Origin of the sequence: Kitasatospora sp. NPDC048296 (genome assembly GCF_043201815.1) — a bacterium.
Lineage (GTDB): Bacteria > Actinomycetota > Actinomycetes > Streptomycetales > Streptomycetaceae > Kitasatospora.
On the sequence record NZ_JBICZB010000010.1, the window covers coordinates 1 to 115343 of the forward strand.

Below are 115343 nucleotides of genomic sequence, written 5' to 3' on the forward strand. Positions count from 1 at the left end.
ATCGCCCTCGTCATGCTCTGCCTCGGCGGCAACCGACCCACCCTGCCCGGCCGCCAACCCGCGTGATCACACCCACAGGTACGTCAGAAGAGCCCGAAATGGCCGGCGTGGTGTGGAGAACGCCGATGGCCAACGGCCGTGGTTCCTGTACGAGGAGCCGCTGCACGGCTATGAACCGCGGGTCCGGATCGCCCAGCTGTCACTGCGAGCGGAAACAGCCACCGCGTGATCTTCAGGGGTTGTCCGGACCCCTGAAGACCACGCGGCCGGACAGCCCGCCCGAGCGCGCACTGGAGTGCTAGCCGGCCGCCTTCATGTACGAGGTCCAGATCCGCGTCGGCAGCTCGGAGTCCGGGGTGTCCGGGGCGGCTCCGCCGACGCCCTCCAGGGAGAGCAGCTTCATGTCCTTCAGGTCCGCCCGGAACACCGTGACCGCCGTGGCCAGCTGCCCGTTGTAGCCGACCGACCACCCCGCCGTACGGTCCACCGTGGTGCCGGGCTTCGCCGCCACCTCCGGCCCGGCCTCCGCCGCCGCCCGCGCGCTACCGCCGTGGACCGCGCCCTTGAGCGCCGCGTCCACCTCCCCCGCGGCCGCCGCGCTCAACGCCTGGACGGCGCTCGGCAGCCGCACCGCGAGCGCCTCGCCGTTGCGGGTGATCCGCAGCACCGAGTAGGGGTCGGTGCGGCTGCCTCCGGCCGCGAAGGCGGCGTAGGCGTCGGCGGCCCTGATCGCGCTGGGTGTGGAGTTCCCGATGCCGAAGGCGGGCACCAACTCGCCCATGCTGCTCGGCAGCAGGCCCAGGTCCGCGGCGGTCTGCTGCACCTTGTCCAGGCCGACGTCCATGGCGAGCTGCATCATCGGCCCGTTGACGGACTGCTCGACGGCGCTCCGCAGGCTCGTCGGGCCCCAGCTGCGCTTGCCGTCGTTGGCGGTCTTCACGATCTTCCCGTCCCGCCCCCAGTACGGGCCCTCCGGGGTCATCACGTTCACCCCGTTGTCGCCGTCGTAGCTGGTGGTGGGCGCCACCGGGGTGCGGCTGCCGCCCCGCTCGCGCTGCACACCCTGGCTGAGCCCGGCCGCGTACACCAGCGGGGTGAAAGCCGAACCGATCGGCACCGTCGAGGTGTTGGCGTTGTTGAAGCCCTGCTTCCGGTAGTCGGGACCGCCGTAGAGGGCGACGACCCGCCCGTCCAGGGCCACCGAGGCGGCGCCGACCTTCAGCAGCTTGTCGGCCTCCCGGCTGCCCGGGTCGATGCCCTTGGTGGCCTCCCGCACCGCCGCGGCCAGGGCCTCGACCTTCGGCTTCTCGAAGGTGGTGTGGATCTGGTAGCCGCCGAGGTCGAACTGGGCCTGGGTGATGTCGCTGTGGCCCTCCACGTACGTCCTGGCCATGTCCACCAGGTACCCGACCTGGCCGCTCAGCCCCGCCGCCTTCGCCTGCGGCAGCGGTTCGGGGAACGCCGTGTACCCCGCGCGCTCGGCGGCGGAGAGCTTGCCGGCCTCCACCATCCGGTCCAGGATCCAGGACCACCGCTCCTCGGCCCGCTGGTGGTTGTCCGCGCCGACCGCCGGATCGTACTGCCCGGCACCCTTCAACAGGGCCGCCAGGAAGGCCCCTTCGCTCGGGTTCAGCTGCGAGACGTCCTTGCCGTAGTAAGCCGCCGCGGCCCGCTCGATGCCGTAACTGCCGCGCCCGAACCAACTGGTGTTCAGATAGCCGGCCAGGATGTCCCGTTTGCTCATCCGCTGGTCCAGCTTGATCGCGATGACGACCTCGCTGAGCTTGCGGGACATGTCCTGGTGCTGGTTCAGATAGGTGTTCTTGACGTACTGCTGGGTGATGGTCGAGCCGCCCTGGGTGTCGCCGCCCGTGGCCATCGCGTAGATCGCCCGGCCGATGCCCTTGAGGGAGATCCCCGGGTCCGAGTAGAAGGTCTCGTTCTCGGCGGACAGCACCGCCCACTGCACCGACTCCGGCACCCGGTCGAGCGGCACCTCCTGACGGTTGGTCTCACCGATCCGGGCCATCTCGGTGCCGTCCGCCCAGTAGTAGACGTTGTTCTGCTGGGTGGCGAAGGCGTTCAGGTCCTCCGGCACCCGGGTGGTCGTGTAGAACCAGGCCGCCAGGCCCGTCAGCGCCACCGCCCCGGTGCCGGACACCAGGAGCAGCTGCCGCCAGGACGGGAGCCAGCGGCGGACCCCGCGCCGTCCTCTGCGCGGATAGTCGATCCGCCGCAGCGGACGCCATCGTCGGCGTCCGGGCTTCTCCTCCTCGGCTTCCCCACCCTGGTGTGCACGCATCCGGTCTCCGATCTCGTGGGACAGACCCCTCCACTCGGATAGACGCGTTTCAGGCCGTCCTAGGACTGCCTGAAACCGGTGTGATCATGGTCATATCGCGTAGGGCCGCCCTACGGACCTCCCTACGCGATCCGTGCGACGCGCCGCCGTCGACGGCGCCCGGCCCCACCACCACTCCCCACGACCGCCAGAATGGCGTCATGAGGTTGATCCACACGCTGCTCGGCGTGCTTCTCCTGCTGATGGTCGTCGGCAGCATCCTGCGCACCCTGGTCGTCCCGCGCGGGCTGTACTCGGCCCTGGTCCAGCGGCTCTGGGCGGTACTGCGCGCAGCACTGCGGCTCTGGGCCACGCCGTTCGGCAGCTACCGGGCGCAGGACCGCGCGCTGACCTGGCTGGCGCCGCTGGTGCTGCTCGGCATGCTCGGGGTGTGGCTCAGCGGGATGCTGCTCGCCTACACGCTGCTGCTGCACGGCACGTCCGAACTCGACTGGTCGACCTCGATCCGGGAGGCCGGGTCCAGCCTCTTCACCCTCGGCTACGCCAGCGGCGAGCGGCTGCAGCTGTCCGCGATCGACTTCCTGGCCGCCGCCAGCGGCCCGCTGGTGATCGCCCTGCAGATCGCCTACCTGCCGACCATCTACGCCGCCTACCAGCGCCGCGAGACCGAGGTGACGCTGTTGCAGTCCCGGGCCGGCGAGCCCGCCTGGGGCCCGGAACTGCTGGCCCGCCAGTCCCTGGTGGACACCGAGACGGCGCTCCCCCAGCTCTACCGGGACTGGGAGCGGCTGGCCGCCGACATCGGCGAGAGCCACTCCAACTACCCGGTGCTGCTCTCCTTCCGCTCCCCCCGGCCCAACCGCAGCTGGGTGGTCGGCCTGATCGCGGTGATGGACGCCGCCGCCCTCCACCTCGCGCTCTGTCCGCGCTCCGCCCCGGCCGAGGCCCGGCTGGTGATCCGGGCCGGCTTCACCGCGATGCGCGACATCGCCAGCGCGCTGCGCATCGACTTCGACCCGGACCCGGACCCGGAGGAGACCCCGATCCGCCTCACCTACGCCGAGTACCTGGGCGCGGTCGCCATGATCACCGCCGCCGGCTTCCCCCACGAACGCCCGGTCGAGGACGCCTGGCGGCACTTCCACGGCTGGCGGGTCAACTACGAGGCCCTGGCCTACGAACTGGCCCGCCGCAGCGACGCCGTCCCCGCCCTGTGGACCGGCCCCCGCGACTTCCACGCCCCGGTCATCCCGCCGGCCCGCCCCAACGACCGCCGCCCGGACGCCGCCAGGCCCTCCCTGCCGCCGGCCTGACGGGCCGGGTGCTGACCGGCCGTCCGGCCCGGGAGCGGCATCAGACCGCCACCGGGCCGCCGTCGGCCAGTGAGCGTTCCGCGCCGGCCAGGATCTCGACCACCCGCAGGCCGAAGTCCGCCCCGCAGGGGTGCGGCTCGCCGGAGGCCGCGGCGGACTGCAGGGCGTCCACGGCGCGGTGCAGGGCGACCGTCGGGCCCTCGCCGCGCTCGGGCAGGTGCGCGACGCCGTGCTCGCCGCGCAGCTCCATCGCGACGCCGCCGCCCGCCATCGGGGCGGTCAGGCTGAGCGTGAGGGTGCTGGAGGCGCCGCCGGCGTGCCGCAGTACCAGGTGGACGGTGTCCAGCGGCCCGGCGACCGCCGTGACCTCCGTCGCGTCGCCCAGCACCGGCAGCAGGACGGACAGCGCGTGCGGGCCGACGTCCCACAGCGAGCCCTTCTCCCGGCGCCACGGCGAGGCCGCGTACGGGCTGGTGCTGCCCGGGGCGAACACCGAGCCGAGCCAGTCCGAGCGGCCGGTGAACCAGCCGCCCAGCTCGGCCTGGCGCTCGATCCACGGGATCTGCTCGCCGCCGAAGCGCACCGTGAAGAAGACCACCGAGGCCACCTCGTGCTCGCGCACCGCCTCGGCCACCGCCCGGGCGTCCGGCACGGTGAACGCGACCGGCTTGTCCAGCAGCAGGTGGCAGCCGGCCTCGGCAGCCCGCACCGCCAGGCCGGCCTGGACGGACGGGGGCAGCGCGATGGAGACCGCGTCCACCTCGGCGAGCAGCCGGTCGAGGTCGGCGTACCCGGGCACGCCGTGCGCCGCGCCCAGCGCCTCGGCGGCCTCCGCCCGGCGGCCCCAGACGCCGGTGAACTCCAGCCCGGGGTGCTCGGCCAGTACGGGCGCGTGCACCCGCTCAGCCCAGGTGCCGGTGCCCAGCAGTCCGATCCGCACGATGTCTCCGTTCTCGGTGGTTCTGTAGAAAATCAGCCCTGCACGCGGGCCAGCGTGAAGCCGTCGTAGCCCTTGCTGCCGACCGTCTGCACCGAGGTCGCGGTGACTCGCGGCTCGGCCGCGATCTGCTCGTGCAGGGCGCGGGTGGCGACGACCGCCGGGTCGGTGCTGGCGGCGTCGGCGATCGCACCGCCGCGCACCACGTTGTCGACGATGATCAGCGAGCCCGGGCGGGTCAGCTGGAGGGCCCGGCGGAAGTACTCGGGGTTGCTCGGCTTGTCCGCGTCGATGAAGACCAGGTCGAAGGGCTCCTCGCCCTGCGCGACCAGTGCCGCCAGTGAGTCGGCGGCCCGGCCGAGCCGCACCTCGGCGACCTTCTCCAGCCCGGCGCGGGCCAGGTTGCCGCGCGCCACCTCGGCGTGCCTGGGGTCGAGCTCCAGGGAGATCAGCGTGCCGTCCGCGGGCAGCGCCCGGGCCAGCCAGATCGTGCTGTAACCGCCGAGCGTGCCGACCTCCAGGATCCGGCGCGCGCCCTGGGCCAGTGCCAGCAGGTGCAGCAGCTTGCCCTGGTTGGGGGCCACCGCGATGCGCGGGAGCCCGGCCGCGTCGGCGGCGGCGGTCGCGGCCTCCAGGACCGCGTCGTGCCCGACCAGCTGCTCGGAGAAGTAGGCGTCCACGGCGTCCCACGTGGACTGCTGCGTCGGCTGCGTCATCGGGCCCTCCAGTGGTGCAAGACCGGCAGGTTCCCGCCGATGCTAACCCGGGGGCCCGACAGCGCCGGGACCACGTCCGACTACGTTCAGCTACTCCGCGACGGGAGCCTTGACGGTCTGCGCGGCCTTGGCCGCCTCCTCCGCCTCGATCCTGGCGTGGGTCTTGGCGGCCCGGCGCTTCATCACCCAGGCCGAGGTGGCACCGACCAGGACCGCCGCCGCCAGGCCCGCCCAGGAGAACCGGGAGAGCCACGGCTCGATGGCCTTGCCCACCTTGAAGACCAGCAGCGTCGTACCGCCGGCCCAGATCACGCCGCCCAGCACGTTGGCGATCAGGAACTTCCAGTACGGCATCTTCAGCGCGCCCGCCAGCGGACCGGCGAAGATGCGCAGCAGCGCGATGAAGCGGCCGAAGAAGACCGCCCACATGCCCCACTTGTGGAAGGAGCGCTCGGCGGTGGCCAGGTGTGAAGGCCCGAAGTGCTTGGGGAACTTGCGTCCCAGCTTCTCGAAGAGCGGCTTGCCCCCCTTGCGGCCGATCGAGTAGCCGATCGAGTCGCCGATGATCGCGCCCGCGATCGCACAGGCCGCGATCCCCCACGGGCTCACCACGCCCTTGACCGCCATCAGGGACGCCGTGACGAGCGCGATCTCGCCGGGCAGCGGGATGCCCAGCGATTCGATCCCGATGATCAGGCCGATCAGGGCGTACACCGCGGTCGGTGGAACGCTCTCGATCCAGGCGTCGATGTGCAAGGCCAGTACCTCCGTGGCAGGTCGGGACCGGTCCCGGCCCTCACAGGAGCCGCATGCCGTCCCGGCGGTTGTCCGATGGCGGCACCAGGCCGCTCCCCCGAGTCCCCCTCGGGCGCAGCCTAACGTGCCGGGCGGCCCGTCCCCCCGACCGATCACCAGTCGTTAGGACGTACGTCCCGAGGCCATGGTTCCAGTCTGACCAGCATTTCTTCAAGATTCGGCAAAACGCGGTGCGACCACCGACGGCCGCTGCTTGATCCGGCGCGCGAACGACAGCAGGGCGCGCGCCCGCCCGCGCCCGCCCTCCGGATGCACCTCGCACACGCCGATGACCGCCGGGTAGCGCGTCCAGCACCGTCGAGGCGCGTCCGGGTCGACGGGTCGGTCAGCCGGCGGCCTGGGGCGAGCGGACGGGACGTGGCGTGGCAGCGCGGTCCGCGCTGCCGCAGGCGGCGGACAGGCCATTGAGCATCAGCCGGGTCCCGCCGCGCAGGTGGGCGGCGTCCTGCTCCCCGTCCTCGGTGCTGAGCACCAGCAAGCTGTACTGCTCGGTCCAGTCGAGCCGGGTGCCGCCGGCCGCGGCTGCGGCGAGCTCGACGGTCACCAGGGACGCCCAGCGGAGCACGTCGTTCACCCGGGCCTCGTACACGTAGACCAGGCGCTCGGCCGGCACCAGGTCGATGAACCGGGACCGGTACTCGACCCGCTCGTCCATCTCCTCCAGGACGAACCGGTTGCGCGCGGTCTCGCCACCGCCGACCCGGAAGTCCAGGGCGTGCTCGAAGCTGCTGGACGGGCCGGGCAGCCGGAACCAGCGGGTGCGCAGCTCGGGCTCGGCGAAGGCGGCGAAGACCCGCTCGGGCGATGCCGCGATGTCGCGCCGCAGCTCGAAGGTGCCGCGCTTGACCGGCCTGCTTCCGGCCGTGCCGGAGGGCTCCGCCGTACCCTCGTCGATCTTTCCCGCGCTCATGCGGGCGACTCTAGCAGCCCTGCGGCGCGGCGCCCGGACAGGCCGGACTCCGCACCGCGGGGCCTCTCCTGACTTCCCGTCAGAGCCAGCCGTCGAGCGACTGGAGGAAGCCCGCCACGTCGTCCCGGTGGATGCAGTGTCCGGTGTCCGGAACGTGGCGGACCTCGAAGCCGCTGGCGCGCAGCCGTTCGGCGAGGTCGTCGGGCACCAGGTGGTGGTCGCCGGCACCCTGCACCAGCGAGGGCACCAGGGGCCGCTCGGGCACGTACTCGACGGCGGCATCCAGCCAGTCCACCGCGCGGGTGTCCCAGCGCGCGTAGCCGGCGAGTTCGGCGGCGACGTCCTCGGGCGTCCAGCGGGGGAACATCTGCTGGATCTGCTCCGCCGTGGTCGCCTTGGTGAACTGGGCGAACTCCTTGATCTCGGCCACTGACTTGTCGTTGAACCGCCAGGCGGGGTCGCTGTAGACCACCCGGGCGGGGCGCAGTCCGGCCACCGCCAGGGTGAGCACCGACGCGCCGAAGGAGTGGCCGATCACCAGGTCGGCGCCGGTCGGCAGCGACTCGACCAGGTCGGCTGCGAAGAGCTGCGGGGTGTACTCCTCGGCGTGCGGGCTGTCGCCGTGGCCGCGCAGGTCCGGCATCACCACCCGGTAGCCGTGCTCGACCAGCCGCGGTGCCACCCGGCTCCAGGTGTCCGCCGACGACATGATGCTGTGGACGAGCAGCGCGACCTTGTCGCCGTCGCCAACTTCGTGGAGCGCGAGTTTCATCGTCCTAAGCTTCCTTTCCCAGGTCTACTCGGTTCGCCGGAGTCATCGGCCGGCGCCGGTCACGTGCAGCAGGGCCCGGGCCGCGAGACGGTACCCGTAGGCGCCCAGGCCCACCACGACCCCGCTCGCCAGCGGCGCGATCACCGACTCGTGCCGGAACTGCTCGCGCGCCCACACGTTGCTGAGGTGCACCTCGATCCACGGGTGCTGGTAGCTGGCGAGCGCGTCCCGCAGGCTCCAGCCGGCGATCATCAGGGCGCCCGGGTTGACCACGGCGCCGACGCTGCCGGGCCCGTGCTCGTGGATGGCGCTCACCAGCTCGCCCTCGGACTCGCGCTGGATGGAGAGCACCTTCCAGCCCTGGTCGGCCACCTCGTCGGCGACCGCGCGCTCGATGTCGGCGAGCGTGTCGGTGCCGTAGACCTCCGGCTCCCGGCGGCCGAGGATACCGAGGTTGGGGCCGTTGAGAAGGAGCATCGTGCTCATCAGTCACCTCGCTGGTCGGCGGCCCCGACGGTGTCGAGGCCTTGGGCTGGGACTCCGCCGCCGGCGGCGGGGGACGGGAGCTCGGCGTCGGGTCCGGCGGCCCGGCCGAGCAGTTTCGCCTGCGCGCTCTCCTCGACCCGGGTCATCGCGAACCGCAGGATCGGCGGGGCCATCAGGGAGGTCACGATCGCGACCAGGACGATGATCGTGTACGTCTTGGTGTCCAGGACGTGCAGCCGCAGACCGGTCATCGCCACGATCACCTCGACCACGCCGCGCGAGTTCATGCCGGCGCCGAGCGCCAGCGCCTCCCAGCGGTTCATCCGGCTGAGCCAGGCCCCGAGGAACGCGCCGACGAACTTCCCGATGACGGCGACCACCAGCACCACCAGCGCGGCGACCAGCACCACCGGCCGGGCCAACGCCGTGAGGTCCATCCGCAGGCCGGCGGTGGCGAAGAACAGCGGGGCGAGGAACGCCAGAACGACGACCCGCAGCGGTTCCAGCTTCCGCGGGTCCCACCCCTTGCTGGTGGCGATCAGCACGCCGCAGACGAAGGCGCCGAAGATCGACTCCAGGTGCACGGCCTGCGTCGCCGCCGAGCTGAACATGACCAGCACCACGACGGTGGCGATGGTGGGCGCCGGGCTCTCCGAGCGCCCGGCCAGGCGCAGCGCGCCGCCCACCACCGGCCGGCCGATCACCGCGGCGAACAGCACCACGACCACCGGCCAGACGATGGAGGTGGTGACCACGCCCGCGGTCAGGCCCGCCGTGGCCATCGCCGAGACCACGGACAGCAGGAACCAGCCCGCCACGTCGTCCACCACGCAGGCCGCGAGGATCAGTTGGCCGATGTCCCGGTGCAGCAGCTTCATGTCGAGCAGGGTCTTGGCGATCACCGGGATGGCGCTCACGCCGGTGGCCACGCCCAGGAACATGGCGAAGGTCGTCTGGGAGGTGCCGGCCGGCACGAAGGAGTGCGGCAGCAGGAAACCGGTGGCCACACCCAGGCCCAGCGGGATGACCAGGCCCGTGATGCCCACCTTGCCGGCGATGATGCCCCGCTTGCGGACCAGGCCGATGTTCATCTCGGAACCGGTCACTCCGACCAGCAGCAGCACACCCAACTGCCCCACCGCGTCCAGCAGGTGGACCTGCTCGGGCTGCTGCGGCAGCAGCCAGGCCGAGAAGCTCGGCACCAACGGCTTCAGCACCGACGGTCCGACCAGCACACCGGCGGCCAACTCACCGGCGACCGCCGGAAGTTTGAAGTACGTGGCGAGCCGGCCCAGCACCAGGGCGAGCAGCATCAGGAACGCCAGCTGGAGCAGCAGGATCAGCAGCGGGTGCTCGCCGATCGACGCCACCGGCGTGGCGAGCACCGTCACCGGAGCGCTCATCGGGCCGGACGGACGTCGGCCACGAGGTGCTGGGGACTCAGTCGGTCGGCCACCAGGTCGATGACCTGCGCCGCACGGTCGGCGAGGAAGAAGTGGCCGCCCTCGAAGACCTCCAGCTCGATCGGCCCGGAGGTGTGCTCGGCCCAGGCCTCGGCCTCCTCGCGGGAGACCCGGGGGTCGCTGTCGCCGGTGAGCACGGTCACCGGGCAGTCCAGGCGTCGGTCCGGCTGGTGCCGGTAGCGCTCGATCGCGGTGTAGTCGCTGCGGATGGCCGGCATGATCATCGCGAGCACCTCCGGGTCGCCCAGCAGGGCCTCGTTGGTGCCGCTGAGCGCCCGCAGCTCGGCCACCACCTCGGCGTCGGTCGCCTCGTGCACCCGCTCGTCGCGGTAGCGCGACGGGGCCCGCCGACCGGAGGCGAACAGCCGTACCGGGGCGGGCAGTCCGGCGTCCTGCAGACGCAGCGCCAGCTCGTAGCCGAGCACCGCGCCCATGCTGTGGCCGAACACCGCCAGCGGCTTGTCGTCCAGGTGCCGCACCGCGGCGAAGATCTCGTCCGCGAACTCGGGGATGTTGTCGATCCCGGGCTCGTGCCGGCGGGTCTGCCGGCCCGGGTACTGGACGGCCAGCACCTCCACGGCCGGGGACAGCGCCCGGGAGACCGGGTAGAAGAAGCTCGCGGAGCCGCCCGCGTAGGGCAGGCAGAGCAGCCTGACGGGGCTGTGCGGCGCTGGGTGGGAGACACTCACCCACTTCGCGAAGTGCGCCGTTGCTGGGGGCATGCCGGACCGCTCCTCGTGCTCGGTGACGCAACGTCGGCAGACTAGGCCGGTGCGGCACAGGGCGGCTATCCCCTGATCTGATAGCCCTGGGCCGCGGAACGCCCGATCGCCGACCGGTGTGGGTAGTCTTCGGGAGCGCGGCGCCCGGCGAGGGCAGCCGGCCCGGGTCAGCTGCGGCGGCTGCGTCGGTTGACGCCCTGTTAGCTGATTCGACGTCAACCACTTCTGCGACGAGGGGTCTTGCCATGCCCGAGGTGTCATCGCACGAGCCGACCGCGCGGGCGGCGGAACCGGACGCCGACGTGATCGTGGTCGGCAACGGGCCGGTCGGCGCCGCGCTCGCCGTCCTGCTGGCCCAGCGCGGCCGGCGCACGACCGTGCTGGAGCGGCGTCGGCGCCCCTACACGCTGCCCCGGGCGACCAGCTTCGACGGCGAGACCGCGCGGCTGCTCGCCGGCTGCGGGATCGGCGCCGACCTGGGCCGGATCACCGAGCCCGCCACCGGCTACCAGTGGCACACCGCCGACGGCCGGACCCTGCTGGACATCGTCTTCCGCGCTGAGGGCCCCTACGGCTGGCCCGACGCCAACACCATGCACCAGCCCGACCTGGAGGGACTCCTCGCCGCCCGCGCCCGGCAGCTGCCCGGCGTCACCGTGGAGCGGGACCGGCAGGTGGTGGGGATCGAGCAGCTCGGCGACCGGGTGCTGGTCACCGCCGAGGACGGGGACGGCGCGGTCCGCAGCTACTCGGCGCGCTGGGTGGTGGGCTGCGACGGCGCCAACAGCTTCGTCCGGCACCACCTGGACGTGCCGGTCACCGACCTCGGCTTCTCCTACGAATGGCTGCTGTGCGACGTGCGGCTGCGCGAACCGGCCGAGTTCGTGCCGACCAACGTGCAGATCTGCGACCCGGCCAGGCCGACCACGCTGGTCGGCAGCGGGCCCGGCCACCGGCGCTGGGAGTTCATGCGGCTGCCGGGCGAGCGGGCCGCGGAGCTCAACCAGGAGGCAACCGCCTGGCGGCTGCTCGCCGCCCACGGCGTCACCCCCGACACCGCGACCCTGCTGCGCAGCACCACCTACATCTTCCAGGCCCGCTGGGCCGACCAGTGGCGGGTCGGCCGGGTGCTGCTGGCCGGGGACGCGGCCCACCTGATGCCGCCGTTCGCCGGGCAGGGCATGTGCTCGGGCGTCCGGGACGCGGTCAACCTGGCGTGGAAGCTGGACCTGGTGCTCGGCGGGCGCGCCCCCGCGACGCTGCTGGACAGTTACACCGAGGAGCGCCGGGCGCAGGTGCGGGAGTCGATCCTCGCCTCGGTCCAGCTGGGCCGGGTGATCTGCGTGACCGACCCGGCGGCGGCGGCGGAGCGCGACGCCACGGTGCTGGCCGGCCGGCGCGGGCGGGGCGCGACGGCTCCGGAGCCGGCCAAGCCGCTGACCGAGGGGCTGCTTCACCGGGCCTCGCCGCTCGCCGGCGAGGTGGTGCCGCAGGGCCGGGTGCGCGGACCCGGCGGCAGCGGGCTGTTCGACGAGGTGGTCGGGCGGGGCTTCGTGCTGCTGCTGGCAGGGCAGGCGGCGGACGGGCTCGACGAGGAGCGGGCAGCGTTCCTGGCAACCTTGGGGACCTCTGTGCTGCGGCTGCGGGCGGCCGACGAGGAGCCGCAGGCCGGCGAGGTCGCCGACCTGGACGGCGTCTACCACGCGCTGCTGGCCCGCCACGGGGTGGACGCGCTGCTGGTCCGGCCCGACTACCACGTGTTCGGCACGGCCTCGGGCGCGCCGGCGCGGGACGCCCTGGTGGACGCCCTGCGGGCGGCGCTGGGGGCGGGCGTGCCGGCCGCTGCCGCTGCGGGCGGCGCCGGCTGACGGGCCGACAGCCGAACGCCCCGGTCCGCGGGTCGGCCGACCGGGGCGCCAGTGGCAGCGGTGCGGGGTCAGCCGATCCGCGCGCCGCCGGTGGCGGTGCGGGCCAGCAGGACCGCGCCGCGCAGCGAGGAGAGGCCGCCCAGGCGGGCCGGGGCCAGCGGCGGGGCGGGGCGGCCGGGGCGGGCGAGCGGGGCCAGCCGGGTGGTGATCCGGGCGACCAGGTCGTCCAGGCCGTCCGCGAAACCGCCACCGACCACCACCAGGCGGGGGTGCAGCAGTTCGGTGACGCCCATGATCGCGGTGGCCAGGGCCCGGCAGGTCCGGTCGACCGCCTCGGTCGCCCAGGGGTGGCCGGCCCGCACGGCGGTGCGCAGCTCCTGGTAGCTCACCGGGGCGCCGGCCAGCTCGCCGGCCCGGGCCAGGGTGGCCGGGCCGGAGGCGGTGGCCTGGAGGCAGCCTCGGCGGCCGCAGACGCAGTCGGGGCCGCTCGGGTCCACGATCAGGTGGCCGAGTTCGAAGGAGCCCCGGCCGGGGCCCGGGCAGAGCCGGCCGCCCAGCACCAGGCCTCCGCCGACGCCGGTGCCGACGCCGACGTAGAGCAGGTCGGGGCAGTCGGCCGCGGCCGCCTCGGCGAGCGCGCCGAGGTCGCCGTCGTCCGCCCAGGCGACCTCGGCGCCGGGCAGCATGCCGCGCAGCGCCGGGCCCAGCCGCAGGCCGGTCCAGGACGGCCGACTGGGCCAGGCGGTGATCCGCTCGTCGGGGCCGACCGTGCCGGGCACGGCGACGCCGACGGCGCGGATCGCGGCGCCGGTCCGGGCGGTCAGCACGCCGACCGCGCCGGCCAGCAGGGCGAGGTCGCGGTCGGCGTCATCGGCTCGCGGCCAGGCGAAGCCGTGCTCCTCGGCCCGGCCGTCCGCCGACTCGGCCCGCAGGGCGACCTTGGTGCCCCCGATGTCGATGCCGAGGTGCCACGGTGTTCCCATCGCCGACTCAGCGCCCGGGTAGGGCCGGGCAGAGGGCGAGCAGGTCGGCGGGCTGCCGCAGCACCACGTCGGGGCCGGCGGCGAGCAGCTCGGCCCCGTCGTGACAGCCCCACAGCGCGGCCACCGCGGTGACCTCGGCGCCGTGCGCGCTGGCCAGGTCGGTCGGGGCGTCGCCGATCATCACGGCCTGGTCGGCGGGGACGTCGAGGAGTTCGAGCGCGCGCAGCACGATGTCGGGGGCCGGCTTGGGCCGGGACACCTCGTCGGAGCCGATCACGTGCGCGAAGTACGGCAGCAGGCCGAGGACGTCGAGCAGCGAGCGGGCCCGCTCGCCGCTCTTGCCGGTGGCGACGGCCAGCCGCAGGCCGCGCTCGTTCAGCGTGCGCAGCACGTCGACGATGCCGTCGTAGACCTGCACCTGCTCGGCCATCCGGTAGCTCTCGCGGACGAACGGGCCCTCCATCTCCAGCGGGAGGCCCATGATCCGCATGATGTCGGGGAAGTACCGGCCCTGGTGGCGCTGGTACTCATCGAAGGGGGCCGGTCCGTCGCCGACGACCTCGGCGTAGGCGAGCGAGAAGGCCTCGCCCATCACCGCGAAGCTGTCCACGATGACGCCGTCGAGGTCGAAGACGACCGCCTGCCTGGGGACCGTGCCGGGCGCGGCGTCCCTTCCGGGCTGATGGTCCGATGTCGTGGTCACGTGGTCCGCACCTCTTCGTGGGTGGTGGATTCGGGGGCGCGGTCCGCCGGTCGGGTGGCGCGCGCCGATGCGTAGAGGCCTTCGACGAGCCGGACGGTGTCGCGGGCCTGGGCGACGGCCCGGCCGCGCACCGCCGGATCGGCCAGCAGGGCTGCGAGGCCGTCGAGTTGGCGTCCGTACTCGGTGCCGAGGGGTTCGGCGGCGAGCGGGATCCGCCGGGTGACACCCTCCTGGGTGAGGGTGAGCTGCGGCTCCGGTGCCCTGTTCGGGCTGAAGCCGAAGGTGCAGTGCAGCCGGGCGGTGCCGGCGCTGCCCTCGACGCCGACGACGACGCCGTCCAGCGCCTCGTGCGAGGCCCAGCTGGCCCGGAGCGAGACGGAGATGCCGTCCTCCCGGACCAGGAAGCCGCGGGCGGTGTCCTCGACGTCGCCGGGCGCGGCGGCGGTGGGCCGGTCCTTCCGCCAGGTCGCCGACCAGGCGCCGCTGCTGAGGAAGTCGTCGGAGACCGCGCCGGCCAGCTGGGTGACCCGGGCGGGGCCGACCAGCGCGGTCAGCACGTCGAGCAGGTGCCAGCCCAGGTCGACCAGCACGCCGCCGCCGGACTTGCTGCGCTGGGTGAACCAGCCGCCGGCCTGCGGCACGCCGCGGGCCCGCACCCAGGCCAGGTCGATGTGGCGGATCCGGCCGAGCTCGGGCAGCAGCTTCGCCAGCTCCCGCACGTCGCCGCGGTGGGCGGCGGCGCTGCCGGCCAGCAGCATCCCGCCGGCCCGCTCGGCCTGCGCCAGCGCGTCGGCCTCGGCCGAGCTGAGGCAGACCGGCTTCTCCAGGAAGACCGCGATGCCGCGGCGCAGCAGCGTCGCGGCCACCTGGGTGTGCAGGTGGTTCGGCACGGCGACGACGGCGACGTCGACCGAGTTGGCGTCCAGGGCGTCGACCGTCTCGTGGACGGGCAGACCGGTCGCCGCGGCGACCGCGGCCCGGGATGCCGGGTCGGGGTCGACGGCGGCGACCGTCTCGAAGTCCTCGTGCTCGCGCAGCCGGGCGAGCCACAACTCGCGGCCGGCCCAGCCGAGCCCGACGACGGCGGCCCGCTGCCTCACCTGGCCGCCACGGCGTCGGCGATGAACTCGGCCGTGGCGTGCAGGGCGTCCTCGGAGGCCAGCAGCACCCGGTGGTGCAGCCAGATGCCCTCGGCGCTGATCGCCTCGGTGTTCGGGCACAGTTCGGCGAGCCGCTCAACGGTGGTGTCGGGCGCGGCCATCTCCCAGAAGGCTGGGGTGCGGTAGATCGCCCGGAACGCGGAGAAGGCCGGCAGGCCGGCCGCGACCAGGGTGTCGACCAGCTCGTTGCGGGCCTCCTCGGTGATGCCGGGGACCCGGAACATCGCCATGTAGTGGGAGTTGCGGTCGGCCCGCGGGTCGGTGCCCTGCGGCACGACGCCGTCGATCTCGCCGAGCAGCCGGGAGATCAGCGCCCAGCGCTGGTCGCGGATCGCGGTGTGGTCGTCGATCCGGGCCAGCTGGGCGCGCAGCACGGCGGCGGAGAACTCGTTCATCCGCATGTTGCTGCCGGAGGTCTGGTGGATGTAGTGCCGGTCGGTGCGGGCCCGGCCGCAGCTGTGCCGCAGGAAGCCGAGCTCGTAGCTCTCCTCGTCGGGGAAGAGCACGGCGCCGCCCTCGCCCGCGGTCATCAGCTTGCCGTTCTGGAAGCTGAACGCGGCGATGCTGCCGAGCTCGCCGACCCGCTTGCCCTGCCAGCGGGCGCCCTGGGCGTGCGCGGCGTCCTGCAGCAGCGGCACGCCGGTGTCGGCGGAGAGCTTGCCCAGGGCGTCCATGTCGGCGAAAAGGCCGGCCATGTGCACGGGCATGATCGCCTTGGTGCGGGGGGTGACCGCCGCGGCCGCGGCCGCCACGTCGATGTTGTACGTGTCCAGGTCGACGTCGACCGGGACGGCGACGGCGCCGAGGCGCTGGGCGGCCTGCGAGGAGGAGATGAAGGTGAAGGCCGGCACGATCACCTCGTGGCCGGGGCCGACGCCCATGACCTGCAACGCCAGTTCCAGCGCGTGGGTGCCGTTGGTGACGGCCAGGGCGTGCGGGGAGCCGTGGAAGTCGGCGAACTCGCGCTCGAAGGAGTTCACCTCCGACCCGCCCATGCGCCACCACTGCCCCTGCTCCAGGGCCCGGATCAAGCCGGCTCGCTCGCTGTCGTCAAACTGCGGCCAGGAAGGGAACTCCGGTGCCGGTCGCGCGTTCATGTGTCTCCAAATCTCGGCTTCGGACTGTTCTCTCGGCCGGTGGCCGAGGCTCGGCCGGAATGGCCGATGAGCGGCATAAAGCGGCCGGGGCGGCTAGCTGGTCCGTGGAACGTCCTGGCCCCCGGAATTCACACGCAAGGCGCGCGACCCTCACTGTAGGTATCGCGCCCCGGCGCCCGGCATCCCCCGGTCTGGTAGTCACCCGGCCTTGCTGGTGGGCCGGTCGGTGGTCAACCGGTGGCGGGTGCGGGCAGGCCGAAGAACGTGAGGTAGGACTCCAGTTGACCGGTCAGCATGTGGCTGCCGTGGTGCACCTGGTGGCCCGCCGCGGCGGCACGCCGCAGCAGTGGGGTCTCCCGGGGCTTCATGACGATGTCGGCCACCACCGCGCCGGGCGGCAGCAGTTCGGGCGGGAACGGCAGCGGGTCCGTGGGCCGCATCCCCAGCGGTGTCGCGTTGACCGCCAAATCGCTCTCCGGCAGCGGGGGTTCGGCGGCGGCCCGGACCCGGCCGGGCCAGTGCACGGCGAGCCGGTCGAGCAGTTGGTCCCGCTTGGGCAGGTCCGGGTCGGTGAGGGTGAGCCGGTCGGCGCCGGCGGCCAGCAGTGCCGCCGCGATGGCGCTGCCCGCTCCCCCGGCCCCGGCCAGCGCCACCCGCCGGCCCACCAACCGGTGCCCGGCGCGGGCCAGGCCGGCGACGAAGCCGGAGCCGTCGAAGTTCTCGGCCAGCCACTGCCCGTCGGCCTCGCGCCGCAGCACGTTCGCGGTGCCGGTGATCTCGACGGTGCGGCTGCGCCGGTCGGCGAGCCGGGCGGCGGCCGCCTTGTGCGGGACGGTGACGAAGAGGCCGTCCAGGTTGGCGATCCGCTGCAGGCCGCGGACCACCCGCTCCAGGTCGTCCGGGCGCGCCTCGACCGGGACCAGCACGGCGTCGACGCCCTGGTCCGCGAAGAGCGGGTTGAGCAGCCCCGGCGACTGGACCTGAGCGACCGGGTCGCCGAGCACGGCGTACAGCCGGGTGCTGCCGCTGATCACGGCCTGCCGGGGCGGCGGCGGTTCGGCGGCCCGGTCGGGCGGCGGGGTGGCGGCCTCATCGGTCATGCCGGTCTCCAGCTCCAGAGGCGGGGTGAGTGGTGGGCGCGGTGCCGTCGGCGAGCAGCGCGGCGACGGTGAAGGCGAGCGCCATCGCCTGCTCCTCGTTCAGCCGGGGGTCGCAGGCGGTGCGGTAGCGGGCCGGTAGGTCCTGCTCGCCGAGCCGCCCGGGCCCGCCCAGGCACTCGGTGACGTCCTCGCCGGTCGCCTCCAGGTGCAGGCCGCCGGGGTTGGTGCCGAGTGCTCGGTGGACCTCGAAGAAACCGGTGATCTCGTCCAGCACGTGGTCCACCTCCCGGGTCTTGCGGCCGTCGGCCGTGGTGCGGGAGTTGCCGTGCATCGGGTCGCACTGCCAGATCACCTTGTGGCCGGTCGCGGTGACCTTCTCGACGATCGACGGCAGCACCTCGCGCACCCGGGTGTGTCCCATCCGGCTGATCAGGGTCAGCCGGCCGGGGACGCCGTGCGGGTCGAGCCGGTGCACGTACTCGGCCGCCTGCTCGGGAGTGGTGCCCGGGCCGATCTTCACGCCGATCGGGTTGGCGAGCAGTTCGGCGACCGCCAGGTGCGCGTCGTCGAAGCCGCGGGTGCGCTCGCCGATCCAGAGGAAGTGGGCGAGCGGGCTGGCCAGCATCGGCTCCGGGCCGCCGCTCGGCGGGGCGGGCCGCAGCTGGGCGGTCTCGTAGTCGAGCAGCAGCATCTCGTGGCTGACGAAGACCTCGCCGGGCGGGCCCCCGGCCGGGAGGAAGCGCTCGCCGCCCGGGGTGCGGCCGGCGTGCGCGCGGATCCCGGTGTGCAGCTCGCGCGGGTCCGCCGCGTGCTCCGCGCCCACCAGACGGACCAGTGCCATCGTCCGCACGGCGTGCGCGTGGGCGAGCAGCATCCGGTCGGGGTCGGGGGTGCGGGCGGCGGCGGTCGGTTCGGCGGAGTGCACGATGTCGCCGCGGTAGGCGGGCAGGCCGTCGGCGTCGAGCGGCCGGGAGCGCGGTTTGGCGTACTGCCCGGCCATCCGGGCCACCGGCACCACAGGCAGCCCGGCGGCCCGGCCGAGCACCAGCGCCATCCGGGCCAGCAGCCCGAGGTTGGCCCGCTGGTGCGGCTCGGTCGCCTCGGCGAAGGTCTCCGCGCAGTCGCCGCTCTGCAGCAGGAACGCCTGGCCGCGGGCGACCGCCGCGAGCCGCTCGGACAGCCGGGCGGTCTCGGCCGGCGCCACCACGGGGGGCGCGGTGCGCAGCCGCCCGGCCACCGCCCGGGCCCGGGCCGGGTCCGGCCACTCGGGCTGCTGCGCGGCGGGCCGCTCCAGCGCCGCGGCGAGGCGGGCCGCGAGCTTGCGCTCCCGCGCGGCGGCGACCCGCTCGCCGGGCCGCGCTGTTGGGTTCGTCATGCCACCGACGCTCCCGTTCCGTCCTGGGGCGGGCCGGTCAGCCGGTCGAGCGGTTGGCGCGGCATCCGGTCGAGGGTGTCGGCGACGGCCTGCTCGGGCACCTCGTGGACCAGTTCGGCGCCGCCGGGGCCGTCGAGCACGAAGGCGAGGCCGCCGCGGGCCTTCTTGTCCCGGCTCATCAGCCGGATCAGCTCGGCCGGGTCGGCGCCGGCGGGCAGCGCGGCGGGCAGGCCGTAGAACTCGACGACCTCCCGGTGCTCGGCCACCCGCGCGGGGCCGATCCGGCCGAGGGCGCCGGCCAGCAGGCCCGCGAAGACGGTGCCGATCGCGACGCCCTCGCCGTGCCGGAGCGCGAAGTCGGTGGCCGTCTCCAGGGCGTGGCCGAGGGTGTGGCCGTAGTTGAGGATGTGCCGCAGGCCGGTGTCCCGTTCGTCGGCCGACACGATCTCGGCCTTGCGCCGGACGCTGGCGGCGATCTGCTCGGCGAGGTCGCGCCCGCGCAGCTCGCCGGCACCGATGAAGTGGCAGCGGGCGATCTCGCCGAGGCCGTTGCGCAGTTCGCGCGGGGGCAGGGTGGTCAGGTAGTCGGTGTCGCAGAGCACGGCGGCGGGCTGCCAGTAGGTGCCCACCAGGTTCTTGCCCGAGGGCAGGTTGACGCCCGTCTTGCCGCCGACGCTGGCGTCCACCTGGGCGAGCAGCGTGGTCGGCAGGTGCACCACGGGCACGCCCCGGTGGTAGAGGGCGGCGGCCAGGCCGACCACGTCGGTGGTGGTTCCGCCGCCCACGGAGACGACGGCGTCGCCGCGGGTCAGCCCGAACCGGACGAACTCCGCGCAGAGCGCCTCGACGGTGGCAAGGTTCTTGTCCGGCTCGCCGTCCCGGGCGGGCAGCAGCAGGGTCTCCACCCCGGTGTCGGGCACCCACTGCGCGGGCCGGGCCGAGACCACGGCGACCCGCCGGGCGCCGAGCCGCTTGATCACCTCGGCCAGTGCGGAGCGCACCCCCGGGCCGATGAGCACGTCGTACGAACGGTCGCCGATGCGGACCGGAATCTGTTGTGTCACGCCGTTCCCCCCTGTCCTGAGGTGCGCCGGGCCGGCGCCCGGCCGGGCGCCGGCGGCGGCGGTGTGCCGCCGGCCCCCGGTGGCCGGTGCCGGCCGTTACTGGCCGTTACTGGCCGTTGGTCACCCGCAGGATGCGGGCCTCGGCCCGCTCCTTGCGGTCCTGCTCCTCCAGGTGCGGGTAGGCGGGGCAGCCGTAGACGCGCTGGAAGGGCGGGAAGGCGTCCCACTCGGTGCGCCGCCGCATCTCCTGCGCGACCGCGTTGTGCTCGCTCCAGAAGTCGCCGCCGATCAGCCGGATCAGGTAGCGCTCCAGCGCGTCCCGCGAGGTGGTCCGTCCGGCGTCGGCCGCGACCGAGACCAGCTCGCCGTCGTAGAAGGCCTGGATCAGCCGCAGGTAGGTGTCGTAGCCGGTCTTGAAGTAGTTCGAGTACTCGTCGAACAGCCGGTCGGCGTCCGACGGCTCGCGCAGCGCGGCGCTGACGGTCTCGGCCGCGCGCACCGCGGTGGAGGTGGCGATGAGCACGCCGCCGGAGAACATCGGGTCGCCGAAGCAGCCCGCGTCGCCGACCATCATCCAGCCGGGGCCGGTCACGGTGTCGGCGTGGTAGCAGTAGTCGGTCTCGATCTTGAGGTCCATCGACGGGCTCGTCCCGGCCAGCCGCGCGGTGATCCGCGGCACCCGGTTCAGGTGCTCCTCGAAGACCTCCTCCGGGGTGCCCTTGCGGAACACGTCGCGGGGCATCACGGTGCCGACGCTGATCAGGTCCTTGGAGAGCGGGATCGCCCAGACCCAGCCGTCGTCGTGCGCGCCGACCTGGATGTCGCCCTCGGCGCCCAGGTTGTTGCGCTCGTCCAGGCCGGTGTAGTGGCGGAACACGCCGACCATCCGGAGCCTCTCCAGCATCTTGCGCAGGCCGAGCTTGTTGGCGATCCGGCCGGCCCGGCCGCTGGCGTCGATCACGTAGGTGGCGTCGAGCCGGTGCAGCTCGCCGCCCTCCTCGTAGGTCACGCCGGTCATCCGGTCGCCGTCCATCAGCAGGTCCTTGACGGGTGCGCCCAGGTGCACCTCGGCGCCGGCCTTGGCCGCCTCGCTGACCAGCATCCCGTCGAACCGGGCGCGCTCGACCTGGAAGGCGCGGTCGAAGCGGCCGTCGCCCTGCAGGCTGAAGTCGGCCCGGAAGACGCCGGAGAAGAACTTGGTCTCGGTCGGGTCGATGAACTCGCCGCCGAACTTGGGCACGAAGCCGCCGCCCTCCAGCGCCTCGCGCAGCCCGATCCGGTCGAACAGGCCCATCATGTACGGCAGCATCGACTCGCCGATGTGGAAGCGCGGGAACTCGTCACGTTCCAGCAGCACCACCGAGTGGCCGTCACGGGCCAGCAGGTAGGCGCTCACCGCGCCGGCGGGGCCACCGCCGATGACCACCGCGTCAACCGTCTTGGTCGCCATTCTGGATTCCTTTCCTTCCGGGGTATTCGGTTCAGGTGTCAGGTAAGGGGTTCAGGAGAACTCGAGCGGGAGGATCCCGGGCAGGTCGCCGGCCAGGATCGCGGTGACCAGGGCCCGGTGCTCGCCGTCGTCCACCACGGTGCGGGCCCGCTCCCGGCCGTCACGGACCGTCAGGTGCCGGCGCCCCTTGAGCACCACCTGACCGTCGGTCAGGGTCCGTCCGTACAGCACGCCCCGCATGTCGCCGTCCGGTGCCGGGGCGGGGTTCTCCCGGACCCGGTCCTCCATCGGCTGCCAGTCGGCCCAGCGGCGCTCGGTCAGCCGGAAGCTGTAGACCGTTCCCCAGCGGCCGACCCGGGCCCGCCGCTGCAGCGCGTACTCGCCGCCGCCCTGCTCCACCAACCGGAACTGGCTGCCGTACTGGGTCTGCACGGCGTCGGTGAGGAGCAGCGGTTCGACGTAGGAGGGCCCGGGGTAGCCGGCGTCCACCAGCCACTGGGCGCCGTCCAGCGCGACCCGGATGAACATGTGCTCAACCTCGGTGCCGAACTCCTCCCAGCCCTCGGCGGTGCTGCCCGCCAGCAGCGAGGCGTCGTAGCCGAGTTCGCGCAGCAGCCGGAAGAAGAGCCGGTTCAGCTGGAAGCAGGTGCCGCCGCGGCCGTCCAGCACCGCGGTCCGGAAGGTCTCGTCCTCGTCGATCGCGACCAGGACCGGGGCGTCGGCGAAGTCCTGGGCCGCGATGTTGTACGGGATCGCCATCAGGTGCCGCTTCTGCAGCCTGCGCAGCGTTTCGATGTCCACACCGGTCTCGCCCTCGCAGCCGATCCGCTCCAGATACACCTCGGCGTCGAACACTGCTCCTCCTTCTCGTCGTGCGGTTCCTGGCGGCTGGTCGGCGGCGGTCACACGGCCACCCCGCCGAGCCCGGGGGCGTCCCCGCCGAACAGCCGCTCGTGCAGGTGTGCGACCAGCAGTGCCGGTGTCGGGTGGTCGAAGACCAGGCCGGTCGGCAGCTTGGCGCCGACCAGTTCGCCCAGCCGGTTGCGCAGCTCCAGCGCGGTCAGCGAGTCGAAGCCGATCTCGAACAGGCCCTGGTCGGCGTCGATCCGCTGATCCGCCCGGTAACCGAGCACCACCCCCACCTTGGTGCGGACCTGGTCGAGCAGCGCCGTCGCCCGCTCGGCCGGCGCCAGCCCGGCCAGCTGCTCGGCGAACCTGCGCCGCTCCTCGCCGGAGGCCACCGGCCGGGCCGCCCGCCGCGGGGAGCCGACCAGCCCGCGCAGCAGCGGGGGCGTCTCCCGGCCTGCGGCGGCATCGGCCCGCACGGCGCGCAGGTCCAGCCGGGCCGGCACGAGCAGCGAGCGGTCGCTGTGCAGGGCCGCGTCGAAGAGCTCCATGCCCTGCTCGGGGGTGAGGGCCTGCAGGCCGCCGCGCCGGTGGAGCCGGCTCCTGGCCAGGTCGTCGGTCTGTGCGGCCATGCCGGTGGTCTGCTCCCACATGCCCCAGGCGAGTGAGAGGGCGGGGAGTCCGTCGGCCCGGCGGCGGGCCATCAGGCCGTCCATGAAGGCGTTGGCGGCCGCGTAACCGCCGGTACCGGCGCCGAGGAAGACCGCGGAGACCGAGGAGTAGACGACGAACGCGTCCAGGTCCGGAGCGAGTACGCGGGTCAGCTCGTCCAGCTGCTGGAGCGCGCCGACCTTCGCCGCGAAGACCCGCTCCAGACGGTCACGGTCGATGTCACCGAGCACACCGGCGTCGAAGACACCCGCGGCATGCACGACGGCGGTCAGCCGGTGCGCGGCCCCGGCCAACTCGCCGAGCAGGGCCGCCAGGGCCGCCCCGTCGGTCACATCGCACGCCGGCACCTCGACCGACTCCGCACCCAACGCCAGCAGTTCGGCAACCAGGGCGCGGGCACCCTCGGCCTCCAGACCGCGCCGGCTGGTCAGCACCAGCCGAGTGACGCCGTGCTCGGCAACCAGATGACGGGCCAGCACCGCCCCCAGCGAACCGGTACCGCCGGTCACCAGCACCGTGCCCGCCGGATCCAGCACCGGGGCACCGACGACGGGCGGCACCACCCGGGCAAGCCGGGGAACATAGGCGGCCGTCGCACCGCGCAGGGCCAACTGCGGCTCACCGGAGGCCAACACGGCACCCAACCGGTGCTCGATCTCCACCTCGTCCGAGTCCACCAACACGATCCGGTCCGGATTCTCCGCCTGCGCGGCCCGGACCAGGCCCCAGACCGCCGATCCGGCCGGATCGGTGACCGTCCCGTCGCCACCGGCCGGCACCGCACCCCGGGTAACCACGACCAGCCGGGTCTGCTCGAAGCCGCCGCCCACCAGCCAGGTCTGCACGACCTCAAGGACCCGGTCGGTCAGGTCCAGCGGGGTCTCGTCCGGTCCCTTCCCGGCCGCCGCGAGGATCACCGCGTCCGGGGCGGCGACGGCTCCGGTGAGCACGTCGTCGGCGAAGGTCGCCACCTCCTCAGCGGTGGACAACCGCACCGCGGTGGGCGCCGCCGCCGGCCCGCCGCTCGCGGGCAGCTGGATCCAGTCGACCCCGAAGAGCGAGCCGGCGTCGCCGCGGCCGGTCGCGGCGCCCAGCTGGGCGGCCGTCACCGGGCGGAAGACCAGCGAGTCGGCCGTCAGGACCGGCGCACCGGTCTGGTCGAGCGCCTGCAGGGTCAGCGAGTCGGGCGTCGGCTGGGTGACCCGGACCCGCAACGCCGAGGCGCCGGCCGCGCGCAGCGTCAGGCCGGTCCAGGCGAACGGCAGCATGGTGCGCCCGTCGCCCGCGGCGAGGAACGCCTTGCTGTGCAGGGCGGCGTCGAGCAGCGCCGGGTGGATGCCGAAGCCGGTGGCGCTGCCGTGCTCCTGCTCGGGCAGGGCGATCTCGGCGAAGATCTCGTCGCCGCGCCGCCAGGCGGCCCGCAGGCCGCGGAAGACCGGCCCGTAGCCGTAGTCGTGGGCCAGCAGCCCGGCGTAGAACTCGGCCAGGTCGATCCCGACCGGCTCGGCGCCGGGCGGCGGCCAGGCGGTGCCGGCGAAGTCGGCGGCGGGCGCGGTGGCAGCCGCCGTGAGCAGGCCGGTGGCGTGCCGGGTCCAGGGCTCCCCTGCGGCGTCCTCCGGGGTCGAGTGGATGGCGACCGTGCGGGCGCCGTTCTCGTCCGGGCCGCCGACGGTGACCTGGACCCGGACGCCGCCCCGCTCGGACAGCACCAGCGGGGCCTCGATCACCAGCTCCTCAAGGGTGCCGCAGCCGACCTCGTCGCCGGTCCGGACGGCCAGTTCGACCAGGCCGGTGCCGGGCAGCAGCACGGTCCGGCCGACGGCGTGGTCGGCCAGCCAGGGGTGGGTGCGCAGCGACAGCCGGGCGGTGGCGAGCAGGCCGCCGTCGCCGGGCAGTTCGACGAACGCGCCGATCAGCGGGTGGTCGGTGCCGGTGAGGCCGAGCGAGCCGGCGTCGGTGGCACCCGGGCCGCCGGTCGGCAGCCAGTAGTGCTGGTGATCGAAGGCGTAGGTGGGCAGGTCCAGGTGCCCGTCGGTGGCGCCGGCCGGCAGGACGGCCGACCAGTCGACCGGCACGCCACGGACGAAGAGCTCGGCCATCGAGGCGAGCAGCCGGCGCGGGCCACCGTCGTCCCGGCGCAGCGAGCCGGAGACGACGACCGACGCTCCGTCGCTTCCGTCCGCGACCTCGCTGACCGGCTGCACCAGCACCGGGTGGGCACTGGACTCCACGAACACCCCGAAGCCCTGGGCCGCCAGCTCCGCTATGGCAGCGCCGAATCCGACCCGGTTGCGCAGGTTGCGGTACCAGTAGCCGCCGTCCAACACACCGGCGTCCCGGACCCACTCCCCGAGCAGGGTGGAGAAGAACGGCACCTGCGGCGCCGCAGCGGTCACCCCCGCCAGCGCCTCGCCCAACTCCTGCTCCACCAGCTCGACATGGCGGGTGTGCGAGGCATAGTCCACCGCGATCCGGCGCACCCGGACGCCCTCGGCGCTCCAGGCCTCGACCAGCTTGTCCAATGCCTCGGCATCGCCGGCCACCACCACGGAGGAGGGGCTGTTCACGGCCGCGATCTCGACCCGGCCACCCCAGCGCTCCAGCCGCTCGGTCAGCTGATCCTCCGCCAAGGCGACCGAGGCCATCCCACCGCGACCCGCCAGCCCACGGGCAATCACCTGACTCCGTACCGCCACCACCCGCGCGGCGTCCTCCAGGGACAGCGCCCCGGCCACGCAGGCCGCCGCGATCTCGCCCTGCGAGTGACCGACCACCGCATCCGGCACCACACCCACCGACTGCCAGACGGCCGCCAGGCCCACCATCACGGCGAAGCTCGCCGGCTGCACGACGTCCACCCGCTCCAGCAGCTCGGCCGGGGCCTCGCCGCGCAGCACCTCGATCAGCGACCAGTCGATCCACGGCGCCAACGCCGCCGCACACTCCGCGATCCGCTCCGCGAACACCGGCGAGGAGTCCAGCAGTTCACGACCCATACCGGCCCACTGCGACCCCTGACCGGGGAACACCAGCACGGTCCGGCCGGGTGCGGCAGCGGCGGGCGCGGAGCCGGCGGTCAGCACCGCCGGCGAGGGCGTGCCCTCCGCCAGCGCGGCCAGGCCCGCCAGCACCTCCTCACGGGTCGCTCCGACGATCACGGCCCGCTCGGCGAGCAGCGCGCGCTGGGCGAGCAGCGCCGCCGCGACGGCCGGCAGGGGCGTGTCGGGGGTCTGCCCGAGGAAGGTGGCCAGCCGGCCGGCCTGGCCGGCCAGCGCGTCGGTGCTCCTGGCCGACAGGACGAGCGACAGCGGCGAGTCCGATGCCCCGCCAGTTCCTGTTGCCGGTTCGGTACGGGGCTCCGACTCCTCGGCGGGAGCCTGTTCGAGGATCACGTGCGCGTTGGTGCCGCTCAGGCCGAACGAGGAGACCGCGGCCCGGCGCTCCCGGCCGGTCCGAGGCCACTCGCGTGCCTCGGTCAGCAGCTGTACCGCGCCGGTTGTCCAGTCGACCTTGGTGGACGGGGCGTCCACGTGCAGGGTGGCCGGCATGACGCCGTGCCGCAGCGCCTGCACCGCCTTGATCACGCCGGAGACGCCGGCGGCTGCCTGGGCGTGGCCGATGTTCGACTTCAGCGAACCCAGCCAGAGCGGCCGATCGGCCGATCGGCCGCGCCCGTAGGTGGCGAGCAGGGCCTGCGCCTCGATCGGGTCGCCCAGCACCGTGCCGGTGCCGTGGCCCTCGACCAGGTCCACGTCGGCCGACGACAGGCCCGCCGCGGCGAGCGCCTTGCGGATGACGCGCTGCTGGGACGGGCCGTTGGGGGCGGTCAGGCCGTTCGAGGCGCCGTCCTGGTTGACGGCGCTGCCGCGCAGCACGGCCAGCACCGGGTGGCCGTTGCGCCGCGCCTGCGAGAGCCGCTCCAGCACCAGCACGCCCGCGCCCTCGGCCCAGCCGGTGCCGTCGGCCGCGTCCGCATACGACTTGCACCGCCCATCCGCCGCGAGCGCCCGCTGCCGGGAGAACTCCATGAACATGCTCGGGCTCGACATCACCGTCGAACCGCCGGCCAGGGCCAGCGAGCACTCGCCCTGCCGCAGCGCCTGGGCGGCCAGGTGGAGCGCGACCAGGGAGGAGGAGCAGGCGGTGTCCACGGTCACCGCCGGGCCCTCGAACCCGAAGACGTACGAGATGCGGCCGGAGGCCACGCTCGCGCCCGCGCCGGTCAGCGCGAAGCCGCCCAGCTCGGCGGGCACGTTGCCGCCCGCGTAGTAGTCGACGCCCATGATGCCGTTGAAGACGCCGACGTCGGTGCCCTTGAGCGAGACCGGGTCGATACCGGCCCGCTCCAGCGCCTCCCAGGAGGTCTCCAGCAACAGCCGCTGCTGCGGGTCCATCGCGGTGGCCTCGCGCGGGGAGATCCCGAAGAAGGCGGGGTCGAAGAGCGCGGCCTCGTGCAGGAAGCCGCCCTGGTCGGTGTAGGAGGTGCCCTCGTGCTCGGGATCGCTGTCGAAGAGCTCGTCCAGGCCCCAGCCCCGGTCCTGCGGGAAGCCGGACACGCCGTCCCGGCCCTCCGCCACCAGCCGCCACAGGTCCTCGGGGCCGGCCACGCCGCCGGGCAGCCGGCAGGCCATGCCGACGATCGCGACCGGGTCGTCCGGGTCGTGCACCGCCGCCGGGGCCGCGGCGGCCGACGGCTCGCCCGTACCGTCGAACTCGCCGTGCAGGAAGCGCGCCAGGGCGAGCGGGGTCGGGTAGTCGAAGACCACCGTGGCGGGCAGGCTCAGACCGGTGGCCTCGCGCAGCCGGTTGCGCAGCTCGACCGAGGTCAGCGAGTCGAAACCGGCGTCCCGGAAGGCCCGTTCCGCGACGATGTTCGCCGCCCCGGCGTGGCCGAGCACGGCGGCGACGTGGGTGCGGACCAGCTCCAGCAGCGCAGCCTCCCGCTCGGCCTGGCCGAGTCCGGCCAGCCGGGCGGCGAGCCCGCTGCCGCCGTCCCGGCCCGCGCCGCGCGCCGCCTGCTGGCGGGCCGGACGGACCAGGCCGCGCAGCAGCAGCGGCACAACGCCGCCGGCCGTGGCGGTCTCGCGCAGGCCCCGCAGGTCCAGCTTGACCGGGACGAGCAGCGAGTGGTCGCCGCGCAGGGCGGCATCGAACAGGGCCATGCCCTCGTCCGCCGGCAGCGGCAGGACGCCGCCGCGCCGGCTCATCCGGCTGCGGGACAGCTCGTCCACGCCGGCGCCCATGCCGGAGTCCTGCTGCCAGGGACCCCAGGCGAGTGAGAGGGCGGGGAGTCCGTCGGCCCGGCGGCGGGCCATCAGGCCGTCCATGAAGGCGTTGGCGGCCGCGTAACCGCCGGTACCGGCGCCGAGGAAGACCGCGGAGACCGAGGAGTAGACGACGAACGCGTCCAGGTCCGGAGCGAGTACGCGGGTCAGCTCGTCCAGCTGCTGGAGCGCGCCGACCTTCGCCGCGAAGACCCGCTCCAGGCGGTCACGGTCGATGTCACCGAGCACACCTCCGTCGAAAACACCCGCGGCATGCACGACGGCGGTCAGCCGGTGCGCGGCCCCGGCCAACTCGCCCAGCAGGGCCGCCAGGGCCGCCCCGTCGGTCACATCGCACGCCGGCACCTCGACCGACTCCGCACCCAACGCCAGCAGTTCGGCAACCAGGGCGCGGGCACCCTCGGCCTCCAGACCGCGCCGGCTGGTCAGCACCAGCCGAGTGACGCCGTGCTCGGCAACCAGATGACGGGCCAGCACCGCCCCCAGCGAACCGGTACCGCCAGTCACCAGCACCGTGCCCGCCGGATCCAGCACCGGGGCACCGACGACGGGCGGCACCACCCGGGCAAGCCGGGGAACATAGGCGGCCGTCGCACCGCGCAGGGCCAACTGCGGCTCACCGGAGGCCAACACGGCACCCAACCGGTGCTCGATCTCCACCTCGTCCGAGTCCACCAACACGATCCGGTCCGGATTCTCCGCCTGCGCGGCCCGGACCAGGCCCCAAACCGCCGATCCAGCCGGATCGGTCACCGTCCCGTCGCCACCGGCCGGCACCGCACCCCGAGTGACCACGACCAGCCGGGCGGCCTCCGCGGGTTCCTCGGCCAGCCAGCTCCGGAGCGCCTCCAGGACCCGCGAGGTCAGCGCGAGGGGGGTGTCGCCGTCACCGGTGGTGACGGCCTCCAGGACGGTGACTCCGGACGGCGCCGGGGCGGACGGCTGGGCAGCCTGCGCGGGCAGCTCGGTCCACTCGACCGAGAAGAGCGAGTCGCCGCCCGTCGCACCGGCCGCCGCGGCCTCCAACTGCTCGGCGGAGACGGCACGGGAGACCAGGGACTCCAGCGACAGGACCAGCCCGCCCGCCTCGTCGACCGCCTCCAGGTCGAGGGTGTCCGGGGTGAGCTGGACCACCCGCACCCGGATCGAGCCGGCCCCGGCGGCGTGCAGGGTCAGCCCCTTCCACGCGAACGGCAGGCGGATGACCGGCTGGTCACCCGGCGCGGCGGCATCCGACCCGTCGTCCGTTGAGGTGCCGTCCTTCGACGTGCCGTCGGGCAGCTGGTCGCGGAAGGCGGCGGCCGCGTCGAGCATGCTGGAGTGCAGGGCAGCATCCAGCAGTCCCGGGTGGATACCGAACCGGGCGGCGCTCTCCAGCAGCTGGTCGGGCAACGAGACCTCGGCGAAGACCTCCTCGCCGCGCCGCCAGACCGCGCGCACGCACTGGAACGACGTGCCGTACGCGTAACCCGCACGCTCCAGCAGTTCGTAGCCGCCGTCGATCTCCATCGACCTGGCGCCGGGCGGGGGCCAGGCGCTGAAGTCGAACTTCGGTGTGGGAGCGGCGAGCGGGGCCGGCGAGAGGAGTCCGGTGGCGTGGCGGGTCCACGCCTCGACGGAGTCGGCGTGCGCGTCCTCGCGGGTGGAATAGACGTCCACCGTGCGTGCACCGTTGGCGTCCGGGCCGCCGACCGCCACCTGGAGACGGACACCGCCCTGCTCGGGAACGACCAGGGGCGCCTCGATCACCAGCTCGTCGAGGGTGCCGCAGCCGACCTCGTCACCGGCGCGCACGGCCAGCTCCACCAGGCCGGTGCCGGGGACCAGGACCACACCGCCGACCGCGTGGTCGGCCAGCCAGGGGTGGGTGCGCAGGGAGAGGCGGGAGGTGAAGACCAGGCCGTCGGAGTGCGGCAGGCGGACCACCGCGCCGAGGAGCGGGTGGTCGGCGCGGCCCTGGCCGAGCGAGGTCGCGTCGGTGGCGGGGGTGGCGGGGAGCCAGTAGTGCTGGTGATCGAAGGCGTAGGTCGGCAGGTCCACGTGCCCGGCGGCCGGGACGAGTCGGGACCAGTCCACGGTGGCGCCGCGCACGAACACCTCGGCGAGCGCGGTCAGCAGAGCCTGCGCCTCACCGTGGTCGTCACGCAGCGCCGCCACACAGGTCGCGCGCTCGCCCGCGGACTCCGCGACCACGCCGGAGAGCGCGGCACCCGGGCCCAGTTCGACGAAGACGACCTCACCCGTGCCGGCCGCCGCGGCGACGCCGTCGGCGAACCGGACCGGGCGGCGCACGTGCTCCACCCAGTAGCTCGGGTCGGTCAGCTCACCGGCCTCGGCGATCCTTCCGGTCACGTTCGAGATCACCGGGAAGCGCGGCTCGGACCAGCTCACATCGGCCAGGACCGCCGCGAACTCGTCCAGCATCGGCTCCATCAACGCCGAGTGGAAGGCGTGGGACACCGTCAGACGACGGGTCCTGCGGCCCTGCTCGGCCAGCGTCGCCGCCGCCGCGAGGACCGCGTCCTCCACACCGGAGAGCACCACCGCCTGCGGCCCGTTCACCGCCGCCAGGTCCACACCCTCAGCCAGCAGCGGCACGACCTCGGCCTCGGACGCCGCCACCGCCACCAGCGCACCACCGGCCGGCAGCGCCTGCATCAACCGGCCACGAGCCGCCACCACCGCCGCCGCATCCTCCAACGACAGCACGCCCGCGACATGGGCCGCCACGATCTCACCGATCGAGTGCCCCATCACCGCGTCCGGCCGCACGCCCCACGACTCCACCAACCGGTAGAGCGCCGTCTCCACCGCGAACAACCCGGCCTGCGTGAACACCGTCTGACTCAGATCACCCGAGCGCCCCAGCACCACATCGGCCACCGGGAACTCCACCCAGCCAGCGAGCCGGGCATCCAGCGCCGCACACGCGGCATCGAACGCCTCCGCGAACACCGGGAACCGCTCGTACAACTCCCGCCCCATGCCCACCCGCTGCGAACCCTGCCCCGGGAAGACCACCACCGTCCGAACCGCACCCGCCGAACCCGACGGACCGTCAGCGATCCCCCGAAGACCGGCGATCGCCTCCTCGCGCGTCCCGGCGACCACCACCGCACGCTCACCCAACACCGCACGCCCGGACAGCAACGCCCCGGCGACACGTGCAAGTGACGCTCCCTCAGCTGTTTCCATCAGCCCGGCCAGGCGCTCCGCCTGCCTCGTCAGCGCACCGGCGGAGGCCGCCGAGACGACCAGCGGCACCACACCGTCTCCGGCGGGTTCCTCCATCGCCTCGGCCTCGGGGGCCTGCTCCACGATGACGTGGGCGTTGGTCCCGCTCACGCCGAAGCCGGAAATGCCGGCTCGGCGCGGGCGGTCACTCTCGGGCCAGTCGCGCGCCTCGGTCAGCAGCTGGACGGCACCCGCCGTCCAGTCCACCTGCGAGGACGGCTCGTCCACGTGCAGCGTCGGCGGCAGCACACCGTGCCGCAGCGCCTGCACCATCTTGATCACACCCGCCACACCGGCCGCAGCCTGGGTGTGACCGATGTTCGACTTCAACGAGCCGAGCCACAACGGCCGTTCGGCAGTCCGCTCCTGACCGTAGGTCGCGAGCAGCGCCTGGGCCTCGATCGGGTCACCCAGCACCGTCCCGGTGCCATGACCCTCCACCGCGTCGACATCCGCCGTGGTCAGGCCCGCGTTGGCCAGCGCCTTGCGGATCACCCGCTGCTGCGAGGGGCCGTTGGGCGCGGTCAGGCCGTTCGACGCACCGTCCTGGTTGACGGCCGTGCCGCGAACGACCGCCAACACCCGGTGCCCGTTGCGCCGCGCCTCGGAGAGGCGCTCCAGCACCACCACACCCGCACCCTCGGCCCACCCCGTGCCGTCGGCAGCGTTCGCGTACGACTTGCAGCGGCCGTCCGGGGCGAGCCCCCGCTGCCGGGAGAAGTCGATGAAGAGACCGGGGGTGGCCATCACGGTCGCACCGCCGGCCAGCGCCATCGAGCACTCGCCGCGGCGTAGCGCCTGCACGGCCAGGTGGATGGCGACCAGGGAGGAAGAACAGGCGGTGTCGAGCGTGACCGCCGGGCCCTCGAAGCCGAAGACGTAGGAGACCCGGCCGGACGCCACGCTGGCCGCGGCTCCCGTTCCGGTGAAGCCCTCCAGCTCGGGCGGCACGCTGCCGCCCGCGAAGTAGTCGACTCCCATGATGCCGCTGAACACGCCGACGTCGGTGCCCTTCAGCGTGCCGGGGTCGATGCCCGCGCGCTCCAGGGCCTCCCAGGAGGTCTCCAGCAGCAGCCGCTGCTGCGGGTCCATCGCCAGCGCCTCGCGCGGCGAGATCCCGAACAGGCCGCCGTCGAACTGGCCGGCCTCGTGCAGGAAGCCGCCCTGGTCGACGTAGGAGGTGCCGGTCGTCTCCGGGTCCTCGTCGAACAGGCCCGCCAGGTCCCAACCCCGGTCGGTCGGGAAGCCGGAGACGCCGTCGCGGCCTTCACTGACCATCCGCCACAGGTCCTCCGGGCTCGCCACCCCGCCCGGCAGGCGACACGCCATGCCGACGATCGCGATCGGCTCCCGGGAGGCGTTGAGCAGGCGACGGTTCGCCTTCTTCAGCGAGCCGACCTCTTCGAGCGACTTCCGCAGCGCCTCGACAAGCTTTTCGTACGACGTACTCACTTGACCGTCCTCACCAATGGGTACCGCATCAGCCTTCGAGGTCCTGACTGTCACCGAGTGCCAGTTGGACGAGGTCGTCCACATCAAGATCGGCGAGCGTGCCGATCGACTCCGCACCGTCCGCTCCGTCCGGCTCGGCACCGGGCGTCCCGGTGTCGAGCGCGGCCAACTCGACCAGTGCGTCGAGCAGTCCGGCCTCCCTGAGTCGGGCCAGCGGGAGCGCGGCCAGGGCGTGCCGCAGCCGCTCCTCGTCGATCTCCTGACCGGTGCCCGGGCCGCTGCCCGGGCCGTCCGGGACGAGCGCGGCGTGCACGTGCCGGGCCAGTTCCAGCGGGGTCGGGTAGTCGAAGACCACCGTCGCCGGCAGGTTGAGGCCGGTGGCCGCGCGGAGCCGGTTACGCAGCTCGACCGAGGTCAGCGAGTCGAAGCCCGCATCCCGGAAGCGGGTACCGGCGACGACGCCTTCGGGACCGCTGTGTCCGAGCACCAGCGCCACCTGACCGCGCAGCAGATCGACCAGCACCGCCTCCTGCTCGGTCCGGGTCAGCCCGGCCAGCCGGCGGAGCAGGCCGTCGCCGGAGGCGGCCCGCACCGCCTGGCGCACGTCGCGTACCAGGTTCCGGAAGAGCTGCGGCACGCCGCCGCCCGCCGCCGCCTCCGTGCGCACGGCCCGGAGATCGAGCCCGACCGGTACGGCCAGGGCCCGTCCGCCGCCGATCGCCGCGTCGAACAGGGCCAGGCCCTCCTTGGCGCGGAGCGGCAGGATGCCGCCGCGCCGGTTGGACCGGGTGCGCTGGGCGGCCTCGGCGCCGGTGGTCATGCCCGTGGATTGCTCCCACGGCCCCCAGGCCAGCGAGGTCGCGGGCAGACCGGCCGCCCGGCGCCGGTGGGCCAGCGCGTCCAAGTAGGCGTTGGCCGCCGCGTAGTTGCCCTGCCCGGCCGAGCCGAAGAGACCGGACGCGGAGGAGAAGACCGCGAACACCGCCAGGTCGAGACCGCGGGTCAGCTCGTCCAAATGCTGAACGGCGGTCACCTTCGGCTCGAAGACGTGGGCCAGCCGCTCCGGGGTCAGCGCCCCGATCACACCGTCGTCCAGCACACCGGCCGTGTGCACCACGCCCGTGAGCGGGTGCTCCGCCGGGACCGCTGCCAGCAGCGCCGCGACGTCGTTCCGGTCGGCCACGTCAGCGGCCGCCACCTGCACTGTAGCACCCAACTCGGTGAGCTCGGTGGTCAGTTCGGCAGCTCCCTCGGCTGCCGGGCCGCGCCGGCTGGCCAGCAGCAGGTGTCGCACGCCGTGCTCGACCACCAGGTGCCGAGCGACCAGCGCACCCAGCGAACCGGTACCACCGGTCACCAGCACCGTGCCACCGGCGGCCAGTTCACCGCCCTGCGGGCCCGCCGCCACCCGCACCAGGCGGGGCACCAGCAGCGCCCCGCGCCGAACCGCCACCTGCGCCTCGCCGGAGGCCAGCACGGCAGCCAACTCCTGCTCCACGGCCTCCGATTCGGTGTCGAGCAGCACGATCCGGTCCGGATTCTCCGCCATCGCGGTCCGCACCAGACCCCACACCGCAGCCGCGGCCGGATCGGTCACGTCACCGTCACCACCCGCCGCGACCGCACCACGGGTGACCACCACCAGCGTGGACTCCTCGAACGCCCCGTCCGCCAGCCACGCCTGGAGCACTCCGAGCACCCGAGCCGTCAGGTCCAGGGCGGCATCGGTCTCCCCGTCCGGCGCAGCCGCCCGTACCACCAGGGCGGCCGGGGCTTCGCCGCTCCCGGCCAGCGCGGCCAGCTCGGCGGCCGTATCGACCGGTGCCCAGGACGGCACGGGTGAGGCGTCCCTGGCAGGAACAGCGGACTGCTCGACCCAGTCCACCCCGTACAGCACGTCGCTGTCCGGTGCTCCGGCTGCGGCCTCCAACTGCTCGGCGGAGACCTCGCGGAAGACGAGTGAGTCGGTGGTCAGGACGAGTCCGCCGGTCTCGTCGGCCGCCTGCAGTGCCACCGCGTCCGGCCCCGCCGGCACGATCCGCACCCGCAGGTCGGCGGCACCGACGGCGTGCAGGGCCAGGCCGTTCCACGCGAACGGCAGCACCGTCCGGGCCTCGCCCGCGCCGGCCGTGGCGTCGGCCTGGCGGCCGAAGCCGTTGGCATGCAGGGCCGCGTCGAGCAGCGCGGGGTGAATGCCGAAGCCGGTGGCGCCCTCGCGCTGCTGATCGGGCAGGGCGACCTCGGCGAACAGCTCGTCGTCGCGCCGCCAGACCACGCGCAGGCCCTGGAACGCCGGACCGTACGTGTAGCCCACCCGGATCAGTCCGGCGTAGAACTCGTCCAGGTTCACCTCGACCCGCTGGGCGCCGGGCGGGGGCCAGGCGCTGAAGTCGAACTTCGGTGTGGGAGCGGCGAGCGGGGTCGGCGAGAGGAGTCCGGTGGCGTGGCGGGTCCACGCCTCGACGGAGTCGGCGTGCGCGTCCTCGCGGGTGGAATAGACGTCCACCGTGCGTGCACCGTTGGCGTCCGGGCCGCCGACCGCCACCTGGAGACGGACACCGCCCTGCTCGGGAACGACCAGGGGCGCCTCGATCACCAGCTCGTCGAGGGTGCCGCAGCCGACCTCGTCACCGGCGCGCACGGCCAGCTCCACCAGGCCGGTGCCAGGGACCAGGACCACACCGCCGACCGCATGATCGGCCAGCCAGGCGTGGGTGCGCAGGGAGAGGCGGGAGGTGAAGACCAGGCCGTCGGAGTGCGGCAGACGCACCACCGCGCCCAGCATCGGATGATCCGCCCGGCCCTGGCCCAGCGAGGTCGCGTCGGTGGCGGGGGTGGCAGGGAGCCAGTAGTGCTGGTGGTCGAACGCGTAGGTCGGCAGATCGACGTGCCCGGCGGCCGGGACGAGTCGGGACCAGTCCACGGTGGCGCCGCGCACGAACACCTCGGCGAGGGCGGTCAGCAGGGTCCGGGCCTCGCCGTGGTTGTCACGCAGCGCCGCCACACAGGTCGCGCGCTCACCCGCCGACTCCGCGACCACGCCGGACAGCGCGGCACCCGGGCCCAGTTCGACGAAGACGACCTCACCCGTACCGGCCGCCGCGGCGACGCCGTCGGCGAACCGGACCGGGCGGCGCACGTGCTCCACCCAGTAGCTCGGGTCGGTCAGCTCACCGGCCTCCGCGACACGACCCGTCACGTTCGAGATCACCGGGAAACGCGGCTCCGACCAGCTCACACCCGCCAGAACAGCGGCGAACTCGTCCAGCATCGGCTCCATCAACGCCGAGTGGAAGGCGTGGGACACCGTCAGCCGACGGGTCCTGCGCCCCTGCTCCGCCAGCGTCGCCGCCGCCGCCAGCACCGCGTCCTCCACACCGGAGAGCACAACCGCCTGCGGCCCGTTCACCGCCGCCAGATCCACACCCTCACCCAGCAGCGGCACGACCTCGGCCTCGGAAGCCGCCACCGCCACCATCGCACCACCGGACGGCAGCGCCTGCATCAACCGGCCACGAGCCGCCACCACCGCCGCCGCATCCTCCAACGACAGCACGCCCGCGACATGGGCCGCCACGATCTCACCGATCGAGTGACCCATCACCGCATCGGGCCGCACGCCCCACGACTCCACCAAGCGGTAGAGCGCGGTCTCCACCGCGAACAGGCTGGCCTGCGTGAACACCGTCTGACTCAGATCACCCGAGCGCCCCAGCACCACATCGGCCACCGGGAACTCCACCCAGCCTGCGAGCCGGGCGTCCAGCGCCGCACACGCAGCATCGAACGCCTCCGCGAACACCGGGAACCGCTCGTACAACTCCCGGCCCATGCCCACCCGCTGCGAACCCTGCCCCGGGAAGACCACCACCGTCCGCACCGCACCCGCCGAACCCGACGGACCGTCAGCGATCCCCCGAAGACCGGCGATCGCCTCCTCGCGCGACCCGGCGACCACCACCGCACGCTCACCCAACACCGCACGCCCGGACAGCAGCGCACCCGCCACCCGAGGCAGGGCCACCTCACCGGCCGCCAGGAACGAAGCCAGCCGCTCCGCCTGACCCGTCAGCGAGGCCGCGCTCTTCGCCGACACCACCAGCGGCAACACACCACCATGCACCTCGGAGGCCTCGGGCACCGCGGCCTCCGGCACCTGCTCCAGGATCAGGTGCGCGTTCGTCCCGCTGAGCCCGAAGGCAGAGACGCCCGCCCGGCGCGGTCGGCCGTCCGCCGCCTCCGGCCAGTCCCGGGCCTCGGTGAGCAGCTCGACGGCGCCCGCCGACCACTCCACCTGCGAGGACGGCGCATCCACGTGCAGGGTCGGCGGCAGCACACCGTGCCGCAGCGCCTGCACCATCTTGATCACACCCGCCACACCCGCCGCAGCCTGGGTGTGACCGATGTTCGACTTCAACGACCCCAGCCACAGCGGCCGTTCGGCAGACCGCTCCTGACCGTACGTCGCCAGCAGCGCCTGCGCCTCGATCGGGTCACCCAGCACCGTGCCCGTTCCGTGGCCCTCCACCACGTCCACATCCGCCGTGGACAGCCCCGCGTTGGCCAGTGCCCGGCGGATCACCCGTTGCTGTGCCAGACCACTGGGTGCGGTCAGGCCGTTCGACGCACCGTCCTGGTTGACCGCCGAACCCCGCACCACCGCCAGCACCTTGTGGCCCTTGCGCCGCGCCTCCGACAACCGCTCCAGCACCACCACGCCCGCACCCTCGGCCCACCCCGTGCCGTCGGCCGCTTCCGCGTACGACTTGCAGCGACCGTCCGAGGCGAGCCCCCGCTGCCGGGAGAACTGGACGAACGCCCCGGGGCCGGTCATCACGGCCGCACCGCTGGCCAGGGCGAGCGAGCACTCACCCTGCCGGAGCGACTGCGCGGCGAGGTGCATCGCCACCAGCGAGGAGGAGCAGGCCGTGTCCACGGTGACCGCCGGGCCCTCGAAGCCGAAGACGTAGGAGATGCGTCCCGAGGCGATGCTGCTGCCGGCGCCGGTCGTGACGAAGCCCTCCAGCTCCGCCGGAACGTCGCCGCCCGAGCCGTAGCCCTGGCCCATCAGTCCGGAGAAGACGCCGACGTCCGTGCCCTTCAGCGTCCCCGGGTCGATCCCGGCCCGCTCCAGCGCCTCCCAGGAGGTCTCCAGGAGCAGCCGCTGCTGCGGGTCCATCGCCAGTGCCTCGCGCGGCGAGATGCCGAAGAAGGCGGCGTCGAACTCCCCGGCCACGTGCAGGAACCCGCCCTCGCTCACGTACGAGGTGCCGGTCTTGTCCGGGTCGGAGTCGAAGAGGCCGTCCAGGTCCCAGCCGCGGTCGGTCGGGAAGCCGGACATCGCGTCCCGCCCCTCGACCACCAGCCGCCACAGGTCCTCCGGGCTCGCCACCCCGCCCGGCAGCCGGCACGCCATGCCGACGATCGCGATCGGCTCTCCGGGGTCGGCCGGCGCCACCACGGGCGCGGCGTCCGCGCTCGCGGTGTGCGCCGACACGCCGAGCTCGGAGAGCAGGTGGCGGGCCAGTGCGAGCGGGGTCGAGTGGTCGAAGACCACGGTGGCGGGCAGTTTCAGCGCGGTCGCCTCGCGCAGCCGGTTTCGCAGCTCGACCGAGGTCAGCGAGTCGAAACCGGCGTCGCGGAACGCGGTGTCGACCGGCACGCCGTCCGCCCCTGCGTGTCCGAGGACGGTGGCCGCGTGGGTGCGGACCAGGTCGAGCAGCAGCGCCTCCTGCTCCTCGGCCGCGAGCCCGGCCAGCCGGGCGGCCAGCCCGCCCGCGGCGTCACCCGCCGCGGCGGCGCGGGCCGCCTGCCGGGCGGTGCCCCGGATCAGGCCGCGCAGCAGCGGCTGCACGGCGCCGCCGGCAGCCGCCTCGGCCCGCATCCCGCGCAGGTCGAGCCGGATCGGGACGAGCACGGCCGTGTCGGCGCGCAGGGCGAGGTCGAACAGGTCCATGCCCTCGGCCGAGCTCAGGGCCCGGCTGCGGGTCCGGCCGTCGCGCGAGCCGTCGGTGCCGTCCAGGTGGGCGGTCATCGCGGTGGCCTGCTCCCACAGGCCCCAGGCCAGCGAGAGTGCGGGCAGAGCAGCCGCTCGCCGCTGGTGGGCGACGGCGTCCAGGTAGGCGTTGGCCGCCGCGTAGTTGCCCTGCCCGGCCGAGCCGAAGACCGCGGCGGCGGACGAGAAGAGGACGAACGCCTTCAGGTCCGGGGCGAGTTCGCGGGTGAGCTGGTCCAGATGCTGGACCGCCGTCACCTTCGGCCCGAAGACGTACGCCAATCGCTCCGGCGTCAGCGCCCCGAACGCTCCGTCGTCGAGCACGCCGGCCGTGTGCACCACGCCGGTCAGCGGGTGCGAGACCGGGACGGCGGCCAGCAGCTCCGCGAGCGCCGCCCGGTCGGCCGTGTCGCAGGCCGCGACGGTCACCGATTCGGCGCCCAACTCGTGCAGTGCCGCTTCGAGTTCGACCGCGCCCTCGGCCTGCCGGCCGCTCCGGCTGACCAGCAGCAGGTGCCGCACGCCGTGCTCGCCGACCAGGCGCCGGGCGACCAGGCCGCCCAGCGTGCCGGTGCCGCCGGTGATCAGCACCGTGCCGCCCGGGGCGAAGGAGACCGGGGTGCCGGCGCCGGCCTCGGCCGCCGCGCGGGTGATCCGCGGGGCCAGCAGGGTGGTGCCGCGCACGGCGACCTGGGGTTCGCCGGTGGCCAGCACGGGGGTGAGCACTGCTTCGACGTCCACGCCGGGGGCGGCGTCGGTGTCCAGCAGGACGATCCGGCCCGGGTGCTCCGCCTGGGCGACCCGGATCAGGCCCCAGACTGCGGCGCCGGCCGGGTCGGTGACGTCGGCGTCGCCGCCGGCGGCCATCGCACCCCGGGTGACGACGACCAGCGTCGCCTCCTCCAGCGCGGGTGCGGCCAGCCAGGCCTGAACGATCGCCAGCACGCGGCCGGTCAGCTCCAAGGCGTCGTCCGCCGTCGCGCCGGACCCGCCGCCGACCGCGTCCAGCACGACCACCGGCGCCACGCCCGAGCCGTTGGTCAGCATGGCCAGGTGCTCCGGGGCGGCCACCGGCACCCAGGCGGGCGGCAGCTCCAGGCCCGGCGCCGAGACAGCGGACAACTCGGTCCACTCCAGGCGGAACAGGGTGTCCCGGCCGTCGTCTCCGGCGGCCCGGCCCAACTGCTCGGTGGAGACCGGCCGGGAGACCAGCGACTGCAGGCTCAGCACCGGGCCGCCGGTCTGGTCGGCCGCCTCCAGCGCGAGGGTGTGCCCGGCCGACTGCACCAGGCGTACCCGCAGCGCGGCGGCACCGGTCGCGTGCAGCCGCAGACCGGTCCAGCCGAACGGCAGGTGCACGCCCGCCTCGGGGTCCGTACGGCGTTCGCCCGTCGGGTCGGCCAGTGCCACGTCCAGCATGACGGGGTGCAGGGCGGCGTCCAGCAGGGCCGGGTGCACGCCGAACCGGGCGGCGCTGTCCCGCAGTTCGTCCGGCAGGGCGACCTCGGCGAAGAGCTCCTCGCCGCGCCGCCAGACCGCCCGCACACCCTGGAAGGCCGGGCCGTAGCCGTACCCCGCGTCGGTCAGCAGCTCGTAGCCGCCCGCGACCGGCACCTGCTGGGCGCCGGCGGGCGGCCAGGCGGTGAAGTCGAAGCCCGGGGTCGCGGCCTGGGCGGTGGCGGTGAGAGTACCGGTGGCGTGGCGGGTCCAGACCTCGCCGTCGCTGTCACCGGCCGTGTCCTCGGGGGCCGAGAAGACCGCGACGGTGCGGGTGCCGTTCTCGTTCGGTCCGCCGACGGCGATCTGCAGCCGGATCGCGCCCTGCTCGGGCAGGACGAGCGGGGCCTCGATCACCAGCTCTTCGAGGGTGCCGCAGTCGACCTCGTCACCGGCCCGGACGGCCAGTTCGACCAGCCCGGCACCGGGGACGAGGACGACGCCGCCGACCGCGTGGTCGGCCAGCCAGGGGTGGCTGCGCAGGGAGAGGCGGGAGGTGCAGAGCAGGCCGCCGGTCTCCGGCACGGGAACGACGGCGCCGATCAGCGGGTGGTCGGCCGCGGCCTGGCCGAGCGAGCCGGCATCGGTCGCGGGGGTGGTCTGCAGCCAGTAGTGGCGGTGCTCGAAGGCGTACGTGGGCAGGTCCACCATCGCCGACCGGGCGGGGAGCACGCCCGACCAGTCCACCGCGACCCCGCGCACGAAGAGTTCGGCCATCGAGGCCAGCAGCCGGCGCAGTCCACCGTCCTCGCGGCGCAGCGAACCGGAGACGACAACTGACGTACTGTCAGTGATGTCCACCACCTCGCTGACCGGCTGCACCAGCACCGGGTGGGCACTGGACTCCACGAAGACCCCGAAGCCCTCGGCCACCAACTGGCCCACCGCCGCACCGAAACCGACCCGGTTGCGCAGGTTGCGGTACCAGTAGCCGCCGTCCAGCACACCCGCGTCCCGGACCCACTCGCCCGTCACCGTCGAGTAGAACGGCACGACCGGCGCGCCGGCGGTCACGCCCGCGAGCGCCCCGGCCAACTCACTCTCCACCAGCTCCACGTGGCGCGTGTGGGAGGCATAGTCCACCGCAACGCGACGGACCCGGATGCCCTCGGCGCCCCACTCCTCGACCAGCGCGTCCAGCGCCTCCGCGTCACCGGCCACCACCACGGAGGACGGGCTGTTGACTGCCGCGATCTCGACCCGGCCGTCCCAACGATCCAGGCGCTCGGTCAGCTGCTCCTCCGCCAGCGCCACCGAGGCCATCCCACCGCGACCCGCCAGCCCGCGGGCGATCACCTGGCTCCGTACCGCCACCACCCGCGCGGCGTCCTCCAGGGACAGCGCCCCGGCCACGCAGGCCGCCGCGATCTCGCCCTGCGAGTGACCGACCACCGCATCCGGCACCACACCCACCGACTGCCACACGGCCGCCAGGCCCACCATCACCGCGAAGCTCGCCGGCTGCACCACATCGACCCGCTCCAGCAGCTCGGCCGACGCCTCGCCCCGCAGCACCTCGATCAGCGACCAGTCGATCCACCGGTCCAGCGCCACCGCGCACTCCGCGATCCGCTCCGCGAACACCGGCGAGGAGTCCATCAGTTCACGACCCATACCGACCCACTGCGAGCCCTGCCCCGGGAAGACGAACACCCGGCGCCCCGACCCGCCCGATCCTGCCCCGCCGCTCACCACACCCGGGTGCGACTCGCCCCGGGCCAGCGCGCCCAACCCGGCCAGCGCCTCCTCCCGCGACCCCGCCACCACCACCGCACGCTCACCCAGCACCGCACGCCCGGCCACCAACGCCCCGGCCACAGGCAAAAGTGATGCGTCGCCGGCCTCCACGAACGACGCCAGCCGCTCAGCCTGACCCGCCAGCGAGGCCGCGCTCTTCGCCGACACCACCAGCGGCAACACACCGCCGTCCTCCGAAGACGCCTCGACCGGCTCGGCCTCAGGCGCCTGCTCCAGAATCAGGTGCGCGTTCGTCCCGCTGAGCCCGAACGAGGAGACGCCGACCCGGCGCGGGTGCCCGGTCTCCGGCCACGCCCGCGCCTCGGTCAGCAGCTGCACCGCGCCGGCTGACCAGTCCACCTGCGGGGTCGGGGCCTCGACGTGCAGGGTGGGCGGCAGCACCCCGTGCTGCAGCGCCTCCACCATCTTGATCACGCCCGCCACACCCGCCGCTGCCTGGGTGTGCCCGAGGTTCGACTTCACCGAGCCCAGCCAGAGCGGCTGCTCGGAGTCGCGGTCCCGGCCGTAGGTCGCCAGCAGCGCCTGCGCCTCGATCGGGTCGCCCAGTACGGTGCCCGTGCCGTGCGCCTCCACCGCGTCCACCTCGGCGGCCGACAGGCCGGCATTGGCCAGCGCCTTGCGGATCACCCGCTGCTGCGAGGGCCCGTTGGGCGCGGTCAGCCCGTTGGAGGCGCCGTCCTGGTTGACGGCGGAGCCGCGCAGCACCGCGAGGATCCGGTGCCCGTTGCGCTGGGCCTCGGACAGCCGCTCCATGACCACCACGCCCACGCCCTCGGCCCAGCCGGTGCCGTCGGCGTCGGAGGAGAACGGCTTGCAGCGGCCGTCCGGCGAGAGCGCCTTCTGGCGGGAGAACTCGACGAAGGTGTGCGGGGTCGCCATCACCGTCGCCCCGCTGGCCAGCGCCAGCGTGCACTCGCCCTGGCGCAGCGACTGGGCGGCCAGGTGCATGGCGACCAGGGAGGAGGAGCAGGCGGTGTCGATGGTCACCGCCGGGCCCTCGAACCCGAACACGTACGAGATCCGGCCCGAGGCCACGCTCATCGCCGAGCCCGTGGCGGTGAAGCCGCTCAGCTCGGCCGGGACGGCACCGCCGATGCCGTAACCCTGGGTCATCACACCGGAGAAGACCCCGATCTCCCGGCCCTTCGCTGCCACCGGGTCGACCCCGGCCCGCTCCAGCGCCTCCCAGGAGGTCTCCAGCAGCAACCGCTGCTGCGGGTCCATCGCCAGCGCCTCGCGCGGCGAGATCCCGAAGAAGGCGGCGTCGAACTCGCCTGCGCCGTAGAGGAATCCACCCTGGTCCACGTAGGACGTGCCGACGTTCTCCGGGTCGGCGTCGAACAGCCCGCGGACGTCCCAGCCGCGGTCGTCGGGGAATCCGGAGATCGCGTCGCGGCCCTCGGCGACCAGCCGCCACAGGTCGTTCGGGGTCACCACGCCGCCGGGCAGGCGGCAGGCCATGCCGACGATGGCGATCGGCTCCTCCGGGTCCACGGCGAGCACCGTGCCCGTGGCGGCCGCGCCGGTCGAGGTGTCACCCAACTCCTCGCCCAGGTACCGGGCGAGGGCGACGGGCGTGGGGTAGTCGAAGACGACGGTGGTGGGCAGGTTGAGACCGGTGGCCCCGCGCAGCCGGTTTCGCAGCTGAACGGAGGTCAGCGAGTCGAACCCGGCGTCCTTGAAGGCCTTCTCCACCTGGATGTCGGCCGCCCCGGCGTGGCCGAGCACGGTGGCGACGTGGGTGCGGACCAGCTCCAGCAGCAGTGCCTCCCGCTCGGCGGGCGCCAGGCCGGCCAGCCGGGCGCCGAGCCCGGAGGTGGTCCGGGCGGACCGCCGCCCGGTGGGCACCAGGTTCCGCAGCAGGGCGGGCACGGGCATGCCGCCGGCCCCCTCGGCGCGCAGGGCGCGGAGGTCCAGCTTGATCGGGACGGCCACGGCCCGGTCACCGGTCAGGGCGAGGTCGAACAGCTCCAGACCTTCTGCGGGCGCGAGCCCCAGGAACCCGGCGCGGCCGACCCGCGTCCGGTCCTGCTCGGCCAGCCGCCCGGCCATGCCGGTCGCGCCCTGCTCCCACAGACCCCAGGCCAGCGAGAGCGCGGGCAGGCCGGCGGCGCGGCGCTGGTGCGCGACCGCGTCGAGATAGCCGTTGGCCGCCGCGTAGTTGCCCTGCCCGGCCGAGCCGAAGACGCCGGAGGCGGACGAGAAGACGGTGAACGACCGCAGCTCGGGCGCAAGTTCACGGGTCAGCTGGTCCAGGTGCTGAACCGCCGTCACCTTCGGCCCGAAGACGTGGGCCAGTCGCTCCGGGGTGAGCGCGCCGATCACGCCGTCGTCCAGCACGCCGGCGGTGTGCACCACACCGGTCAGCGGGTGCTCCGCGGGGACCGCCGCGAGCAGGGTCGCGACCGCCTCCCGGTCGGCCACGTCGGCCGCGGTGACGGTGACGGTGGCGCCCGACCCGGCCAGTTCGGCCATCAGTTCGGCGGCGCCCTCGGCCGCCGGGCCGCGTCGGCCGACCAGTAGCAGGTGCCGCACGCCGTGCTCGGCCACCAGGTGACGGGCGACCAGCGCGCCGAGCGAGCCGGTGCCGCCGGTGACCAGCACCGTGCCCTCGGGGTCGAACTCCGCGCGCCGGACGGGCGCGGAGGCGGTGGCCCGGACCAGGCGCGGCGCGGAGAGCGCCGAGCCGCGCACCGCGACCTGCGGCTCGCCGGTGGCCAGTACGGCCGCCAGGTCCGGCTCGGTGCCGTCCAGTTCGGCGTCGACCAGGACGATCCGGTCGGGGTTCTCGGCCTGGGCGGCCCGGACCAGGCCCCAGACTGCGGCGCCGGCCGGGTCGGTCACGTCGGCGTCGCCGGCGGCGGCCATCGCGCCCCGGGTGAGCACGACGAGCCGAGCAGCCACTGCGGCGTCGTCGGCCAGCCAGCTCCGGACGGCCTCCAGGACCCGTGAGGTCAGCGCGAGGGGGGTGTCACCGTCACCGCTGGTGACGGCCTCCAGGACGACGAACGGCCGGGCGGAGCCCTGGTCGGCCACGGCCACCGCGTCGGCGGCACCGTCCACGCGCACCCACTGGGCGGCCGACGTGGCGGTGACGGCGGGCAGCTCGGTCCACTCCACCTCGAACAGCGCGTCGCCGCCCTGCGCGGGCCCCGCCGCAGCGGCGAGCAGGCCGGCGTCCAGCGGGCGCAGCGCCACGGCGTCCGCCGCCAGCACCAGTTCCCCGCTCTCGTCGGCCGCCGTCAGCGACAGCGCGTCCTGCCCGGCGCGGGCCAGCCGCACCCGCAGCACGGCCGAGCCGGTGGCGTGCAGGGTGAGCCCGTGCCAGGCCAGCGGCTGCCAGAGCCGGCCGGCCTCGGCGGCGACGGCCGCCGCCAGGCTCGGGTGGAGCGCGGCGTCCAGCAGGGCGGGGTGAATGCCGAAACGGCCCGCCTCGTCGTCACGCTCGTCCGGCAGGGCGACCTCGGCGAAGAGCTCCTCGCCGCGCCGCCAGAGCGCCCGCACGCCCTGGAACGCCGGGCCGTAGGCGTAGCCGCCGGCCACCAGCTCGGGGTACAGGTCGTCGGCGTCGGCCGGCTGGGCTCCGGCGGGCGGCCAGGCGCTGAAGTCGCTGTCGGCCAGCGGAAGTTCGGTCCTGGTCGGCGAGAGGAGTCCGGTGGCGTGGCGGGTCCACGCCTCGACGGAGTCGGCGTGCGCGTCCTCGCGGGTGGAATAGACGTCCACCGTGCGTGCACCGTTGGCGTCCGGACCGCCGACCGCCACCTGGAGACGGACACCGCCCTGCTCGGGAACGACCAGGGGCGCCTCGATCACCAGCTCGTCGAGGGTGCCGCAGCCGACCTCGTCACCGGCCCGGACGGCCAGCTCCACCAGGCCGGTGCCGGGGACCAGGACCACACCGCCGACGGCGTGGTCGGCCAGCCAGGGGTGGGTGCGCAGGGAGAGGCGGGAGGTGAAGACCAGGCCGTCGGAGTGCGGCAGGCGGACCACCGCGCCGAGGAGCGGGTGGTCGGCGCGGCCCTGGCCGAGCGAGGTCGCGTCGGTGGTGGGGGTGGCGGGGAGCCAGTAGTGCTGGTGGTCGAAGGCGTAGGTCGGCAGATCGACGTGGCTGGTGGTCGGCACGAGCTGGGACCAGTCCACGGTGGCGCCGCGCACGAAGGCCTCGGCGAGGGCGGTCAGCAGGGTCCGGGCCTCGCCGTGGTTGTCACGCAGCGCCGCGACGCAGGTGGCGCGCCCGCCCGCCGAGTCGGCGACCACGCCGGAGAGCGCGGCACCCGGGCCGAGTTCGACGAAGACGACCTCACCCGTGCCGGCCGCCGCGGCGACGCCGTCGGCGAAGCGGACCGGGCGGCGCACGTGCTCCACCCAGTAGCTCGGGTCGGTCAGCTCACCGGCCTCCGCGATCCTTCCGGTCACGTTCGAGACGACCGGGAAGCGCGGCTCCGACCAGCTCACACCCGCCAGAACGGCCGCGAACTCCTCCAGCATCGGCTCCATCAACGCCGAGTGGAAGGCGTGGGACACCGTCAGACGACGGGTCCTGCGGCCCTGCTCCGCCAGCGTCGCCGCCACCGCCAGCACCGCATCCTCCACACCGGAGAGCACCACCGCCTGCGGCCCGTTCACCGCCGCCAGATCCACACCCTCACCCAGCAACGGCACGACCTCGGCCTCGGACGCCGCCACCGCCACCATCGCACCACCGGACGGCAGCGCCTGCATCAACCGGCCACGAGCCGCCACCACCGCCGCCGCATCCTCCAACGACAGTACGCCCGCGACATGGGCCGCCACGATCTCACCGATCGAGTGACCCATCACCGCGTCCGGCCGCACACCCCACGACTCCACCAACCGGTAGAGCGCCGTCTCCACCGCGAACAACCCGGCCTGCGTGAACACCGTCTGACTCAGATCACCCGAGCGCCCCAGCACCACATCCGCGACCGGGAACTCCACCCAGCCTGCGAGCTGGGCGTCCAGCGCCGCACACGCGGCATCGAACGCCTCCGCGAACACCGGGAACCGCTCGTACAACTCCCGGCCCATACCCACCCGCTGCGAACCCTGCCCCGGGAAGACCACCACCGTCCGAACCGCACCCGCCGAACCCGACGGACCGTCAGCGATCCCCCGAAGACCGGCGATCGCCTCCTCCCGCGTCCCTGCGACCACCACCGCACGCTCACCCAACACCGCACGCCCGGACACCAACGCACCCGCCACCTGAGGCAGGGCCACCTCACCCGCCGCCAGGAACGAAGCCAGCCGCTCCGCCTGACCCGTCAGCGAGGCCGCGCTCTTCGCCGACACCACCAACGGCAGCACATCGTCCAGGACGGGCACCTCGGGAGCCTCGACCTCCGGCGCCTGCTCCAGGATCAGGTGCGCGTTGGTCCCGCTCACGCCGAACGACGACACGCCCGCCCGGCGCGGCCGCCCGTCCGCCGCCTCCGGCCACTCGCGGGACTCCGTGAGCAGCTCCACGGCGCCGGCCGTCCAGTCCACCTGCGAGGACGGCGCATCCACGTGCAGGGTCGGCGGCAGCACACCATGCCGCAGCGCCTGCACCATCTTGATCACACCCGAGACGCCGGCCGCGGCCTGGGTGTGGCCCACGTTCGACTTCAGCGACCCCAGCCACAGCGGCCGTTCGGCGGAGTGCTCCTGACCGTAGGTCGCGAGCAGCGCCTGGGCCTCGATCGGGTCGCCGAGCACCGTGCCGGTGCCGTGTCCTTCGACCACGTCCACCTCGGCCGCCGTCAGGCCGGCGGCCGCCAGGGCCTTGCGGATCACCCGCTGCTGCGCGAGTCCGTTCGGCGCGGTGAGGCCGTTCGACGCACCGTCCTGGTTGACGGCCGAGCCCCGCACCACCGCGAGCACCCGGTGCCCGTTGCGCTGGGCCTCCGAGAGCCGCTCCAGCACCACCACGCCCGCGCCCTCGGCCCACCCCGTGCCGTCGGCGGCGTCCGCGTACGACTTGCACCGGCCGTCCGAGGCGAGCCCCCGCTGGCGCGAGAACTCGACGAAGGTGTGCGGGGTGGCCATCACGGTCGAGCCGCCGGCCAGCGCCATCGAGCACTCGCCGCGGCGCAGCGCCTGGGAGGCCAGGTGAATGGCCACCAGGGAGGAGGAGCACGCGGTGTCGACCGTGACCGCGGGGCCCTCGAAGCCGAACACGTAGGAGACCCGGCCGGACGCCACGCTGCCGGCCGCGCCCGTTCCGGCGAAGCCCTCAAGCTCCGGCGGCACGTTGCCGCCGAAGAAGTAGTCCACGCCCATGATGCCGTTGAAGACACCGACGTCCTTGCCCTTGAGCGAGCCGGGGTCGATCCCGGCCCGCTCCAGCGCCTCCCAGGAGGTCTCCAGCAGCAGCCGCTGCTGCGGGTCCATGGCGAGCGCCTCGCGCGGCGAGATCCCGAAGAATCCGGCGTCGAACTCGCCTGCACCGTGCAGGAATCCGCCCTGGTCGACGTACGAGGTGCCGGCCTTGTCCGGGTCGGCGTCGAACAGGCCGTCCAGCTCCCAGCCCCGGTCGGTGGGGAAGCCGGAGACGCCGTCCCGGCCTTCGCTGACCATCCACCACAGGTCCTCCGGGCTCGCCACCCCGCCCGGCAGACGACACGCCATGCCGACGATCGCGATCGGCTCGTCCGCGGTGCGCGCGACCTGCTGGCGCAGGTCGTGGAGCTCGGCGGTGACGCGCTTGAGGTACTTGAGGATCTTGTCGTCCGTGGCCATCTTCAGGTTCCTCACCGGGGTTCGGCAGTGGCAGTCAGTGGAGGCGGTGCAGGCGAGGCAGGAGGGGCAGGTCAGGAGATTCCGAGCTCGTCGTTGATGAAGTCGAGGACCTCATCGGCGGAGGCGGATTCCAATTGCTGCGCCACTGTCGAGCTCTCCGTCTGCTCGGCGGCTCCACTGATCTTGGCGACCAGTGCCTGAAGGCGGAGCATGACGCCGGACTTCTTGGACTCGTCGGACAGCAGTCCGGCCAGCAGCGATTCGGCCAGCAACGACTCGATGTCCTCGATCTTCGTGTTCACCAGGGACAGGGCGTCGTCGGTGGTACCGAGTTCGGCGTGCAGGTAGCGGGCCAGCGCCAGCGGGGTCGGGTAGTCGAAGACCACCGTCGCCGCCAGCTTCAGGCCGGTGGCCGCGCGGAGCCGGTTGCGCAGCTCGACCGAGGTGAGCGAGTCGAAGCCCGCGTCCCGGAAGGCCGTCTCGACGCCGACGCTCTCCACGCCCGCGTGGCCGAGGACGCTCGCCACGTGGCCGCGGACCAGGTCGAGCAGCAGCGCCTCCTGCCGCTCCGGGTCCAGGCCGACCAGCTGGCGGGCCAGCCCGCCGCTCTCAGGCGCGGCCGTGCGGGCGGTCTGCCGGCCGGCGTTGACCAGGCCGCGCAGCAGCGGCTGGGTCGGGCGGCCGGCGGCCGCGTCGGTGCGCAGTGCCCGAAGGTCCAGCTTGACCGGCACCGCGAGGGCCGCGCCGCTCCGCAGTGCCGTGTCGAGCAGCCGCATGCCCTCGGCGGGGGCGATCGGCAGGACACCGCCGCGGCTCATTCGGGCCTGGTCGGCTGCGCCCAGGTGGGCGGTCATGCCGTTGACCTGCTCCCAGAGGCCCCAGGCCAGCGAGGTGGCGGGCAGGCCGGCCGCCCGGCGCTGGTGGGCCAGCGCGTCCAGGTAGGCGTTGGCCGCCGCGTAGTTGCCCTGGCCCGCCGAGCCGAAGAGACCGGAGGCGGAGGAGAAGACCGCGAACACCGCCAGGTCGAGACCGCGGGTCAGGTCGTCCAGGTGGCCGACGGCGGCGACCTTCGGGGCGAAGACGTACGCCAGACGCTCCGGGGTCAGCGCCCCGATCACACCGTCGTCCAGCACACCGGCCGTGTGCACCACACCGGTCAGCGGGTGCTCCGCCGGGACCGCCGCGAGCAGCGCCGCGACGTCCTCCCGGTCGGCTACGTCGGCCGCGATCACCTGCGCGTTGGCACCCAACTCTGCGAGCTCGGCGAGCAGTTCAGCGGCTCCCTCGGCCGCCGGGCCGCGCCGGCTGGCCAGCAGCAGGTGCCGCACGCCGTGCTCGACCACCAGGTGCCGGGCGACCAGCGCACCCAGCGAACCGGTACCACCGGTCACCAGCACCGTGCCACCGGCGGCCAGTTCGCCGCCCTCCGGCCCCGCCGCGACCCGCACCAGGCGGGGCACCAGCAGCGCCCCGTCCCGGACTGCCACCTGCGCCTCGCCGGAGGCCAGCACGGCAGCCAACTCCTGCTCCACAGCCTCCGATTCGGTGTCGAGCAGCACGATCCGGTCCGGATTCTCCGCCATCGCGGTCCGCACCAGACCCCACACCGCAGCGGCAGCCGGATCGGTCACGTCACCGTCACCACTCGCCGCGACCGCACCACGGGTGACCACCACCAAGGTGGACTCCTCGAACGCCTCGTCGGTCAGCCAGGCCTGAACCACCGACAGCGCACTGGCCGTCAGTGCGAGTACCTCGTCCACGCCGCGGTTCGCGCCGCCGTCGGCCCGCAGGACGGCGACGGCCGGTGCCTCGGCGGCCAGCGCGGCGACGTCGGCCGCGGAGGAGACCGGCGCCCAGGCGGGCTCCGGCTCGGCCGCGGTGCGGGGCGCGGACGGCAGTTCGGTCCACTCGACCCGGAACAGCGAGTCGCGGTCGTCCTCGGCCGCGAGCGCGGCCGCGGCGTCCAACTGCGCGACGTCCACCGGGCGGAAGGTCACCGAGTTCACCGAGAGGACCGGGCCACCGGTCTCGTCCACGGCGATCACCGAGCGCGCGTCCGGGCCCTCGGGAGCGATCCGCACCCGCAGCGCGGCGGCGCCCCCGGCGTGCAGCACCAGCTGGTTCCAGGCGAACGGGAGCACGTTGTGGCCCTCGTCCGGCTGAGCAAACGCTTCGGTGTGCAGGGCGGCGTCGAGCAGGGCGGGGTGGAGGCCGAAGCGGGCGGCACTGTCTCGCTGCTCCTCCGGCAGGGCGACCTCGGCGAACAGCTCCTCGCCGCGCCGCCAGACCGCGCGCAGGCCCTGGAACGCCGGGCCGTAGGCGTAGCCATGGCCGAGCAGCTCCTGGTAGAACCCGGCGACGTCGAGCGGCACCCGCTCGGCGCCGGCCGGCGGCCAGACGCTCACGTCGAAGCCGGTCGCGCCCGCCGCGTTCTCCGCCGGAGCGGCACCGAGGGTGCCCGTGGCGTGCCGGTTCCAGGCGTCCGGACCGATCTCGCCACTGGCGTCCTCGCGCGCCGAGTAGACGGCGACGCTGCGGGTGCCGTGCTCGTCCGGGCCACCGACGGCGACCTGGATCCGGACGCCGCCCTGGTCGGGGACGATCAGCGGGGCCTCGATCACCAGCTCGTCCAGCACCCCGGCGGACACCACGTCACCGGCGCGGACGGCCAGCTCCACCAGGCCGGTGCCGGGCAGCAGGACGACGCCGCCGACCGCGTGGTCGGCCAGCCAGGCGTGGGTGCGCAGCGACAGCCGGGAGGTGCACAGCACACCGCCGGTCTCCGGCACCTCCACCACGGCGCCCAGCAGCGGGTGGTCCGCGGTGGCCTGGCCGAGCGAGGCGGCGTCGATGGTCGGGGCCAGCTGGAGCCAGTAGTGGCGGTGGTCGAAGGCGTAGGTCGGCAGATCGACGTGGCCGGTGGTCGGCACGAGCTGGGACCAGTCCACGCTGCCGCCGCGCACGAACACCTCGGCGAGCGCGGTCAGCAGAGCCTGCGCCTCACCGTGGTTGTCACGCAGCGCCGCCACACAGGTCGCGCGCTCGCCCGCCGAGTCGGCGACCACGCCGGAGAGCGCGGCACCCGGGCCGAGTTCGACGAAGACGACCTCACCCGTACCGGCCGCCGCGGCGACGCCGTCGGCGAAGCGGACCGGGCGGCGCACGTGCTCCACCCAGTAGCTCGGGTCGGTCAGCTCACCGGCCTCCGCGATCCTTCCGGTCACGTTCGAGACGACCGGGAAACGCGGCTCCGACCAGCTCACACCCGCCAGAACAGCGGCGAACTCCTCCAGCATCGGCTCCATCAACGCCGAATGGAACGCATGGGACACCGTCAGACGACGGGTCCTGCGGCCCTGCTCCGCCAGCGTCGCCGCCGCCGCCAGCACCGCATCCTCCACACCCGACAGCACCACCGCCTGCGGCCCGTTCACCGCCGCCAGATCCACACCCTCACCCAGCAACGGCACGACCTCGGCCTCGGACGCCGCCACCGCCACCATCGCACCACCGGACGGCAGCGCCTGCATCAACCGGCCACGAGCCGCCACCACCGCCGCCGCATCCTCCAACGACAGCACGCCCGCGACATGGACCGCCACGATCTCACCGATCGAGTGACCCATCACCGCGTCCGGCCGCACGCCCCACGACTCCACCAACCGGTAGAGCGCCGTCTCCACCGCGAACAACCCGGCCTGCGTGAACACCGTCTGACTCAGATCACCCGAGCGCTCCAGCACCACCTCAGCCACCGGGAACTCCACCCACCCAGCGAGCCGGGCATCCAGCGCCGCACACGCAGCATCGAACGCCTCCGCGAACACCGGGAACCGCTCGTACAACTCCCGCCCCATACCCACCCGCTGCGAACCCTGCCCCGGGAAGACCACCACCGTCCGCACCGCACCCGCCGAACCCAACGGACCATCCGCCAGCGCACGCAGCCCCGAAATCGCCTCCTCCCGCGACCCCGCCACCACCACCGCACGCTCACCCAACACCGCACGCCCGGACAGCAGCGCACCCGCCACCTGAGGCAGGGCCACCTCACCCGCCGCCAGGAACGAAGCCAGCCGCTCCGCCTGACCCGTCAGCGAGGCCGCGCTCCTCGCCGACACCACCAGCGGCACCAGGCCGTCCGCCTCGGGAGCCTCCACCGCCTCGACCTCCGGCGCCTGCTCCAGGATGACGTGCGCGTTCGTCCCGCTCACACCGAAGGCGGAGACGCCCGCCCGGCGCGGCCGGCCGGTCTCCGGCCAGACCTGTGCCTGCGTCAGCAGTTCGACCGACCCGGCCGTCCAGTCGACCTCGGTGGACGGTTCGGTGACGTGCAGGGTGGGCGGCAGGACGCCGTGCCGCAGCGCCTCGACGATCTTGATGAGACCGGCGACGCCGGCGGCGGCCTGCGCGTGCCCGATGTTCGACTTGACCGAGCCGAGCCACAGCGGCTGGTCGGCGGGCCGGTCCTGACCGTAGGTCGCCAGCAGCGCCTGCGCCTCGATCGGGTCACCCAGGACCGTGCCGGTGCCGTGCGCCTCCACGGCGTCCACGTCGGAGGTGGTCAGGCCGGCGCCGGCCAGCGCCTTGCGGATCACCCGCTGCTGCGAGGGGCCGTTGGGCGCGGTCAGGCCGTTCGACGCACCGTCCTGGTTGACGGCCGAGCCGCGGATCACGGCGAGCACTCGGTGGCCTCGGCGCTGCGCCTCGGAGAGCCGCTCCAGTACGACCACACCCGCGCCCTCGGCCCAGCCGGTGCCGTCCGCGGTCGCGGAGAAGGCCTTGCAGCGTCCGTCGGGCGAGAGCGCCTGCTGGCGGGAGAACTCGACGAAGGTGTAGGGGTTCGCCAGCACAGTGGCGCCACCCGCGAGGGCCATCGAGCACTCACCCTGGCGCAGCGCCTGGGCGGCCAGGTGGATGGCGACCAGCGAGGAGGAGCAGGCGGTGTCCACGGTCACCGCGGGGCCCTCGAAGCCGAACACGTAGGAGACCCGGCCGGAGGCCACGCTGCCCGCGGAACCGGTGGCGGTGAAGCCGCCGAGCTCGGCCGGTACTTCGCCACCGAAGCCGTAGCCCTGGGTCATCACGCCGGAGAAGACGCCGACATCGGTGCCCTTCAGCGTGCCGGGGTCGATGCCGGACCGCTCCAGCGCCTCCCAGGAGGTCTCCAGCAGCAGCCGCTGCTGCGGGTCCATCGCCAGCGCCTCGCGCGGCGAGATCCCGAAGAACCCGGCGTCGAACAGGCCCGCGTCGTACAGGAATCCACCCTGGTTGACGTAGGAGGTGCCGACCCGGCCGGGGTCGGAGTCGAAGAGGCCGTCCAGCTCCCAGCCGCGGTCGGTCGGGAAGCCGGACATCGCGTCGCGGCCCTCGGCGACCAGCCGCCACAGGTCCTCCGGGCTCGCCACCCCGCCCGGCAGGCGACAGGCCATGCCGACGATCGCGATCGGCTCGCCGGGGTCGGCCGGGGCCAGGGCCGGGGCGGCCGGTCCGCCGGTGGCGGCGGGCACGTGGCCGAAGCGCTCCTGCAGGTGGCGGGCCAGGGCGAGCGGGGTCGGGTAGTCGAAGACCACGGTGGTGGGCAGGTTGAGTCCGCTGGCCTCGCGGATCCGGTTGCGCAGCTCGACCGAGGTGAGCGAGTCGAAGCCGGAGTCGCGGAAGGCCTTCTCGGGCCGCACGTCCTCGGCGCCGGCGTGGCCGAGCACGGTGGCCACCTGGCCGCGGACCACGTCGAGGAGCAATGCCTCCTGCTCCTGCGGGGTCAGCCCGGCGAGCCGGTCGGCGAGGCCGCCGGTGCCGCGCTGGGTGGCGGCCGCACGGGCGCTCTGCCGGCCGCTGCGGACCAGGCCGCGCATCAGCGGCTGCACGGTGCCGCCGGCGGCCGCGTCGGCGCGGGCGGCGCGCAGGTCGAGCTTGATCGGCACGACCAGCGCCTGACCGGCAGTCAGGGCGGTGTCGAAGAGCGCGAAGCCCTCGGCGGGGGTGAGGGCCTGGACGCCGCCGCGGCTCATCCGGGCCTGGTCGCGCTCGCTGAGGTGGGCGGTCAGGCCGGTGGTCTGCTCCCACAGGCCCCAGGCCATGGACACGCCGGGGAGGCCGGCTGCCCGGCGGCGGGCCATCAGGCCGTCCAGGAAGGCGTTGGCGGCCGCGTAGTTGCCCTGGCCGGCGGAGCCGAAGAGGCCGGCGCCCGAGGAGAAGACGGCGAACACCGACAGGTCGAGGCCGCGGGTGAGCTCGTCCAGGTGGCCGGCGGCGGCGACCTTCGGGCCGAACACGTAGGCCAGCCGGTCCGTGGTGAGCGCGGGGATCACGCCGTCGTCCAGCACGCCGGCGGTGTGCACCACACCGGTCAGCGGGTGCTCGGCCGGAACCGCCGCGAGCAGCGCCTCGACGGCGTCCCGGTCGGTGACGTCTGCCGCCACCACCTGTACGGACGCGCCGGACTCGGTGAGTTCGGCAGCCAGTTCGGCGGCGCCGTCGGCTGCCGGGCCGCTCCGGCTGACCAGCAGCAGGTGCCGCACGCCGTGTCCGGCGACCAGGTGCCGGGCCAGCTGGGCGCCCAGCGAGCCGGTGCCGCCGGTGACCAGCACGGTGCCCTCGGGGTCGAAGACGGTGCCGGCGTCCGGCGCGGCGCTGGTGCTGTCGCGGACCAGCCGGGGTGCGGAGAGCACCGAGCCGCGCACCGCGACCTGCGGCTCACCGGTGGCCAGCACGGCGGCGAGCAGGGGTTCCAGCTCGATGCCGGTGACGTCGAGGTCGGCGTCGGCGGCGATGTCCAGCAGCACGATGCGGTCCGGGTCCTCGGCCTGCGCAGCGCGGATCAGGCCCCAGACGGCGGCGCCGGCCGGGTCGGTGACGTCGGCGTCGCCGCCGGCGGGCACCGCGCCCCGGGTGAGGACGACCAGCCGGGAGGCGGCCAGGCCGGGTGCGGCGAGCCAGGCCTGGACCATGGCCAGGGTCCGGTCGGTCAGGGCCAGGGCGTCGCCGCCGGCGGCCTCGGTCACGGCGATGACGGGGGTGCTGACGTTGGCGGCGAGGATCTCCACCTCGTCGGCGTGGAAGAGCGGCACGCACGGCAGCAGGGTCTCGGATCCCGCGGCGGGTGCGGGCAGTTCGGCCCACTCCACCCGGAAGAGCGAGTCCTGGCCGCCGCCGGCGGCGGCCGAGGCGGAGAGTTGCTCGGCGGAGACCGGCAGGAAGGAGAGCGCGTCCAGGGTGAGGACGGGTTCGCCGGTCTCGTCGGCGGCGGTCAGCGTGAGCCGGTCGGGCCCGGCGGGGGCGAGCTTGACCCGCAGCGTCGCGGCGCCGGCCGCGTGCAGGGTCAGACCGGCCCATTCGGCGGGCTGCCAGAGCCGCTGCGCGTCCCCGGCGGGGGTGCCGGCCGCGGTGGCCGCGTGGCGCAGGGCCGACTGCAGCGCGGCGTCCAGCAGCGCCGGGTGCAAGCCGAAGCGGTTGGCGTCGGCCCGCGGCCCGTCCGGGAGGGCGACCTCGGCGAAGACCTGCTCGCCTCGCCGCCACAGTGCCCGGACGCCCTGGAAGGCGGGGCCGTAGGCGTGGCCGAGCCCGAGCAGGTCGTCGTAGAGCTCGTCGGCGCCGGCGCTGCGGGCGCCGGTGGGCGGCCAGACGACCAGGTCGGTGTCGGGCGCGGGGCGGTCGGCGCGGGCGGCGGAGAGCCGGCCGGTGGCATGCCGGGTCCAGGCGTCGGCGCCCGCCTCCTCGTCGGCGCCCTCGCGGATCGAGTAGACCTCGACCGTGCGGGTGCCGTCCTCGTCGGTGCCGCCGACGGTGATCTGGACCCGGACGCCGACCTGCTCGGGCAAGACGAGCGGGGCCTCGATCACCAGCTCTTCGAGGGTGCCGCAGCCGACCTCGTCACCGGCCCGGACGGCCAGTTCGACCAGGCCGCTGCCGGGCAGCAGGGCGACGCCGCCGACCACGTGGTCGGCCAGCCAGGGGTGGGTGCGCAGGGAGAGCCGGGAGGTGAAGACCAGGCCGTCGGAGTGCGGCAGCGGGACCACGGCGCCGAGCAGCGGGTGGTCGGTGCCGGTCAGGCCCAGCGCGGCGGCGTCGGTCGCGGGGGCGGTCCGCAGCCAGTAGTGGCGGTGGTCGAAGGCGTAGGTGGGCAGGTTCACGCCCGCCGCGGCCGAGTTGGCCGGCAGCACGCCCGTCCAGTCCACCTCGACACCGCGCACGAACAGCTCGGCCATCGAAGTCAGCAGGCGGCGCAGGCCGCCGTCCTCGCGGCGGATCGAGCCCGAGACGATGACCGACGAACCGTCGATCCCGTCCGCCACCTCGCTGACCGGCTGCACCAGCACCGGGTGGGCGCTGGACTCCACGAACACCCCGAAGCCCTGGGCCGCCAGCTCCGCTATCGCAGCGCCGAATCCGACCCGGTTGCGCAGGTTGCGGTACCAGTAGCCGCCGTCCAGCACACCGGCGTCCCGGACCCACTCCCCCAGCAGCGTGGAGAAGAACGGCACCAGCGGGGCCGCCGCGGACACACCGGCGAGCACCTCGGTCAACTCGCCTTCCACCGCCGCCACGTGGCGGGTGTGCGAGGCGTAGTCCACGGCGATCCGGCGCACCCGGACGCCCTCGGCGCCGAAGACCTCGGCGAGCTCGTCGAGTGCCTCGGCGTCACCGGCCACCACCACGGAGGAGGGGCTGTTCACGGCCGCGATCTCGACCTTGCCGCCCCAACGTTCCAGACGCTCGGCCAGCCGGTCCTCAGGCAGGCCGACGGACGCCATCCCACCGCGCCCCGCCAGCCCGCGGGCGATCACCTGACTCCGTACCGCCACCACCCGCGCGGCGTCCTCCAGGGAGAGCGCCCCGGCCACGTACGCCGCAGCGATCTCGCCCTGCGAGTGGCCCACCACCGCATCCGGCAGCACACCCACCGACGCCCACACCGCCGCCAGGCCCACCATCACGGCGAAACTCGCCGGCTGCAGCACATCGACCCGCTCCAGCAGCTCGGCCGGGGCCTCGCCGCGCAGCACCTCGATCAGCGACCAGTCGATCCACGGCGCCAACGCCGCCGCACACTCCGCGATCCGCTCCGCGAACACCGGTGAGGAGTCCAGCAGTTCACGCCCCATACCGGCCCACTGCGAACCCTGGCCGGGGAAGACGAACGCCACCTTGCCCACCGCGCCCGCGCCCGACTCGCCGCCCGTCACCGCGGCGGGGCTGCTCTCGCCCCAGGCCACGGCGGCCAGTGCGGCCAGCGCCTCGTCGCGGGAGCCGGCCAGCACCACGGCGCGGTCGCCCAGCACCGCACGCCCGGTCACCAGGGCGCCCGCCACGGCGCTCAGCGGAGCCGCGTCGGCGGCCGACAGGAACGCGGCGAGCCGCTCCGCCTGGCCGGCCAGCGAGGCCGCGCTCTTCGCCGACACCACCAGCGGCAGCACGCCGCCGTCGCCGTCCACCGCGGGCTGCTCGACCGGCTCGGTCTCCGGTGCCTGCTCCAGGATCAGGTGCGCGTTGGTGCCGCTGATGCCGAACGAGGAGATGCCGGCCCGACGCGGGCGCCCCTCCTCCGGCCAGTCCCGGGCCTCGGTCAGCAGCTCGACCGCGCCGGCGGTCCAGTCCACCTGCGGGGTCGGCTCGGTCACGTTGAGAGTGGGCGGCATGACGCCGTGGCGCAGCGCCTGCACCATCTTGATCACGGCGGCGACGCCGGCCGCGGCCTGGGCGTGGCCGAAGTTGGACTTGATCGAGCCGAGCCAGAGCGGGTGCTCGGGGTCACGGTCCCGGCCGTAGGTGGCCAGCAGTGCCTGGGCCTCGATCGGGTCGCCGAGTTCGGTGCCGGTGCCGTGCGCCTCGACCACGTCGATGTCGGCGGTGGCCAGGCCGGCGTTGGCGAGCGCCTTGCGGATCACCCGCTGCTGCGCCGGGCCGTTGGGCGCGGTCAGCCCGTTGGAGGCGCCGTCCTGGTTGACCGCGGAGCCGCGGACCACCGCGAGCACCTGGTGGCCGTTGCGCCGTGCCTCGGAAAGGCGCTCCAGCACGACGATGCCGACGCCCTCGGAGAGCACGGTGCCGTCGGCTCCGGCGGAGAAGGCCTTGACCCGGCCGTCGGCGGCCAGGCCGCGCTGGCGGGACATGCCGCGCAGGCCGATCGGGGAGCCCATGACGGCGACACCGCCGGCCAGCGCCAGCGAGCACTCGCCCTGGCGCAGCGCCTGGGTGGCGAGGTGCATGGCGACCAGCGAGGAGGAGCAGGCGGTGTCGACGGTCACCGCCGGGCCCTCGAAGCCGAACACGTAGGAGACCCGGCCGGAGGCGACGCTGCCCGCGGTGGCCGTGGTGACGAAGCCTTCGAGCTCGTCGGGCATGTCGCTGAGGGACTCGACGTAGTCGTGGATGGACATGCCGGAGAAGACGCCGATGTTGCCGCCGCGCGCCTTGTCGGGGTCGATGCCCGCGCGCTCCAGGGCCTCCCAGGAGGTTTCCAGGAGCAGCCGCTGCTGCGGGTCCATGGCGAGCGCCTCGCGCGGCGAGATGCCGAAGAAGCCGGCGTCGAACTCGCCCGCGCCCTGCAGGAATCCGCCCTTGTGGACGTAGGCCGTGCCGGCCTTGTCCGGGTCGGTGTCGAAGAGGCCTTCGAGGTCCCAGCCGCGGTCGTCCGGCAGCGGCGACATGCCGTCGCGGCCCTCGACCACCAGGCTCCACAGGCCGTCGGGGTCGGCGACGCCGCCGGGCAGCCGGCAGGCCATGCCGACGATGGCGATCGGCTCGTCCGGATCGGCGGCGACCACGGTGCTGGTGGCGGCCGCGCCGGCCGAGCTCTCGCCGAGCTCCTCGCGCAGGTAGCGGGCGAGCGCCACCGGCGTGGGGTAGTCGAAGATCAGGGTGGCGGGGAGCTTGACGCCGGTGACGGCGCCGAGCCGGTTGCGCAACTCGACGGCGGTCAGCGAGTCGAACCCGATCTCGCTGAACCCGCGGATGCCCTGGGCGAGTTCGGCGGCGTTGAAGCCGAGCACGGCGGTCGCCTCGGCCTGCACGATGCCGAGCAGCACGCGCTCCTGCTCGGCCTCGGGCAGCCCGGCGAGCCGGCGGACCAGGCCGCCGGCGTCGCCCGCACCGGCCCGGGCGAGTCGGCGTCCGGTACGGACCAGGCCGCGCAGCATGTGCGGCACGGAGCCCCCGGAGGTGGCCTCCGCGCGGACGGCGCGCAGGTCGAGCTTGATCGGCACCAGCAGGGCGTGCCGGCCCTGCAGGCCGGCGTCCAGGAAGCCGAGGGCCTCGGCGGGGGTGAGCGCCAGCACGCCGCCGCGGCTCATCCGGGCCTGGTCCACCTCGCTGAGGTGGGCGGTCAGGCCGGTGCTCTGCTGCCACAGGCCCCAGGCCAGCGAGACGCCGGGCAGCCCGGCGGCCCGCCGGTGCGCCATCAGCGCGTCGAGGTAGGAGTTGGCGGCCGCGTAGCTGCCCTGGCCGGCCGAGCCGAGCAGCGCGGCGGCGGACGAGAAGACGGTGAACGTCCGCAGGGCGGGTGCCAGTTCGCGGGTCAGCTGGTCCAGGTGGCGGACACCTTCGACCTTCGGTCGGAAGACCTGGGCGAGGCGCTCCGGGGTCAGCGCGCCGAGCACACCGTCGTCGAGCACGCCCGCGAGGTGGAGCACCCCGGTGAGCGGGTGCTCGGCCGGTACGGCCGCGAGCAGTGCCGCGACCGCCTCCCGGTCGGCCACGTCGGCCGCCACCACCTGCACCGAGGCTCCCAACTCGGCGAGCTCGGCGGTCAGTTCGGCAGCACCCTCGGCCGCCGGGCCGCGCCGGCCCGCCACCAGCAGGTGTCGCACGCCGTGCTCGACCACCAGGTGCCGGGCGACCATCACGCCCAGCGAGCCGGTGCCGCCGGTGATCAGCACGGTGCCCTCCGGGGCGAATGCCTCCTCGGCGGACCCGGCCCCGGCCTCGGTCTCGGTGGCGACGCGCACCAGGCGCGGGGCGGACAGCGTGGTGCCGCGGACGGCGACCAACGGTTCCCCCGCGGCGAGCACCGGGCCGAGCACCGGGCCGGCCCCGGCGGAGCCGGCGGGGTCGAGGTCGAGCAGCACGATCCGGTCGGGGTTCTCGGCCTGGGCGGCCCGGAGCAGGCCCCAGACGGCGGCGCCGGCCGGGTCGGTCACGTCCGCGTCGCCGCCCGCGGGGACGGCGCCGCGGGTGGCGACGACCAGCGGGATGGCGTCCACGCCCGGTGCGGTCAGCCAGGCCTGGACCGCGGCCAGCACCCGGGCGGTCAACGCGAGCGGTTCCTCGTCCTCGCCACTGGTCGCGGTGAGCACGGCGACCGGCGGCAGGGTCTCCCGGGCGGCGAGCGCGGCCACCTCGGCGGCGCCGGCGACGGGCGCCCAGGAGGCCGGGGCAGCGGCGCCCTCGGGGGCGGGCAGCCGGGTCCACTCGACCCGGAACAGCGAGTCGCGACCCTCCTGGCCGGCCGGGCCGGCACCGAGCTGCTCGGCGGTGACCGGCAGCGACACCAGCGAGTCCATGGTCAGCACCAGGTCGCCGGTCTCGTCGGCCGCCTGGAAGGAGAGCGCGTCCGGGCCGGTCGGGGCCACCCGCACCCGCAGCGCGGAGGCGCCCTGAGCGTGCAGCACCAGGCCGTTCCAGGCGAACGGCAGCACGTTGCGCTCGTCGTCCGGATTGGCGAAGGCATTGGTGTGCAGGGCGGCGTCGAGCAGCGCCGGGTGGATGCCGTACCGGTCGGCGGTGTCCCGCTGCTCCGGCGGCAGCACGGCCTCGGCGAACAGCTCGGTGCCGCGCCGCCAGACGGCGCGCAGGCCCTGGAAGGCCGGCCCGTAGGAGTACCCGCGGGCGACCAGGTCGGTGTAGAAGTCCTCGATGGCGACGGGGGTGGCGCCGGCCGGGGGCCAGACGGCGAAGTCGATGGCGGGCGCGGCTGCGGCGGTCCGGGCGGCGGAGAGCAGACCGGTGGCGTGCCGGGTCCACTCCCCCTGCCCGGCGGCGTCGGCGGCGTCCTCGCGCAGCGAGTAGACGTCGACGGTGCGCGAGCCGTTCTGCGCGGCGCCGCCGACGGCGACCTGGACCCGGACGCCGCCCTGCTCGGGCAGGATCAGCGGGGCCTCGATGACCAGTTCCTCCAGCACACCACAGCCGAATTCGTCGCCGGCCCGGACGGCCAGGTCGACGTAGGCGGTGCCGGGGACGATCACCACGCCCTGCATGGCGTGGTCGGCCAGCCAGGGGTGGGTGCGCAGCGACAGCCGGGAGGTGAAGACCAGGCCGTCGGAGTGCGGCAGCGGGACGACGGCGCCGAGCAGCGGGTGGTCGGTGCCGGTCAGGCCCAGCGAGGCGGCGTCGTTCGCGCCGCCGGTCAGCTGGATCCAGTAGTGCTGGTGGTCGAAGGCGTAGGTCGGCAGGTCCACCCGGGCGCCGGCGGCGCCGTTCGGCAGCATGCCGGTCCAGTCGATCCCGACGCCCCGGACGAACAGCTGGGCCATCGACTGCAGCAGCCGGCGCGGGCCGCCCTCGTCGCGGCGCAGCGAGCCGGTCACCACGGCGTCGGCCTCGGCGCGGTCCACGATCTCGCTGATCGGCTGGACCAGCACGGGGTGGGCGCTGGCCTCCACGAAGACGGTGTGGCCGTCGGCCAGCAGCTCGGCGACGGCGGGGCCGAAGCGAACCTGCCGGCGCAGGTTGCGGTACCAGTAGCCGCCGTCCAAGGCGCCGGCCTCGCGGATCCACTCGCCGGTCACGGTGGACCGGAACGGCACGGCGGGGGCCTGGCTGCGGATGTCGGCGAAGGCCTCGCCCAGGGTCTCCTGAACGGCTTCCACGTGGCGCGAGTGCGAGGCGTAGTCCACGGCGATCCGGCGGACCCGGACGCCCTGGTCCTCCAGCGTGTCGAGCGCCTCGTCGAGCGCCTCGGCGTCACCGGCGACGACCACGGACGCCGGGCCGTTGACGGCCGCGACCTCCACCCGGTCCGACCAGCGCTCCAGCCGCGCGACCACCTCGTCCTCGGGCAGGGCCACCGAGGCCATGCCACCGCGCCCGGCGAGCTGGGCGGCGATCACCTGGCTGCGGACGGCGACGATCCGGGCGGCGCTCTCCAGGGTGAGCGCGCCGGAGACGCAGGCGGCGGCGATCTCGCCCTGCGAGTGGCCGATGACGGCGTCCGGCTGCACGCCGACCGACTGCCAGACGGCCGCCAGCGCGACCATCACGGCGAAGCTGGCGGGCTGCACGACGTCCACCCGCTCCAGCAGCTCGGCCGGGGCCTCACCGCGCAGCACCTCGGTCAGCGACCAGTCGGTCCAGCGTTCCAGGGCGGCCGCGCACTCGGCGATCCGGTCGGCGAACACCGGTGAGGAGTCCAGGAGTTCACGGCCCATGCCGATCCACTGCGAGCCCTGGCCGGGGAAGACCAGTACCACCTTGCCGCCGCCGGCGGCGGCCGCCGCGCTGGCCACGGCGACCGAGGGCGCGGACTGGCCGAGCGCCACGGCGCCCAGCCCGGCCAGCGCCTCCTCGGTCGAGCCGGCGATCACCACCGCGCGCTCGCCGAGCACCGCCCGCCCGGCGGTCAGCGCGCCGGACACCTCGGTGAGCGTCGGCGCCTCGCCGGTGGCCGCTTCGAGGAAGGCGGCCAGCCGCTCGGCCTGGCCGGTGAGCGAGGCGGCGGAGGCCGCGGAGAGCACCAGCGGCACCACGCCGCCGGCCGCCTCGGCCAGCTCGGCTGGCTCGGTCTGCGGCGCCTGCTCCAGGATCACGTGCGCGTTGGTGCCGCTGGCGCCGAACGAGGAGACGCCGGCCCGGCGCGGCCGGTCCTGCTCCGTCGCCCACTGCCGAGCCTGCGTCAGCAGCTGCACCGCGCCGGCCGACCAGTCGACCTGCGGGGTGGGCGTGTCGACGTGCCGGGTGGCCGGCATGACGCCGTTGCGCAGCGCCTGCACCATGTTGATCACGCCGGCCACGCCGGAGGCGGCCTGGGTGTGGCCGATCACCGACTTGACCGAGCCCAGCCGCAGCGGCCGGTCCGCGGGGCGGTCCTGGCCGTAGGTGGCGAGCAGCGCCTGCACCTCGATCGGGTCGCCGAGCACCGTGCCGGTGCCGTGGCCCTCGACCATGTCGATGTCGGTGGCGGCCAGGTCGGCGCCGGCCAGCGCCTTGCGGATCACCCGCTGCTGGGCGGGGCCGTTGGGGGCGGTCAGACCGTTGGAGGCGCCGTCCTGGTTGAGCGCGGAGCCGCGGATCACCGCGAGCACCTGGTGGCCGTTGCGGCGGGCCTCGGAGAGCCGCTCCAGCAGGATCACGCCGGCGCCCTCGGCCCAGCTGGACCCGTCGGCCGCGGCGGCGTACGACTTGCAGCGGCCGTCGAAGGCGAGGCCGCGCTGCCGGGCGAAGCCGACGAATCCGCCGGGCGTGGACATCACGGTCGCGCCGCCGGCCAGCGCCATCGAGCACTCGCCGCGCCGCAGCGCCTGGGCGGCCAGGTGGATGGCGACCAGCGAGGAGGAACACATGGTGTCGACGGTGACGGCGGGGCCCTCCAGGCCGAGGGTGTAGGCGACCCGGCCGGAGGCGACGCCACCCGCGGTGCCGAGCGCCCGCTCCAGGCTGAGGAAGCCTTCGAGACCGGCCAGGTCGGGCGCGTAGTCCTGGTGGACGATGCCCGCGAAGACGCCGATGTCGGTGCCGCGGACCGAGTGCGGGTCGATGCCGGCCCGCTCCAGCGCCTCCCAGGAGACCTCCAGGAGCTGGCGCTGCTGCGGGTCCATAGCGAGCGCCTCGCGCGGCGAGATGCCGAAGAAGGCGGCGTCGAACTGACCGGCGTCGTGCAGGAAGGCGCCCTCGCGGACATAGGTGGTGCCGGGGTTGTCGGGGTCCGGGTGGTAGAGGCCCTCCAGGTCCCAGCCGCGGTCCTCGGGGAAGGTGGTGTAGACGTCGGTGCCGTCGGTCACCACCCGCCAGAGATCCTCGGGTGTTCGGATGCCGCCCGCGTACCGGCAGGCCATCGAGACGATCGCGATGGGTTCGGCCGAGGCGTCGGCGAGGCGCTGGTTCTCCTGCTGCAGCCGCGCGTTCTCCTTCAGCGAGGCACGCAGTGCGTTGACGATCTGCTCGTCCTGCGCCGTCATCTCGGTCCGTCCTCCGTGTGTCCGCGAACGTTAGTGGTCAGGTAGATCACTTGGTCGTGCTGGTCGCTCGGTGGTGCGGGTCGCTCGGTGGTGCGGGTCGGTCGGTGGTGCGTGGGTCACTCGGTGGTGCCGAGGGCGCGCTGCACCAGGCCTGCGATGTCCATCGCGTCGATCAGGTCGAGGTCGTCCCCGGCCTGCGGCTGTGCCGGGTCGGCGGCCGCCCCGGAGTCGGGGCCGTCCTCGGGTGCGGCGAGCGCGAGCAGGGTGTCCAGTACCCCTGCCTCCCGGAACCGGGCGAGCGGGACCTGCGCGAGTGCCCGCCGCAGGTCCTCCTCCCGGCCGTCCGGGAGTTCGCCGGCCGGCTCGGTCAGCAGCTCCGAGCGGAGGTAGCCGACCAGGGCGCCGGGTGTCGGGTAGTCGAAGATCAGCGTGGCGGGCAGCCTCAGGCCGGTGGCCACGTGCAGGCTGTTGCGCAGGTTGATGGCGGCGAGCGAGTCGAAACCGACCTCCTGGAAGGCCTGCTGCGCCCCGATGCTCTCCCCGCTGCTGTGGCCCAGGACGGTCGCCGCCTGCCCGCACACCAGCCGGAGCAGGATGCGGTTCTGCTCGGCCTCCGGGACGTCCCGCAGCGAGTCCGACAGCGAGGCGGCGGTGCCGGTGTCCTCGGTGTCGGGCTGGGCGGCACGCAGCGCGGCCGCGGCCTCCGGCAGGTCGGCGAGCAGCGGGCTGACCCGCGCCGAGGTGAACGCCGGAACGAACGCCGCCCAGTCCATGTCCACCACCGTGACGGCCTTCTCCCGGGCCTCGACGGCCTGTTCGAGGGCGGCCGTGGCGAGCTGCGCGGCCATCGGCAGCACGCCGCGGCGGCGCAGCTGGGTGAGGGTCTCCTGGTCCATGCCGGTGCCGACCTCGTCCAGCGCACCCCAGGCGATCGAGGTGGCGGCCAGGCCACGGCCGCGCCGGCGCTCCACCAGGGCGTCGAGCACGGCGTTGGCCGAACCCGAAACGCCCTGCCCGCCACCGCCCCAGATACCGGCGATGGAGGAGAAGACGACGAACGCGTCGAGCGGGCCGTCCGGGTCGGCGAACCGCTCGTCGAGCCAGGCGGCGGTCTCCACCTTCGCGGCGAACACCTCGGCGAGGTCGGCGAGGCCGGTGTCGGCGACGCTGCTGGTCCAGCTGGTGTCGGCGGCGTGCACGACGGCCGTGACCGGCTGGTCCGCCGGGGCCCGGTCGATCAGCCGGGCCAGTTCGGCCCGGTCGCCGTCCGCGCACCAGTCGACGGTGGTGGCCAGCCCGTCGGCCGCGAGCGTGGCACGCAGGGTGTCCACGGCGTCGGCGGGTGCGGGCGCGGTGGTGGTGACGATCAGGTGCTGGGCGCCGGACCGGGCCAGCCAGAGCGAGGCGTGCCGGCCGAGCGCCTCCGCGCCGCCGGTGACCAGCACGGTGCCGCTGGGCTGCCAGCCGCTGGTGCTCGGTTCGGGTGCGGGCTTGCGGGTGAGCCGGCGGCTGTAGACGCCGGAGCGGCGGACGGCGAGCTGGTCGTCGTCGTTGGCGCCGTTCAGCACGCCCACCAGGTACTGGGCGGTCCGGGCGTCGGCGGTCGCGGCCGGCAGGTCGACCAGGCCGCCCCAGCGGTCCGGGTGTTCGAGCGCGGCCGCCCGGCCCAGGCCCCAGACTGCGGCGGCGCCGGGCGCCGTGACGCTGTCCTGGACGCCGGTGTTGACGGCGCCCCGGGTCAGGCACCAGAGGGGTCCGTCCACCGCGGCGTCGCCGAGGGCCTGGACCAGGGCGAGGGTCTGCGCGGTGAGTGCGGGGGCGGCGGCCGCGTCGGCCGCCTGCTCGGTGACGGCCAGCAGCGATAGCACCCCGGTCGGGGCGTGCTCGGACCGGGCCTCGGCCAGCCGTTCGGCCAGTCCCGCGCGGGTCGGCTCGGCGGGCGCCGACTCCAGCGGCACCACGTCCAGGCCCTGCGCGGTGAGCGCCGCGAGCAGCTGGCCCGCCGGGGAGCCGGCGGCCTCGGCCGAGGCGCCGGCCGGGAGGACGGCGAGCCAGCGGCCCGCGGGCACTCCGGCCGCCTCGCGCTCCAGCGGCCGCCAGGTCACGCCGTAGCGCAGCCGTTCGGCGCTGGAGCGCTGCCGCTGCTTGCCGCGCCAGTCCGCGAGGACGGGCACCACCGTGCGCAGCGCCTCCCGCAGGCCTGCCGAGTCGGGCGCGAGGAGCCCGGCGAGCGAGTCGGCGTCGGCCTGCTCGACCGCGGTCCAGAAGTCGGCGTCCGCTCCCTCGGCGGCCGCGCTGCCGTCCTCGGTGCCCTCGGCCTCCTGGAGCCAGTAGTGCCGGCGCTCGAAGGCGTAGGTGGGCAGGTCGACATGGCCGGCGGTCGGCAGTACGGCCGACCAGTCGACCGGGACGCCGCGCACGAACAGCTCGGCGATCGAGGCAAGCAGCCGGCGCAGTCCACCGTCCTCGCGGCGCAGTGAACCGGAGACGACGACCGACGTTCCGTCGATTCCGTCCGCGACCTCGCTGACCGGCTGCACCAGCACCGGGTGGGCACTGGACTCCACGAACACCCCGAAGCCCTGGGCCGCCAGCTCCGCTATGGCAGCGCCGAATCCGACCCGGCCGCGCAGGTTGCGGTACCAGTAGCCGCCGTCCAGCACACCGGCGTCCCGGACCCACTCGCCGAGCAGGGTGGAGAAGAACGGCACCTGCGGCGCCGCAGCGGCAACCCCCGCCAGCGCCTCGCCCAACTCCTGCTCCACCAGCTCGACATGGCGGGTGTGCGAGGCATAGTCCACCGCGATCCGGCGCACCCGGACACCCTCGGCGCTCCAGGCCTCGACCAGTTCGTCCAGCGCCTCGGCGTCACCGGCCACCACCACCGAGGACGGGCTGTTCACGGCCGCGATCTCGACCCGGCCACCCCAACGCTCCAGCCGCTCGGTCAGCTGATCCTCCGCCAAAGCGACCGAGGCCATGCCGCCACGACCCGCCAGCCCACGGGCAATCACCTGACTCCGTACCGCAACCACCCGCGCAGCGTCCGCCAGGGACAGCGCCCCGGCCACGCAGGCCGCCGCGATCTCGCCCTGCGAGTGACCCACCACCGCATCCGGCACCACACCCACCGACTGCCACACAGCCGCCAGGCCCACCATCACCGCGAAGCTCGCCGGCTGCACGACGTCCACCCGCTCCAGCAACTCCGCCGGGGCCTCGCCACGCAGCACCTCGATCAGCGACCAGTCGACCCACGGCGCCAACGCCGCCGCACACTCCGCGATCCGCTCCGCGAACACCGGCGAGGAGTCCAGCAGTTCACGACCCATCCCGACCCACTGCGACCCCTGCCCCGGGAACACCAGCACCGTACGCCCCGCTGCGGCCGAACCCGACTGCCCTCCGGCCGCCACGGCCGGGTGGGAGTCGCCCCTGGCCACCGCGCGGAGCCCCGCCACCGCCTCGTCCCGCGAGCCCGCCACCACCACCGCACGCTCACCCAGCACCGCACGTCCGGCCACCAGCGCGGCCGCCACCAGCGGCAGCGGGGCCCGGTCCGCCTCCGCGAAGGCGGCCAGCCGCTCGGCCTGCGCGACCAGCGAACCCGCGCTCTTCGCCGACACCACCAGCGGCACCACACCGTCCACGGCGGGCACCTCGGGAGCCTCGACCTCCGGCGCCTGCTCCAGGATCACGTGCGCGTTCGTCCCGCTCGCACCGAAGGAGGAGACGGCGGCCCGGCGCGGCCGCCCGTCGGCCGGCCACTCCCGCGCCTCGGTCAGCAGCTCGACGGCGCCGGCCGTCCAGTCCACCTGCGGGGTCGGGGTGTCGACGTGCAGGGTGGCCGGCATGACGCCGTGCCGCATCGCCTGCACCATCTTGATGACGCCCGCGACACCGGCCGCGGCCTGGGTGTGACCGATGTTCGACTTCAACGAGCCCAGCCACAGCGGCCGCTCGGCGGGCCGCTGCTGACCGTAGGTCGCCAGCAGCGCCTGCACCTCGATGGGGTCGCCCAGTGAGGTGCCGGTGCCGTGGCCCTCCACCACGTCCACGTCAGCCGGGGTGAGTCCGGCGTCGGCCAGCGCGCGGCGGATCACCCGCTGCTGCGAGGGCCCGTTGGGCGCGGTCAGGCCGTTGGAGGCGCCGTCCTGGTTGACGGCGCTGCCGCGCAGCACGGCGAGGATCCGGCGCCCGTTGCGCTGGGCCTCGGAGAGCCGCTCCAGCAGCACCACGCCCACGCCCTCGGCCCAGCCCGTGCCGTCGGCGGTCGAGGAGTAGGCCTTGCACCGGCCGTCGGCGGAGAGGCCGCGCTGGCGGGCGAACTCCACGAAGGCGTCGGGGCTGGCCATCACGGTCGCGCCGCCGGCCAGCGCCAGCGAGCACTCGCCGCGCCGCAGCGCCTGGGCCGCGAGGTGCATGGCCACCAGCGAGGAGGAGCAGGCCGTGTCCACGGTCACCGCCGGGCCCTCGAACCCGAACACGTACGACACCCGGCCCGAGGCCACGCTGGACGAGGTACCGGTCATCACGTAGCCCTGGACGTCGTCCGGCACCTGCCGCAGCCGGGTGACGTAGTCGTGGTGCACGATGCCGGTGAAGACGCCGATGTCCTGGCCTCGGGTGGCGAGCGGATTGAGGCCCGCGCGCTCCAGCGCCTCCCAGGAGGTCTCCAGCAGCAGCCGCTGCTGCGGGTCCATGGCGAGCGCCTCGCGCGGCGAGATCCCGAAGAACCCGGCGTCGAACTGCGCCGCATCGTGCAGGAATCCGCCGACCCGGGTGTAGGTGGTGCCGGGGTGGGCCGGGTCCGGGTGGTAGAGCTTGTCCACGTCCCAGTCCCGGTCCTGGGGGAAGCCGGAGAGCGCGTCGCGCTGCTCGGCCACCAGGTTCCACAGCTCTTCGGGGGTGCTCACACCGCCGGGCAGCCGGGTGCTCATGGCGATGATGGCGATCGGCTCGTCCGGGTCGGCCTTGCGTTGCGGCGACGGGTCACCCATGGCTGCCTCGTCGCCGAGGAGTTCGGTGCGCAGATGGCCGACCAGGGCGGCCGGGGTCGGGTAGTCGAACACCAGGCTGCTGGGCAGGCTCATGCCGGTGAAGTCGTGCAGCCGGTTGCGCAGCCGGACGGCGCTCAGCGAGTCGAAGCCGAGGTCCCGGAAGGACTGGCTCTCGGCCAGCGCCCCGGTGTCGGTGTGGCCGAGCACCACGGCGGCGCTCTCCTGCACCAACTCCATGAGCAGGAGCAGCTGTTCGGTCTCGCCGAGGGCGGCGAGCCGGTCGGCCAGCGGGTTGCTCCCAACGGTCGGGCGGCCGACCGCGCGCCGGACCAGCGGCCCGGCGGCGGTGTCGGCAGCATCGGCGCGGGCGGGCTCGACGGGGGCGGCGGCCTCCGCCGGGCCGGCCGTGGCGAGCTGACTGAGCGTCAGCGGTCCCAGCGCGGCGACCGGTTCGCCGGTCTGGTCGGCGAGCTCCACGAAGTGGCGGCCGCCTTCGACGGGCGTGACCCGCATCCGCAGTGCGACGGCGCCCTCGGCGTAGACGGCGAGGTCGGCGCAGGCGGTCAGCTCGAACCCGGCGGCGGATTCGCCGGTGCGGGCGGCGAGCAGCCGCAGCACGCGGTCGACCAGCACCGGGTGGAGCGCGAACGCCTCGGCGCTGTCGCCGAGTTCGGCGGGCAGCGCGAGGTCGGCGAAGAGCCGGCCGTCGTGCTCCAGCAGGCCGTCGCCGGCCGCCGCGGTGTCCGGGCGGTCCCGCAGGTCGAAGGCGGGGTGGGGCAGGCCGGGACGGAGCAGGGCCCCGGCGTGCCGGGTCCAGCCGCCGTCCGGCGCGGCCTCGTCCGCCCGGTGCGCCCTGCTGTGCACGGCGACCCGGCGCAGCCCGTCGGCACCCGGGGTCTCGACCCGGACCCGGAGCTGCAGGTGGCCGTGCTCGGGCACGGTGAGCGGCGCGTCGACGGCGATCTGCTCGACGGCGCCGCTGCCCGCCTCGGTGCCGGCGTGCACCAGCAGGTCGAGCAGCAGGGCGGCGGAGGCGGTCCCGGTGGCGGGGTCGATCAGGCCGCCGAGCTTCTCCAGCGCACCCCGGTCGATCCGCCCGGTGAGCACCACCTGCGTGCCGTCGTGCCCGCCGGGCAGTTCGACGGCCGTGCCGAGCAGCGGGTGGCCGGTGCTGCGGGCGCCGAGCGCCTCCGCGTCCACGGCCGAGGGCTCGACGTCGACCCAGAAGCGCTGGTGCTGGAAGGCGTAGGTGGGCAGTTCGGTGCCGACGGCCTCGGCCGGGGCGCCGAGCACGGCGGTCCAGTCGATCTGCGCGGCACCGCGCACGTGCAGTTCGGCGAGTGCGGTGAGCACGGCGGCCGACTCGGAGCCGTCCTGGCGCAGGGTGGCGACGCAGCCGCGGTGGTCGGGGCCGAGCGTGCCGAGGGCCAGCGCGGTCAGCGCGCCGCCGGGCCCGATCTCCAGGAAGGCGCCGACGCCCTGTTCGCGCAGCGCGGTGACCGCGTCGGCGAACCGCACGGTTCCGCGCACCTGGTCGGCCCAGTACTCGGGGGTGCCGAACCGGCCCTGCTCGGCGGGTCCGCCGGTCAGGGTGGACACCACGGGGATGCCGGCCGGCCGGGGCCGCAGGCCCGCGAGGGCAGTGCGGAACCCGTCGAGCATGGGCGCCATCAGCGGCGAGTGGAAGGCGTGACTGACAGCCAACCGCTTGGTTTTGCGACCGAGTTCGGCCAGCTGGGCGGCGGCGGTCAGCACGGCCGCCTCGGTACCGGAGAGCACCACGGAGTCGGGGCTGTTGACAGCGGCGATCGCCAGCTCGCCCTCGGCCGCGGCCAACAGCGGCGTGACCTCGGCCTCGCTCGCCTGGACCGCCACCATCGCGCCGCCCTCAGGCAGGGCCTGCATCAACCGGGCGCGGTGGGCGACCAGTCGGCCCGCCTCCGCGAGGTCCAGCAGGCCGGCCGCGTGGGCGGCCGCGATCTCGCCGACCGAGTGCCCGGCGACCAGGTCGGGGCGCACGCCCCAGGAGCCGAGCAGCTCGAACAGCGCGGTCTCCAGGGCGAACAGGCCGGCCTGGGTGTAGAGGGTGCGGTCGAGCAGCGCGGCCTCGTCGCTCCCCGGCTCGGCGAACACCACCTCGCGCAGCGGCCGCACCGGCTCGCCGTCCAACCGGGCTTCGGCCAGGTGGAGTTCGACGGCCGCGCAGGCGGCGGCGAAGGCCTCCCGGAACACCGGGTGGCGGTCGGCGAGTTCCCGGCCCATGCCGGCCCACTGGCTGCCCTGGCCGGTGAAGAGGAAGGCCAGCTTGCCCTCCTGGGGCGTGCCGGTCACGGCGGCTGCGGTGGGCGTGCCGGTGGCGAGGTCGCGCAGCCCGTCGGCGAGTTGCTGCCGGTCGGCGGCGAGCACCACGGCCCGGTGGTCGAGCCGGGCCCGGCCGGTGGCCAGGGCGTGGGCGGTGTCGGCCAGCGGGAGTTCGGGGCGGGCTTCGAGGAACCGGGCGAGCCGCTCGGCCTGCCCGCGCAGGGCGGTCGCGGTCCGGGCCGACAACGGGACCGGGAAAACGGCCGGGTCCTGCGGAAGCGCAAGCGGAGCTGACGGCTCGTCAATCGGTGAGGAGTGGGTAGACGGCCCGTCAACCTGCGCGGAATCCACCGCCGGCGCCTGCTGGATCACCACGTGGGCGTTGGTGCCGCCGATGCCGAAGGAGGAGATCCCGGCGCGGCGTGGGTGCCCGCTCTCCGGCCACTCCCGGGCCTCGGTGAGGAGTTCCACCGCGCCCGCCGACCAGTCCACCTGGCTGGACGGCCGGTCCACGTGCAGCGTCCGGGGCAGCACGCCGTGCCTGATCGCCATGACCATCTTGATGATCCCGGCGACACCGGCGGCCGCCTGGGTGTGGCCGATGTTGGACTTCACCGAGCCGAGCCAGAGCGGGTGCTCGGGGTCGCGGTCCCGGCCGTAGGTCGCCAGCAGCGCCTGCGCCTCGATCGGGTCGCCCAGCACGGTGCCCGTGCCGTGCGCCTCCACCGCGTCCACCTCCGCGGCGGACAGGCCGGCGTCGGCGAGCGCCCGGCGGATCACCCGCTGCTGGGAGAGCCCGTTCGGCGCGGTGAGCCCGTTGGACGCGCCGTCCTGGTTGACGGCCGAGCCGCTGACCACCGCGAGCACCTGGTGGCCGTTGCGGCGGGCGTCCGAGAGCCGCTCAACCAGCAGCACGCCGACGCCCTCGGACCAGCCGGTGCCGTCCGCCGCGTCCGCGAAGGCCTTGCAGCGGCCGTCCTGGGAGAGGCCGCGCTGCCGGGAGAACTCGACGAAGGTCTCCAGGTTGCCCATCACCATCACGCCGCCGACCAGAGCCATCGAGCACTCGCCTTGCCGCAGCGCCCGGGTCGCCAGGTGCAGCGCGACCAGCGAGGAGGAGCAGGCCGTGTCGATCGTGATGGCCGGGCCCTCGAAGCCGAACTGGTAGGCGATCCGGCCGGAGAGCACGCTGCCGGAGTTGCCGGTCAGCCGGAAGCCCTCGACGCCGGAGGCGTGGTGCGTGCGCACCGTGTAGTCCTGGCTGTTGACGCCGACGAAAACGCCGACGTCCTGGCCGCCGAGCCCGCTCGGGTCGATCGCGGCGCGCTCCAGGGCCTCCCAGGAGGTCTCCAGGAGCAGCCGCTGCTGCGGGTCCATGGCGAGCGCCTCGCGCGGCGAGATCCCGAAGAACGCGGCGTCGAACCCGGTCGCGTCGGCGAGGAAACCGCCGTGCCGCACATAGGTCTTGCCGGTGCTGTCCGGGTCGGCGTCGTAGTGCCGGTCGATGTCCCAACCCCGGTCCGCGGGGAACTCGCCGACGGCATCGACGCCGTCGGCCACCAGCCGCCACAGGTCCTCGGGGCCGGCCACGCCGCCGGGGAACCGGCAGGCCATCGAGACGATCGCGATCGGGTCGTCGGCGCCGGCCGCCGGGCGCGGCGGAGCCTGGTCCGCGGCGCGGCCCGCGGACTCCGCCGCCCCGAAGAACCGCTCGCGCAGGTGCTCGGCGAGCGCCACCGGCTTCGGGTAGTCGAAGACCAGGGTGGCGGAGAGGGTGAGCCCGGTCGCGGCGGCGAGCCGATTGCGCAGCTCGACGGCGGTCAGCGAGTCGAACCCGGCGTCCTTGAACGCGCGGTCGGCCCGGACCGCCTCGGCCGTCGCGTGGCCCAGCACCTGGGCAGCGCTCGACCGCACCAGCTCCACCAGCGCGTCGGTCCGCTGCCGGCTGCCCAGCTGCTCCAGGCGCTCGCGCAGGGCGCCGGTCCGGGCGGCCTGCGCGGGGTTGGCGGTGCGCCGGGGCACGGGGGCAAGGCCGCGCAGCAGGGGCGCCACGGGTGCCCCGGAGCGGGCGGCGGCGCGCAGGGCGGGCAGGTCGAACCGGGCGGCGACCAGGGCGGCGGCGCTCTCGCCGTCCGCGTGCTCGGCACGCAGGGCCGTGTCGAGGATCGCCGTCCCCTCGGCGGCGGTCAGCCCGACCATGCCGAGGCGTCGGGTGCGCTGCAGGTCGGCGGCACCGAGATGCCGGGTCATGCCGCTGACCTCGCTCCAGTAGCCCCAGGCGAGCGAGACGCCCGGCAGGCCGAGCCGGCGGCGGTGCACGGCGAGCGCGTCCAACGCGGCGTTGGCCGCCGCGTAGTTGCCCTGGCCGGGATTGCCGAGCACGCCGGCGGCCGAGGAGAACAGCACGAAGGCGGCGAGGTCCGCGTCCCGGGTCAGCTCGTGCAGGTGCAGCGCGGCATCCAGCTTCGGCCGCAGCACGGTGTCGACCCGCTCGGCGCTCAGCACGGTGACCACCCCGTCGTCGAGCACGCCGGCAGTGTGCACGACGGCGGTCAGCGGATGCGTGGTCGGCACGGTGGCGAGCAGCGCCGCGACGGCGTCCCGGTCGGCCACGTCGCACGCGGCGACGGTGACGGTGGCGCCCAGCGCGGTCAGTTCCTCGCGCAGCTCGGTCGCGCCTTCGGCGTCCGGGCCCTTCCGGCTGACCAGCAGCAGGTGGCGGGCGCCGTACGCGTCAACCAGGTGACGGGCCGTCAGGGCGCCGAGCGTCCCGCTGCCGCCGGTGATCAGCACCGTTCCCTCGGGATCGAGTTCCCCGCGCGGCCCGTCCGGCACGGCGGCGCGGACCAGCCGCGGGACGGAGACCGCCCCGCCGCGCACCCGCACCCGCGGCTCACCGGCAGCGCTCGCCGCGGCGACCGCGACCAGCAGCGCCTCGTCGTCGGCCTGGTCGCACTCGACCAGCGTGATCCGGTCCGGGTGTTCCGACTGGGCCGAGCGCAGCAGGCCCGCGACGGCCGCCTCGGCGAGGTCCTCGGGGTCCCCGGAGAGCGTGACCACCAGCCGGGTGGACGCCAACTCGGGCTCGGCCAGCCAGGCCTGCAGCACCGCGAGCGCGGCGGCGACCGCCCCGCGCGGGTCGCCGGGGGCCCGCTCGGCCCGGTACCGCACCAGGTCCGGCGGACTCGCGCCGGCCGCAGCGAGCTCGGACAGCTCGGCGGCGGCCGCGACCTCGGCGACGGTCAGCTCCGACTCGCGCTCGGCCGTAGGAAGTTCGACCCAGTCCACGCGGAACAGGCCGTCCCGGCCGGCCTCCTCGGCGAGCCCCGCACCGGCGGGCGAGAACGGCTCGGCGAGCACCGCGTGCACGGTCAGCACGGGCGCGCCGGTGCCGTCGGCCAGCTCAAGCCGGGTGGTGTCGTCCGCCGTGCGCACCGAGCGCACCCGGACGGCGGCGGCACCGGCGGCCAGTAGGGTCACGCCCTGCCAGCGGGTGGCAGCCGTGCCTTCGGGGACGGCCGCGCGGACCGCCGCGTCCAGCAGCGCCGGGTGCAGGCCGTAGCGGTCGGCGTCGCCGAGCGCCTCGTCCAGCGCGACCTCGGCCTCGGTGGCCGGCCGGTCGGCGGCGGCCACGCCGCTCGGGGCGGCCACGACAGTCAGGGTGCCGGTCGCGTGGCGGGTCCACTCGGCGTCCAGCGCCGAGTTCTCCGCCCGCGAGTACACCTCGATCGAGCGCCGACCGTGTCCGTCGGGCTCGCCGACGGACGCCTGGACGACCCTGCTGCCGCGCAGCGGCAGCACCACGGGCCGGTCGACGGTCAGCTCCTCCAGGACCGGGCTGCCGACCTCGTCGCCGAGCCGGACGGCCAGCTCGACCAGCGCCGCGCTCGGCACGATGACGGCGCTGCCGACGGCGTACTCGGCCAGCCACGGGTGCGTGCGCACGGACCAGCGGGAGGTGGTCAGGAAACCGCCGGGATCCGGCCGGCCGATCAGCGCGCCGATCAGCGGGTGGTCGGCCGCGGCCTGGCCCAGCGAGGCCGCATCCGTCTCGGGCGCGGTCTGCAGCCAGTAGTGCTGGTGGTCGAAGGCGTAGGTCGGCAGGTCCAGGTGCCCGTCGGTGGCGCCGACCGGCAGGACGGCCGACCAGTCGACCGGGACGCCGCGCACGAACAGCTCGGCCATCGAGGCGAGCAGCCGGCGCGGGCCGCCGTCGTCCCGGCGCAGCGAGCCGGAGACGACGACCGACGCTCCGTCGATTCCGTCCGCGACCTCGCTGACCGGCTGCACCAGCACCGGGTGGGCACTGGACTCCACGAACACCCCGAAGCCCTGGGCCGCCAGCTCCGCTATCGCAGCGCCGAATCCGACCCGGCCGCGCAGGTTGCGGTACCAGTAGCCCCCGTCCAGCACACCGGCGTCCCGGACCCACTCGCCGAGCAGCGTGGAGAAGAACGGCACCTGCGGCACCGCAGCGGCAACCCCCGCCAGCGCCTCACCCAACTCCTGCTCCACCGCCTCGACATGGCGGGTGTGCGAGGCATAGTCCACCGCGATCCGACGCACCCGGACACCCTCGGCGCCCCAGGCCTCGACCAGTTCGTCCAATGCCTCGGCGTCACCGGCCACCACCACCGAGGACGGGCTGTTCACAGCCGCGATCTCGACCCGGCCACCCCAACGCTCCAGGCGCTCGGTCAGCTGATCCTCCGCCAAAGCGACCGAGGCCATGCCGCCACGACCCGCCAGCCCACGGGCAATCACCTGGCTGCGCACCGCAACCACCCGCGCGGCATCCTCCAGCGAGAGCGCCCCGGCCACGTGGGCCGCCGCGATCTCGCCCTGCGAGTGACCCACCACCGCATCCGGCACCACACCCACCGACGCCCACACAGCCGCCAGGCCCACCATCACCGCGAAGCTCGCCGGCTGCACCACATCGACCCGCTCCAGCAACTCCGCCGGAGCATCGCCGCGCAGCACCTCGATCAGCGACCAGTCGATCCACGGCGCCAACGCCGCCGCACACTCCGCGATGCGCTCCGCGAACACCGGTGAGGAGTCCAGCAGTTCACGCCCCATACCGGCCCACTGCGACCCCTGACCGGGGAACACCAGCACGGTCCGGCCCTCAGCGGCCGCACCCGGTACGACCTCGCCACGAGCAACCGCGCGGAGCCCGGCCACCGCCTCGTCCCGCGAGCCCGCCACCACCACCGCACGCTCACCCAGCACCGCACGCCCGGCCATCAGCGCCCCTGCCGCCAGCGGCAACGCAGCCTCGTCCGCGGCCTCCACGAAGGCGGCCAGCCGCTCCGCCTGCCCGGCGAGCGACGCCGCGCTCTTCGCCGACACCACCAGCGGCACCACACCGTCCACGGCGGGCACCTCGGGAGCCTCGACCTCCGGCGCCTGCTCCAGGATCACGTGCGCGTTCGTGCCACTCACGCCGAACGACGACACACCCGCCCGGCGCGGCCGACCGACGGTCGACCACTCCTGACTCTCCGTCAGGAGTCGTACTGCGCCGGCCGTCCAGTCCACCTGCGAGGAGGGTGCGTCCACGTGCAGAGTGGCCGGCATGACGCCGCGCTGCAGCGCCTGCACCATCTTGATGACGCCCGCGACACCGGCCGCGGCCTGGGTGTGACCGATGTTCGACTTCAACGAGCCCAGCCACAGCGGCCGTTCGGCAGACCGCTCCTGACCGTAGGTGGCCAGCAGCGCCTGCGCCTCGATCGGGTCGCCCAGCACCGTCCCGGTGCCGTGGCCCTCCACCACGTCCACATCGGCCGTGGAGAGGCCCGCGTTGGCGAGCGCCCGGCGGATCACCCGCTGCTGTGCCGGACCGCTCGGCGCCGTCAGCCCGTTCGACGCACCGTCCTGGTTGACCGCCGAACCCCGCACCACCGCCAGTACCTTGTGGCCCTTGCGGCGCGCCTCCGAAAACCGCTCCAGCACCACCACGCCCGCGCCCTCGGCCCACCCCGTGCCGTCCGCAGCGTCCGCGTAGGACTTGCAGCGGCCGTCCGCCGCGAGCGCCCGCTGCCGCGAGAACTCGACGAACGTCCCCGGCGTGGCCATCACGGTGGCGCCACCGGCCAGCGCCAGCGAGCACTCGCCCTGCCGCAGCGCCTGGGCCGCCAGGTGCATGGCCACCAGCGAGGAGGAGCACGCGGTGTCGACCGTCACCGCCGGGCCCTCGAACCCGAACACGTACGACACCCGCCCGGAGGCCACGCTGGAGGCGGTGCCGGTGGCGACGAAGCCTTCGAGTTCGGCGGGAGCCGTGCCGGTCGGCCCGTACCCCTGGCCCATCAGGCCGGAGAAGACGCCGACGTCGCTGCCCTTCAGCGTGCCGGGGTCGATGCCCGCGCGCTCCAGGGCCTCCCAGGAGGTCTCCAGGAGCAACCGCTGCTGCGGGTCCATCGCCACCGCCTCGCGCGGCGAGACACCGAAGAAGGCGGCGTCGAACTCGCCTGCGCCGTCCAGGAATCCGCCCCGGTTGGCGTAGGAGGTGCCGGCCTTCTGCGGGTCCTCGTCGAAGAGGCCCTCCAGATCCCAGCCCCGGTCGGTCGGGAAGGCGGAGACCGCGTCCCGGCTCTCCGCGACCAGCCGCCACAGGTCCTCCGGGCTCGCCACCCCGCCCGGCAGCCGGCACGCCATGCCGACGATCGCGATCGGCTCGTCCGGATCGGCGAGTCGGCGCGACGGACCGTCAACTGCGGTGTCCAGGCCGAAGATACGGGCCAGCAGGTGGCCGGCGAGGGCCTCCGGGGTCGGGTGGTCGAAGGTCACAGTGGTGGGCAGGCGCAGACCGGTGCGCCCAGTCAGGCGGTTGCGCAGCCGCACCACGGCGAGCGAGCCGAGGCCGAGGTCGCGGAAGGCGCGCCCGCCCAGGACCGGCTCGGTGCTCGCGGGGGTGAGCACGGCGGCGGCCTGCTCGCAGACCAGGGCCGCGAGCTGGGCCAGTTGGGCGCGCTCGTCCAGGCCCGCGAGTCGGGCCCGCAGAGCGGCGGTGACTGTCTCGTCGGCCTCGGCGGCGGGCCCGGCGGCCGGCTGCTCGACCAGCCCGTCGAGCAGTGTGTCGAGCGGGGTCCGCTCCGGGTCGCCCGGGTCGGTCGCGGTCGGCCGGACGGCGAGCAGTGCCGTGGCGTCGGTGCGGACCAGCAGGTCGAAGGCGGCGGCCGCCTGCTCGGGTCCGGCGGTCGCGAGCTGGGCACCGGGCAGCCGGCGCTGCCGGCGGGTGCGGGCGACGGCCTCGGTGAGGGCGGCGTTGACGGCTGCGGCGGGGTCCTCGGGCACGGCGCCGAGGGTCGCGGCGGCGTCGGTCACCACGACGAACGAGGCGAGTTGCTGATCGTTGGTCAGTTCATCGAGCGTGCGGGCGAGTTCGTGGTCCGAGGCGGCGTGCACCACGGCTGTCACGGAGTGGCCCAGCCCGGCCAGCGCGGCCCGGAGCTTCCCGGGGTCGGTGCTGTCGGCGACCAGGTGGGTGGTCTCCGCGCCCTCTACTGTCAGCTCGTCGGCCGACGCACTCACCAGGACCAGGCGCCGGGTGCCGTGCGCGGCGACCAGGTGCCGGGCCAGGGCGGTGCCGGTGGCGGTGTCGGCGCCGGTGAGCAGCACGGTGCCGTCGAGTCCGGGTGCGGCCGGGTCCGGCCGGTCCACGACCGGCACGCGGACCAGCCGGAGGTGCAGCAACGCGCCGTCACGAAGCGCGACCTGGGGCAGCCCGGCAGCGGTGGCGGCCAGCACAGCGGCGGTTTGGGCGGCGTCCGCCGCGTGGGGGTCGAGATCCAGCAGGGCCAGGTTCTCGCCGTTCGCCTGCGCGGCCCGGGCCGCGCTCCAGAGCGCGAGCTGGGCCGGCTCGAGGGCGGCGTCCCGCTCGCCTGCGGCGACCGCTCCCCTGGTGAGGACGAGCAGCCGCGCCGTCGGGTGCGGCCGGACCGCCTCGGCCCACTCGGCCGCCGCATCCGCGCCCACGAGGACGGTCAGATCGGGTGCGGCCGCACCGTCGTCCAGGGCCGCCCGGAGGGCCGCAGGGTCCGGGTAGTGCCGCAGTTCGGCGATGCCCGCCGCGCGCAGGCCGGCGGCCAGTGCGTCGGTGGTCCCGGCCGGACCGGCCAGGCCCCACCGCAGGCCGTCCGCCACCGCTGCCGCGACCACGTCCGACGCCTCCGGCGCTTCCGGTACGGGGATCCACTCCGGCCGGTAGAGGCCGTCGTGGTGGCCGTCGGCCGCGTACCGCAGCCGGGCCGGCAGCTCGCCGAGCAGGCGGCGAATGATCTTCCCGGAGGGGGTCCGGGGGATACTGCCGGTCTCCAGGATCCGCTCGGGCAGCTTGTACGCGGAGAGCGCGCCGCGGCAGTGGTCGAGCAGCCGGGCGAGGTCGATGCCCTCGGGCCCGGGGACCACCCAGGCGACCGGGACCTCGCCGAGGGTGGCGTGCGGCCGGGCGGCGACTCCGGCGTCGGCCACGCCCTCGGCGGCGCGCAGCACGGACTCGATCTCGTCGGGGTGGATGTTCTCGCCGCCGCGGATGACCAGGTCCTTGAGGCGGCCGCAGATGGTGAAGTAGCCGTCCTCGTCGCGGCGGGCGAGGTCGCCGGTGTGGAACCAGCCGTCCCGCAGCGCCTGGGCGGTGGCCTCGGGGCTGTTGTGATAGCCGAGCATGACGTTGGGGCCGCTGACCCAGACCTCGCCCTCCTGCCCGGCGGGCTGCTCCTCGCCGGTGCGGGGGTCGACGATCCGCACGTCGACGCCGGGCACGGGCAGGCCGCAGGAGCCCTCGACGTGCTGACCGTCGGGCGGGTTGATGGTGATCGCGCCGCAGGTCTCGGTGCTGCCGTAGGCGTCCACCAGGGGCACGCCGAAGCTGCTCTCGAAGGAGCGGCGCAGCTCGGGTCCGGTGACGGCGCCGCCGACCAGGCCGATCCGCAGGTCGGGCAGGGCGAGGCCGGTGCGCCGGGCGGTGCTGACCAGGTGGTGGTAGGTGGTGGGGACGCCGGCCAGGAAGGTGGAGCGGTCCTCGCGCAGCGCGGTCAGGATGTCGTCGGCGGAGCTGCCGTCCATGATCCGGGCGGTGGCGCCGGACACGGTGACGGAGAGCACGCAGGCGATGTGCGAGAGGCTGTGGAAGAGCGGCAGCGGCCACAGCACCCGGTCGTGCTCGCTGAGCCCGGGCACGGGGATGTAGCAGTTGGCCACGGACCAGAGGCAGTTGCGCTGGGTGGAGAGCACGCCCTTGGGCCGGCCGGTGGTGCCGGAGGTGTAGAACATCCAGGCCACCTCGTCGAGTCCGAGGTCGTCGGGAGCCTGGGTGGCGGGCTCGGTGGTGGCGAGGTCCTGGTAGCGGGCGGTACCCGGGGCCGGTGTGCCCTCGGAGCCGGTGGCGATCACGGAAATGGTGTCCGAGGGCCGCCCGAGTAACTGCAGAAACGTTTCAGCACGCCCCGTGTCGGTGAAGGCGAACACCGCACCACTGTCGGCCAGCAGGTACTCCGTCTCGGCCGGGCCGGCCTGCGGGTTGACCGGCACGCCGACACCACCGGCCCGGACCACGGCCAGGTAGGCCTCCACCATCTCGACCGAGTTGCCGAGGCAGAGCGCGACGCGGTCGCCGCGCCGCACACCGAGACCGGTCAGGTGGCCGGCCAGCCTCCGCGTGCGGGCTTCGAGTTCTGCGTAGCTGACCGCGTTCCGGCCGTCCTGGAAAGCCGTCTTGTCCGGGAACCGGACAGCGTTCTCCCGCAGGACGACCGGGAGCGGGGCGATCACGTCGGGGCGCACCTTGCCGCGAGCTCCTTCCGGAGGTCAGGGGTTACCAGGAGACGGGCAGACTCTTGACCGAGAACACGGACCCCTTGGTCCGCAGCGGAACCTCGTCCGCGGGAACGGCCAGCCGCAGGCCCGGGAAGGCCTCGATCAGGGCGAGAAGGCCGATCTTCAGCTGCAGCCGGGCCAGGTTCTGCCCCAGGCACTGGTGGACGCCGTAGCCGAAGGCGACGTGGCCGGCGGTGTCGCGGCCGAGGTCCAGGTCGGCGGGGCAGCCGAACTTGGCGGGGTCGCGGTTGGCCGCGGGCAGCGAGACCGTGACGGTCTCGCCCTTCTTCACCGTCTCGCCGCCGAGTTCGAGGTCCTCCAGCGCGGTGCGGAAGATCTCGTACTGGTTGACGGTGACGTAGCGCAGGATCTCCTCCACCGCCTCGTCGATCTTCGACGGGTCGGCCCGCAGGGCGGCCAGCTGCTCGGTGTGGTGCAGCAGCGCGAAGGTGCCCACGGCGAGCGCGCCCTCGGTGGTCTCGAAGCCCGCGAACAGCAGCAGCGCCGTGATGTTGCCGAGTTCCTCGTCGGTGAGCTCGCCGCTGGCGATCAGCCGGCTGATGATGTCGTCGCCCGGTTCGGCCTTCTTGCCCGCGATGATCTCGTGGATGAACGCGCCGACCTGCTGGAACGCCGCCATCGAGGCCTGCGCGTCGCCGAACGGGTCGTTCATCACGGCCGGGGCGTCGGCGAACCGGTCCCGCTCGCTGTACGGCAGGCCGATCAGCGGGGCGAGCACCCTGAGCACGAACGGCTTGGCGAACTCCTCCAGCAGGTCGGCGGAGCTGCCCCGGGAGCGCAGCTCGGCGATCTGCTCGGCGGCCGCGGCCTCGATCACCGGCGCCAGCCGGGCCACGCCGCGGCTGGTGAACTCCTTGGTCAGCAGCTTGCGGAAGCGGGTCTGCTCAGGCGGGTCCATGTGGATGAACATGCCCGGCATGGCCGGGAACTGCGGCACCGGGCCGCCGTACTTGGTGACCGGGAAGTGCCCGATCTCCAGGTTGTGGCTGAACCGGGGGTCGCCGAGCACCTGCCGGACCAGTTCGTGGCTGGTGGCGATCCAGCCGACGTGCCCGTCGGGGTAGGTCATCCGGGCCAGCGGACGCTCCCTGCGCAACTCCTCGAAGAGCGCGGGTGGTTCGAACTTGTCCGTGCGGGCCCAGGCGTCCTCGTACGAGATCGCTTCAGTCATGAAGCCCGTTCTCCGTTCCATCCGTATCGGGTCGGCCGTGCCCGTGCCGCAGTGCCCGAGCGGACGGCGCAGGGCCGCGGCACGGACTCGGTTCTGCTTCCGGAGCATGGGGTCGTGCCGCGGGGCGGCCGCGCCGCCCCGCCGGAGCGGTCCGGTGGGGCGGCGGGCCGTTGGCCCCGCGTATGGGGTGCGGCGGGTGCCGCGCTGACTCAGGCGGACAGCCGGGTCAGCGTCTCCTGAGCGGTCGCCAGGGACTTCTCACCCACCGGCTTGAGCGCTGCCATGGCCGGCACGATCGCGGCCAGGGTCAGCTCGGCGTGCGCGAAGGTCAGGTCGTCGGCGAGACCGATGGAGCTCAACACGGCCCGCAGGTAGGGCTCCTGGTAGTCCCAGCCCTCGCGCGGGGTGCCGGGCGCGTAGGAGCCGCCGCGGGCGGTGACCACGATGACCGACTTACCGCTGAGCGGACCGGACTCGGCGCCCGGCGGAACCATGTGGGCCGGGGTGACCAGGAGGTCGATCCACGCCTTGACACTGGACGGGATCGTGTAGTTGTACATCGGCACGCCCAGCAGGATCGTGTCGGCGGCCCGCACCTCGGCGGTCACGGCATCGGCCAGGGCCTTCTCCTCGGCCGTCTGTCCGTGGTCGCGGCTGGGGTCGAGCAGGTACTCGCGGACGGCATGGGTGATGTGCGGGATCGGCTCGGCGGACAGGTCGCGGTAGACGTAGTCGGCGCCGGGGTGGTTCTGCCGCCACTGGGTGGCGAAGTACGACGTCAGCTGTCGCGACGTGGAGCCGTCGGTCCTGATGCTCGCGTCGATGTGGAGAAGAGAAGGCACAGAAGACCTCTGATTTTACCGGGTGAAAGGACTGCCGACCTGACTGCGGAAGCACGGTGTCGGCTTCAGCGAGTCTAGGCAGGCTCGACCGCCGGCGGGCATCCCTCACCCTGGTAGCCCGGCCGGTGGCAGGCGGTGCCCGTTCGGGCATCGCCCGCACCGCATGGTGGCGGGGGGTCCGAACGGGCACTCACTGCACACTTTCGGCCTACTTTCCGGCCATCATGCTCCGGCCAACCGGACGCACGGCGGGCGGCAGCGGGGCGCAAAATCGGGGCGCGCGCCGAGAACAGTACGGATGACCGGATTCCGCTCTCCAGAAAAACTCGCCAACTCACCAAGTTTTCCAGCGAGTTAACTTTCCGTCAGAACACTGTTCGCCCCGCGCGCACGCTCCTTGAGCTGCTTGACAGACTCAAGTCCCAATCGCAACCTGAAATGACCTCTGAACAGCCCGCACGACGGAATGTCACCCGACCCACACCAGGGAACAACCGGGCGACGGACCGCATTCACCCGCTTGCGGCCGTCGCCAAGCATCACCCGGTTTCGATTCGGAGTCTAGAGTGTCACTTCAGACAACTACCGTCCCCGGCCCCTCTCTTGGGGCGTCGAATGAAGTACATCGAATACTCGCGGCATCCGTTCAGTCCTGGCTCGACGGCCAGTTGGGAAAGAGCATGAGCCTCGCCGCCAGCGCCGCGGCGAAGGAGGCCACCGGCCCCCGGAGGAGTGACACTCCGAGGGCGAAGCTCTGGTACGCGACCCTGCTGACCCGGACCCGAGGTCTGGCGTCAGCCACCAGGATGTTAACTGGCGCGACATCACTTGCCTACGCCTCGGACAAACTTGACGGGCAGCCCCACGCCCTGATCTGCCGTGCGGAGGCCGATCTGGCCCGCGGCGACCTGGACGCGGCGACCAGCGCGGCCGAGGCCGGCCTGCTGCTGGCCCACCAGCTCGGCGACCGCCGGCCGGTGTCCAGCGGGAACCTGGTGATGACGGTCAGCGCCACCCGCCGACTGGACACCGCCACCAGCATCCGCTACGCCAACGACCTGCGGAACAACGCCCTGATGGGCCACTCCAAGCTGATGCCCGGGCAGTGCGTCTGGGCGGTCACCCAGGCCCTGGAGGCGCGGGACGGTCCGGCCAGCGTCGCCAGCCTGATCAGCGACCTGACCATGGACGAGGCGATGACCAGGGAACTGCTGGTCTCGCAACCGGCCGCCGCCGCCTGGCTGGTCCGCACCTCGCAGCAGCTGGACGACGAGGGCATCGCCCTGCGCATCGTCTCTCTGGTCGATCGGCTGAGCGCCCACAACCGCACCTTCCGAATGATCCAGGCCTCCTCCGCGCACGCCAAGGGCCTGCACGAGAAGAACGCCGACGCCTTGGAACGGGCCTCGGCGCTGCACCTGGACGGCTGGGCGAGCGCCTCCGCCCTGGAGGACGCGAGCGCGGTGCGGATCACCCGCCGCCCCGAGCAGGACCGGGCGGCCGACCTGCTCAAGCGGGCCGCGCACGGCTACAACGCCGTCGGGGCCCGGCGCGACGCCCTCCGGGTGGCCAGCAAGCTCCGCGAGCTGGAAGGCAACGGCGGCCGGGTCCCGCTCGGCGCCGGCCGTGTGCGCAGCACGGTGAACCAGCTGACCGACACCGAGTACACGGTCGCCGAACTGGTCAGCCAGGGCCTCACCAACGGGCGGGTGGCCCGCCAACTCTTCATCTCCCCGCACACCGTGGCGTTCCATCTGAAGAAGATCTTCCGCAAACTCGACGTCTCCTCGCGGGTCGAACTGGCCACCACCTGGAACCGCCGCCCGGAGGAACCGGCCGCAGCCGTCACCCCGGAGGACTGCCGCCCGCTCCGGGCCGCCGCCGCGGGCCGGACCAGAGTCCCGGTGTGAGACGGGCCGGGCTCGGCGTCCGGTCGGCAGTCCTCGGGGCGGGGGACGGGTGCACCCGTCCCCCGCCCCGAGGACTGCACCGCGCCGCCGCCGGCCGACACCCGCCCGACCTCCGTCCAGTGCCAGCGAGGCGCCCGGGAACCGCTCGGCGCAGCCCGCGATCAACGCCCGTCCCTAGGTGGGCTGGAGAGACATCAACAGACCTTGGGTGACTCCCAGGAGCTGATCGTGCCGATCCACCTGCGGGGAGTCCGCGTCAGTTCCGGTGCAGGGCAGGCCTCAGGTCCGTCGGCGCCGGCCGGTAGTCCAGGTGGGTTCGGGCAGCCGTGAGATCGAGGGTGCGTTCGTGGGCCAGGTGGCGGACGGCGTAGACGGTCAGGCGGGGGCGACGGGCGGATCGGGCGGTCCGGGTCAGGAGTTCGGCGGTGCGGGCCAGCGGGAGGGCGAGGGCCAGCGGGAGGTAGACCGGTGCGGCCGGGAGGTTGTGGGCCGTCAGGACCTGGCGCAGCACGTCGTCCAGCACGACCGGCTCCCGGTCGGTGACGTTGAAGGTGCCGGAGGAACGGCCCTCAGCGGCGAGCAGGCAGGCGTCGACCAGGTTCGCCACGCTGGTCAGGCTCAGCCGCTGCCTGCCGTCGCCGATCGCGAACAGCCTTGGCCCGAAAGGCGTTTGGCGCACCGCCTGGAGGACGCGCGGCAGCAGTGTGGTGTCCCCGGGACCGTACACGGCGTGCGGCCGCAGGATCACCGCCTCCGGCCGGACCCGGCGCACCCACTCCTCCGCCAGTGCCTTGGAGCGCCCGTAGGCGTCGGTGTGGCGGACCGCGTCGGCCTCGTCCTCCCGGGCCATGACGGTCGGCCGGCGCGGGTCGTAGACGCTCGCGGTCGACAGGTGCACGAAGCGCGCCGCCTCGGGGAACGCGGCCAGCGCGCCCCTGGTGGTCAGCACGTTGCCGCGGTGGAACGCCTCGGGGCGGGCCCAGTCAGTCGCCAGGCCCGCGCAGTGGATCACCGCGTCAGGGCGGGTGAACGGGGCCGGGAGGGCTGGCCGGACCGCGGGGTCCGCCAAGTCCCAGGAGAGATAGGGGGCGCCACCGATCAGGTCGGCGGGGACGGTGCGGCGCCGCCCCAACGCCAGCACCTGGTGCCCGGCGGCCCGCGCCGTGCGGCACAGGGCACTGCCGACGAAGCCGCTGGCCCCGGTGACGACGACGATCACGACGCCTCCTTCGTGACCAGCGCGCGGAGTTGTTCGCGGTCGGGTTTCTCGGTCCGGCCCCGCCGGGGGATCGCCGCAAGGCAGTGGATCCGGTCCGGCAGTGCCGCGTGGTCGATCGTGCGGGGCAGTTCGCGGTACAGGGAGCGGAGCAGTTCCGGTTCCGGCACCGAGCCGTCCGGGCGCACGGCCAACACCACCGCCTCGTCGGCGGTCACCCGGTCGGGGACGCCCACGATGACGGCCTCGGCGATGCCCGGGAGGGCGGCTATCGCGGGTTCGTACAGGCCCGGGTAGAGGTTGAAGGAGCCGCGGATCAGCATGTCCTTGGTCCGGCCGAGCAGCACGATCCGGCCATCGGCATCGATCCGGGCCCGGTCACCGGTGTTGAGCTCGCCGATCGGCCCGTCGCCGAGGTAGCCGGTCGCCAGGTGGGCGCCACGCAGCAGGAGTTCACCCGCTTCGTTGAGGCGCGCCGTGACTCCGGGCAGGGGGTGGCCGGCCAGGTCGCCGTGGGGTGCGTGGTCGAGCTTCTCCTCGGCCTCGGTCACGGCGATCGGCAGCATCTCGGTCGCGCCGTAGATCACCGCGATCCGGGCCGAGGGGAGCGCGGTCCGCAGGCGGCGCAGGATCGGGGGTGGCACGGGAGCGGCGCCGAGCAGCACCGTGCCCAGGGTGTCCGGGAGTTGGCCGGCGGCGAGCAGGCGGGCCAGGGCGGCCGGGGTGCCGAAGGTGTGGGTGGCCCGGCGACGCCGCAGGTCCCGCAGGAACCGCTTCGGACGCACCGGGAGCGGCGCCGCCGACCAGGTGGCGCCGGCGGCGAGGAAGGCGAAGGCGATCATCAGCTGCTCGGAGTGCACGACCACAGGGCCGGGGGCGGCTGGCAGGCCCAGGCTTTCGCCGAGCAGGTCGGCGCCGGCGAGCAGCGTGGCCTGACTGTGCACGACCGCGCGAGGGCGAGCGGTCGTGCCGGAGGTGAACACGACCAGGGCCGGACGGTCCGGGTCCCCCGCGGGCGCGGGTGCCGGTGCCGGTGTGGGCGCGGGCGCGGGCGCGGGCGCGGGCGCGGTACGTGCCAGGGTGGCGGCGGAGAGCGCGTTCGCGGGCACGCCCGGGAGCCGCGGGCCGGTGTGGACCAAGCGCAGGGTCGGGTCGGAGAGCGCGGGCAGGTTCAGACCCAGGCGGCGCAGCAGCGTGCGTCCCGCCTTGCGGGCGGAGAGCGCGCAGAGCCAGGACTCGGCAGCCAACCAACGCGGCGCGGCGAGACGCTCGGCGACGAGCCGCCCGCGCGCGGCGTCGAGCTCGGCACCCGCACCCGGGTCGGCCACCACCACGGCGGCGCCGACCGCCATGACGGCCAGACCGAGTACCAGGGCGTCCCGGCCGGGGCGGACCGCGAACAGCACCGTGTCACCGGCGGACATGCCCACGGCGCGCAGCCCGCTCGCGGTGGTGGCGATCCGCTGGGCGAGTTCGGCGTAGGTGAGTGCGCCGTGCGCGTCGAGCAGGGCGACCGCATCAGGCGTCCGGCGCGCATGCTCCGCGATCCGCCCGACCACCCCGGCGGCGCCGCGGTCCGGCGCGCCACTCACGAGGCGGTGATCGCGGTCACCGCGGTCATGGCGGTCACCGCCATCCTCGTGTGCTCCGCGCATCTCCGCATACTCGCCACTCATCCGCCCGCCACCTCCAGCCTCGCGTACGTCGGTATCAGCACCCGCCGCTTGACCCGTCGCCGCACGATTCGCTCCGCCCCCGCCGTCAGCACCGCCTGCATCAGCACCCGTATCTCGGCCAGCGCGAGCGGCGCACCGATGCAGTAGTGCGACCCGGCCCCGAACCACAGGCGCTTGGGATCGTGCGCCGGGCACCGGCCCAAGGCCGCCGCCCGGTCGAACGGCCCCGCCGCCAGGTCGCACCTTGCCGTGGCGATGAGCACCCGGTCCCCCTCGCGCACCGTCGTCGCGCCCAGCACGCCCGGCCGCGCGGCCCGGCGCAGCATCGCCGGGCTCGGGGTGATCAGCCGCATCGCCTCGTCGATCGCCCCGTCGATCGCCGCGCCGCCCGTCTCCAGGTCGGCCCGCAGCGCAGGCAGCAGCCCGGAGTCGTGCCAGAGCGCGAAGACCCGGGGCACCGTGGTCGCCACCGTCTCCGTTCCGGTGAGCAGGAACGCCGCTGCCAGCCCGAGCGCCTGTTCCCGGTCGAGCCCGTAGCCGCGCAGGCGCCCCATCATCGAGCCTGCCTCCGCCCGGTCGTAGGCTTCGCCCGCCGCCGCCACCAGGCCGGCCAACACGCCCTTTGCTCGTGCCACTTGACGTTGTGTCAGCTGTGTGGTCCGCAGTCCGACCATCCGCACGATCCGCTCGCCCCGCTCGAACACCTCCGCGCCCGCGGCGTCGGGTACCCCCAGCAGCTCGCCGATCACCGTGCCGGCCGCCGTCCTGGTGAGTGCGACCAGGTCCACCGCGCCGCCCGCACCCAGCCGGTCGGTGGCCTCGCTCAGCACCGGTCCGAGCACCCGGGTGCACAACTCCATGGCCTGGGACCGGGTGAACAGGCCGCTCAGCGCGGCCCGCAGTCGTCGGTGTTCCTCGCCCTCCATGTTCAGCAGCACGGCGGGCCCCAGAATCGGCGTCCACAGCGCACCGGAGGAGCCGGGCCCGTCCTTGCGGAACCCCTCGTGGTCGAGCAGTACCTGCCGGGCCAGCTCCGGATCGCTGACCACGACCCCGATCCCCGGCACCCGCACGGCGGGTCCGCGCCGGGCCACGGCGGCGATGAACGGGTACGCCAACGGGTGGGCGGCCAGCTGCACCCGTTGCTCCCAGACCTGTTCCTGACGTTTCATCGGATGTCGACCACATCCGGCCGGTACCGGTGGTCCGCGTACCAGGCCAGCGTGTTGCGCAGTCCGAACGCGCGCAGCCGCCGCACCGAGCCGTAGACCTTCATGCCCGGGACCTGCCCGTAAGCGGTGGTGAGCTTGCGCACCTGGTTCACCAGGGCGCGGTCCTCGTGCACTTCCTCGATCGCGGTGCGCGGGAAGCCGCCGCAGCGTTGGTAGAGGTCGGCGGTGATGGCCAGGTTGCAGCCGGGGCACATCAGGTACGGGCCGAGGTACTGCGGGTCCCGGTTGCCGGGCCGGAACCTGCCGAACCGAGCCGCCAACGCGACCACCGCCGGTAGCAGCCGGCTCTCCCACAGCTTGAGCGCGAACTCGTCAGTGCGCGGCTGCAGTTGACCGGTTACCAGTTCCAGCCCGCCGGCCAGGCCGCGGCGTACGGCTGCCGTCCAGCCGGGTACCGGGAGGCAGTCGGCGTCGGTGCGGGCCAGGTACCGGGCGCCGGCCTCGATCGCGAACCGCATCCCGGTGTCCGCCGCCGCGCCGGTGCCCTTGCGCGCCTCGGTGATCAGGTGCAGCGGGAAGCCGGCGGTGACCGCGAACTCCCGGACCACCTCGGCGGTCCGGTCGGTCGAGGTGTTGTCCACCACCACACACTCGAAGTCCGCGTCGGTCTGCTCCGCCAGCGCGCGCAGCGTGGCCGGCAGCGAGACTTCCTCGTTGTAGGCCGGCACGACCACCCACAGGTCGGTCACTGGTGTTCCCTCACAATCGAGCTCACGATGGCGCTCACGGTCGAGCTCACGATCGGACTCACAGCTGCGCGAAGACGACGCCGAGCGAGACCCCGCCGGCCAGGCCGATCAGCGCCACCCGGTCGCCCGGCCCGCAGCGGCCCTGCTCCAACGCCCGGGCGAGTTGGAACGGCAGCGAGGCCGAGGCGAGGTTGCCGTGCTCGGGCAGCACCGGCACCAGCGACCCGGCGGTCAGGCCGGTCCTGCGCAGGAACGCCTCCAGCAGTGGCACGGTCACCTGGTGCACCGCCACCACCGCGAAGTCCGCCCAGGTCAGGCCGTGTTCGGCTAGCGCTTGGTGGATCAGCTCGGGGCCGAGCGCCTCGAAAGCCGCGTGCAGCCGCGCGCCGTCCATCCGGAAGTAGGTCGCCTCCGGGTCCCGCGGGTACGCGGTGCCGCCGCCGGGCAGGGTCCCGACCTCCCAGGCCGAGGAGTCCGCGGTGAAGGCCCGGTGGAAGATCCCGTCCGGCGCCGCTCCCGCCTCCACCAGCACGGCCGCGCCACTGTCGGACAAGGTGTAGCCGGGGAACGACTCGGCGAACTGGCTCCGGTCCCGGACCGACCAGCGGATCGCCCTCGACGGCAGCTCCCCCGTGCAGACCAGGACCCTGCGGTACTGCCCGCCGGCGATCAGCGCCTCGGCGACCTGGATCCCGTTGAGCACGCTGTTGCAGGCGTTCTTCACGTCGAACACTGGGCAGCGCGCCCCGAGCTTCGAAGCCAGGATGTGCGCGGTAGCGGGCTCGACCATGTCCTGCGAGGCGCTGGCGAAGATCAGCAGGTCGATGTCCCGCGCGTCAAGGCCGACGTTGGCCAGCAGTTTCCGGGCGGCTGCCGCGGCCAGGTCGGAGGCCTGCCAGCCGTCGGGGGCGACGTGCCGCATGGCGATTCCGGTGACCGCCTCGATCAGCCCGGGGCGCGGCCGGTAGGGGCCGCTGTCGGCGATCCGCTGCTCCACCTCGCGTGAGGTGAGCGATTCCTCCGGCAGGTGCACCGCCACCGCGGCGATCACCGCGCGCGCCCCGCCGCCTTGCCCGACCAACTGTCCGCTGCCCCCCGACACTGCGCTCAAGCCTCACCCGAGCTCCCCGATCATCCGACGATCTTATAGCCCAACCTGCCGCGATACGGTTTCTCGCACGGACATTCGATGTGACGATGGGGGCGGCGATGGGCATGACAACGGCAGAACGGCACGAGAGCAGACTGCTGTGGGCCAGCCGGCCCGCCCTGTGGACGCTGACCAGGATCGCCATGGCACGGCCCTTCGGACCGATCCGGCGAGTACCCCGACTGGGCTGGGTGGCGAGCGAACCCACCTTGATCCGGGCCGTGCTCAACGACCACGAGCACTTCACCCTCCTCGGCGAGGGCGGTGTGGGCCACCTGTGGGAGCAGATCCTCGGACCGTACGTCACCCGGCTCTTCGACGGCGCCGGCCACGCGGACCTGCGCCGACGCGCGCGGGACCTGTTCACCGAGGAGAACTCCGCCGCCCTGGTCGAGCGGGCCGCCGGGCCGGTCTACGCCGATGTCACGGCGCGCCTCGCCGCCGGGGACCAGGTCGACGTGGCCGCGGCCGCCCGGCTCGTCGTCGGCCGCCTGATGGCCGACCTGCTGGGCCTCCAACTCCCGCCGGACAGCCCGGACTCCACGTACCTGGAAACGTTCGCTGCCGGCGAGCGGCTGGCCGCGCTGGCGCTCGACACGGCTGCCTCGACCGAGCTGCCGCCGGAGCGGATCGAAGCCGCCAAGGAGATCGTCAGGTCACTGACCAGCGGCGTCCCGGCGGCGTACGCCGGCGCCGAACCCGACACCCTGCTCGGCCGCTGTCGCGAGGCCGGAATCACGCTGGAGGAGGCCGGCGGCCTTGCCTCGCTGCTGCTCGTCGCGGGCACCGAGACCGCGGCCAGCGCGATGGCCCGCACGGTCGCGCTCATCCACGACACCGGGCAGCAGGAACCGCTGCTCGCCGACCCCGAGCTGATCCGCGACGCGGTCCGCGAGGGACTGCGGGTGACCACGCCCGCGCCGGTGATCGGACGGCACGTCAGCGCGGACGTCACCGTGGCCGGCCGCCGGCTGCGCAGGGACGAGCGGATCCTGCTCGTCACCTACGCGGCCGACAACCTGGCCGGCGGCTTCGACCTGGCCCGACCGTACGACCCGCGCTCGCGCCAGCTCTGGTTCGGCGCCGGTCGGCACCTGTGCCTGGGCGCGCCCGTCGCACGGGCCGAGATCGCCCGGATGGTCGAGGCGGTCCGCGCCGCGGGACGCCCGTACCGCATCGTCTCGCGCAGCTACGCCCGGAAGGTGATGATCCCCTCCTACGCCTCGCTCGTCGTCGAGCTGGACTGACGGAGTGCCGGCCGACGGCCGGACCGGAGGCGAGCGTCAACAAGTGCTGCTGCTCTTGGCGGACCCGCGCGCGGCGGCCCGCCGCCCACCGTCTATGACCGTTCGGGCTGCCCGGCGAACTCCAGGACGGTGACCGAGGGACGACGGTTGGCCACCAGCGGGACGGTGAGCGCGAGCGGTAGCAGTTCGCCGAGCAGCCCACGCCCGCCGACCGGCCGGACGTCCCGCACCGTGGCGATCGCCGGACTGGCGGTGCGGAGCTTGTCGCGCTCGCCCGCGTCCATCGCCCACGGCATCGGCGGCGGCTGGTAGCCGTGGGCACGCAGCTTCCCGTTCAGGGTGAGTCGGCTGAACCAGCGTGGCACGGTGTCCAGCACGAGCGAGCCACCCGGGAACCGATCCGCGCAGCCGGCGATCAGGGATCTCACCCGGGCCGGCGGAAGATACATCAACAATCCCTGTGCGCTGAGCAATACCTCACGGTTGCGGTCCACCTCGTCGGCCCACCCCAGTTCGGTGGCGTCGGCGGCCAGGTAGCGCTGGCGCGGGCCGGGCGGCAACAGCTCCTCGCGCAGCGCCACCGACTCCGGCAGGTCCACGCTCAGCCAGCGGGCCCGCCCGTTGTCGACCCGCCAGTACTGGGTCTCCAGGCCCTCACCCAGACAGACCACGGTGCCGCGCGGCTCCCGGGCCAGGAAGTCGGCCACCTCCCGGTCGAAGCAGGCCGCGCGCAGGGCCTGGAGCTGGGCCTGGCTGCCACTGGTGCCGAACCGCTCGGCGAAGGGGTAGTCGATCCGGTCGACCAACTCCACCGCCTTCGGGTCGTGCAGCAGCCCGTCCGACCGCCGGGCCTCCACCGCCCGGTACCACAGCGTCCACAGCGCCGTCTCCGGCACCTGCCCCAACTCGGGCCGCTCCCCGCCGCTCATCGCTCACTCCCTCCAACGTGCACCACACTCCGGCATGAACCCGCCGATTCTGACACCCCGGGCGCGGCGGGGCACGGGCCGACGCGCGGCGCGTCCCGTGCCCCGCCCGTGCCCCGCCCGTGCCTCAGCCGATGCTGAAGGCGCCGTCCGGCGGGGGCGGGGAGTCGGTGGCGTTCGCGTCCGTGACCGGGGCGGTACGACCGACCAGGGCGGAGAGGTCCTCGCCCTCGGTGAGGCGGGCCGGGAAGATGTCACCCGCCAGCAGCCGGCTCAGCTCCGTCACCGGCAGCGGCGCCGTCGAACCGGCCAGCAGGATGTTGCCGTACCGGCGCCCGCGCAGCACCGGGGCCTCCGCGACCAGGCAGACGTACGGGAACACCGACCGCACCGTCGCCGCCTGCGCCCTGGCGAAGGCCAGCGGCGGACCGTCCGCCAGGTTGGCGGCGTAGCAGCCGCCCTCGCGCAGCGCGCTCGCGGCCAGCCGCAGGAACTCCACCGAGGTCAGGTGCGCCGGGGTACGGGAACCGTGGAAGACGTCCGCGATCACCAGGTCCTGGCTGCCCGCCGACGTCGCGGCCAGCGCCTCCCGGGCGTCGCCGACCGTCGCGGTGATGTCCGCCCCGGGCCCCTGCCAGGGCAGGTGCTCGGCGACCAGCTCCAGCAGCGGCCCGTCCACCTCCACCACCCGCTGCCGCGAACCGGGCCGGGTCGCGGCCAGGTAGCGCGGCAGCGTCAGCGCGCCCCCGCCGAGGTGCAGCACGTCCAGCGGCCGCCCGGCGGGCGCGAGGGCGTCGGCGAGGTGGCCGAGCCTGCGGGTGTACTCGAACTCCAGGTGCGTCGGATCGGCGAGGTCGACGTACGACTGCGGAGTGCCGTCCAGGGTGAGCAGCCAGCCGCCGTCCCGGTCGATGTCCGGCATCAGCTTGGCGAAGCCGAGGTCGGTCCGCCGCCCGACCGGCACCGGCTCCTCCGTCACGCGTTCTCCCCCACCGGCTGCACGTCCAGGTACGTGGCCAGCCAGCGGTCCAGCTCGGCGAACACCTGGGTCCGGGCCGCCTCACCGGAGAGCACCAGGTCGTGCATGCCGCCCTTGATCCGCACGACCGTCACGTGCCGGCCCAGCCGCGGCCCCTCGGCGGCGATGTCGTCGGCGCGCAGCACGGCGTCGGCATGGTGCAGGGCGGTGTGCCACTTGGTGGTGGAGATCGACCGCGTCGAGGCCATCAGCAGCACCGGCACGTCGATTCCGAGCCCGCGCCGCAGCTGCCGGTGCCCCTGGTGGATCGCGGACAGCCAGCCCGCGTACAGCGGGAAGCTCTCGGGGCGCTTGAGGGTCAGGTCGAAGTCCCACTCACCCTGGTGGTCCTTGTGCAGGCTGTGGGTGTAGTGCGGGTTGAGCGCGGAGGGCAGCACCCGGTTCGGCGCCAGCTTCCCGAGCGCCGTCACCACCGGGCCCCCGGCGGTCCGGACGGCCGGCCCGGCCGGCATCGACAGGAACGGGCTGTTCAGGAACAGCCCGTCCACCACCCCCTGACCCGCCCGTCGGCCCGCCCACAGGGCGGCCACCAGCCCGCCGGTGGAGTGCCCGTTCACCAGCAGCTGCCGGTGCCCGTCCATCTCCCGGATGATCCGCACCGCCTCGTCGATCTCCTCGTCGTACTCGGCGAGGTCCCGGACGAAGTTCGGCGACTGGTGCGGCCGCAGGGAGCGGCCGTACTTGCGCAGGTCGAGGGCGTAGAAGGAGAAGCCGAGGTCGGTGTAGTGGTCCGCCAGATTGGTTTGGAAGAAGTAGTCGTTGTACCCGTGGATGTAGAGGACGGCCCGGTCCGCCCCCGGCACCACCCGGCGCACCAGGGTCGCGCAGACGGCGCCCTCGTCATCGGCCCGCAGCGTCAGCTCGGCCGCCTCGTAGGGGGCACCGAGGATGTCTTCCCGAAACTCCATCTGCCCTGAACCCGTCCCTCTGCTCCGCCCGCCCGTTACGGCAGGTGACCACCCGTTCCGAGCCACGACGATACCGGCCGGTAGGGGCGGAGCGCTCGGCGGCGGGGTCGCGTGCGGAGCTTGCCCCTCCGGTTCGGCCGGGATCCGCCGGGATCCGCCCGCCATTCCTGCCCGTTCCTAGCGCCGCGCCAGCCACGTCGCGATGTCGTCGACCACCGCCGGCTCGACGTGCCCCGGTCGCGCGTACTCGGCCGGAGTGGAGCGGCCACTGCCGGAGAAGAAGAGATGATTGGAATCCTGGTGGATCCGGATGACCGCCTCGGAGCGGTCCCCCAGGACTGCCTGCCAGCGCGTCAGGTCGTCGGCAACGGTGACCTGGTAGTCCCGCCCGCCCTGCAGGATCAGCATCGGGCAGGTCAGCCCGGCTGCCGTGAACACCGGGTCGTACGCGCGCAGGTCGAGCCAGTAGGGGGCAGTGAGCCCGAGCGGCAGCAGATCCGACGGCGTGTCCGGCGTGAGGTCGGAGCCGGCCACCAGTGCGGCCTGCCGGGTCAGCGCCGCCACCGCCTCGTCCGCGCCCGGGGAGGGAGCGAGCGCCGCGAGATGGCGGGCGACCCGGACGACCGCCTCGTGCATCGGCTGGGCATCTGCGGCGAGCAGCACCAGCCCGGCGATCGACGGGTCGGCGGCGGCGATCCGGGGCGCCACCTTGCCCCCCATGCTGTGGCCGAGCAGGTGGATCCGGTCCGGGGCCACCCCGGGCTGTTGCCGGAGCAGTCGGACGGCGGCGAGCGCGTGCGGCAGGTACTCGTCGGCCATCGTGAAGTCCGGCGGCAGACGGTCCGGGTGGGCGAAGGTCACCTTGTCGAAGCGCAGCACCGCCACCTGTCGGGTGGCGAGCCCCCAGGCGAGGTCCTTGAGCGGCTTGTTGGGGCCGCTGCTCTCGTCCCGGTCGAACGCACCGCCGCCGCTGAGCAGCACGGCGGCGGGCCACGGCCCGGGGCCGACGGGCAGGCTCAGCGTCCCGGGCACGGCGAGCGCACCGGTGCCGAGCAGGACGTCCCGCTCGGTGAACCGGTCCGGATCCGCGTAGTGCGGCGGCTGCCACTCCGCGCCGTCCTCCGGGGCGAGCCGCAGACCGTGCAGCAGGCCGTCACCACCGACCGACGTGACCACGGTGAAGCCACCGTCCGCACATGTCACGGGGATGCGCACGCGCACCGGATCGGTCTCCTCGGCCTCGATCACCGGCTCCCCGATCGCCGTGATCCCGCCTCGCCCGGCAGCCTCGGCCGCCCACGCGAGCCGCAGCGCATCGGCGTTGACCGCAGCGCGCAGCGGTGCCGCGAACCGCTCGACGATCTCGGCGAACGACTCCGTCCGCAGCAGTGCGGCGAAGCCCCCCGCGACCTCCAGCGCCCTTCCCCCATCCATTCTCATACTTGCGAACAGTAGCAGCCATGAGAAGGTTGGGCCATGGACTCCCTGGAACTGCTCGCCCACCCCATCCGGCTGCGGATCGTTCACGCGATGGGTGGCGGACGCCTGCTGACCACGACTCAGCTCTGCGCACGCATCCCCGACGCCTCCAAGGCCACCGTCTACCGGCACATCGACCTGCTGGTGGCCGGCGGCATCCTGGAGGTGGCCGAGGAGCAGAGGGTGCGAGGCGCGGTACAACGGCTCTACCGGCTGCACCAGGACCGGGCCGCCATCAGCCCCGAGACCATCCGATCACTGACCCCCGACGACCACCGACGGGCCTTCGCCACCGCGACGACGGCCCTGCTGGCCGAGTTCAACGCCTATCTCGACCGTGAGCAGGCCGACCCGGTGGCCGACCAGGTGGGCTACCGGCAGCACGCACTCTGGCTCAGCCCGGCGGAGCTGGATCAGCTGATCGGCGAGCTGCGTGCGGCCATCGTGACCAGGCTGGCCAACCGGCCGGGCCCCGAGCGGGTGCAGTACCTGCTCAGCCCGATCCACTTCCCGGTGGAACCCACGCCGTCGTGAGCCTTGCGCCCGAGAGCCGAAGTCGATCACCCGACGGTCCCGGCGATGCCGTTGCGCGCCCCGCACGGGGTAACCGTCCGCGCCTCCCGACCGCTTCTCGTGCGCCTGCTGTGCGCCGGTGTTCATGTGGAACGCTTCCCGGACGGACAAGGCGAGTTGGGGAGTTTGCATGCAGCACGGGCACACCGATCCGTCGCTCTACCGGTCGGCCGCGGAGGCGATCGCCGCACCGCCGGAAACGTTGGCGTACGTGGCCGGGTTCGACCGGTCGGCGCGGCAGCCGGACGCGTTGCTGACCGTCGACACGGATCCGGCGTCGGCGAGCTACGGGAAGGTGCTCAACTTCGCCGAACTGCCCACACTGGGTGACGAGTTGCACCACTTCGGCTGGAACGCCTGCTCCAGCGCCCTCGCGCACGCCTGCCACGAGAACCCGGAGCGGCGGTTCCTCCTTCTCCCGGGGCTCCGGTCGTCGCGGCTGCACGTGATGGACACCCGGCCGGACCCGGTCCGTCCGCGCCTGGTCAAGACCGTCGAGGCGAAGGAGCTGGCCGCCAGGGCGGGCTATTCGCGCCCCCACACCCTGCACTGCGGACCGGACGGCGTGTTCCTGTCCTGCCTCGGGTCCGCCGAGGGCGCCGACGGGCCGGGCGGGGTGGCACTGCTCGACCACAGCACCTTCGAGGTGCTCCGCCCGTGGGAGACCGAGCGCGGTCCGCAGCACTTCGCGTACGACGTCTGGTGGCACCTCGGCACCGATGTCGGGGTGACCAGCGAGTGGGGCACCCCGTGGATGGTGGAGGACGGGGTGCTGCCCGAGCAGTTGCTGGCCCGCAAGTACGGGCACGCGCTGCACTTCTGGGAGTTGAGCACCGGGCGGCACCTGCAGCGGATCGATCTCGGGGACCAGTACCAGATGGTGCTGGAGCTGCGTCCCGCGCACGATCCGCAGGCGGAGTGGGGGTTCGCCGGGGTGGTGACGAATGTCGAGGACCTCTCCTCCTCGGTGTGGCTCTGGTACCGGGAGGGGCCCGCTTTCACCGCGCGCAAGGTGATCGAGATTCCCGCCGAGCCGGCCGCGGCGGAGCAACTGCCGCCCGCGTTGCGGCCGTTCGGGGCGGTGCCGCCGCTGGTGACGGACATCAACCTGTCGGTGGACGACCGCTGGCTGTACGTGTCGGCCTGGGGCACCGGCGAGTTGTTCCAGTACGACGTCTCGGACCCGTTCCACCCCCGGTTGGCCTCCTCCGTCCGGCTCGGCGGGGTGGTGGCCCGCACGCCGCACCCGGCGGAGCCGAGCCGGCCGTTGAGCGGGGCGCCGCAGATGGTGGAGATCAGCCGGGACGGGCGGCGGCTGTACCTGACGAACTCCCTCTACGGCGCCTGGGACGACCAGTTCTACCCGGACGGCATCGAGCCGTGGATGGTCAAGCTGGACGCCGATCCCGAGGCCGGCGGACTGAGCATCGACGAGCGGTTCTTCCCGCACGGCGACGACTTCCGGGGCCTGCGCGTCCACCAGACGCATCTGGCGGGTGGCGACGCCTCCTCCGACTCCTACTGCTACCGGTAAGCGGCCTACCGGTAGAGCACCTGGTCGTACCGGACCCGCACGGATCGGGCGTGAGCCGGGGTACTGCGTCGCGTAGGTGTCCGCGACGCGGTCAGGCCCGGGCCGCAGGACAGTGGACGGCGCGATGGCCTCGTCCCCATCAGGGGGCGAGGCCATCGGCGTTGGTGACGGTCGGCCGCAGGCGCATCCGGCGGCAGCGGGGGCCGGTTCGGTGGCCTGCTTCACTCCGGCTGAAATCTGGCCATTCGTGTGGCGGAACGCGGCGCGCGTCGGCTTGTGTGAACAGGCCGCAACCGTTTGTCTGAGTCGCGTCAATCACCAGGTCCGCCGTCAGCCGGGATGCCCGCTGACGGGTAGCCACTCCGGGAGTGATCGTGCGCACACGAATCCTATCTGTCGCGGCCGCAGCCGCTCTCCTCGCCCTGGTCCAGCCAGGCCTCGCCACCGCGAAGGACGACCCCAGCACCGCGGTCACGTTCGTCGTCACGTCCGGCGCACTGACGCTTTCGGTACCGGCCAGCGCCGCCCTCGGCTCGGGAGCGCCCGGCACCACGATCAGCGCGCCGATCGGCGCCTGCAGCGTCGTCGACGACCGCGCCCTCGTCTCGGCCTCCTGGACGGTGACCGCGGCGGAGACGGACTTCGTGAACGGCGCGCAGACGATTCCCGCCACCGACGCCACCTACACGGTCGGGACGGTGACGACGACCGGCACCATTACCGTCACCGGAACGAACGTGACGCTGAGCAACTCCGCGCAGACGGTGGTCACCGGGACCGCCGGCGTCGGAGACAACACCGCGACCTGGGACCCGACGGTCGCCGTCAACGTGCCCGCCGGCGCCGTCGGCGGAATCTACAACGGAATGCTGACCCAATCCGTTGCCTGACGGAATGAAGGGTGCGCGACGGCACTGGGTCCTCCTACTGATGCTGGCCTTCGTGCAGGCCGCCGGGGTGATGCCGGCGGCGGCGCACGGGGCGCCCGGGGCACCGTCCCCCCAGGACCCGGCTGCGGGCAGGGCCATCAGCATCAAGCTGCTCGACGCTCCGGAAAGCCGCCGCGCCGATCCCAGAGCGCATGCCTACATCGTCGACCACGTTACACCCGGCTCGACCATCGAGCGGCGGGTGGAAGTCACCAACAAGTCGTCCACACCGATGCACGTCAACGTCTACGCCGCGGCAGCCACCATCGCGAAGGGTGAGTTCACCTTCGCGCCGGAGCACACCCCCAACGAGCTGACCGGCTGGACATCACTCGACACGACGGGCCTGGATCTGGCGGCCTCCGAAACGGCGCGGGTCCGCACCACCATCCAGGTACCCAGGGACGCCGCCGCCGGGGAGCGGTACGGCGTCATCTGGGCGCAGACGGGCAACCCCACGGACCGCTCGCACACTCTGACGGTGCTGGGCCGGGTGGGCGTCCGCATGTACGTCGACGTCGGTCCCGGTGGCGAGCCACCCTCGGACTTCAGGATCGAGCGGCTCTATCCGACCCGGTCCCGCGACGGGCGGGAAGAGGTTCGCGCCCGGATCCACAACACGGGGGGCCGTGCCCTGGACATCAGCGGGGCACTCTCCCTCCTCGACGGGCCGGGCGGACAGCACGCCGGACCGTTCTCGGCCGCCAAGACGGGCACCACACTGGGTCCGGGCGACCGTGGGGAGGTGGTCGTCCCGCTGGACGCACCGCTGCCGAACGGCCCGTGGACAGCGGAGCTCGCACTCAGAAGCGGCCTGGTCGAGCACACCACCCGCGCCACCATCACCTTCCCGACGACCCCCGGCAGCATCGGAGCGGTCGCCGCGGTCGCCCAGGAAGAGGACTTCCCCACCCCCGCGGTCGCCTGGCTTTCAGCCCTCGCCCTCGCCGCCCTATGCCTTCTACTCTCCAGGTTCCTCCGGCGCCGCCGATGACCACACCAACCAAGTCCCGCCCCCACAGGCGCGTTTGTCGACCCTGTGCGCTCGCCACGATCACCGTCGTGCTGTATTCGCGAGCCCACCCACGAATGCTTAAAGTAATGTCCATGTCACGATGAGTATCTACGGCTTGTTATCGACGGCTGGGAGCGGAGATGTCGGTGTTCAGACATGAGAGAGGGCGGGCCGGAGCAAGCCGCGGCACGGGCGGCACGTTTCGACTGTGGCTGAGGGCGCGGGCCCGCGCGGCGGGGGCGGTCACGCTGACCGGGCTGGCCGTCCTGGCAATCGTCCTGGCCACGACCTGGACCGCCACGATTCAACCCACCTACGTCGCCCAGGTCAACGACGGGGTGGTGCCGATGATCGACACCTTCGCCACCACCGGCCTCACCAAACCCAGCGGCGCCGCCACCGCTGGCGCCGTCAGGGCCAGCGGTACCGGCAGTACCAGCCTCACGTTTACGGTCATCCCAGTCAGCCTGACCATCGCCAAGAGTCACACGGACCCCTTCATCCGGGGCGAGGACGGCGTTTACACCATCACTGTGGGCAACCTCGCGACGGCCAGCCCCACCAACGGCACCCCGGTCACCGTCCACGACACCCTCCCCGAAGGCCTTCGGGCCGACAGCATCACCGGTGCGGGATGGAACTGCGTTCTGGCCACCCTCACCTGTACACGCAGCGACATCCTGCCTGCCGGGCAGAGCTACCCGCCCATCACCCTGACGGTCGACGTCTCCTGCCACGCCCGTGAGCAGGTCACCAACACCGCTACCGTCACTGGAGGCGGTGACACCACCACCCACACCGCCACCGACCCCACCACGATCAAGCGCCACGGGCACGACGACGACGGGCACGGCGGGCACGACGGGCACGGCGGGCACGGCCACGACGGGCACCATGACCACTGCGAAAACAACGACCACTGGTAACACTCAGCCCGCGTGGACGTAGCGGGAGGTGGTGAAGGTCCTCCGTCTCTGGAGCGGACCTCCACCACCTCCCGCGCCAGTACCCGGCCAGCCCACCGCATGATCAAACAGTGCCTTCGACCCCTCCGTATGTGCCGTCCACGTCGGGCAGCAGGCCGCCGCGCGGCGGTCCGAGGCGCAGCCGGTCGCCGACGGCGGTGTGCTCGACCAGGGCCGCGCTGACGCCGCCGGGACCGGTGCGGCGGACGTGGAACTCCACCTCGTCGTCGGCGCGCGGGGCGCGGCCCATCGAGTACTGCCGCCAGGTGTGCGGCAGCGCGGGGTGCTCGACGGTGCCGTACTGTCCGGCGCGGTAGGGGTAGGGCTCGCCGGTGCGCACCCGCAGGACGGCGAGGTCGGGGCGGCGGCGTTCGTGGCCGGTGACCACGGCGCGCCAGTACGGGGGTTCGGTGAGCGCGGAGTCGGCGCCGGCGACCATCGCGCCGACGGCGAAGCGCAGCATCCGCACCCAGGCGGCTTCCAGCTCCTCGGTCCAGCGCTCGCCAGCCCGGTGCCGGAGAGCCGCGCACAGAGCCTCTTCGAAGGCCTCGTAGTGGACCGGTCGGACGCCCAGTTTCCGGTGCTCACGGCCTAGTTGACTGAGCGTCCGGTGGAGTTCGGCGGGGCGGTGCAGGTGGCCGATCAGGTGGTGGAAGATCCGTTCCAGGTGGGTCTGCTGGAACTCCATCGAGGCGGGGAAGAGCGGTCGCAGGTAGGGGCGGCGGCGGAACATGACCGCGTAGAGGTGGTCGATCAGCTCCGCGAGCGGGGCGACCAGGTCGAGGTCGCGCCGGATCAGGTACTGGTCTCTCGCGCCGTCGTAGCCCTCGCCGCCGCCGATGCCGTGGTCGGCTCCGGATCCGGGCCCCGACGGCGAGGCGGGGGTGAGGAGTTGGCGCCGCAGTCGCATCGCGTGGTGGCGGGCGATCAGACGGTCGTACTCGGCGGTGGCGGTGGCCCTGCTGCTGTTGTCCATGACCTGCCCAGTCAACTGCCGCCCACCGGGCGCGAGAAGGGCCGATCGCCCCGGGCGGACCCGGGACCATCGGCCCTGCATCGACGAACCGGTCGACGAACCGGTCGAAACGCCTATCGGCGCTGCTCGGCGGTCCGCTCGGCCGCGTCCGCGGACTCCGCGCGCAGCTCGGTGGCCGCCCAACTGGCCAGCAGCCGAAGGGACTCGGCGGAGGCGGAGCCCGGTTCGGCGTGGTAGGTGACCAGTACCTGGTCGCCGTCCCCGGCCGGGCGCAGCGTCTCGTACTGCAGGGTGAGCCGGCCGACCACCGGGTGGTGCAGGTGCTTGGTGCCGTGGCCCTTGTCCTGGATCTGGTGGGTGGCCCACAGGCGACGGAAGTCATCGCTCTTGACGGAGAGTTCGCCGATCAGCGAGGCGAGCCGGGGGTCGTCCGGGTCGCGCCCGGCATCCAGCCGCAGGATGCCGACCACGTCGGTGGCCTTGGTCTCCCAGTCCTGGTAGAGCTCGCGCGCGGCCGGGTCGAGGAAGACGTGCCAGGCCATGTTGCGCTGCTCGGGCAGCATCGTGGCGAAGTCGCCGAGCAGGGCGGTGCCGAGCCGGTTCCAGGCGATGATGTCCAGCCGCCGCCCGAGCACGTACGCGGGCACGCCCTCCATCGCGTCCAGCAGCTGCTGCAGCGCGGGCCGGACCCGCTGCGGACGGGCGGCGGCGCGGCCGGCGCGGCGGCGGGCGGGCTTGGTGAGCCGGCCGAGGTGGTCGCGCTCGGCGGGGCTGAGCCGCAGTACCCGGGCGATGGCATCGAGGACGGCGGTGGAGACGTTCTCGCCGTGGCCCTGTTCGAGCCTGGTGTAGTAGGCGGTGCTGACTCCGGCCAGCTGGGCCAGCTCCTCGCGGCGCAGTCCGGGTACCCGCCGGCGGGTGGTGGTGTCCGGCAGGCCCACGTCCTCGGGCCGCAGCCGGGCGCGGCGGGATCGGAGGAACTCGCTGAGTTCGGTGCGCTGGTCCATGACTGCAGTATGCGGGCGATCCGACGCGCCCGGGTGCGGGTGAGGGTGATACTGCGGTGCGTAGGTTCCGCTGTCCTACGTTCCGCTTCCCTACGCGCCGCTGTCGTACGCCCCGCCTTCGTACGACGATCTCTGGTCTGGTTGGCCTTCCGGCGCCGTCGCAGTCTTGTGGTCATGACGAACGAGACCACGCAGAACGCCGCCACCCGCACCGTCGCCGCCTACGCGGCTCAGCAGCCCGACGCCCCGCTGGCGAGGACCACCGTCACCCGCCGGGCCGTCGGCGAGCACGACATCGTGATCGACATCAAGTACTCCGGCATCTGTCACTCGGACATCCACCAGGTCGGCGAGGACTGGGGCACCGGGATCTTCCCGATGGTCCCGGGCCACGAGATCGCCGGCGTGGTCAGCGAGGTCGGCCCGGGCGTCACCCGCTGGAAGGTCGGCGACCGGGTCGGGGTCGGCTGCTTCGTCGACTCCTGCCGGGAGTGCGACAACTGCAAGGCCGGCCTGCAGCAGTACTGCACCGGTGAGGGCGGCGCCGTCTTCACCTACAACGCCATGGGCAAGGACAGCCTGCCGACCTACGGCGGCTACGCCGCGGAGCTGGTGGTGGACGAGGCGTACACGCTGGGCATCCCCGACAGCCTGCCGCTGGACGCCGCCGCGCCGCTGCTGTGCGCGGGCATCACGCTGTACTCGCCGCTGGCGCACTGGGGCGCCGGCCCCGGCAAGAAGGTCGCGATCGTGGGCCTCGGCGGCCTCGGTCACATGGGCGTGAAGATCGCCCACGCGATGGGCGCGGAGGTCACCGTGCTCAGCCAGTCGCTGCGCAAGCGCGAGGACGGTCTGAAGCTCGGCGCCGACCACTACCGGGCCACCTCCGACCCGGCGACCTTCAGCGAGCTCGCGGGCAGCTTCGACCTGATCGTCAACACGGTCTCCGCCGACCTCGACCTGAGCGCCTACGTGAGCCTGCTGCGCACCGACGGCACCCTGGTGCAGGTCGGCATGCCGGAGAAGCCGGTCACGCTGCACCCGTACCCGCTGGCCACCGGGCGCCGCTCGCTGGCCGGTTCGATGATCGGCGGGCTGCCGGAGACCCAGGAGATGCTGGACTTCTGCGGTGAGCACGGCATCGGCGCCGAGATCGAGGTGATCCGGGCCGAGCAGATCAACGAGGCGTACCAGCGGCTGCTGGCCGGCGACGTCCGGTTCCGCTTCGTGATCGACGCCTCGACCATCTGAGCCTCGGCCATCCGAGCCTCGACCGCCTGATCCGCCGACCGGTTGATCGGGCGACCAGTTGATCAGGCGACCGACCGGCGCCACGCCCCGCGCCCTGGTGCTCTCCCATCACCAGGGCGCGGGGCGCCGCCGTTGATCCCCTGCCGGGGGTCAGACCCCCGCCGCCCCGGCCCCGGCCGCCGCCCGGCGCTCCGCGCGCCGGTCCTCCCGCCGCTGCCGTCCGCGGCGCAGCGGCTGGTCGGGCAGCCAGCCGAAGGTCAGACAGGCACCCACCACCCCGAGCAGCATCCCCATCAGGAAGCCGCCCAGGTTGGAGGTCACCCAGCTGGCCAGCGAGGCGAGCACGGCGAGGACGGAGTAGAACAGCCGCTGCGCCGGGTTGAACAGGATCAGCAGGCCGCACAGCACCATCACCACCGGCACCAGGTACCCCGCCAGCCCGGCCATCCCGATGTGCAGGAGGACGGGCAGCGGGGCCCACAGCGTGAACAGGATCTCGGCGCCGCCGAGCGTGACCAGCAGCCCGCCCCAGAACGGTCGCCCGCCCCGCCAGTCGCGCCGCACCGGGCCCCCGGCGGGCGCGGCCTCCGATGCCGGGGCGACGGCGGCCGGAGCGGCGGGTGCGGGCGTGGCCGCGGCGGGCGCGGCGCCCGTCCCCTCGGCCGCCACCCCCTCGGGCCGCGGCACGTCGCCCTCGCCGGTTCCGGTCGGCTCCGGTACGGACTCCGTCATGGTCAGCAGCCCTTGGAGCTGAAGCTCAGCCGCAGGTTGGGCAGTTTGAACCCGACGGCTGTGCTCGCGTAGTTGTGCTGCTTGAGGTGCGTCAGCTGGACGTGGTCGGCCTGCTGGCCGAAGACACCCCGGCCGCCCTTGCCGATGTCGCCGGCCTTGTCGAAGGTGCTGGCGTCGCCACCGATCTCGATGTTCTTGAACTCCGCGTCGCCGGACAGCAGGTCGGAGTCGGTGGTGAGGTCGGAGGCGGAGACCGGGGTGCCGTTGTCGCCGGCGTGGATCACCAGGTTGACGCCGCCGAGGTCGACGCTCTGGCAGAGGTTGGTGATCTCGGCGGTCTTGATCGCCGACACCGCGACCAGCACCTGGCCGCCGGTGTTCCCCTTGTTGGGGCTGTTGGGGATCATGTGGTCCAGCGCGCCGAACTGCGCGAAGCCGTCTCCGTCGAGCTTGTCCGCGGTGATCGTGAACGGCATGCCGGAGATGGAGAACTGCGCGGCGAGCACGCCCTGGGCGGTGAGGGTCATCAGGATGCCCCCGACCGCGACGGCCGGTACCGCCATCAGGACCGAGCGCTTCAGCCGTACCCGGCCTCTTCTCGCCCCGGTCGGCGTCTGCGGGGATTCCGCCGCGGCTGCGGCGTCCTCGGACATGGCCATGTGTGCTCCCTGTCGATGGATTGGGTGTGCAGGCACTGGCACGTTGCCCTGGCGCGGACAGCGTTGCGCATCCCGACCGGGCCGTCCGCCCCTCGGCAGCGGGGCGGGCTCGGTCGGAGCGCGAAGTAACTGGGAAGCTACTGCCCGGTATTGGCCGGGTCAATACGGGTGCACGAAGGATCTTCACCAATCCCGACCCCGAGCCGCGCGGCCGCCTGCGCCGGACCGAGAAAGGGAGCGAGGCAGAACAGGCTCAACACCGGTAGCAGTTCCGGCAGTTGATCGGTGCGGCCGGAGTCGATCCGGCGGTAGACCGCGCTGTAGACGCCGCCCACCACGGCGTCCACCATCTCCTGCACCCCCACTCCGCCCGGCAGTTGGGGCACCTCGGCGAAGAACGCCCGGAACCGGGTGAGGAGTTGGTCCCGCTCGCGCCGGCCGGCCGGCCCGACCGACTCGATCTCGATCACCGCCATGGTCGCGAAGGACGGTGTCCCGGCGAGGAGTTGGAGCATCGCGCCGAGCGCCTGGCGAATCCCCGCGCACCAGTCGGATTCGGCCGCGAAGGCCGCCGCCATCCGCCGGATCACCACCCCGGTGCCGTACCGGTGCGCGGCCAGGAAGGCGTCCTCCTTGCCACTGAACAGCTCGTAGAAGACCGGCCTGGTCACACCCGCCGCGCGGCAGATGTCGCTGACCGTGGCGTGCTGGTAGCCACGTTCGGCCACCGTCCGGACCAGCCCGTCCAGCAGCCGCTCGCGCTGGGTCGCGGCGACCACCCCGGCGGGCAGCCGGCGGGGGCCGGGCTTGATCGATCTGGCCGGATCCCGGCCGGTCCGGGCACCCGGCAGCAGGATCACCTCGGCACTCCGGAAGTGGTTCCGATCCATCCCAACTCCTGTGTCCTGTATTGACATTGACGGAAGACCGGGTTTACAACACTGGCAGGTTTCCAACCGGTGGGTGAGCAGGCCACCACCGGCCGACCTCCAGGGGCTCCGACGGCCCCGGGCCAGCCGCCCGGGGCTCGGGACCACGGCGGACCCTTGACCCGCGGCGGCGGCAGCCGCCGACGCGCACAACACCGCCCTACCACGCACAACGCACCTGCACACCGCCGTACCGCACGGGCGGGCCCGTGGCGCCGGGCCCGCCCGTGCCACGGTCCGCCGGAACCCTCGTACGCCGAAGCCCTCGGCCCGCCGGAGCCCTCGGTACGCCATCACCTCCCCCGCCGTGCACGCCACCACACCCGCACGCGGGGACTCCCCCACCCGTCTCCGCACGGAGAGAGGCACCCTCATGCGCATCCGTCGCACGCTCGCAGCCGCATCCCTCGCCGCCGTCGCCCTCACCGGTGCCGCCGTGGCACCGGCCCAGGCCGACGCCGCCGCCGTCCTGACCACCGGCAGCGCCTCCGGGCCGGCCGTCTCAGTCGGCGACACCCTCACCGCCAATCTGGCCTCCGGCACCGCCGCGACCTTCACCGACGGCCCCGGCAGCTCCAACGGCGTCAGCTGCGCCACCTCCTCCTTCTCCGCGACCGTGACGTCCAACCCGGCCGCCCCCGGCAGCGCGACCGAGCAGCTCAACAGCCAGTCCTTCGACTCCTGCACCTCCAGCGTCTTCGGCGTCATGGGCGTGCAGAGCGTCACCGCCACCAGCCTGCCGTACACCAACACGGTCACCTCCGGCTCCGGCAACAACGTCTCGCTCAACGGCGGCACCGCCGGCCCGGTGGGGATCACGGTGGTGCTGAACACCCTCCTCGGCAGCGTCGAGTGCGACTACCAGAGCCCCAACGGCATCTCCGGCTCCACCTCGAACAGCGGCAACACCATCGGCTTCGCCAACCAGCCGGCCAACCTGGTCTCCGGCCCGGGCCTGTGTTTCTCGACCGGCTACTTCAGCGCCAGCTACGGCCCGGTCACCGACACCTCGGCCCCGGGCAGCCCGGTCCTCTGGGTCAACTGACGGCCCGGCCACTGGACCTGCGCGAGCGGCGTACGGCGGGCAGCAGCCCGCCGTACGCCGCTCCACCGCGCCCGGGTGGCTACGGCTTGATGCAGAAGTACACCACCAGACCTGCGGTCAGGCTCAGCAGGATCTGCGCCATCATGGCCACCGGCATCACGTCCCGGTCCGACCTGCCCTCCCGCTTCGCCTCCATCAACCGCTGGGCGAGCTTCCGGCGGTGCCCGACGGCGCCCAACGCGAAGAACAGGATCGCCGTGGAGAACATGGACAGCGCGTCGGCCGGATCCATCCCCTTGATCTCGTAGTGGCCCAGCAGGACCAGCGCCCCGCCGAACGGCGCCAGCGCCGTCATGATCCGGTACTCCCGCGTGGGCATGGACGGCACCCAGATCGCCCAGAACACCGCCGTCACCAGGACGGCGATCCACCACCAGGTGGCCACACTCAGCCCCAATGGCGTCATCTCCCCTACCCCCCAGTTCACAAAGGACGTTCGCTCACGCACGTCCACCACCGAGCACCCTAGCCACGCGTCCGGACCCCGGGGCCGGCGACCCCCGAGACAAGCAAGTGACCGGCCGGTAGGGTGACGCCGCACGGACACGGCGAACCGGAACGGGGCAGGCAGATGGCCAGCGGCAGCAGCGCGAACGGCGACGGCACGGGGTTCTTCGCGTCAGTGGCGGACACCGCCGACCGACTCGCCGCGACCGGGTACCTGGCCTCCACCGCCGTGGCCACCACCGTCTTCCTCGCCGACCGGCTCGGCAAGCCGCTGCTGGTCGAGGGCCCGGCCGGGGTCGGCAAGACCGAACTCGCCAAGGCCGTGGCCGAACTCGGGCAGGCCCGGCTGGTCCGGCTGCAGTGCTACGAGGGCATCGACGAGGCCCGCGCGCTCTACGAGTGGAACCACGCCAAGCAGCTGCTGCGGATCACCGCCGGCCGCGACGAGGGCTGGGACCAGGCCCGCAGCGACATCTTCGGCGAGGAGTTCCTGCTCACCCGCCCGCTGCTCACCGCCATCCGCGGCGAGGAGCCTACCGTGCTGCTGATCGACGAGATGGACAAGGCCGACGTCGAGGTCGAGGCGCTGCTGCTGGAGGTGCTCAGCGACTTCCAGGTGACCGTCCCCGAGCTCGGCACCATCACCGCGAGCCGCCGCCCCTTCGTGCTGCTCACCTCGAACGCCACCCGCGAACTCTCCGAGGCCCTGCGCCGCCGCTGCCTCTTCCTCCACCTCGACTACCCGGACGCCGAGTTGGAGCGCCGGATCGTCCGGCTCAAGGTGCCCGGCCTGGACGACACGCTGGCCGCCTCCCTGGTCCGGGTGGTCGGCGCACTGCGCGCGATGGAGCTGCGCAAGGCGCCGTCCGTCGCCGAGACCATCGACTGGGCCCGCACCCTGCTCGCCCTCGGCGCGGACACCCTGGACGAGACGGTCGTCCAGGACACCCTCGGGGTGATCCTCAAGCACCAGGACGACGTCCGGAAGGCCACCCAGAAGCTCACCCTCGCGTGACCGTGCAGCCGGCCGACACCGCGGCCCGACTGACCGGCCTGGTCCGCGCCCTGCGCGGGCACGGCCTGCGGATCGGACCGGCCGAGACGGTGGACGCCGCCGCCGTGCTCGACGTGCTCGGCTTCGCCGACCGCGAGCAGATGCGGGCCGGCCTGGCCGCCGCCCTGCTGCGCTCGGACGGCCAACGGGCGGTCTTCGACGCCTCCTTCGACCTGTTCTTCCCGCTCGGCGTCGGCACCCCCGAGGCCCTGCGCACCGACCCGCCGCCACTGCCGGACGACCCCGAGCCGCCGCGCTTCGGCCGCCCCGACCCGCTCCGCGACCAGCTGCGCGAGCGCCTCGCCGCCGCCCTGGCCGCCGACGACCGGGCCGCCCAGGCCAGGCTGGCCGGCGAGGTGGTCGAGGCCTTCGGCCGGTACGGCACCGGGAGCACACCGGGATCGGACGGCTGGTCCGCCCACCAGGCGCTCGGCCGCCTCTCCCCCGAGACCCTGCTGGCCCGGATCCTCGCCGCCCTGCGCGAGAACCCCGGACCGGCGGACCTCTCCGACCGCGTCCTCGCCGACGAGATCCGCCGCCGCATCCGGGACTTCCGCGCCCAGGTCACCGGCGAGGCCCGCCGCCGGGTCGCCGAACTGCGCGGCGCCGAGCGGATCGCCGAACGCGCCGTCGCCCCCACCGCCGACCGGATCGACTTCCTCTACGCCGGCCGCGAGCAGCTCGCCGAACTACGGTGCACCGTCCACCCGTTGGCCCGCAAGCTGGCGACCCGACTGGCCGCCCGGCGCCGCCGCGCCGCCCGCGGGCAGATCGACCTGCGCCGCACCCTGCGCCGCTCGCTCGGCACCGGCGGGGTGCCGCTGCGCCCGGCGTACCGGCTGCGCCGACCGGCTCGGCCGGAGCTGGTGCTGCTGTGCGACGTGTCCGGCTCGGTGTCGGGCTTCGCCGACTTCACCATGCTGCTGGTCCGGGCGATGAGCGAACAGTTCAGCAAGGTCCGGGTGTTCGCCTTCGTCAACCGCACCGCCGAGATCACCGACCTGCTCCGGGAGGACAGCGCCGACCCGGCCCGGCTGGCCACCCGGATCCTCGCCGAGGCCAAGGTGATGGGCTACCACGGCAACAGCGACTACGGCTCCGCCCTCGGCGAGTTCGCCGACCACCACCTGGACGCCGTCGGCCCGCGCACCTGCGTGCTGGTCCTCGGCGACGCCCGCAACAACCACCGCGACCCCAACCTGGACGCGCTGCGCCGGATCGCCGGCCGGGCCCGGCGGGTGTTCTGGCTCAACCCCGAACAACCTGCCCTCTGGCCGACCGGCGACTCCGCCGCGCTCGCCTACGCGGACCTCGTGGAGATGCACCCCTGCCGCAACGCCCGCCGCCTCGGCGAGCTGATCGCCCGCCTGCTGCCCGTCTAGTCGAGTGTCTTCAGGAAGTCCAGCAGCGCCTCGGTCACCTCGGCCGGGCGCTCCTGCTGCGTCCAGTGCCCGGTGTCCGGGAGCCGGACGTGCCGGTGCAGCCGGGGCGTCAGGTGCTCCAGCAGGTACGTCACCACCTCGGGCGCGATCATCGCGTTCACCAGGTCCTGCTCGCCGGCCACGTACAGCGCGGGCGCCTCGATCCGCCGGCCGGCGAACGCCGCCATCAGCTCGTTGTTCCGGTCGATGTTGCGGTACCAGTTGAGCCCGCCGGTGAAGGCGCGCTCCCCGTGCAGGGCGTAGTCGGCCGCGAACGCCTCGATGTCCGCCTCGGTGAGCCAGTCCGGCAGCCGTTCGGGCTCCGGGACGCTGTCCAGCAGACCCTGGCCCTCGGGGACCACCCACGGCCGCGGCTTGCCCTCGGGGGAGATGCCGCCGAGGATACGGCGGAAGCTGCTCCTCAGGTCGGCCGCCAGCTCGGCGTCGGCCCGGCCCGGCTGCTGGAAGTAGATCTGGTAGAAGCCCTCGCCGAAGTTCTCCCTGGCGGCGGCCAGCGGCCCCGGCCCGGCCGTCACCGGCGGCACGCTCAGCCCGGCCACCCCGCGCACCAGGTCCGGCCGCAGCGCGGCGGTGGCCCAGGCGACCGGCGCGCCCCAGTCGTGGCCGACCACCACGGCCCGCTCCTCGCCCAGCGCGCCGATCAGCGCGGTCACGTCCCCGACCAGGTGCAGCAGGGTGTACGCGTCCACGTCCTCGGGCTGCGAGCTGCGGGCGTACCCGCGCTGGTCAGGAGCGACCACCCGGTACCCCGCCTCGGCGAGCGGTGCGAACTGGTGCCGCCAGGAGTACCAGCTCTCCGGGAAGCCGTGCAGCAGCAGGACCAGCGGCCCCTCGCCCTGCTCCGCGAGGTGCAGCCGGACGCCGTTCACCTCGACGTGGCTGTGCTTGATCGCGTCGTTCAACTCCGCTCCCGGTTCGCTTCGATGGATCCGTTCGGTGGGTCCGTCCGACCCCCTGCCCAGCCCAACGCCCACGCAATCCCCGCGAATTCCCCTTCCGGCATGGACACGCGGAAAGCAGCCGAGGCCGCCCCGGGAATTCCGGGACGGCCTCGGCCTCAGCGGTGCGCTGAACTGATTGAGCGTCAGTTCACCGTGTAGCTGTACGGGATCGCCGCGAGCACCGAACCGGTGGTGCCCAGGCTGTTGTTGGCGGTCGGCGCGAAGGTCGGGCCGGACACCAGGTAGAGGATGCCCTTGACCGTGCTGCCCTTCGGGCCGGTCGGGGTCACGGTCACCTGCAGCGAGCCGGTGGCGCCCGGGGCGACGGTCACCGGGTTGGCGGCCGGAGCGGAGGCGTTGACACCGGAGGCGAACGGGTCACCGGTGCTGGAGGCCAGCGCCGGGTCGAACGCCAGGGTGTGCGCGCTGGCGGTGATGGTGGAGGTGCCGGCTGGCGCGGCGTTGTTGCCGAACGGGCCGATCTGCTGGACGAAGGTGCTCCAGGAGCCGGGGACGACCGGCTGCTCGGCGCTGCCCTTGTCGGTGACGACCGAGATGGTCGAGCCGTCCTGGGCCTTCTTCAGGTCACCGAACAGGTCCGGCGAGGCGGTGGTGCCGCTCAGCTCGATCTGCGCCGGCGTCGAGGACGCCGCCACGGCCTTGAGCTGGTCGGTGCCCGGGGGCACCAGGAAGCCGGGGACCGAGGAGGTGAGGCTCAGCGGCAGGTTGACCGAGGCCGAGGCGCCCTGCGGCACCAGCGGCAGGTCGACGCGCTTGTCGAGGCGGCCGTCGGCCGCGATGCGCTGGGTGGCCGCGGTGTTGTTGGTGTAGTTCACCTGGACGGTGACCGGCTTGCCGGCCGCCAGCTTGGTCTTCGCGTCGTTGGGCAGACCGGCCGCGGTGGCCTGGTTCTGGTTGAACGCGATGGTGCCGGTGAAGTCCTGGGCGAGCTCCTGGCCGCTGACCGGGCCGAGCACGTTCAGGACGAACCGCCAGTGGCCCTCGGCCGGGTCGACGGTGGTGGCCGAGACACCGTTGGAGGTGCCGGTCAGGTTACCCTGGGCGTCGAACAGCGCGTTGCCCTCGATGTCGATCGGGGTGCCGTTCGGGCTGATCAGCGCACCCTGCATGAGCAGGTTGGCGTCCTTGGCGACGGTGACGCCGACCCGCAGGTCCTTCTGGCCCTTCGGGACGTCGAAGCCGTAGGTGAAGCTCTGCGTCGGCGACTGGCCGCGGCCGTTGCCACCGGTGATGGTGCCGGTGAAGGTGCCGGTGCCGTTGGTGACCGGGACGAGGCTGCGCAGGATCACCGGAACGCTGGTGGTGTTGCCGTTCGAGCTGGAGACGGTGACCGCCTCGCTCGAGTCGCCGCTGGTCGCCGGGGTGGTGAGCTGGACCTTGAGGGTCTTGGTCTCACCGGGCTTCACGTCGGTGCTGTTCGGGCTCACCGCGCCGGCCGGAACCGCGCGCTGGGTGGAGGTGCCGAACTGGACGTCGCCGTTGTAACCGGCCTTGCCCGCCGGGGTGTACATGACCGCGGTCCACTCACCGGCGACCGGGTGCGGGACGTCCACCAGGCCGAAGTTGGCCGGGGTCGCGCCGCCCTGCGGACGGGTGTTGGTCTCGAAGCGGCCCGACGGGTCGAGCAGCGTCATGCGGACCACGGGGCCGTTGGTGACCGGGTTCGGGCCGCCGTGCCAGGCGATCGACGCCGCGAGGCGGTCGGCACCGGCCGGAACCGTGAACTTGACCTGCTTCTGCACCCAGTCGGCACCGTTGGTGGCGTACTTGAAGGTGTCCGTGGAGGCCGAGTCCATCTTGACGGTCTGCTGGTTGTTCGCCAGCGGCGCGAAGCTGCGGGTCGCGGCGCTCACCGTCTGGGTCTCGTCACTGGTGTTGGTGACGGAGATGTCGGCGGTGTGGGTCGAGCCGGGGGTGCCGGAGATGCTCAGCTGGCCGGTGTTGACCACGACGGTCTTGGCACCGTCGGTGCCGTCGCCGTCGTCGTAGCCGCGGGCGGCCTCGACGGCGGCCCGGACGTTCAGCAGACCGGCGCCCTGCTCCTCGGCCGGAACGCCGAGGTCGGTGGCGGTACCGGTGATGAACTTCTTCACCAGCGCCGGGGACGGCGAGTCGCCGCCGTGGGTGTCGCGGTAGGCCTGGATGACCAGGGCCGCGGCACCGGTGACGAACGGGGCGGCCTGGCTGGTGCCACCGAAGGGCTGGATGCCCGAGGGCTTGCCGTTGAAGTCGGTGCACTCGGTGTACTTGGTGGTGTCGGGGGTGCAGAGCGCCCAGTCCGACTCACCCGGGGCGACCA

At 73.9% G+C, this 115343-nt stretch carries 53 protein-coding genes and 1 pseudogene (1 of these 54 running past the window's edge); 13 read left to right on the forward strand and 41 right to left on the reverse strand.

Annotated elements, in window-relative coordinates:
- Nucleotides 1-298 precede the first annotated feature (298 nt).
- On the reverse strand, nt 299-2302 hold the full coding sequence (locus ACGF12_RS09110; protein ID WP_393027460.1) for a transglycosylase domain-containing protein: 2004 nt from the start codon (nt 2300-2302) through the stop codon (nt 299-301).
- Between the two features lie 200 nt (nt 2303-2502).
- Here ACGF12_RS09110 and ACGF12_RS09115 point away from each other — a divergent pair, with 200 nt between their 5' ends.
- Nucleotides 2503-3615 carry a hypothetical protein gene (locus tag ACGF12_RS09115; RefSeq protein ID WP_393027462.1) on the forward strand — a complete coding sequence of 371 codons (1113 nt, stop codon included), beginning with the start codon at nt 2503-2505 and terminating at the stop codon, nt 3613-3615.
- A 40-nt stretch (nt 3616-3655) separates the two neighbouring features.
- Here ACGF12_RS09115 and ACGF12_RS09120 read toward each other — a convergent pair whose 3' ends face one another.
- The 8 genes from ACGF12_RS09120 to ACGF12_RS09155 form a co-directional block, all read right to left on the reverse strand.
- Nucleotides 3656-4555 carry a Gfo/Idh/MocA family protein gene (locus ACGF12_RS09120; protein ID WP_393027464.1) on the reverse strand — a complete coding sequence of 300 codons (900 nt, stop codon included), beginning with the start codon at nt 4553-4555 and terminating at the stop codon, nt 3656-3658.
- 32 nt (nt 4556-4587) lie between these two features.
- Nucleotides 4588-5268 carry an O-methyltransferase gene (locus ACGF12_RS09125; protein ID WP_393027466.1) on the reverse strand — a complete coding sequence of 227 codons (681 nt, stop codon included), beginning with the start codon at nt 5266-5268 and terminating at the stop codon, nt 4588-4590.
- 90 nt (nt 5269-5358) lie between these two features.
- Nucleotides 5359-6024 carry a DedA family protein gene (locus tag ACGF12_RS09130; protein ID WP_393027468.1) on the reverse strand — a complete coding sequence of 222 codons (666 nt, stop codon included), beginning with the start codon at nt 6022-6024 and terminating at the stop codon, nt 5359-5361.
- A 385-nt stretch (nt 6025-6409) separates the two neighbouring features.
- Nucleotides 6410-6994: an SRPBCC domain-containing protein gene (locus tag ACGF12_RS09135; protein WP_393027470.1), complete on the reverse strand. Its 585-nt coding sequence runs from the start codon at nt 6992-6994 to the stop codon at nt 6410-6412.
- Between the two features lie 79 nt (nt 6995-7073).
- Nucleotides 7074-7766 carry an alpha/beta fold hydrolase gene (locus ACGF12_RS09140; RefSeq protein ID WP_393027472.1) on the reverse strand — a complete coding sequence of 231 codons (693 nt, stop codon included), beginning with the start codon at nt 7764-7766 and terminating at the stop codon, nt 7074-7076.
- 42 nt (nt 7767-7808) lie between these two features.
- Nucleotides 7809-8252 carry a type II 3-dehydroquinate dehydratase gene (locus ACGF12_RS09145; RefSeq protein ID WP_393027474.1) on the reverse strand — a complete coding sequence of 148 codons (444 nt, stop codon included), beginning with the start codon at nt 8250-8252 and terminating at the stop codon, nt 7809-7811.
- The gene (locus ACGF12_RS09150) at nt 8252-9655 is read right to left on the reverse strand and encodes a cation:proton antiporter (RefSeq protein WP_393027476.1); all 1404 of its coding nucleotides are present in this window, start codon (nt 9653-9655) and stop codon (nt 8252-8254) included. Before ACGF12_RS09150 ends, ACGF12_RS09145 begins: the two co-directional genes overlap by 1 nt.
- A complete protein-coding gene (locus ACGF12_RS09155; protein ID WP_393027478.1) occupies nt 9652-10437 on the reverse strand; it encodes a thioesterase II family protein in 786 nt (261 codons plus the stop codon). The genes ACGF12_RS09150 and ACGF12_RS09155 overlap by 4 nt, the downstream gene beginning before the upstream one ends.
- 245 nt (nt 10438-10682) lie before the next feature.
- Here ACGF12_RS09155 and ACGF12_RS09160 point away from each other — a divergent pair, with 245 nt between their 5' ends.
- Entirely contained in the window at nt 10683-12305 is a 1623-nt protein-coding gene (locus tag ACGF12_RS09160; protein WP_393027480.1) for a bifunctional 3-(3-hydroxy-phenyl)propionate/3-hydroxycinnamic acid hydroxylase, read from the forward strand.
- A gap of 68 nt (nt 12306-12373) precedes the next feature.
- Here ACGF12_RS09160 and ACGF12_RS09165 read toward each other — a convergent pair whose 3' ends face one another.
- The 15 genes and pseudogenes from ACGF12_RS09165 to ACGF12_RS09235 all read right to left on the reverse strand — a co-directional run bounded on the left by ACGF12_RS09165 (nt 12374) and on the right by ACGF12_RS09235 (nt 83992).
- Entirely contained in the window at nt 12374-13288 is a 915-nt protein-coding gene (locus ACGF12_RS09165) for an ROK family protein (protein WP_393027482.1), read from the reverse strand.
- Between the two features lie 7 nt (nt 13289-13295).
- Complete coding sequence (locus ACGF12_RS09170; RefSeq protein ID WP_393027483.1) at nt 13296-13991, reverse strand: HAD-IA family hydrolase; 696 nt, start codon at nt 13989-13991, stop codon at nt 13296-13298.
- The gene (locus ACGF12_RS09175; protein WP_393027485.1) at nt 13988-15091 is read right to left on the reverse strand and encodes a Gfo/Idh/MocA family protein; all 1104 of its coding nucleotides are present in this window, start codon (nt 15089-15091) and stop codon (nt 13988-13990) included. The genes ACGF12_RS09170 and ACGF12_RS09175 overlap by 4 nt, the downstream gene beginning before the upstream one ends.
- Entirely contained in the window at nt 15088-16248 is a 1161-nt protein-coding gene (locus ACGF12_RS09180) for a DegT/DnrJ/EryC1/StrS family aminotransferase (RefSeq protein WP_393027487.1), read from the reverse strand. The genes ACGF12_RS09175 and ACGF12_RS09180 overlap by 4 nt, the downstream gene beginning before the upstream one ends.
- Before the next feature lie 230 nt (nt 16249-16478).
- Complete coding sequence (locus ACGF12_RS09185) at nt 16479-17348, reverse strand: shikimate dehydrogenase family protein (RefSeq protein ID WP_393027489.1); 870 nt, start codon at nt 17346-17348, stop codon at nt 16479-16481.
- Nucleotides 17338-18723 carry a 3-deoxy-7-phosphoheptulonate synthase gene (locus ACGF12_RS09190; RefSeq protein WP_393027491.1) on the reverse strand — a complete coding sequence of 462 codons (1386 nt, stop codon included), beginning with the start codon at nt 18721-18723 and terminating at the stop codon, nt 17338-17340. Before ACGF12_RS09190 ends, ACGF12_RS09185 begins: the two co-directional genes overlap by 11 nt.
- Nucleotides 18720-19787 carry a 3-dehydroquinate synthase family protein gene (locus ACGF12_RS09195; RefSeq protein ID WP_393027493.1) on the reverse strand — a complete coding sequence of 356 codons (1068 nt, stop codon included), beginning with the start codon at nt 19785-19787 and terminating at the stop codon, nt 18720-18722. The genes ACGF12_RS09190 and ACGF12_RS09195 overlap by 4 nt, the downstream gene beginning before the upstream one ends.
- A 106-nt stretch (nt 19788-19893) precedes the next feature.
- The gene (locus tag ACGF12_RS09200; RefSeq protein WP_393027495.1) at nt 19894-21237 is read right to left on the reverse strand and encodes an NAD(P)/FAD-dependent oxidoreductase; all 1344 of its coding nucleotides are present in this window, start codon (nt 21235-21237) and stop codon (nt 19894-19896) included.
- A 51-nt stretch (nt 21238-21288) separates the two neighbouring features.
- The gene (locus tag ACGF12_RS09205; protein WP_393027497.1) at nt 21289-22092 is read right to left on the reverse strand and encodes an arylamine N-acetyltransferase; all 804 of its coding nucleotides are present in this window, start codon (nt 22090-22092) and stop codon (nt 21289-21291) included.
- Nucleotides 22093-22139: 47 nt separating this feature from the next.
- A pseudogene (locus ACGF12_RS09210) lies at nt 22140-32624 on the reverse strand (type I polyketide synthase); the annotation flags it as partial.
- A 130-nt stretch (nt 32625-32754) separates the two neighbouring features.
- The gene (locus ACGF12_RS09215; RefSeq protein WP_393027499.1) at nt 32755-48717 is read right to left on the reverse strand and encodes a type I polyketide synthase; all 15963 of its coding nucleotides are present in this window, start codon (nt 48715-48717) and stop codon (nt 32755-32757) included.
- Nucleotides 48718-48788: 71 nt separating this feature from the next.
- Complete coding sequence (locus ACGF12_RS09220) at nt 48789-64832, reverse strand: type I polyketide synthase (protein ID WP_393027501.1); 16044 nt, start codon at nt 64830-64832, stop codon at nt 48789-48791.
- Between the two features lie 116 nt (nt 64833-64948).
- Nucleotides 64949-81925 (reverse strand): type I polyketide synthase, encoded by a 16977-nt coding sequence (locus ACGF12_RS09225; protein WP_393027503.1) that lies wholly within the window; start codon nt 81923-81925, stop codon nt 64949-64951.
- 31 nt (nt 81926-81956) lie between these two features.
- Nucleotides 81957-83150, reverse strand: coding sequence for a cytochrome P450 (locus ACGF12_RS09230; RefSeq protein ID WP_393027505.1), 1194 nt, complete (start codon nt 83148-83150; stop codon nt 81957-81959).
- A gap of 209 nt (nt 83151-83359) precedes the next feature.
- The gene (locus ACGF12_RS09235) at nt 83360-83992 is read right to left on the reverse strand and encodes an FMN-dependent NADH-azoreductase (protein ID WP_393027507.1); all 633 of its coding nucleotides are present in this window, start codon (nt 83990-83992) and stop codon (nt 83360-83362) included.
- A gap of 680 nt (nt 83993-84672) precedes the next feature.
- Between ACGF12_RS09235 and ACGF12_RS09240 the strand changes: the two genes are divergently transcribed.
- A complete protein-coding gene (locus tag ACGF12_RS09240) occupies nt 84673-85902 on the forward strand; it encodes a response regulator transcription factor (RefSeq protein WP_393027509.1) in 1230 nt (409 codons plus the stop codon).
- A gap of 256 nt (nt 85903-86158) precedes the next feature.
- Here the strand turns inward: ACGF12_RS09240 and ACGF12_RS09245 are convergent, their stop codons facing one another.
- The 5 genes from ACGF12_RS09245 to ACGF12_RS09265 form a co-directional block, all read right to left on the reverse strand.
- The gene (locus ACGF12_RS09245; protein WP_393027511.1) at nt 86159-87121 is read right to left on the reverse strand and encodes an NAD-dependent epimerase/dehydratase family protein; all 963 of its coding nucleotides are present in this window, start codon (nt 87119-87121) and stop codon (nt 86159-86161) included.
- Nucleotides 87118-88710 (reverse strand): class I adenylate-forming enzyme family protein, encoded by a 1593-nt coding sequence (locus ACGF12_RS09250; RefSeq protein WP_393027513.1) that lies wholly within the window; start codon nt 88708-88710, stop codon nt 87118-87120. Before ACGF12_RS09250 ends, ACGF12_RS09245 begins: the two co-directional genes overlap by 4 nt.
- An 80-nt stretch (nt 88711-88790) precedes the next feature.
- The gene (locus ACGF12_RS09255) at nt 88791-89966 is read right to left on the reverse strand and encodes a cytochrome P450 (protein ID WP_393027515.1); all 1176 of its coding nucleotides are present in this window, start codon (nt 89964-89966) and stop codon (nt 88791-88793) included.
- Nucleotides 89963-90715, reverse strand: a complete 753-nt coding sequence (locus tag ACGF12_RS09260) for a glycosyltransferase family 2 protein (RefSeq protein ID WP_393027517.1) — start codon at nt 90713-90715, stop codon at nt 89963-89965. The genes ACGF12_RS09255 and ACGF12_RS09260 overlap by 4 nt, the downstream gene beginning before the upstream one ends.
- A gap of 58 nt (nt 90716-90773) precedes the next feature.
- Nucleotides 90774-91817: a 3-oxoacyl-ACP synthase III family protein gene (locus tag ACGF12_RS09265; protein ID WP_393027603.1), complete on the reverse strand. Its 1044-nt coding sequence runs from the start codon at nt 91815-91817 to the stop codon at nt 90774-90776.
- A gap of 113 nt (nt 91818-91930) precedes the next feature.
- Here ACGF12_RS09265 and ACGF12_RS09270 point away from each other — a divergent pair, with 113 nt between their 5' ends.
- Nucleotides 91931-93112: a cytochrome P450 gene (locus ACGF12_RS09270; RefSeq protein WP_393027519.1), complete on the forward strand. Its 1182-nt coding sequence runs from the start codon at nt 91931-91933 to the stop codon at nt 93110-93112.
- 92 nt (nt 93113-93204) lie between these two features.
- Here the strand turns inward: ACGF12_RS09270 and ACGF12_RS09275 are convergent, their stop codons facing one another.
- From ACGF12_RS09275 to ACGF12_RS09290, 4 genes are all read right to left on the reverse strand, one after another.
- Nucleotides 93205-94041 carry a class I SAM-dependent methyltransferase gene (locus tag ACGF12_RS09275; RefSeq protein WP_393027521.1) on the reverse strand — a complete coding sequence of 279 codons (837 nt, stop codon included), beginning with the start codon at nt 94039-94041 and terminating at the stop codon, nt 93205-93207.
- Between the two features lie 124 nt (nt 94042-94165).
- Nucleotides 94166-94960: a spermidine synthase gene (locus tag ACGF12_RS09280; protein WP_393027605.1), complete on the reverse strand. Its 795-nt coding sequence runs from the start codon at nt 94958-94960 to the stop codon at nt 94166-94168.
- A 53-nt stretch (nt 94961-95013) separates the two neighbouring features.
- Nucleotides 95014-95985 carry an alpha/beta hydrolase gene (locus ACGF12_RS09285; protein WP_393027523.1) on the reverse strand — a complete coding sequence of 324 codons (972 nt, stop codon included), beginning with the start codon at nt 95983-95985 and terminating at the stop codon, nt 95014-95016.
- 177 nt (nt 95986-96162) lie between these two features.
- Nucleotides 96163-97419 carry an alpha/beta hydrolase family protein gene (locus ACGF12_RS09290; RefSeq protein ID WP_393027525.1) on the reverse strand — a complete coding sequence of 419 codons (1257 nt, stop codon included), beginning with the start codon at nt 97417-97419 and terminating at the stop codon, nt 96163-96165.
- Nucleotides 97420-97461: 42 nt separating this feature from the next.
- Between ACGF12_RS09290 and ACGF12_RS09295 the strand changes: the two genes are divergently transcribed.
- The 5 genes from ACGF12_RS09295 (at nt 97462) to ACGF12_RS09315 (ending at nt 102441) form a co-directional block, all read left to right on the forward strand.
- Nucleotides 97462-97998 (forward strand): helix-turn-helix domain-containing protein, encoded by a 537-nt coding sequence (locus ACGF12_RS09295; protein ID WP_393027527.1) that lies wholly within the window; start codon nt 97462-97464, stop codon nt 97996-97998.
- Between the two features lie 169 nt (nt 97999-98167).
- Nucleotides 98168-99571, forward strand: coding sequence for a selenium-binding protein SBP56-related protein (locus tag ACGF12_RS09300; RefSeq protein ID WP_393027529.1), 1404 nt, complete (start codon nt 98168-98170; stop codon nt 99569-99571).
- A 368-nt stretch (nt 99572-99939) separates the two neighbouring features.
- Complete coding sequence (locus ACGF12_RS09305; protein ID WP_393027531.1) at nt 99940-100461, forward strand: hypothetical protein; 522 nt, start codon at nt 99940-99942, stop codon at nt 100459-100461.
- A gap of 4 nt (nt 100462-100465) precedes the next feature.
- Complete coding sequence (locus ACGF12_RS09310; protein WP_393027533.1) at nt 100466-101494, forward strand: peptidase; 1029 nt, start codon at nt 100466-100468, stop codon at nt 101492-101494.
- Nucleotides 101495-101661: 167 nt separating this feature from the next.
- A complete protein-coding gene (locus ACGF12_RS09315) occupies nt 101662-102441 on the forward strand; it encodes a hypothetical protein (protein WP_393027535.1) in 780 nt (259 codons plus the stop codon).
- Nucleotides 102442-102544: 103 nt separating this feature from the next.
- Here ACGF12_RS09315 and ACGF12_RS09320 read toward each other — a convergent pair whose 3' ends face one another.
- Nucleotides 102545-103456 (reverse strand): globin domain-containing protein, encoded by a 912-nt coding sequence (locus ACGF12_RS09320; protein ID WP_393027537.1) that lies wholly within the window; start codon nt 103454-103456, stop codon nt 102545-102547.
- Between the two features lie 113 nt (nt 103457-103569).
- A complete protein-coding gene (locus ACGF12_RS09325; RefSeq protein WP_393027539.1) occupies nt 103570-104463 on the reverse strand; it encodes a helix-turn-helix domain-containing protein in 894 nt (297 codons plus the stop codon).
- Between the two features lie 174 nt (nt 104464-104637).
- Between ACGF12_RS09325 and ACGF12_RS09330 the strand changes: the two genes are divergently transcribed.
- Nucleotides 104638-105714: an NAD(P)-dependent alcohol dehydrogenase gene (locus tag ACGF12_RS09330; RefSeq protein ID WP_393027541.1), complete on the forward strand. Its 1077-nt coding sequence runs from the start codon at nt 104638-104640 to the stop codon at nt 105712-105714.
- A gap of 150 nt (nt 105715-105864) precedes the next feature.
- On the opposite strand, the gene ACGF12_RS09335 is transcribed toward ACGF12_RS09330, so the two are convergent.
- From ACGF12_RS09335 to ACGF12_RS09345, 3 genes are all read right to left on the reverse strand, one after another.
- On the reverse strand, nt 105865-106446 hold the full coding sequence (locus ACGF12_RS09335; protein WP_393027543.1) for a DUF6114 domain-containing protein: 582 nt from the start codon (nt 106444-106446) through the stop codon (nt 105865-105867).
- 2 nt (nt 106447-106448) lie between these two features.
- The gene (locus tag ACGF12_RS09340; RefSeq protein ID WP_393027545.1) at nt 106449-107105 is read right to left on the reverse strand and encodes a DUF6230 family protein; all 657 of its coding nucleotides are present in this window, start codon (nt 107103-107105) and stop codon (nt 106449-106451) included.
- A 137-nt stretch (nt 107106-107242) separates the two neighbouring features.
- Complete coding sequence (locus ACGF12_RS09345) at nt 107243-107995, reverse strand: TetR/AcrR family transcriptional regulator (RefSeq protein ID WP_393027547.1); 753 nt, start codon at nt 107993-107995, stop codon at nt 107243-107245.
- 412 nt (nt 107996-108407) lie between these two features.
- Here ACGF12_RS09345 and ACGF12_RS09350 point away from each other — a divergent pair, with 412 nt between their 5' ends.
- Entirely contained in the window at nt 108408-109079 is a 672-nt protein-coding gene (locus tag ACGF12_RS09350) for a Tat pathway signal sequence domain protein (RefSeq protein WP_393027549.1), read from the forward strand.
- Between the two features lie 79 nt (nt 109080-109158).
- On the opposite strand, the gene ACGF12_RS09355 is transcribed toward ACGF12_RS09350, so the two are convergent.
- Nucleotides 109159-109536, reverse strand: a complete 378-nt coding sequence (locus ACGF12_RS09355) for a hypothetical protein (protein WP_393027551.1) — start codon at nt 109534-109536, stop codon at nt 109159-109161.
- 174 nt (nt 109537-109710) lie between these two features.
- On the opposite strand from ACGF12_RS09355, the gene ACGF12_RS09360 reads away from it, so the two are divergent.
- Complete coding sequence (locus ACGF12_RS09360) at nt 109711-110601, forward strand: AAA family ATPase (RefSeq protein ID WP_393027553.1); 891 nt, start codon at nt 109711-109713, stop codon at nt 110599-110601.
- A gap of 2 nt (nt 110602-110603) precedes the next feature.
- Nucleotides 110604-112022 carry a VWA domain-containing protein gene (locus ACGF12_RS09365; protein WP_393027607.1) on the forward strand — a complete coding sequence of 473 codons (1419 nt, stop codon included), beginning with the start codon at nt 110604-110606 and terminating at the stop codon, nt 112020-112022.
- Here the strand turns inward: ACGF12_RS09365 and ACGF12_RS09370 are convergent.
- Nucleotides 112019-112984: an alpha/beta fold hydrolase gene (locus ACGF12_RS09370; protein ID WP_393027555.1), complete on the reverse strand. Its 966-nt coding sequence runs from the start codon at nt 112982-112984 to the stop codon at nt 112019-112021. The two genes, ACGF12_RS09365 and ACGF12_RS09370, sit on opposite strands and share 4 nt — an antisense overlap.
- Before the next feature lie 182 nt (nt 112985-113166).
- A protein-coding gene (locus ACGF12_RS09375; RefSeq protein WP_393027557.1) for a S8 family serine peptidase crosses the window boundary here: on the reverse strand, nt 113167-115343 show its 3' portion. 1309 nt of this gene lie beyond the right edge of the window; the window shows 2177 of its 3486 coding nt (coding positions 1310-3486); its start codon lies off the right edge, out of view; the stop codon is at nt 113167-113169.

What these genes read in the sequence shown, in the direction of transcription:
- ACGF12_RS09110 (WP_393027460.1), bottom strand. Translation starts at nt 2,302, where the DNA reads ATGCGTGCACACCAGGGTGGGGAAGCCGAGGAGGAGAAGCCCGGACGC.
- ACGF12_RS09115 (WP_393027462.1), top strand. Translation starts at nt 2,503, where the DNA reads ATGAGGTTGATCCACACGCTGCTCGGCGTGCTTCTCCTGCTGATGGTC.
- ACGF12_RS09125 (WP_393027466.1), bottom strand. Translation starts at nt 5,268, where the DNA reads ATGACGCAGCCGACGCAGCAGTCCACGTGGGACGCCGTGGACGCCTAC.
- ACGF12_RS09135 (WP_393027470.1), bottom strand. Translation starts at nt 6,994, where the DNA reads ATGAGCGCGGGAAAGATCGACGAGGGTACGGCGGAGCCCTCCGGCACG.
- ACGF12_RS09140 (WP_393027472.1), bottom strand. Translation starts at nt 7,766, where the DNA reads ATGAAACTCGCGCTCCACGAAGTTGGCGACGGCGACAAGGTCGCGCTG.
- ACGF12_RS09145 (WP_393027474.1), bottom strand. Translation starts at nt 8,252, where the DNA reads ATGAGCACGATGCTCCTTCTCAACGGCCCCAACCTCGGTATCCTCGGC.
- ACGF12_RS09150 (WP_393027476.1), bottom strand. Translation starts at nt 9,655, where the DNA reads ATGAGCGCTCCGGTGACGGTGCTCGCCACGCCGGTGGCGTCGATCGGC.
- ACGF12_RS09155 (WP_393027478.1), bottom strand. Translation starts at nt 10,437, where the DNA reads ATGCCCCCAGCAACGGCGCACTTCGCGAAGTGGGTGAGTGTCTCCCAC.
- ACGF12_RS09160 (WP_393027480.1), top strand. Translation starts at nt 10,683, where the DNA reads ATGCCCGAGGTGTCATCGCACGAGCCGACCGCGCGGGCGGCGGAACCG.
- ACGF12_RS09165 (WP_393027482.1), bottom strand. Translation starts at nt 13,288, where the DNA reads ATGGGAACACCGTGGCACCTCGGCATCGACATCGGGGGCACCAAGGTC.
- ACGF12_RS09180 (WP_393027487.1), bottom strand. Translation starts at nt 16,248, where the DNA reads ATGAACGCGCGACCGGCACCGGAGTTCCCTTCCTGGCCGCAGTTTGAC.
- ACGF12_RS09185 (WP_393027489.1), bottom strand. Translation starts at nt 17,348, where the DNA reads ATGACCGATGAGGCCGCCACCCCGCCGCCCGACCGGGCCGCCGAACCG.
- ACGF12_RS09190 (WP_393027491.1), bottom strand. Translation starts at nt 18,723, where the DNA reads ATGACGAACCCAACAGCGCGGCCCGGCGAGCGGGTCGCCGCCGCGCGG.
- ACGF12_RS09200 (WP_393027495.1), bottom strand. Translation starts at nt 21,237, where the DNA reads ATGGCGACCAAGACGGTTGACGCGGTGGTCATCGGCGGTGGCCCCGCC.
- ACGF12_RS09215 (WP_393027499.1), bottom strand. Translation starts at nt 48,717, where the DNA reads ATGGCCACGGACGACAAGATCCTCAAGTACCTCAAGCGCGTCACCGCC.
- ACGF12_RS09220 (WP_393027501.1), bottom strand. Translation starts at nt 64,832, where the DNA reads ATGACGGCGCAGGACGAGCAGATCGTCAACGCACTGCGTGCCTCGCTG.
- ACGF12_RS09230 (WP_393027505.1), bottom strand. Translation starts at nt 83,150, where the DNA reads ATGACTGAAGCGATCTCGTACGAGGACGCCTGGGCCCGCACGGACAAG.
- ACGF12_RS09240 (WP_393027509.1), top strand. Translation starts at nt 84,673, where the DNA reads ATGAGCCTCGCCGCCAGCGCCGCGGCGAAGGAGGCCACCGGCCCCCGG.
- ACGF12_RS09255 (WP_393027515.1), bottom strand. Translation starts at nt 89,966, where the DNA reads ATGAAACGTCAGGAACAGGTCTGGGAGCAACGGGTGCAGCTGGCCGCC.
- ACGF12_RS09270 (WP_393027519.1), top strand. Translation starts at nt 91,931, where the DNA reads ATGACAACGGCAGAACGGCACGAGAGCAGACTGCTGTGGGCCAGCCGG.
- ACGF12_RS09275 (WP_393027521.1), bottom strand. Translation starts at nt 94,041, where the DNA reads ATGAGCGGCGGGGAGCGGCCCGAGTTGGGGCAGGTGCCGGAGACGGCG.
- ACGF12_RS09280 (WP_393027605.1), bottom strand. Translation starts at nt 94,960, where the DNA reads ATGCCGGACATCGACCGGGACGGCGGCTGGCTGCTCACCCTGGACGGC.
- ACGF12_RS09285 (WP_393027523.1), bottom strand. Translation starts at nt 95,985, where the DNA reads ATGGAGTTTCGGGAAGACATCCTCGGTGCCCCCTACGAGGCGGCCGAG.
- ACGF12_RS09290 (WP_393027525.1), bottom strand. Translation starts at nt 97,419, where the DNA reads ATGGATGGGGGAAGGGCGCTGGAGGTCGCGGGGGGCTTCGCCGCACTG.
- ACGF12_RS09295 (WP_393027527.1), top strand. Translation starts at nt 97,462, where the DNA reads ATGGACTCCCTGGAACTGCTCGCCCACCCCATCCGGCTGCGGATCGTT.
- ACGF12_RS09300 (WP_393027529.1), top strand. Translation starts at nt 98,168, where the DNA reads ATGCAGCACGGGCACACCGATCCGTCGCTCTACCGGTCGGCCGCGGAG.
- ACGF12_RS09310 (WP_393027533.1), top strand. Translation starts at nt 100,466, where the DNA reads ATGAAGGGTGCGCGACGGCACTGGGTCCTCCTACTGATGCTGGCCTTC.
- ACGF12_RS09320 (WP_393027537.1), bottom strand. Translation starts at nt 103,456, where the DNA reads ATGGACAACAGCAGCAGGGCCACCGCCACCGCCGAGTACGACCGTCTG.
- ACGF12_RS09325 (WP_393027539.1), bottom strand. Translation starts at nt 104,463, where the DNA reads ATGGACCAGCGCACCGAACTCAGCGAGTTCCTCCGATCCCGCCGCGCC.
- ACGF12_RS09330 (WP_393027541.1), top strand. Translation starts at nt 104,638, where the DNA reads ATGACGAACGAGACCACGCAGAACGCCGCCACCCGCACCGTCGCCGCC.
- ACGF12_RS09335 (WP_393027543.1), bottom strand. Translation starts at nt 106,446, where the DNA reads ATGACGGAGTCCGTACCGGAGCCGACCGGAACCGGCGAGGGCGACGTG.
- ACGF12_RS09340 (WP_393027545.1), bottom strand. Translation starts at nt 107,105, where the DNA reads ATGGCCATGTCCGAGGACGCCGCAGCCGCGGCGGAATCCCCGCAGACG.
- ACGF12_RS09345 (WP_393027547.1), bottom strand. Translation starts at nt 107,995, where the DNA reads ATGGATCGGAACCACTTCCGGAGTGCCGAGGTGATCCTGCTGCCGGGT.
- ACGF12_RS09350 (WP_393027549.1), top strand. Translation starts at nt 108,408, where the DNA reads ATGCGCATCCGTCGCACGCTCGCAGCCGCATCCCTCGCCGCCGTCGCC.
- ACGF12_RS09360 (WP_393027553.1), top strand. Translation starts at nt 109,711, where the DNA reads ATGGCCAGCGGCAGCAGCGCGAACGGCGACGGCACGGGGTTCTTCGCG.